The following is a 115,343-nucleotide window of genomic DNA, read 5'->3' on the forward strand; positions in this document are numbered from 1 at the left end:
TATACTTATGGCGGAGGGAATTTAACCAGCCCATTGGTTTTAATCGATCAGATTCCTGCTGCCTCCATACACAATGGCTCACGCTTATTGATCAGCGGAGATAAATTGTTTATCAGTACCGGTGATGCATCCGATACAGCCAATCCTCAAAATATAAATTCATTGGCCGGCAAAATTTTAAGGATCAATTTAGATGGTTCTATTCCTACAGATAATCCTTACCCAAATAATCCTGTTTGGAGTTTGGGACATCGTAATGCGCAGGGATTGGTTCAGGTGGGCAGCAAAATATTTTCTTCTGAACATGGACCGGATTCTGATGATGAAATAAATATTATCGAAAAAGGAAGAAATTACGGATGGCCGAACATCAAGGGGTTTTGCAACGAAAGTGGCGAACAATCGTTCTGTAGTTTGAACAATGTGGCAGAGCCATTAATCAACTGGACACCAACCATTGCACCAAGTGGTTTGACTTATTACAACAATGATTATATTCCGCAGTTTAAAAATTCGTTGTTGTTAGCGGTGTTGAAAGGAACTAAACTGATGCAACTGAAATTAGACGATACGCAGACAAAAATTATAGCGACTAAAGATTTTTATGTGAATACTTATGGTCGAATCAGAGCTGTATGCCAATCGCCTGAAGGGAAAATTTATATCTGTACCAGCAATGGAGGTGATGATAAGATTGTCGAAATAGCGAAATAAGCTTATTTATTTTTATTACCCGGGCACTTTTTACAGCGTTTGCCCTTTTTAAATTTCTCACAACATTTTTTATGCTCAGCCGTGCAGCTTAGGATAAATCCCATACCCTTTTGGAATTCAGGGTCTGTAGGTAATATAAACAGGCTTTCTTCTCTCTCGTAAATCATTGCAATACAAAGGTAGTAGTTATTTAGATTAATTCCAATCAATTTGTATTCCTGATAGATTTAAAAATTTTTAAATGCTGCATTTCTGAAGGCAATTTGTAATTTAGCGAACTAACCAAAATTCATAAAATGATAAATAAAGTGGTATCTGGAGCTGAAGAGGCGATCAAAGATATATCAGATGGTGCAACCCTAATGCTGGGTGGTTTCGGGCTTTGTGGTATTCCGGAGAATTGTATAAATGCTTTGGTGAGCAAACAGGTCAAAAATTTAACCTGCATTTCCAACAATGCTGGTGTTGATGATTTTGGTATCGGTTTAATGCTAAAACAACGTCAGGTTAAAAAAATGATTTCTTCTTACGTAGGTGAAAATGCAGAGTTTGAAAGGCAGTTGTTAAGTGGCGAACTGGAAGTAGACCTTATTCCTCAGGGTACTTTGGCCAGCCGTTGTTTGGCTGCCGGATATGGTATGCCTGCAATTTTTACGCCCGCAGGTGTAGGAACTGAAGTTGCAGAAGGTAAAGAAGTACGTAATTTTGATGGTAAGGATTATTTGATGGAATACGCATTTGATGCCGATTTCGCTATTGTAAAAGCCTGGAAAGGCGATACCGCAGGAAATTTAATCTTTAGATCTACCAGCCGGAATTTTAATCCGGTAATGGCTATGGCAGGTAAAGTTACCATCGCTGAAGTGGAAGAATTGGTAGAAGCAGGTGAATTAGATCCGGATCATATTCATACTCCGGGTATTTATGTTCACCGCATTTTTCAGGGCAAAGACTACGAGAAAAGAATTGAGCAGCGCACGGTGAGGAAGTCTGAAGTATAATAGCAGATTAAAACATCACTCATTCTATCAATCAAAATTCAAACATTTAAAATTTATGTTTTCAAAAGAAGAGATCGCACAGCGTATCGCTAAAGAGATAAAAGATGGATACTATGTTAACCTTGGCATTGGCATACCTACACTGGTGGCCAACTATATTCCAAAGGGAATTAATGTAGTATTACAATCAGAAAATGGTTTGCTGGGCATGGGGCCATTTCCTTTTGAAGGGGAAGAAGATGCTGATTTAATTAACGCAGGAAAACAAACCATTACCACTTTGCCAGGATCATCTATTTTTGATTCGGCGATGAGTTTTGGGATGATCCGTGCTCAAAAAGTGGATTTAACCATTCTGGGAGCCATGGAGGTGTCAGAAACCGGAGATATTGCCAATTGGAAAATTCCGGGTAAAATGGTTAAAGGAATGGGCGGAGCAATGGATTTGGTTGCTTCGGCCAAAAACATCATTGTAGCCATGCAGCATATCAACAAAGCTGGTGAAAGTAAATTGTTACCAAAATGTACCTTGCCGTTAACTGGTGTGAAATGTATTAAAAAAATAGTTACAGAGCTGGCGGTTTTGGATATTTTACCTGAAGGTGGTTTTAAACTTTTGGAGCGTGCGCCCGGCGTGAGTATCGAATTTATACAGCAATCTACGGCAGGTAGATTGGTTGTGGAAGGTGAAATACCTGAAATGAGACTGGATTAATTAGTGGTTTGTGGCGACACAAACCACGGCAATTAGATTTTATAAACGATCTTTATTCTCGCGCAGGCGTGAATCTTTACTAAAAAAGAGAAGTCAAGTTTTTAAAACTTGACTTCTCTAGTGTTTACTGTATGTCAACCAAAATGCTATTCCTCAAATCATTCGAAATATCCTCTGTGATGGCGATAATTTCGTCGGGCTCATTGGTATTATTCATGACTACCTTATTGCATTGTTCGCGGTAGGGTAGCAGATATTCTTTATAAGCGGGTACTACATGGTTGTGCCATTTGTACAATACGTCATCTTCCGGATAACCTCGTTCTAAACCATCACGTTTGATACGGCGATCTAAAGCAACCTGTTCATCCGCATCAACAAAAATTGTATGATTCAGTAAAGCCGCTATTTCTTTAAAATGGAGGATAAAAAGTCCCTCTACAATAATAATAGGTGCTGATTTAATTTCCAGTATTTTAACTACAGCCAAAGGGTTATTAAAGTTGTATTCTTTTTTATAAACCACTTCACCGCTCATTAATTGCTTAATATCTCTCAAAAACTGTTCGCTGTCAATGGTTGAAGGAAGATCGAAGTTGTATAACTTGTTTTCTTCCTGTGTCATGTCACCGGCAGGGATGTAATAATCATCCTGGGATACCAGTGTTACTTCATCCTGTTTAAAATGATGAAGAAAGCAGTTTAAGAAAAATGTTTTGCCCGATCCGCTACCACCGGCAATACCAATTATGAATGGTTTTTTGTTTAAACTCATTGAGCACTATAGGTTAAATTGCAGAAAAAACGTTTGTCTAAAGCGCCCAGTGAATCGGCTACAGCTTTAGTCATTACAATGATAACATCTTTTGTGGATTCGTTCTCTGTAAATTTACCAACAACTTTGGCAAAGGTAGTGCGGTTGGTCATTGGGTTGGTAATTTTAATTACCCTTCCCACAGGTGCTGTACGGTGCAAAACCAACATTTTTGTTCCATCCATATCCTGGTCTTCAATCCAAACTGCAGCTCCTTTTTCTTCGATCTGACTTAAACCATATACGCTCGGATCGCGGCGAAGTTTAGGATCTTTAACCATGGTACTGTCTGGTTCATTTTCCTGTTCTTCTTTTGATAAATCATTTACCGATTTTGGTTGTGGTGGTTTAGGAATGATCAGTTTCTGGCCTACCTTGATGTTGTTATCGTCCAGTTTATTTGCTGTTCTGATCTGATAAGCCGTTAAGTTATATTTTTTAGCTATAGAGAAAATGTTTTCGCCAGTAGCTACCGTATGGATAAAACTTTCTTCTTTCGCTTCTACCGGTAATTCTTTTGTTTTGGTTTCAGCCTGTTTTTCTTTGGGTACCTGAACATCTGCAATGATGCCGCCAGGAACTTTTAAAACCTGCCCGATAGTAATGGCATTATCAGGAAGATTGTTCATTGTTCTGATCTGATAAGCAGTAATTCCATATTGCCTGGCAATGGTGAAAATAGTTTCGTTCCTTAAAACAGTGTGTGTACCTGCCGTATCGTTGGATTTATTTTCTTGTGCAGGCTTCTCTTCTACAGCAGCTGAAACTACTTTAGTTTCGTCGATGTTTTTTGTCGCCGGGATTTTAAGTTTCTGACCAATACGGAGGTTATTGCCCGAAAGATTGTTGGCTTTTTTTACTTCTTCAACCGTAGTGCCATATTTTTCGGCAATTTTTCCTAAAAATTCTTTACGCGCAACAGTATGCTCAATCATAGTTTGATCTGAAGCAGGAGTACTGTTTACAGGTGATTCTGTATTGTTTTTTGCAGGCGGCGTAACCGTCTCAGGTACTGGGTTCTGCACTCCGTTTTTTGCCGGTATTTTTAAAACCTGACCGATGCTTAAATTACTGCCCTTTAAGTTGTTTAAAGCCTTAATTTCATTTATGGTTGTGCCATATTTTTCGGCCAGCATATTTAAATTTTCTTTTGGCTTAATGGTATGCTCAATCACATTGCCAGTTGCAGTAGTTTGAGTCTGCGTATTGTTAGATGGTCCTGTTGCTGTAAAAGGAATATTTGTAGGGACTTTGATGATCACACCAACCTGTAGATATTTGTTTTCGTTAAAAGCCATAATATCTTTTGGCGATACATTGTATCTTCTTCCGATAGAATAGTAAGTGTCTTTTGCTACGGTTTGGTGAACGATAAGTTTTTTGCCTTTATTATTTTCTACACCGATAGAGTCTCTTGCTGTGTTAGCTTTGGCATTTGCAATATTAAGTGCAAATAACACTACAGCAGATAAATATATTTTATGCATTTATTTTTATCTAATTTTCTAAGTCAAAGGGAGCAATTATACGAATAATATTGTTAACCATCTTAAGTCGAGCTGTTGGTTTTTAAGTAAAACTAAGATGATTTTATTTTTTTTGAATTGATATGTAATTCATATACAAATATTTATAATGTCCCTGTTTTGTTTTTGTTAAATATTAAACGATTTAATAAATACCGTATTGTTCAAGAGACAAAATTGAGTAAAACTTTTATAAATTTGGTTTGTTACGTTGACAATAAAAACATTATAAATCATAACAAAATGGACGCTAAAGAAATAAGCTTAAACGAGAAAGAAGTTAAACCAGTTGTAGATCTGTTAAATGATTATTTGGCTAATTACCACATTCATTATCAAAAATTAAGAGGTTGCCATTGGAACATTAAAGGTCAGAATTTTTTTACACTTCATGTTAAGTTTGAAGAGTTATATACCAATGCTCAACTAACTATCGACGAAATTGCTGAGCGTGTATTAACCTTAGGTAAAGCACCGCATAGCCGTTTTGCTGATTATATTAAAGAATCTAAAATCAAAGAGATTGATACCATTGGCATGAAAGACCTTGATATGGTTGATGCCATTTTAGATGATATGGCTGCATTGATCGAATTGGAAAGAGAACTCTTGGAAGCTACTGATACTGCCGGAGACGATGGCTCTAACGATATGGTTAACCGTTTTATGCAGTTTAAAGAGAAAAATACCTGGATGTTACGCTCTTTCGCAGGCAAGAAATAATATCTTATTAGTAGGTTAAGTGGCCCTATGTAAGTAGATTTATTGTAAAATCTGCTTATACAGGGCTTTTTTGTTTCATAGAAAGTCTAATTATTTATCTTTGGACATGGCATACAAAAGTTTAGCAGAATGTGTTTCCGATCTTGAAAAGCACGGTCATTTAATCAGAATAAAAGAAGAAGTAGATCCTTATTTAGAAATGGCAGCCATCCATTTGAGGGTTTACGAAAAGCAAGGACCGGCACTGTTATTCGAAAAAGTTAAAGGAAGTCCTTTTCCTGCGGTTTCTAATCTGTTCGGAACTTTAGAAAGATCAAAATTCATTTTTAGAGATACTTTACCGAAAGTGCAGCAATTGGTTTCTTTGAGGAACGATCCTATAAAGGCGTTGAAAAATCCTTTTAAATATGCAGGTTCTGCAATGTCGGCTTTATCGGCTCTGCCTTTAAAAACACCGTCCGCGAAAAATAAGTTTTTGAAAACAAGCATCAGTCAGTTGCCGCAGATAGTAAACTGGCCTATGGATGGTGGTCCATTTGTTACCATGCCACAGGTTTATACCGAAGATGTAGATAAACCGGGTGTATTAAACGCCAATTTAGGGATGTACCGCATTCAGTTAGGCGGAAACGATTATATCCAGGATAAAGAAATTGGTTTGCACTACCAGATCCATAGGGGGATAGGCGTGCATCAATCGAAAGCGAATGCCCTCGGACAGCCTTTAAAAGTGAGTGTTTTTGTTGGAGGTCCGCCTTCTCATCCTTTGGCCGCAGTAATGCCATTGCCTGAAGGTTTGTCGGAAATGACTTTTGCTGGTGCTCTTGGCGACAGGCGTTTCCGTTATTTTTATGATGATGAAGGTTTCTGTATCTCTGCGGATGCCGATTTTATCATTACCGGCACCGTTTATCCCAACGAAAATAAACCAGAAGGGCCTTTTGGTGATCACCTTGGTTATTACAGTTTAACACATACTTTTCCTTTAATGAAAGTGCATAATGTGTACCATAAAAAAGATGCAATATGGTCGTTTACCGTGGTTGGTCGCCCGCCGCAGGAAGATACCAGTTTTGGCGCTTTGATTCATGAAATTACCGGTTCAGCCATTCCGCAGGAAATACACGGTTTAAAAGAGGTTCATGCGGTTGATGCCGCAGGTGTTCACCCTTTGCTTTTTGCCATTGGTAGCGAACGTTATACGCCATATTTAAAAGAAAGAAGACCACAGGAGATTTTGACTATTGCCAACCACATTCTGGGTAAAAACCAATTGAGTTTAGCCAAATACCTTTTTATATCGGCTAAAGAAGATAATCAGCGACTAAGTACGCATCATATTAAAGATTTCATCAAACATATATTAGAACGAATTGATTTAACAAGAGACATCCATTTTTATACCAACACCACCATTGATACGCTGGATTATAGTGGCGACGGATTAAACAGTGGTTCTAAAGTGGTAATTGCAGCCGCTGGCAATCAAAAAAGAGAATTGTGGAGCCATGTCCCTGAAGAACTCAAACTAAGTGAAGCTTTTTATCAGCCTAAAATTGCTATGCCAGGTGTTTTGGTTTTAGCGGCTAATAAATACCTGAATCCAGAGAAAACAGCTGCAGAAATTGCGGTGCTGAACATGGCCCTGATCGATCAGGATTTATCTGGTCTGCCTTTGATTATATTGGCAGATGATGCTGAGTTTACCGCTGCAACTATTGATAATTTTGTTTGGGTAGCTTTTACAAGGAGTAACCCGGCAGCAGATATTTATGGTATTAACGATTTTACGATCAACAAACATTGGGGCTGTAAGGGTTCGATGATTATTGATGCACGAAAAAAGCCCCACCACGCACCCGAATTGATTAAGGATGGAGTGGTAGAGGCTAAGATTGATGAAATGGGTAAGGAGGGTGGAGCGTTATTTGAGGTTGTATGATTTATTGTAACTGCCAGGACTAAGTTGTAGCTATCACGGTTTAATGTAAATGTTTCTACGAAACATACCATCCTGCCTTTGCCAATCCGTAGGCGATGGTTTTTTATTTTTGTTTCAACTTTCCAATTATTTCTTCAGAAAGTCTCCAAGAGTATTGATTTAAAATTGTTTTGTAAATATCATTCCACTTGCTTGATTTTTTGTCTGTTAAATTTTGTCTTTCCTTTTTTAAGAGTTTTGCTATTTCATATACACTGTTATAAGTTGGGAATACTTTGTTGCATTCTTCTAATTTTTGTATCGCAGCATCTACATTTTGTTCAAAAAGAAAATCAAAAGCTTGTCTTTCCATTTTTTTTGCTTGTTCAGCTTTAGTACTTCCTAGTTGGATTTTTAATTTATTATCATTTATAAGGCTATCTGCTATTGTAATTTGGATATTGTTAATTTTAGTACCTGTTTTTTCAAATTTAAGCTCATTTTTGATTGCCATTACTTGTGGATATAGATCGGTGTCTTTGTCATATACTTTTGATTTTATTGTAGCTAATGCCTGCATTGCATTTTGGATAGTAGTTTGATTTATTTCTGAAGGGAATGGGAGCAATGTAGTAACTTCTTTAGATTTAATGCCTATCACTTCAATAGCTAATCTGCCTGTTACTTTGCCTGCTTTAACGGCTATACCCAATGATAATAAGTCTCCAATATTAATCCCTGCTTCTTTCGTGGTAATTTGTGAACTAAGCCTTAAACCAACTCCAACACGACTAAAGCCTAAAACTTTGACATCATCATAATCATATTTTGCTAGTGTAGCAAATTTCATATAATCCATGACTACTTTATAGGTTGCACCTTTAGCTGAGACAGTGACAGGTAAATAACTGAATCCTCCTTCTATAGATTCCTGACCTATATAAACTAATACTGTTTCGTTGTTTAAAAAACTTAGGGTTTCATCTTTAGTTAGGAGCTTTATGTTTTAAAGCACTATCGACAACAATGTCTACATCCTTTGTGTATTCAGTTGGGTCAATAGGTTCAAAATCTTTAAATTCAACTGAAGATTTTCTTCCTTCAAAAAAGGATTTTTGTGTGCCGCAGCTCATAAAAGCTAAACAAAGAATTAGTAAGTAGAAAATGTTTTTCATGATTATGATTTTAAGAGTTAAAATTTTAGTTGTTGGCTTAAGTAATTAACAATTCCAGATTTGAAGAAGAGAGGTTAATCTTTCTTATCCAAAACTACCTTTAGTAGTATATTCAAATCAAGCGTGAAAACGTTGGAATTTATACGCGTGAAAAGCGCAATACGCTACCGTAAAATCGCGGTATTTTAAAATAAATATGGGGAAGATTAACTAATCGAAAAACTGGATATAAGCTATTTAGTACTTCTTTTTGTGCTTGAAAATGAGTTTGTTGTGAGCTTTTTTAGCAATTGTCGATTTTCTATTTCAAATAAGGTTAGTGTATATTTAGGTATAAGTTATTTTATAAACCTCAAACTAAATTAAAAGCTATGAAACCTTTACCGTGTACTTTTGTAACCAAACAAGAAAGCAATTATCGTGAACAATGGTTTAATTATTATAAGTATCCTATACTTAATACCATTACATCGTTGCAAGAAGGAATGCAAGAAAACAACAGACTGGATTTTGAAAATATTGTAAGTGCTATTGAGTTTTTTAAGCTTCTGAAAGAAAATTTTAAAACCAAAGATGATGGTGTTAGGGTATATTTTGCCTCGCCATCTAGTGATGGAACTGTAACAAGAGGTAAATGTGGTGTACTAACGCTCATTTTCGGAATAACTGAAGGTATTGATAAAGTTGATAATAAAAATTACTTCGCTTATAATGGAAAAACTTTTGATAAAGTTCAAGAAGATCAGGCAAGAATCTGGGTTCATAATTATCAAAATGTAAAACGAGGTATCCTTTTCGAAACGCTATCGGAAAATGACCGGTTAAATGTTTGCCCGGAAACTAAGCATATATGGTTTAGTTTATTGCATATAACCCAAACACTCGAAGAAATGGAAACGCAAGTTGCAAAGCCTGGAAGTAAGGTAACAGGGTTTGGGATCCGTTTTGTATCTTATACCAATCTAGCTTATTCATTTCCAAAACCAGTATCAGATGATGAAGAGAGAAAACAGCGTTTAACTATTGCTTTTACCTTTATGAGTGGAAAAAAGGATATTGGGATAGAAGATATTGATAGCGATGAATTTAACGAAAGACTTGAGATAACTATAAATAAATTTCGTGGAGATACTTTTGATACCGGAGACCCAACGCCACCTCCATCATCCGGTAATAAGGCAGCACTTGATGTTTCAGATCAATAGTAAATGCTTATTTTAGATACATATTTAAATTTTATGTATCTCAAGTATTTGTATCTAGTCTCTTTAGCAATTTCTTCGGTAGCAGGTATCTGCCTGCAATCAAAATTAACAAAGCAACTTAAAGCGGTTGCTTTGTTATGTGTTTATACTTTTCTGCTCGAACTTAGTGTGTTTTTCTTCAAACAAGAATTTGGTTATGAGGGGAATACGCTACCTCAATACAATTTTTTTATTTTGGTGGAATTTATATTTTATGCCTATTTCTTTAAACAGATTGTCAAAAATGTTTACTTACAAAAAGTAATAAAATTATTCTTATTTATGTTCCCGGTTCTTTGGTATACATTTAGTTTTTACAGTTTTAACATATTACAATGGAATAGCTATGCTTTTGTGTTTGGCGGAACATTTATTATCTTTTTTGCACTTATTTATTGCTACGAAAAATTAACTTCTGAAGAAACTACATCACTTTTTAATGAAGGCGAATTCTGGATTGCCATAGGTTTAATTGTTTATTACACCTGCGTTGTACCGTATATGGGGATGTTCCACTATCTGACGGAAAATTACGAGCAACTAGCCGTTAAACTAAAGAAATTAAATTTGATTACTAATATCATTATGTATTGTTTATTTGCCTATGCCTTTTTATGCAGAACGATCAAGACAGAGAAGTCCTCTTTGTAATTATACCCAGTATAATTATTTTTTTTGCACTGAGTAGTGCGATCGTTTTCTTTATGCTCTATTTTCAGAAAAAGAAATTCCAGTATGCAAAAGAAAAAGGAGAAATGGAAAAGCAATATGACGAGCAATTGTTACAATCGAGGCTCGAAATGCAGGAGCAAACATTTGAAATGATAAGTGAGGAAATACATGATAATGTTGGGCAGTTACTAAGTTTGGCTAAACTACAATTGAGCATTCTGGAGCAAAAAGAAACCAGTGATAAATCATTGATCACTGAAATTAAAGGAAATTTGGGCAATGCCCTTACTGATTTACGTGATATTGCAAAAAGCTTGAACACAAGCCGTATCCAGGAATTAAGTTTGTTGCAGGCGGTAGAACAGGAACTACAGCGCATAGGCAGGGCAGGGGTTATTGTTTGCAAGGTTGAGGTAACAGGTAACGAACAGCAGATTGTAGAACAGAAGAAGATTATCATCTTTCGGATTGTGCAGGAAAGTTTACAAAACATATTAAAGCATGCCCAAGCCACCACAATTGATGTTGGATTTGATTTTTCTGAACAGCTAAACATCACCATCGAGGATAATGGTATTGGTTTTAGTGCAGGTGAAAAAGAAAAACTGGAGACCGGCCTGGGGCTTCAGAATATTGTAAAACGCGCTACACTGATTATGGGAGAAGCTACAATCAGCAGCGTGATTAATAATGGAACTAAAATTACCTTAACTATTCCTTATGTCTGACCAGATTAAAAATATAGCCCTAGTTGATGATCATGTTTTGTTTAGAAAAGGGTTGGCCGCTCTAATCAGCTATTTCCCGTCCTACAATATTTTATTTGAGGCTGCTAACGGAAAAGATTTTATCAGGCAGTTAAAAATATACGATGTACCTGATATTGTATTGCTTGATATCAACATGCCCGAAATGGATGGGTATAGCACGGCTTCGTGGCTGCGGACAAATCATCCGGAAGTAAACATACTTGCTTTGAGTACTATGGATGCAGAAACTGCTATTATTAAAATGATTACCAATGGCGCCAAAGGTTATGTGCTAAAAGATGCTGAACCTGAAGAACTTAAACGTGCTTTTGACGAGGTGATTAGTAAAGGGTATTTTTATAATGATCTTGTGACCAGGAAAGTCATGCAGTCGCTCAGTTCGTTAGCTACAAATTCGAAAATATCAGACTTCGTAAAACTTACCGAAAGGGAAATGGAGTTTCTCAAGTATACCTGTACTGAAAAAACGTATAATGAAATTGCAGCTGAAATGTTTGTGAGTCCGCGTACCATTGATGGGTATAGAAATTCTTTATGCGAAAAACTACAATTAAAAAGCCGGACAGGATTGGCTTTGTATGCGGTGAAGCATGGAATCGTTAAAATTTAGAGGTTTTTAAATCATAAATCTTGACAAACTGTTCTGAAAATTATGTCACTAATTGGAGATAATTTGAGATTATAGCTAAAAATTTCGATTTTTAGCTATATCATCCAAATATGCTTTCAAAATTTCAAATTCTCTTTACCTGTATTGTGCTTTTATTAGTAAAGGCAAAAGCGCAGGATGTAAAACTTGATAGTGTGGCGTTAAATATTAATCGCTATGGCTTAAAAACGGCTCAATCTAATCTGTTCGTTCATTTCGATAAAACTATTTATACCAATAACGATCAGGTTTGGTTTAGCGGGTACTTGCTAAAAAACATGACCAACTTAGATCAATACCATACACTTTATTTATCGCTGATCAATAATAGTGATAGTAGCGTCGTAATACAGGATAAATTTCTGATTGAAAAAGGATTTGCATTCGGTGCGCTTACCTTGCCTGATTCGCTGCCGGGAGGTTCCTATCGTTTTGTAGCGAATACCAATATTAAAAAGGATAATCAGCCAGATGGAGAATTTGTGCAGCCCATTATCATTAAATCTACTACTGTAAATCCATTAACGGCCAATGTTTCTATTTTTAAAGCTTATGATGAGCAGAGCAAAAATGGAACAGCATTGTTGAAAATTTTATCCAGTGATAACCGTTTCGTTGAAAATGCAGAAATAAAATATCATATCGGTAAGGATAAACAAACACTGCTCACCGGTACAGCTAAAAGTAGTGTAATTGGTGAACTGATGATTAACTTTCCTGCGGATAAAATTACAGCAAATAATAATCAACTTAATGTCTCCATCAAAAAAGGTAAAGATATTAGATACATCAAGTTTAATCTTCCGGTAAGGAACCGGTCTAATTATCAAGTTCAATTTTACCCCGAAGGAGGTTACCTGGTAGACCGCTTAACTTCGAAGGTAGGTTTTGAAATTAAAGACCTTGAAGGCACTGCAATAACTGCAATAAAAGCAACAGGTTTTCTGTACGAAAATGACAGGGTGATTGATACCCTCCAGAGCAATTCTACAGGTCTTGGTTCATTTTCGATCTGTCCAAAGCCATCAAAAAAATATTACGTTAAACTTTTTGGCAGTGAACAGGAAAGTATCAGTTATCATTTACCTGCGGTATTAAAACACGGAGCTGTTTTAACAGCAGGCACAGCAATAGCCGAAAACGATTTCAGGCTACAGCTGGTGGCCAATAATAATCAAAAAGTTCATGTTCTGGTGCATAATTTCGCTGATGTTTTTTTGCATGCCGATTTGATATTAGCGGCTAACAAAACCCAAAATATAAGGTTTAAATTAGATTCCGTACCAATTGGATTAAATACCGTCACCATTTTAGATAGCAATTATCGCCCAATGGCCGAAAGGATTTTCTTTGCACATTATGATCAGCTTAATCAGATCGAACTTTCCACAGATAAAAATGAGTATAGTACAAGAGATCAGGTGAATTTAAAATTGAATGTAACCGGTAAAAATAAAACTCCACTTACAGCACTGGTTTCTATTGCATGTACCCAAGCCAATAGGATTTCAGTTGTTAATAACCAGAACATTATCGATTATTTTTATTTACAACAACATTTAAAACCACTTCCTAACCGACCGATGGGTTTAAAGTATGTGGATCAGGATTATCTAAATGATGTACTTCTGGTTAAAACCTGGAGCAGGTATAAATGGCCTGAAGAAGAGGTTGCTAATAAAAAGGAAGTGCTCTCGAGCTTTGAATACCATGGTGAAATTACCAGAAGAAAAAAGTTACTGACCAGCCCACTGGGCTTAACAACAATAGCGGGCGAAAACCTTAATTTTCTGGATACAGATAGTTCAGGCAGATTCAGTATTCCATTTGATCATCTCCTAATTAAAGAACAGAAAACACCGGTTTTGCTGGGAATGGTTACCGATAGATATGATTTGTACTCGCTTCACATAAATAACCCGCAGGAAGAACTCACAAAATACATATTACAGCAAAATTTTGAACTTCCAGATACAAGAGCTAAAGTAATAAATAATGATTATCAAAGTATCACTTCGGCTGCTGGTATCAAACTTAAAGAAGTGGTGATTACGAAGAATAATCAAAATACCGATTACGCCAAAAGACCTTATAATAAATGTGGTGATTATGTTTGCAGGTATAATATTCTAAATTGCCCTAATCATATTGTAGATTCTGGCAGTAGTAGTCCTGTAACAGGTAAAACTTATTCTGATGGGAAAGGAGGTAAAATTACTTACCAAGGGTGTTTGGAGGCAGAGCGTAAACCTAATATTACCATCCTCAAGGGAATCAACCTTCCTAAAGATTTTTATGTATCTGATATTACCAATAAAAATGAGCCTATTAATTTTTCGACAGTTTATTGGAACTATCAGATAAAGATAAAAGGTGATACATCCATTAGTTTTAATACCGGCGATTTAACCGGACCATTTAAAATTATTATACAGGGCGTAACAGATAAGGGAGCGGTTTATGGAGAGAAAGAGATTATAGTGAAGAGCAAATAAAAATTTTTAGCATAAACAGGTTATATTTCAACTTCCTGATTAACTACTTTATTGATGCTATTTTGTGTATCTCCAAATCGCCTGGTTTTTAACTAAAGAAATCTGTGCTGAAAATCTGGTTGGTGCGAACAACAATCAGTAGGCAGAAAGCCTAAATATCAATATATTGCTTCAACATCAGTTCAGTTATTCAAATTTTGTTTTATCAGTTAAATAAATCACAGTTTATTAACGTATTTAAGAAGATTGTAACATTTGCGTTAATTTCTGGTTAATACGTGTTAAAATCAGCATTCTATCTGGCTTTTTATAAGCCTAATTTTGGTCATACTACTAACTAAACTGAATACAATGACCAGATTAAAGATTACTTTGTTCATTTTGACTATGCTCTGTTGCGTGCAGATTTATGGTCAAACGTCGCTGATTAGCGGCAAAATTATAGATGTATCGGGGCAACCAATTCCGGGCATATCGGTAAAAGTTAAAGGAACTGCTGTTAGCAGCTCTTCCGATGCAAAAGGGCTATTCTCAATTAAAAGCGAAAACCCGGCTACACTGATTTTTAGTGGCATTGGTTATACCACCAAAGAATTTGCGTATAGTGGGCAAAGCAACATAACCATCACTTTAAGCGAAGACCAGCAAAACCTGAATGAGATTGTAGTGACTGCTCTAGGTGTAAAGCGGGAAAAACGTAACCTTACCTATAGTTCTCAAGAGGTAAAAGGTGAGCAATTGACCCAGACCAAAGAGCCTAATTTGGTAAATGCCCTGGCCGGTAAGGTTTCGGGTGTTCAGATTACAAGTTCTTCGGGTACTCCGGGTAGTTCATCACGGATTGTAATCAGGGGTGCTAATTCTCTTTATGGCAACAACGAAGCTTTGATGGTAATTGATGGTATTCCGGTTAACAATGATGAAACAGGTAACCTCAACTCAGGTCCAGGCACTAACCGTATTGCCGATCTTGATCCTAATATTATTGAAAGCATTAATGTGTTAAAAGGTGGTGCTGCAACAGCGCTATATGGATCTGATGGTGCAAAAGGAGTGATTATTATCACTACAAAAGCAGGCAGCCTGAATAAAAAGCCTTCCTTGAGTTTTTCATCATCATTTTCTATGGAGAAACCACTTTTGCCCGAAATCCAGAATAAATATTCATTAGGATCTAATGGCGTATATTTTGATGGTGTGAACCAGAAAACAAGTACTTCATGGGGAGCAAGGATGGATACCCTGAAAATTAATGGTCAGCCTGCACAGGTATATGATCAGTCTGACCTATTTTTCAAAACCGGAAAAACATATACCAACACGGTAGCCGTAAATGGGGGCGGGGCTTACAACTCTTATTTTATATCGTATACCAATTTTGCACAGGATGGAACGGTACCTACCACTTCTTTCGACCGGAATACCGTTTTTGGGAAATTCACCACGCAAATTATTAAAGATCTGAATGTTACTTTCTCCTTAAATTATGCCAATACGAAAAATCGCCGGCTACCTGAAGGTTATGCTTTGGAAAGTCCGGTATGGACCATTTTTTCTGCTCCGGTTTCTTACAACCTGCAACCTTCGGTAAACCCTGATGGAAGTCAGCGCTTATTCCGTTTCTCGCGCAATAATCCTTATTGGGTATTAGATAATATCAGCAATACATCAGTTGTTAACCGTTTTCTACCAACATTTACAGCCGATTATAAACCCTTAAACTGGTTAACTATCACAGAGCGTTTTGGTGCTGATGTTTATGTTGAACAGGGGAAATATCATGAATCGTTACTTTCGGTTTCAAACCCTAATGGCCGGATCGTAAACAACAACACCAATTTCAGGCAATATAATAATGACCTGATCATCGGTGCCAACAAAAGTTTTGGTGATTTTACCATCGATGCGCTATTGGGCAACAACATATTATCAACCTATACTGAAACTGCCTATGCTAACGGCCTGGGTATAACCGTTCCAGGGTTTGATAACATTGGATCTACATCAAATATAAATTTTAAGGAAACAAGTTATCTGACCAGAAAAGTAGGATTCTATTTACAGTCCAATATTGATTATAAAAAGTTCCTAATCCTCTCCCTTACCGGAAGGTACGACGGCACTTCTGTACTGGCCAAAAACAACAGTTTTTATCCTTATGGTTCTGCTGCTACAAGTTTTATCTTTTCCAATTTCTTTTCGAAAGAACTATCGGATATCATGAGCTTTGGAAAATTAAGATTATCCTACAGTACAGTGGGAAATGCCAGCATTGGGCCATATAACCTGCTTACGCCGTACGAATCACAAGCGGTAAGAAACATTGCCTTTCCGTACCAGCAACAGTCGGGTTTTTTAATCAGTCCAATCCTAGGCAATCCGAACTTAAAAAATGAGCGGATCAACGAATTTGAGATCGGTTTAGAAACAGGTTTCTTTAAAAACCGTTTAAGCCTGGAGGTTACCTATTTCGATAAAAAGACAAACAACGGGATCATTCCCAATGTAGCACTGGCACCGTCAACCGGGTTTAACGCTACGAGTGTAAATACAGCCGTAATGCGTAACAGGGGCATAGAACTGCTTTTAAATGCAAAACCTATAAAAACGGAGGATTTTAGCTGGGATCTGACCCTGAATTATAGCAGGATCAGAAATAAGGTCCTTGCAATCTTTGGTAATCAGGAATACATCGGCAATGGCTTTACCGTTATTTTTCGAAACCAGCCATATGGGGTAATCTATGGTACCCGTTATGCCAGAAACAGTGAAGGGAAACTGTTAATAGGTAATGATGGGCTGCCATTTGCTGCAGATGAACAAGGCATAATCGGTGATATTAATCCAGATTGGATGGGCGGGATTGTTAATAATTTCAAGTATAAGCAGTTTACTTTGAGTTTCTCTTTTGATATGAAAAAGGGAGGCGATATTCAAAATAATGTAGATGGTTATGGCTATTTCTATGGTACGCCTAAAGTTACCGAAGATCGTGGACCACGCATAGTTGATGGCATAAATGCTACAACAGGCTTACCAAATACAGTTTCAGTTACAGGACAAGCCTATTATCAACGGGTTAACAGTATTCTCGAATCGGTAATTCAGGATGGAACCTACGTTAAATTGCGAAATGTAAGTCTTGGTTATAATGTTAAACCGGTTTGGTTACAAAAAACACCTTTCAAAACTATTGGTTTGCAGGTTACGGGTAGAAATTTATGGATATATGCACCACACTTTACAGGTGGCGATCCGGAAGTAAGTTCTTTTGGTTCTTCAAATGGATCTCAGGGGATTTATTCCTTCTCAACCCCAACATCCCGCTCCGTAGATTTCAGTTTAAGATTAACATTATAGGTCCAATACATAAAAAAGAATCAACATGAAAAAGATATATTTCATTTTAAGTTTTGCATTTATGATGGCTTTTGCCGGGTGCAAAAAATACATAGATGTTAACTATGACCCCAACAGACCGATAGATGTTAAAGAATCGCTCATGCTGCCACCAGTACAGATGCTGATCTCCCAGAGCATCAATGCATCCGGTGATGGGAATTTAAGTGTAGTGCTTCAGCAATACCTGCAGGTAATGGCTCTGAACCAGGTAGCACCAAACTTCGGTACTTATCAGATGTACAATATTGACATGGATGGAGACTGGAATAATGTGTATGTAAGAACATTAAACAACCTTAATTTATTAAAGATTAAAGCTGCTGCCAATGGCAATTTTAATTACGGTGCCATTGCTAAAATTCTTACAGCTTATACTTTGGGCTATGCAACAGATGCATGGGGAGATCTTCCTTACACTCAGGCTTTTTTAGGCGTAACACAGCCAACCCCGAAGTATGATAGTCAGCAGCAGATTTATGTTCAGATTCAGGCTTTATTGGATGATGGGATAGCTGATATTGCTAAAAATGCCAACATTAAACCAGGAAGCGACGATTACATTTATGCTGGCGATATGGCAAAGTGGAGAAAATTGGCTTATACTTTAAAAGCACGTTATTACATGCACCTGAGTAAAGCACCAGGAAATACAGCTTCTGCGCAGGCACAGCTGGCTTTGACTGCATTAACTAATGGTATGCAAAGCAACGATGATGATGCTAAAATTGCTTTCGGTGGTGCAGCGGGGGCAGAGAATCCATGGCAGCAGAATTTTTTACCAGGTACTACATTTGTGCTGGCCAACACCTTTGTTGATGCTTTTACTACCAGAAACGATCCAAGATTAAGCAAAATGGTTAAACCCGCCAAACAAACCGGTTTATATACGGGGCGGCAGATTGGTTTAGACGAAATTGGAAGTCTGGAGGCTTACTCAATCCCTGCCGATTTTTACGCAGGTGCCAATGCCAATAATTACCTGGTAAATTACACCGAGGCATTATTCATAAAAGCCGAAGCCACACTGGTAGTATCAGGTTTTGCAGCTGCACAACCTTTTTATCAGGATGGTATTAAACAGCACATGACTAAGGTAGGGGTGAGCGCAACTGATATGGATACCTACATTGCTTCGCGTGGAACACTCAGCAGTACAAATGCACTCCGTTTAATTATGGAAGAAAAGTCGGTTGCTAACTTTCTTAATGCTGAAAATTATACAGATTGGCGCCGTACCGGATTCCCGACTTTAACTAAAGTTAAAAATGCACTCTCTGAAATTCCAAGAAGGGTACTTTATCCAAATAGCGAAATTACAGCAAACCCACAACCGCAACAAAAGGCTAAAATTACCGATAGGTTATGGTGGGATGTTAATTAAATAGACGTTAGTTAGTTAGTTAGTTAGTTAGTTAGTTAATGATGTTGAGGATACCCGATTGGGTATCCTTTTTCGGTTGTAAAAAAAAGCGCCAGTTCCCTTGTCGAAAACTGGCGCTTTTTAATTATTTAAGAAATATTATTATTAAAATCTCACACCGAAAGTTAAGAATACATTGTTCCTTTTACTTTTAACATCTGCAACAGGTTCTGTATAATCGTCTAGCAGATATGGACTCGAACTGAAATTAGTTTTATAGTTCTGATAAGCTACGTCGAAATAATAGTTATCAATACGATATCCAAGCCCTCCAGTATAGTACTGACCCTGGTAAAACTTATTATCTCCACCTTTAACGCCGTTTCCATTTACACCGTAACCTGCACGTAAGCTTAATTCGTTGGTTACTTTTACTTCTGCACCAACTCTATAATTAACAGCTTCTTTATACGACGCTTTGATAAAAGCATTATTGTCGTTTATTGTTGATGGATCCGAGCCATTAGAAGCTGAAAAACGCATTGAAGAATAATCTACATAATCCACATCAGCAGATATTAATGCAGTACCTGCAATTACATAACTGATACCTGCAGAAGCTTTTAACGGTGTACGCAAATTGTAAGTAAATGAATAATATTGAGTTGGATTGTTCGATTGGGTTGGTCCGGTATTAGCATTTCCGGCAGTAGTAGCCTGTAAAGTCTCACTGGTATTGTCTTCAATGTTCATCCAGGTTGGTGTTTGGAAATTCAAACCAATCCTTAACTCACTAACCGGTCTGAAAATAGCACCTAATTTTAAATTGAATCCACCGCCTTTAGTTTCCTGGTTTCTAAAGTGGTTAAGACTGTAATTTTCATTTCCATTGTATGTAGGCACCGCATCACCATCATTATACGAGTTAACCACACCTGATTCTGTGAAAGTAGCATCGCTGGTATATTTCACATTCACAAAACTGGCTGTTGCACCAAGATATACTTTGTTACCAAAATTTAATGCCCCTGCTACGTTAAATTCTGAGGTAGAACCTAAACGTGCTTCATCCCAGTTTTGTTTAAAATTAGCATTGTTATAGGGTTCTGCAGAAAATTTATTTGGAAAAGTAGGCGTGTTTTTATTAATTAAAAAACTGTTGTAAGCATCGCCTGCGATGCTGTTTGTTATGCCAGAATTATTGGCCTGATCTACGTAAGAATCCCTGATCGAGCTGTTTGTATTGGTACCGTTGTAACTGATGTTATTTAAAAAATCGTTATTGCGGGTATAGCTTAACCCAAATACTGTACTCACTAAACCTTTATCTACATCAGATCCTTTCATTTTGGCAGCAGGGCTGTAAAACACTGCACCAATATTGTTCAGATTAATCTGACTTTTATTAGCTTTAGTATTATTCCCTAAATATCCGCTATTATTCGATACTGAATTAAATTCTGGAGTAATGCTAAATTCCGATTTGGTAAATAAACCTAAACCCGCAGGGTTAGCATTAATTGAACCAATATCGCCACCAACACCAATTTGTGCGCCGCCCATTCCTTTAAACCTTGCCGAACTTCCATAATTGGTTTGCGAAAAACGGAACGCATCGGGTGCATAACTTTGGGCATATGTTGTTCCCATAGCAGCTACTGTAGCTACTAGAGAAGCCAGGATGATTTTTTTCATTTGTGTGTTTAGATTTTATAATTAACCTCTTCCAGCTCTTGATGGTCTTGAACCACCACCGCCTCCGCCGCCATTAGAACCGCCGCCGCCGCCATTTGATGGTGGAGGTGAATAACTTGGTCTGCTCTCTGTTCTTGCAGGAGGAGTATAACTCTCGTTTCTTGTAGGTCTGCTGCTTTGTGTACCTTGAGGTGAGTAACCATCATTCCTGGTAGGTCTGCCACTTTGATTTCCCTGGTTTTGAGTATAACCACCCTGGTTTCTTGTTGGTCTGCCTGCATTATTGTTTGGTGCATAAGATACACCGTTTGGATTGCTTACACCAGATCTACTTGGTCTGCCTACGTTTCCCGCATTACCGTTTCCATATCTTGGCACGCCCCTGTCATTACTTCCAGGTCTGGGTCTATAACTTCCTCTGTTGGTATAAATGCCACCACCATAGTAGCCGCCTCCAATACCCCAGCCTCCGCCGTAGTATCCACCGCCACCCCAACCGTAACGGTCGTAGTATGAATTTGGTCCCCATGAGTTCCATCCGTAAGGATTGTTCCACCCGTAACCATAATTGCCATAATAGAACGGGTTATTCCAAATGCTTCCGTATCCATAACCGACACCGAATCCACCGCCCCAGCCACCTAAACCGTAACCGTTGCCCCAGCCCAATCCAATCCCTAAATAATTGGAGGGTCCGTAGCTGCTGCCGTAATAATAATTGTCAAAATATGGGTCATAGTAGCCTTGAAAGCTGTATCCATTATAAAAACGGTTTATCCTCGAAGAATAATCCATGTCGTAATATGGATTACTGGTGCCATAATATTCATCATATTCTTCCTGACCCTGGGCCTGATATTGCTGGCCTTGTCGGTTCTGAGGTTGAGGTGCCATTTCCACCTCCCTGGCTTTCGCCACAGAATTGTAAACATCATCAGCAGGCTTAGTTTGAGCCAACTTTGATGTAGAGCATGAGGCCACCAACCCTGCAGCGGCAATCATGACAATGGGTAAAAATTTAATTGGTTTCATTGTGTTTATATTTAGTTGTGTGTGTTCACGAATTTAATAAACAAGTTCCAAAAGTAGTTAATTCCTAACTATTTACTTATTCTAAAAATGTTAAATCACAATTGATATTAATTGTTGATCGTTTGTAGGCATAAATTTATAAATTTGCCATCGAATTTTACACTTTTTAACTTACAAATTACGTTCCAAATACATAAGATGAGCAAAGAAATTACAAGTAGAGAAGCCGATTATTCCCAGTGGTATAATGATATTGTGTTAAAAGCAGATTTAGCAGAGCACTCTGCTGTGCGTGGTTGCATGGTTATAAAGCCAAATGGCTATGCTATATGGGAAAAAATGCAGGCAATACTGGATAAAATGTTTAAGGATACAGGGCATCAAAATGCCTACTTTCCATTATTCATCCCAAAGTCATTTTTCTCTAAGGAAGCCTCTCATGTTGAGGGGTTTGCGACAGAATGTGCAGTTGTAACACATTACCGGTTAAAAAATGACGGTAATGGAAATATCGTAGTTGATGAAACTGCCAAATTGGAAGAAGAATTAATTGTTCGCCCTACATCTGAAACCATCATTTGGAATACTTATAAAGGCTGGATCCAGTCATACCGTGATTTACCCATACTCATCAATCAATGGGCCAATGTGGTAAGATGGGAAATGCGCACCAGATTGTTTCTGCGTACTGCCGAATTTTTGTGGCAAGAAGGGCATACTGCACATGCTACAGCTGAAGAGGCAATTGAGGAAACAGAACGTATGTTGCATATCTACGCCGATTTTGCCGAAAACTGGTTAGCCGTTCCAGTTATCAGGGGACGTAAATCGCCAAATGAACGCTTTGCAGGAGCTTTAGATACTTATTGTATTGAGGCTTTAATGCAGGATGGTAAAGCTTTACAAGCAGGAACATCTCACTTTTTAGGTCAGAATTTTGCAAAAGCCTTTGATGTTAAATTTACAGGTAAAGATGGAAAATTAGATCATGTTTGGGCTACTTCGTGGGGCGTTTCTACACGTTTAATGGGGGCATTAATTATGGCTCACAGTGATGATTCAGGATTGATTATTCCACCAAAACTGGCACCAATTCAGGTGGTTATTGTTCCGATTTATAAAGGGGATGAAGATTTAGCCAAAATATCAACTTATGTAAATGAATTAACCATGCGTTTAAAAGGATTAGGCGTTTCGGTGAAATATGATGACAGGGATACACAACGCCCGGGATTTAAATTTGCTGACTATGAACTAAAAGGTGTGCCGATCCGTATAGCAATAGGTGGCCGTGATTTGGAGAATAAAACGGTAGAAATTGCCCGCAGGGATACCAAATTAAAGCAGACCATACCTCAGGAAGGATTGGATATTTACATCGTAAAACTGTTGGAAGATATTCAGCAAAGTATGTTCAACAAAGCATTAGCTTATCGTGATGAGCATATTACTGAAGCTAACAGTTACGAAGAGTTTCAGGAATTGTTAGATACAAAAGCTGGTTTTATTTCAGCACATTGGGACGGAACGCCAGAAACGGAACAAAAAATAAAAGAAGAAACGAAAGCAACGATACGTTGTATTCCTTTAGATAATAAACTGGAAGATGGGGTTTGTATTTATTCAGGCAAACCATCGATCCAGAGAGTGTTGTTTGCAAGAGCTTATTAGGTAGGTTTTAGATATGAGATTTGAGAAGAAATATAAATCTCATATCTATTGTCTCAAATCTCATGTCTATTGTCTCAAATCTCAAATTAAAAAAAATGAAATTCGCAACTAAAGCCATCCATGCAGGCCAGGAGCCTGATCCAACAACAGGTGCTGTAATGACACCCATATATCAAACCTCTACCTATTGGCAAAAATCTCCCGGAGATAACAAAGGGTACGAGTATTCGAGAGGGACCAATCCAACGCGTAAAGCTTTGGAAGATTGTTTGGCTGCTTTGGAAAATGCTAAATATGGTTTGGCATTTTCGAGTGGAATGGGTGCTACGGATGCTGTACTAAAATTATTGCAGCCAGGTGATGAAGTAATTACCGGAAATGACCTTTATGGTGGTTCTTACCGTATTTTTACTAAAATATATACCAAATACGGAATTAAATTTCATTTTCTGGATCTTTCTAAACCAGAGAATATGCTGCCGTACATTAACGATAAAACGAAACTGGTATGGATTGAAACGCCAACCAACCCAACCATGCAGATTATCGACATTGAAGGGGTAGCAAAAATCACTAAAGAGAAAAATTTAATCCTAACGGTTGACAATACTTTTGCTTCGCCATATCTGCAAAACCCTATCGATTTAGGTGCTGATATTGTGATGCACTCGGTAACCAAATATATTGGCGGTCACTCTGATGTGGTAATGGGCGCTTTGGTAACCAATGATGAGCAATTGTATAAAGACCTTTGGTTTATTTACAATGCTTGCGGTGCAACGCCAGGTCCGCAAGATGCTTTTTTGGTTTTGAGAGGGATTAAAACACTTCATTTAAGGATGAAAGCACATTGCGAAAACGGCGAACGCATTGCGCACTATTTAAAAACACATCCAAAAGTTGATAAAATCTATTGGCCGGGTTTCGAAGATCATCCTAACCATGATGTAGCTAAAAAACAGATGCGTGGCTTTGGAGGTATGATTTCGATTACCTTGAAAGGCGCTGATCTGGAAGAAACATTTAGGATCTCCTCTAATTTTAAGGTGTTTACCCTTGCCGAATCTTTAGGTGGGGTAGAATCACTGATCAATCACCCGGCTACTATGACACATGGTTCTATTCCGAAAGAGGAAAGAGAAAAAGTTGGTGTTACCGATAACTTACTTCGTTTAAGTGTTGGGGTAGAAGATATCGATGATCTTTTAGAAGACCTGGAAAAGGCATTGGCATAAAATTTCAATCGGGCATTATGATCAGCATTTGCCCGGTTTTTTATTTTTTTGTAAAGCCAGTTCTATTCTATAATTAATATTTGTCCCGGCTTTACACTAAATATTTTTTGTTGAAGCGCCTGCTTCATTAAAATCTGCAAAACAAAAAAGGATACCGTTTCAATCCGGTTTAGGTGGCCAGTGTTGTGCTGCTATTTTTGTTTAAATAATTACTGATATGCAATTTCTGGAGCTGAAGAATTTTCTTGATAGCAAAGTTGAACAATATAACCAGCCTAATTTTATAGCAAACGATCCGGTTTGTATTCCGCATCTTTTTGAGAAAAAGCAGGATATTGAAATTTCGGGTTTTTTTGCTGCGGTTTTGGCCTGGGGGCAACGGAAAACAATTATCAATAAATGCGGGGAGTTGCTTGACAGGATGGATAATGCACCGTACGATTTTGTGCTAAACCATAGTGATGATGATTTAAAGCGTTTGCTGAATTTTAAACACCGCACCTTTAACGATACGGATCTGCTTTATTTTATTTCGTTTTTTAAACAGCATTATGAAAATTTCGAAAGCCTGGAGCAGGCTTTTATTCCCAAACAGGATATTTATAGAGCGGAATACCTGGAGATTTCTTCAACAGAGCGAAGCATAGAGGTTTCTTCTGAAGTTTGTTACACCGCCGATCTTAATTTTTCAATAGAGCAGGCATTGAACCATTTCAGGTCCTATTTCTTCTCCTTGGAAGATTTTCCGCACCGTACCAGGAAACATATCTCTTCGCCGCAACAAAAATCGACCTGCAAACGCTTGAACATGTTTTTAAGGTGGATGGTAAGAACTGATAATAAAGGTGTCGATTTTGGGATCTGGAATACGCTAAACCCTAAAGATCTGATTTGCCCATGTGACGTGCACGTAGACAGGGTTGGGCGCTTGCTCGGTCTCATTAACCGGAAGCAAACGGATTGGTTAACCGCCGTAGAACTAACCACCCATTTAAGAGCGTTTGATCCTTTAGATCCGGTTAAATATGACTTTGCTTTATTTGGTCTTGGTGTTGAAAAGGAGTTTTAAGCTGTTTTTAAATTATTAATAAATAAAACTTCTTTTTTAAAATCAATGTTCTTATTATTACGTAATAATTCTCTTATTTAAAAGCGAGGATCGTCTATCCAAGCAGTAATTTTTATGATCGCAGTTAACTTGTCTGATGAGGAGAGGTGGAAGGAATACAATAATTTTTCACCTTTAATTGATGTTTTTAAAAAGTTTCATCCACTAAATGATGAAATAGAAAGGCGGATTAACCAACATACATTTCCCATTAGTTATAAGAAGAATAAATACCTGCTTTCGCCAGTTGACCGCAATAAATTCTTGTTTTTGATTGTAAAAGGGGTGGTAAGGGGATTTATAAAAGATGGAAGCACGGAAATTACCACCTGGATTTCAAAAGAAAACGAAGTGGTAGGAACGATACGTAATTTATGGGGGGAAGGCGATTCGGAAGAGTATTTGCAGGCATTGGAAGATGTAGATTTAATTGCTATTCCGCATGTTTTATCAGATTACCTGTTTGAAAACTTCACTGAAGCCAACATTGTAGGCAGGAAAATGATGGAGTTATATTACCGCTCGGCAGAGGAGCGTGCTTATCTTTGTAGAATTTCTTCTGCTGAAAAAAGATATAAACGATTCCTGGCTTCTTTCCCTGACCTGATAAACCGCGTTTCTTTAAAACACATTGCATCTTTTCTGGCCATCAGGCTGGAAACACTCAGTCGTATCCGGGCTAAGCTCTAATCATTACCAATAGAATAGGGGGCAACCCATCACCATTCTTTTTTCATCTGAAGTTTGGTGCTTAAAATTATTCTGTGTTGCTGATCATATAGCGTCATCGGGTGTTGCTCAAGTCGATAGTTTGACAATAGTAACAGCTGTGCAATTTGATTAGGCGTTCAAGGTATCATTACTTCTTGAATATTAAAATTGCCACAATATCTTAGCATTGACTACAGGTTTAAGAGCTTTGGTATTAAATTATAGTATTATGACATTTGGTAATACTATTTTGACCGTTAACAGTTGCTGTTATACTTACGATTTCTCAGTTGGCTATTAATAGGTTATAGGTGTGGAATTCATGAGATTTTCTAATCATATTCGTCCATTCAGTCAAACATTATATTGGCAACCCTTATGTTTTATTAACAAAATTACTGAATTGTGTATAATAATATTTACATTTTTTACCGAAAAATTAGCTACAATTGCGTAAAAAAATAACTTTTTACTAACTTGCGCAATATCCTTAATTATAATGAAAACAAAAAATGCCGTAAGTACTTTCACCGTACTCATCGCTGATGATCATGAAATCATCCGGCGTGGATTAAAAGGTTTAATATCAGACTTTTGGCCTGGTGTTGAAATCATTCATGCATCTACTTTAGAGCAGGCGCTTGTAGAAGTAGAAAAATCACCAAGTTTAATCATAATTGATGTAAACTTGCCCGGAGGTAACAACCTTAAGGTAATCGATCAAATTAAGTTGGTTCAGCCCAATGCTAAAATCCTGGTGTTTTCTTCTTTAAATGAAAATATTTATGCTGTTCCTTATTTAAAATCGGGTGCTTCTGGTTACCTGACCAAAAATGCTGAAGAATCGGAGATTGTGACTGCAATTACTACAATTTTAGCTGGTAGCCGCTACTCAAGCCGAAATGTTAAAGAGAATATGTTCAACAGCATATTAGGTAATGATGCCGATAATCCTTTTACTAAACTTTCAGGCAGAGAACTTGAAGTGGCAGAACTTTTAACAAAAGGTATTGGCGTATTGGAAATTTCTAATCAGTTAAAGCTTCAAATGGGTACCGTAAGTACATATAAATTGAGACTTTTTCAAAAGTTGAAAATAAAAAGCATTATAGAACTAGCTGAAAAGATGAGTATTTACGAAAGATAAAAGAGTATTATACTCTTTTATCTTTCTAAGCTTTTTTGCTTTTATCTACAGTACCAGGCCCACTCTCTCCTGATTCATTAGGTGTAGAGCCGGCCTGTCCAAATTTTTCTGAAGAACCCTGTCCGTTTTGATCGAAGGAGGCCTTTTCTTTTGAGCTTCCTTCATTTTTATGATTTTTTTTTTCCGTGTTTTTATTGTCTTTAGTTTCCATAGGATAAATGTTTATTACTAGCTAAACATTTTAAAACAGACAAAAGTTTTTATTAACTCTCTGAGTTGATTGTATTCCCACGTTCCACTGTATTATTTTAGTGCTTCTTATATGTTCGTGAGTCTGGGTACTTATTAACCAACGATCGTGATGGTTTTCTCGCGAATATCAAACATTTTAGTAGTCTTATAACATTTCTAGCTCGCTGTTGTATTAAATAAAAAACTAAAATTGTTAGTATCTTGTTAGGAATTAATATAATTAAAATCTTTATTAAGCTAAAAATATTAGTATTTTTGATTTAAATCATCCCCTTATAATACAAGAATGGATAAAGAAAGGCAGATTATTCATATGGATCAGGATGCATTTTTTGTGTCTGTAGAAATCAGAAAAAATCCCAGGTTGTTGGGTAAACCCGTAATTATCGGTGGCGGCGGCGATAGGGGAGTGGTAGCTTCGTGCAGTTACGAGGCACGTCAGTACGGCATACATTCTGCGATGCCTGGCAGGACGGCAAAATTACTGTGCCCCCAGGCTATATTTTTAAAAGGCGATATGGAGGAATATTCCAAAGCATCGCACGAGATTACTGAGATTATTGCCGATAAAGTTCCTCTTTTCGAAAAAGCCAGTATTGATGAGCATTATATCGATATGACGGGTATGGATCGCTTTTTTGGCTGTATGAAATTCGCATCAGAACTCAGGCAAACCCTTATTAAAGAGATGAAATTGCCCATTTCTTTTGGTTTGTCGATCAATAAAACCGTAGCCAAAATAGCCACCAACGAATCTAAACCCGGTGGCGAACGACAGGTTACTTTTCCTGAATTGCGGCCCTTTCTTGATCCCCTGGCTATTCATAAAATTCCGGGTATTGGCCATGCTACCTATAAAAAATTAAGCGAAATGGGTGTTCGTGAAATCCTTACGCTTACGCAGATTCCACAACAGCTCATGTTTAAAATTTTAGGGCAACATGGTTTAAGTTTGTGGCAAAAAGCAAACGGGATCGATCTTTCGCCGGTGGTGCCTTACCGCGAAAGAAAATCAATCGGTACACAGGCCACGTTCGAAAGTGATACCATGGATATGGCTAAATTGAAGGCTATTATAACCGGAATGGTTAGCGGACTAACCTTTCAACTGCGTAATCAGAAAAAACTAACTGCCTGCATTACGGTAACTGTGCGTTACACCAATTTCGAAACCGTTACCCAGCAGGAGCGAATTCCTTATACTTCGCTTGATTCATTTCTAATCAGCAAAGCACATAACCTGTTCGAAAAGGTATATTCAAAACGGATGCTGTTGCGCTTGGTGGGTGTAAAACTTTCGCACCTGGTGAGTGGTTACGAACAGATTGGTTTATATGATATCGCCGAAGAAGAATATAGTCTTTGCCAGGCCATGGATAAGGTGCGTAACAGTTATGGTGCCGAAGCTGTAGTAAAAGCCTCTATTGTTACCCAACCACCCCGCGATGAAAAAGGAAAAATAATTAAGTACAATCCCCGTAAAAAGAAAATTTTAATCGAAAACCAAACAGAAGAAGAGCCGGAAGTAAGGAAACGTTCGAAAATCAGAAGTTTTATGAGCGAAAAAGGAATAACAGGTACCAAATCTTACGAGTAGTTATGTTTTTGAATGTTCATTCTTCTTACAGCCTGAAATATGGTACGCAGAGCATTGATCAACTGATTGCTACTGCACGGCGTTTAGGGATCCATCAAATGGTTCTTACCGATATTAACAACTCAACCGGTGCAGTAGAGTTTATTCGCGAGTGTTATAAGCAAGGCATTGCCAAAGAAGCCGACGAAATACACAGGGGCAATATTCCTTATCAGATTAAACCTGTTGCCGGAATCGAATTTCGAATCGATAACAAGCTGTTATACGTAGGCATTGCCAAAAACAGAGAAGGCATGCGGGAGCTGAATGAATTTTTAAGTCACCACAACATCTACAACCTTCCATTGCCAGAGGTTCCTCCCCAAATGGAAAATGTATACATTATTTATCCTTTTAATAAAACTTTTAATCAAACGTTAAAAGAAAATGAATATATAGGTGTGCGTGGAAAACAGCTGAATCTTTTATACAAACATCCGCTTTTGGGCCAGAAAGAAAAACTGCTGGTGTGGCATCCTGTTACGGTGGGCGACAAAATTACTTATCGGCTACACGAATATTTAAGGGCTATAGAACTCAATACGCTTTTAAGTAAAGTAGCTGAGGAACAAAAATGCGATCCCGATGAATTTCTGATTCCTGAAGCCGAACTTACACAGCAGTTTGAACAATACCCTTTTATTGTCCAAAATACGCAAAAGCTGATCAATAGCTGCGATTTAAGTGTTTATTTTGAGGATGGCAATGTACCTACCTCCAAAAACAAGTTTTTTTATACAGGAGATTTCGAAGGAGATAAAAAAATGCTTCGGGAGCTGGCCGAAGAAGGACTTAGATATCGTTATGTCGAAAATAATGAAGAAGCCCTTAAGCGTTTGGAAAAAGAACTGCGGATTATCGAACTTAAAAATTTCTGTGCCTATTTTCTCATTACCTATGATATCGTACATTATGCAATGTATGAGCGAGGTTTTTATCACGTAGGCCGTGGCTCGGGCGCCAACAGCATTGTAGCCTATTGTTTGCGCATTACCGATGTAGATCCGATTGATCTCGATCTGTATTTCGAACGGTTTTTACACGAAAAACGAACAAGCCCACCAGATTTTGATATCGATTTTTCATGGGATGAAAGAGAAGTGATACAGCGTTATATTTTTGAACGCTATCCTAAATGGCATGTTGCTTTTTTGGGTACCATGAGCACTTTCAAAGACCGGGCAATCATCAGGGAAATTGGTAAGGTATTGGGTTTACCTAAAGGAGAAATAGACAGCTTTACCGATCCTACTAAAGAGCGGGAAAATTTGCTTAATGCTACTTACCAGAAGCTTTTGGCCGTGCACCGTTACATGAAAAGTATGCCCAATCAACGTTCTATCCATGCAGGAGGAATTTTGATTTCAGAAGAACCGATTACCTATTATACCGCATTGGATATGCCGCCAAAAGGTTTTCCAACAGTGCAATGGGATATGTATGAGGCAGAAGCCATAGGTTACGAAAAATTCGATATTTTAAGTCAGCGGGGCATTGGACACATCCGCGAGGCCGTGCAATTGATCAAAATGAATAAAGGAAGAGCTATTGATATCCATGATTTTCCAGCTTTTAAAAAAGATCAAAAACTAAACGATATCCTTAAAGAAGGGCAACCCATAGGGTGCTTTTACATCGAATCGCCAGCCATGCGGCAATTGCTTAAAAAGCTGAAATGCGATAACTACCTTACCCTGGTGGCCGCCAGTTCGATCATCCGTCCCGGGGTGGCCAGTTCTGGTATGATGAAATCGTATATCGAGCGTTACCATGCGCCCGATAAAGTGGTGTACCTCTGCGAGGTGATGAAAGAGCGGCTTAGCGAAACCTATGGCGTAATGGTGTATCAGGAAGATGTGATCAAAGTTTGCCATTATTTTGCAGGCTTAGATCTGGCCGATGCCGATGTGTTGCGCAAGGCCATGAGTGGTAAATACCGATCTAAATTGGCTTTTGATGAATTGGTGAACAAATTTAAGGTTTCGGCCCGGCGCCAGGGACATTCAGAAGAGTTGGTTAACGAAGTATGGCGACAGATTTCTTCTTTTGCCGGCTACAGTTTTTCAAAAGCGCATTCAGCTTCTTTTGCCGTTGAAAGTTACCAGAGCCTTTACCTTAAAACGTATTATCCTATGGAATTTATGGTTGCCGTGCTCAATAACTATGGTGGTTTTTACAGTCGATGGGTTTACGTGCACGAACTGCAAAAAACTGGCGCCAGGGTGCATTTACCTTGTGTTAACCATAGCGATGAAGTGGTAACCATAACAGGCAAAGATGCCTACCTGGGTTTTATCGGAATTCAGGGATTGGAAGAAAAAAATATCAGGACCATCCCGTTAGAACGTAAAGCAAACGGCCAGTACCTCGATCTTGAAGATTTTGTGAAAAGAACCTGCATTTCACTCGAACAGGCCATTATTTTAATCCGGTTAGGTGCATTACGTTTTACCGGAAAAGACCGGAAAACCCTGCTTTGGGATGTGCATAACTACCTTGGCTTTAAACAGAAGAAAGTGAATCATGCCGAGCTTTTTAAGCTGAGTTACAAAACTTATCAACTCCCGGCATTAGCCGATTCCGAACTCGAAAATGCTTACACAGAACTAGAGTTATTGGGTTATCCGCTCAATTATAAAATGTTCGATTTTCTGAAAACACCTTATCGAGGCGATACCATGGCAGCCGATATGCACAAACATTTGGGTAAAACGGTAAGGATGGTAGGGAACTATGTTTGTGAAAAAACAGTACATACTATTAAAAATACCAAAATGTGGTTCGGCACTTTTTTAGATGCAAACGGCGATTTTTTTGATACTACCCATTTTCCCAATACCACCCCCATGTATCCTTTTAAAGGAAAGGGCTGTTACCTTATTTTAGGTAAAGTGGTAGAAGATTTTGGCTTCCAGAGCATTGAGGTTCTAAAGTTCGCTAAATTGGATATTCAGATGAACCCGATAGCGATTTAAATCGTTTCATCGTCATTTCGAGCGGAACGTAGTGTAGTCGAGAAATCTATCGCGATAGATCTCTTCATTCTGCATTGCTTCATCCGATAGCTATATGTTCCTTAACCCTTATATAATCAAAACAATAAAAGCTCAATTGTTATAAATTTCAAAATGCATTCTTAACATCATGAGCCGATTAATCTTGCTAATCGGCTCATGATTTGGCTTTCTTTGAGCCGAATCATGATTTTATTCTTCTGAAGAATTGTTTTAGATATACTGGTAGTGCAATGGAATTAGGTGCTGAATCACCATTTAGAGCGTAGTCGAATGATAACTTTTTTATTTAAATCTGTCATTCTGAGTACAGCGAAGAATCTTTTCTACATCAATTTTAAAAACTTATTTACCATATAAGAAATAGAAGTTCATTTAAGCTTATATTTTCCTTAAATTCCGCTTGCGCGCGTTTCCAACGCGTGCATGATAATTCTACGATTGTATCGTTAATGGCTTTTCTTTATCATAATTTCTATATTTAAACCATGATCCACTTTAAAGCAGAAATAGAGCGTTTCGAAACCATGGGTGAGAAAACAGGCTGGAGTTATGTGTTTATTCCGGCTGCTTTGGCCAATGAAATTAAACCAGATTGTAAAAAGAGTTTCAGGGTAAAAGGGAAAATAGATCAGTTGGAGATTAATGGTATGGCAGCCATGCCAATGGGAGAGGGTGATTTTATTATTGCCTTAAAGGGCGAAGTCCGTAAAAAATTAAAAAAAGAAGCCGGAGCAAGCGTTGAACTTTATTTGGAAGAAGATAAGGATTTTAAAATCGAAATGCCTGAAGACCTGGAAATCTGCTTGTCAGAAGAAGAACATTTAATCCAAAATTTTTTAAAACAGCCTAAATCGCATCAGAACTATTATATCAACTGGATTAACCAGGCTAAAACTGAACCTACCCGTACTAAAAGAATTGTAATGACCGTTAAAGCCATGGACAAAGGACAGGACTTTGGCGCAATGATCAGGGAATCTCAAGGGAAGTCTTAATTTATTAGTCCTAAGTCTGTAGTCTTTAGCCGGAAGTCAATAGAACTGGGCGATGTGGATTTAAGACTCTGGACTTCGGACTCCTGACTTAGGACTCCCGACTCCTGACTCCCTTTTATAACTTCTAAACCAGCTCCAAACTTTCATCTGGATTACACCTAAAAAAGCTTCTCTGAAAATACGGGTACTCATTTTTGATGTTCCTTCGGTACGGTCGGTGAAGATGATGGGAACTTCCACTACTTTAAAGCCAAATTTAATGGCGGTGAATTTCATTTCGATCTGAAACGCATAACCAACAAACTTAATTTTATTTAATGGAATGGTTTCCAGTACAATTTTACGGTAACATTTAAAACCAGCCGTAGCATCCTGAATGTTGATCCGGGTAATCATACGCACATACATTGAAGCAAAATATGACATTAGAACCCTGCCCATTGGCCAGTTTACTACATTTACACCCTTAACGTACCTGGAACCAATGGCTACATCTGCACCATTTACGCAGGCTTCGCGTAAGCGAGCCAGATCATCCGGGTTGTGAGAGAAATCGGCATCCATTTCAAATATGTAGGCATAATCATGTTGTAATGCCCAGTTAAAGCCATAAATATATGCTGTGCCTAAACCTTGTTTACCCGCACGCTCTTCAATAAATAAATGCCCTTCGTATTCTTTTTGCAGCGATTTTACAATTTCAGCAGTTCCATCAGGAGAACCATCATCAATAATTAAAACATGAAAAGGTTGTGTTAAAGAAAAAACCTTTCTAATGATTTTTTCGATGTTTTCCTTCTCGTTGTAGGTTGGAATGATGACTAAACTATCTGACACGTTTGTTGTGGTTTATTAAATAATATAAGCTTTTGGCCTTTGTATTTGATATTTGTAGTTGGCAATTGCTTTTAAAATGCGAAAGTAAATATTAAATATGAAACCGTTATGAATTTTCATGAATTCCACATGATTTATCCCCCGAGGTCGTCATCCTGAACTTGTTTCAGGATCTATTTAATGCCATTATTCCTCAATATATCTTAGACCATATTGTTTCCCGCTGATTTTTCAGATCTGCGCAGAATTAGATTTTAAGTCACTGAACCGTTGTTCCTAAACCCGACAGCAGCGGTAGCGCCCGATTGAAAAGAGGGACTATAGCAAATGGCGGGACTGAAGATGCCAAGAACTCCAGTCCGTTCCTTTCCAAATCTTATTGAATATGCTTCTTAAAGCATTGTCAGTCTGAGCGTAGTCGAAGACTCTTTTATTTTCACTTTTACGATATAAAAAGATTTGCTCCGCAGAGCCTTCGGGTTCTCCACTACGGTCGAAATGACGACACCTTTTTTTACCTCACCTCCTGCATTAACTTTTTAACCAGCTGCGAAAAAATAATCAATGCCAAACCTGCAATTAAAGAATATAAGGCCAATGCTTTGTAACCTTCAGTATAAGCCATTAATTTAGTTGGTAGTGAAGCATTGTCGATACTCGACATTTCTGCACCCAGTTTTCCGGCAGCCAATTGACCAAAAGCACTTGATAAAAACCAAAGTCCCATCATCATACCGAACATTTTCTTTGGCGAGAGTTTCGTAATAATCGACATCCCAATTGGCCCCAAACAAAGCTCGCCAAGGGTTAACAATAAATAAGCTAGCGTAAATACATTTAACGAGCTAATGCCCTGTACATTGGCGAAGAACCTGGTGGCATAAAAAACATAAAAACTCAAAGCCAGTAAAAGAAAACCGATTCCAAATTTTACCACGGTATTGGGCTCTATTTTACGTTTGTATAAGCCAAGCCATAAAATGCCAACAATCGGACTAAAAACAATAACAAAAAGCGAGTTAACACTATTGTTTACCACATTGGGGTCGATGTTGAAAAAGAGGATTTTATGATCCAGGTTATCTTTTGCAAATAATGAAAGCGAACCGCCACTTTGTTCAGATATGGCCATAAAAATGAAGTAGCAGAAGATAAAGACGAATGCCGCCAATAGTTTATATTGTGCTTTTTTATCTTTTATTTTAAAGGTTTCGTATAGGAAATAAACCAGGGCAACAACGCCTATGGTGTACATGAAATAATCGGTAAAGGCCGTGTTTTTTACCATGATATAAATCAATGGGATGCATAGTATCGAACCCGCATAAACGGTTATTTCCCATAGCTGCTGTTTTGATTTTTTAAGGTGCAGTAATGGTGAACTCCCGATAGGACCTAAGTGTTTTTTAGTAAAAATGAACGTACCTAAGCCAAACATCATTACCAGGGCAGCAGATAAGAAACATAAATGCCAGTTGTAATATTTACCCAGATAAATACACATGGCACCACCCAGTAAGCCACCTACATTAATACCTGCATAAAAAAGTCCGTATCCTGCATCTCTGCGATTATCTTTCTCGTGATATAATTCGCCAACCATTGATGAAACATTGGGCTTAAAAAAACCGGTTCCGATAATAGATAGGGTAATGCCTATATAAAATAAATCGTGTGGAGAGAAAGCCAGGATTAAGTTTCCAATAATCATTAAAGTTCCACCCCAGAAAAGAGATTTTCTGAATCCTAAAATCTTATCGGCAAAAATACCACCTATAAAAGTGAAAGCATAAACAAAGGCTTGTATAGCACCGTACTGCAGGTTCGATTTTTGGTCGCTTAAACCCAGTTGTTCTACCATAAAGAACGCCAATACCCCACGCATTCCATAAAAACAGAAACGCTCCCACATTTCTACCAGCGATAAATGCCAGAGTTGTTTCGGGTATTTTCCTTCAAAATTCTGAATCTCTTCTATTGAAACTGTTTTTTCCATTAAATAGGTTTAAAAATTAAAAGCCCGATGAAAATCGGGCTTTTGGGTAAAAGTTATTTTTTTTATTAGTGAACACCGTGCATCCATTTGCGCAGAATAGGGCTTATGGCAAACATAATTAAACCTGCTACAATTGGTATTATGGTGAATATTAGGAAGAAAGTGGAAATTGAATAAGCGGCGCTTATTTTGTCAATTAATGATCCTGTAGCTCCGGCCAGGTAGTTACCAATGGCAGTACAGGTAAAAAATACACCAAACATTAAACCCACAAGGTTCGAAGGTGCAAGCTTACTTACATACGATAGTCCAACGGGAGAGATACATAACTCGCCAACAGTATGGAAGAAATAGGCAAAAATTAACCAGAATAAACTTACTTGTGCTGAAGTGGCTCCTTGTGGAATAGACGAACCGCCATAAGCTAAGCCTGCGAAACCGATGCCTACAAAAATTAAACCGAAACCAAATTTTACAGGCCCGCTTGGGTTAAATTTGGTTTCCCATATTTTGGAAACGATAGGCGCCAGTGATACGATAAAGAATGAGTTTAATACACTAAACCAGGAAGCCGGAACTTCGGTACTTACCGAGCCCATTTCTCTGCTTACTTTCCAGATGGCCAATACCCAGATAATGGCAAAACTCAATAACGTAAATAAAATAGTTGCCGGATATTTCTTGAAAATTTTGCCCGCTAATGAAAACAGCACAAAAGTTACGGCTACCAATGGAAATATGGTCAGGATGGCATCTACCCATTTAAAGGTTGTAGCTGCTCCTCCTGTTAAGTTTCTTAAGGTATAATCTTTTGCGAAAATCGTCATCGATCCGCCTGCCTGTTCAAATACCATCCAGAAGAAAATGGTAAAAATAGACAAAATGGCGATTACCCATAAACGTTGACTTCTAACTTTTTTAGGAATTTCTTCTATCGTTGGATCTGCTTTTTCTACCGCTTTAGTTTTATCTACTGCCGAACCGATTACCCCAAATATTTTTTGTGCGAAATAAAACTGTAGCATTCCGAAAAGCATAAATACACCGGCTAAGCCGAAACCATAATGCCAGCCTACTTTTTCGCCGATATAACCGCACATCAACATCCCGATAAATGCACCGGAATTAATACCCATGTAAAATATGGCATAAGCACTATCTTTTTTATCGCTAATAGGAGGGTAAAGTTTACCTACAATTGAAGAAATATTTGGTTTAAAAAATCCGTTACCAATAATTAATAAAAGCAAACCAACATAGAAAAAATTGGTGCTAACCCCTTCAAGAGCCATTGCGGCATGACCGAGGGTCATGATAAAAGCACCGATAATCACCGCTTTTCTATAACCTGTAAATCTATCGGCAATTAAACCACCAAGTATTGGTGTAAAATATACCAAACCGGTATAAATAGCATAAAGTTGTAAGGCTTCAGGCCTTGGCCAACCCCAACCGTTTTTGCTCAAATCGCTAATCAGGAACAAAACCAAAATGGCCCGCATTCCGTAATAACTGAATCTCTCCCACATTTCAGTAAAAAAGAGTACAAAAAGGCCAACCGGATGGCTAAATAATTTTTCTGGAGAAACGCCTTGACTGGTTAAGTGGAGGTCTAGTTCCTTATCATGGTCAATACTAATGGTTTCATTAGATGTTTGCATAAAACATTTGTTGGTTTTAGTTTATGAATTCAGAATTTGTGTGTTGTTTAAGCTAGTTAGCAGGGCGCAATATAGTGAGCGATTGCCAAACTCACAAATTTTTAAGTAAGGAGTAAGGTAAATGGTTTGTTAAGAATTAAAACTTTCTGATGGGTTTAACATTTTTCTTTGGGTCTGCATAAAGCTCATCACTCGAATTTGGATCATTGTTAAGCGTAATATCTTCTTGCAATTTCAGCCTTCCGCCGATAATTTTAAAGCCATCAAAAGTGCCGTCTGATCCATAATATTCAAACTTTCCCTTAATTTCAGGATCAAAAGAAGCAAGATGGTCAAATACAATCATGCCTGCTTTCAGATCCGTTTTTAAAGTCATTGCATTTGATTTGGCATACTCAAATATGATCCTGTTTTTTCCTTTTAGTTCTTTGCCATCAAAAACGGGAGCGCCAAAAGTGAGGTTATCCTTATCGAAAGAAAGAATATCGATTACCTTTTTGGTCGTTATTTGGGTATTACCCTTCCAGCCTAAAAGTATATAATAAGGCAATCGGTTTCCACTGGTTACCGGAACAATTTCATAATACCTGGCACCAAACCATTTCTGATTATTGGTAATGACGTTGGGATCGCCAAGATTATCGGTTTGATCGATTAAGGGGTAAAGTTTCAACGCGCCGCTTTTTGTATTCATCTGGACGGCGCCATAATAGCGGTATGTACCGTTTTCGAGCAGTACATACCAACTTAAAATTCTAAAAGCCTGATCTGGTGATTTAATTACAGATACATTTTTAAGCGAATCGAAAGGATAAGAAAAAGAATTGGAGACTTTTAAAGCATCAACCAATGTTTTTACAAAACCACCGTTTATTTCTAATTTTTGAGCATCGTTTTGCGCAGCAACAACTCTTGCCGATATTTTAATCAGTGTATCCTGGAAAACATTTAAAGTGTTTGGTGATTGCTGTGCTTTTAGGTTTAAGCTCAGTGTTCCAATGATTAAAAGGATGTAAAATCTGATAACTTTCATACAATCAAATACGCCATACGCTGCAAAACCAAAGATTATAATTTCTCGATAACGAGGGCACTTGCACCACCACCACCATTACAGATTCCGGCTACGCCGATTTTTCCGTTATTTTGCGCCAACACCGAAAGTAAGGTAACTACAATCCGGGCGCCCGATGCGCCAAGTGGGTGACCTAAGGAAACGGCACCACCGTTAACGTTAACCTGGTTATCGTTTAGTTCTAAAAGTTGGTTATTTGCGATAGAAACCACAGAAAATGCCTCATTGATCTCAAAATAATCTACATCTTTTATGTTGATACCGGCTTTATGTAAAGCTAAGGGAATTGCTTTTGATGGTGCAGTGGTAAACCATTCTGGTGCTTGTTGCGCATCAGCGTAACCCAAAATTTTAGCTAAAGGTGTTAAACCTAGCTCTTTTGCTTTATCTGCACTCATTAAAACCAATGCTGCTGCGCCATCGTTTAAAGTTGAAGCATTTGCTGCAGTTACAGTTCCATCTTTTTTGAAAACCGGTTTTAATGACGGTATTTTATCAAATTTAACAGCTGTGGGCTCATCGTCCGTATCAACTAAAGTAACCTCTCCTTTACGGTCTTTAACCTCAACGGCTATAATTTCACCAGCAAATTTACCTGAAGTTTGTGCGGCTTGTGCTCTTTTGTAAGATTCGATGGCAAAATTATCCTGTTCTTCGCGACTAATCTGGCATTCGGTAGCGCAAAGTTCGGCTGCAGAACCCATGTGGTAATCGTTGTAAACATCCCAAAGGCCATCTTTTACTAAACCGTCTGTAACCTGTCCGTGGCCCAGACGATAACCGTTTCTTGCCTTATCCAGGTAGTAGGGAACATTGCTCATGCTTTCCATACCGCCGGCAACAATAATTTCATTATCGCCATTTGCAATACTTTGTGCGGCAAGCATGATTGCTTTTGTACCCGAAGCACATACTTTATTTATGGTTGTGGCAGGTAAATCTGGCAATCCGGCTAATTTTGCAGCCTGTGTAGCAGGTGCTTGTCCAACGTTAGCCGATAAAACATTGCCCATATATACTTCCTGGATCTGTTCTGGTTTTAGTCCAGCTTTTTCAATGGCTGCTTTAATGGCAAAACCACCGAGTTGAGTAGCGGAAAATTGAGCTAATGAGCCTCCAAAGCTACCTATAGGCGTTCTCACAGCTGATACAATAACAACTTCTTTCATGTAAACTAATTTTTATGAATTTTTGGTTAGGCCGCTAAGTTAGTTAAACCTCGCAGGTTTCCAAAACCTGCGAGGTTTAAAAATAACGTGGAAAAATGATTTTAGCACATTTGAAACAATAAGTTTTATTAGGTTTTTGAAAAGGTACTGTAGTGTTTCTTGGGCTTATTCAGTCCTGCTGTTCGCTGTAGCCCTCATTCTTCGGGGCTGTCGCTGCCATCAGGTTTAAATTACCTTGGCTGGTGCTGTTTGGGTAGAAATAAAAACCTCGCAGGTTTCTAAAACCTGCGAGGTTTAAAAATAACGTGGAAAAATGATTTTAGCACATTTGAAACAATAAGTTTTATTAGGTTTTTGGAAAGGTACTGTAGTGTTTCTTGGGCTTATTCAGTCCTGCTGTTCGCTATAGCCCTCATTCTTCGGGGCTGTCGCTGCCATCAGGTTTAAATTAAATGGGTTTGGTGGTGCTTTGGGCAGAAATAAAAACCTCGCAGGTTTCTAAAACCTGCGAGGTTTAAAAATAACGTGGAAAAATGATTTTAGCACATTTGAAACAATAAGTTTTATTAGGTTTTTGGAAAGGTACTGTAGTGTTTCTTGGGCTTATTCAGTCCTGCTGTTCGCTGTAGCCCTCATTCTTCGGGGCTGTCGCTGCCATCAGGTTTAAATTAATGGGTTTGGTGCTGCTTGGGGCAGAAATTAAAACCTGTGAGGTTTAAAAATAACGTGGAAAAATGATTTTAGCACATTTGAAATAATATGTTTTATAGGTTTTTGGAAAGGTACTGCAGTGTTTCTTTGGGTTTATTCAGTCCTGCTGTTCGCTGTAGCCCTCATACTTCGGGCCTGCCGCTGCCATCAGGTTTAAATTACCTTGGTTGGTGCTGCTTGGGTTTGGTTGCTGGGTGGAGGAAATTTATTAATGTACAAACCTATCAGGTTTCTGAAACCTGATAGGTTTAATTTAAACTGTGGGTTCGCGTTAGGGATTGTAAGGGTTCAGTACCGATCCTTCATCGGTACCGGAGCGAAGCGCAGCCCTGAAAAAGCCCGACCCTTGCGTAGCTTGGGGAACGCCCAAATATTAACAGACTTCCGAAGTTTGCTGATGCCCTGGGCTTGAAAACTTCGGAAGTCTTGCTTTTATTCCTCTTTCGCCTTGCCTTTCTTTCTCGATTTTAATGCCTGCGTGAGTAGAAACTCGATCTGCCCGTTCGTACTTCTAAACTCATCGGCAGCCCAGGTTTCTACTTCTTTTAATAAAGCAGGACTAATTCTTAATACAAAAGCTTTTTTATCTTTCTCCGCCATTCTTATTGTATTGCTTGTATATTATACCTCGTTTTTAAATTAATCAAAAACATCTCCTGATCTTCTATTTTATTAGAACTGAACAACAGTTTTTTGCCGTTTTTAAATTCCAGTTGTAATCCTCTGTTTTTATCGTTTAATAAATAAGCCTTATCTTTAAATTTAAACCAGAGCCGGTTTTTTACTCCATAGCCCCCGTATTCAGAAAATGCATCGTACTTTTTGATGTACGCTTTTTCAATACGCTCCCAACGGAAATGACTTAATGTTAAGTGAAAAGGGGAATACCGGAAAGAAACCTCTTCAGCTGTTATCTTTAGGGTGAGCTTGTGCTGTTGCACTAAAAAAATGATTAAAAACGGAGATAGGAGCGCTAAAACCGGGGCGAAGCACATCTCTTTAAGTTCAGCGATACTTAAGCCATTATTATGGAAAATAAGTAGGGCCGCTGTTGGAAATATAGTGGCTGCCGTAACCAGATAAAGCCACCAGATCTTCAATCCATGTTTTTCTTCAAATTCCATTAGCTTAATTATACAAGGTTCCGGTGTTTACTACAGGTTGTACATGGCGATCTCCGCATAAAACCACCAATAAATTGCTTACCATAGCTGCTTTACGCTCTTCATCCAGATCAACAATCCCTTTTTGTGATAATTTCTCTAATGCCATTTCTACCATACCTACGGCGCCTTCTACAATTAATTTACGGGCTGCAATTACTGCTGTGGCCTGTTGGCGCTGTAACATGGCGCTGGCAATTTCCGGCGCATAAGCCAAATGCGAAATCCTGGCCTCTAAAACTTCGATGCCTGCGCGCGATAAACGTTCGTTCAGTTCGTTTTCTAAAAGTTCACTTACTTTTTCAGCGCCATCTTTTAAGGTAATACTGGTTTCTTCCCCTTCAGCATGGTCGTATGGGAAGATATTGGCTAAATGCCTTACAGCAGCTTCACTCTGGATGTTTACATATTGCATGTAGTTTTCTACAGAGAAAACGGCTTTGGCAGTTTCGTTTACTTTCCAAACCACCACAGCGGCAATTTCGATCGGGTTGCCAAGTTTATCATTAACCTTTAACTGCTGCCCGTTTAAATTGTTGGCTTTTAACGATAAGCGTCTTTTTGTGGTTAGTGGATTTACCCAGAAAAAACCATCGGCTTTTACCGTACCGATATATTTTCCGAACAGGGTAAGTACCATCGATTGGTTGGGGTTAATGATTAAAAAGCCCGGAAATAGTAAAAATATATCTATGGCTAATAAAATCCCTCCCCAGAAAAAAAATTCTGAAACAAAACAGAAAATGGAAGCAGCCAGCAATAATATGCTTATTGCGAATGTTAAATAGCCAGATGGCGGATTGATAATTTTTTCTTGATACATAATTGATATTAATTTGATATCATAAAGTAAAATATAAAATCTGGTAATTGCAAACAAAACCGGTAAAATGTATATTAGATAAAAATGCTATTTTTGACAGTACAATAATTACATCGTTTTGGCTAAAATCAAGAGAAATTCACACAAGATCCTTTACCGGAAATATTCATCAAACCTGAAATATGTGATGATGATATTTACCGTTTTCATTATTACGCTATTCCTGCCCAAACAACCCCGGTTTAGATATGAGTTCGAAAAAAATGCGGTATGGAAAAACAAGGATCTGATTTCGCCTTTCAGTTTTGCTATTTTAAAAACCAACCCGCAGGTTAGTGCAGATAAAAAAAATGCCTTAAAAGATATTTTGCCCGTTTACCAATTGGATAGGGGCATTACTGCAAATGCATTGGAAGAGTTTGCCAATGAATTTGATGTGAAATGGAAATCAAAACAGCTTAATGAAAAGGACAGGGATGTATATAAAAGTGCTGCCTATAAATTGTTGCAGCGTATTTACCAGAGAGGAATTATTGGTTTAAATGTGAAACACCAGGCTGGTGGTAAAAACTACGACTTTTCTTTGCTTGAAAATAATGTGGCACAGGAGAAAAATACACAGGATGTTTTTACCGCAGAATCGGCCCTGATGTTTTTTAAAGATAATTTTAAGGCTCCTAACCAGGTAATGGGTGATCTGGTGGCAAACCTCGCAATTGATCATATTACTCCAAATATTGTATTTGATGAGCGGTTAACGCAAACCATACAAGACAATACAGTTAACAATATCTCTACTACGAAAGGGATGGTGCAAAAAGGAGAACTAATTGTGGCCAAGAATGATGTGATTGACGAAGAAATTTATCAGAAACTGGAATCTTACAAAGCTACTTACGATGCACAAACCAAAACTATCGGCAGCAGGGCATTGGTTTACCTGGGGCAGGTGATATTGGTTGCTTTTATATTGGCTATTTTAATGTCGTTCCTTTTTCTTTTCCGGAAGGATATTTTTGCCGATAACCGTCAGCTCTCCCTAATCCTCATTGTAACCACGGGGATGCTACTTGCTTTAACCTGGGCCATTAAGATGGAAATCCCAAGTTTATACTACATTCCGTTCTGTGTGGTACCTATTATCATCAGGATCCTGTTTGATACGCGTTTGGCACTTTACCTCCATATGCTGGTGATTTTAATTGCCGGTTTCTTTGTGGCCAATAGTTTCGAATTTGTATTTTATCAGGTTACTGCGGGTATGGTTGCCATATTCAGTATAAAAAACTTCGTCAAACGCGAAAGATTCCTGGTTTCCGCCTTATTTATTCTACTGGCTTATTTTGTTTCTTTTGTAGGCATTGCCTTACTGCGCGAAGGATCTTTCCGCGAAATAGAATGGTTGAACTTTATTCCTTTTGTTTTTAGCGTACTTTTATCGCTTTTGGCTTATCCGTTAATTTACCTGTTCGAACGTATTTTTGGTATTACTTCGGATGTGGCCTTAATTGAGTTGACCAATACCAATAATAAACTGTTAAGAGAGCTTGCTTTTAAAGCGCCTGGAACCTTTCAGCACTCTTTACAGGTAGCCAACCTTGCTGAGGCTGCGATATTTAAAATTGGTGGTAATTCTGTGCTGGTAAGGGCAGGGGCTTTATACCACGATATTGGTAAAGTAGACAATCCACAGTATTTTATTGAAAACCAAAATACGGCTGTGAGTCCGCATGATAAATTACCTTATGAGCAAAGTGCGCAGATCATTATTCAGCATGTGCACAAAGGAATTGAAATTTTAAGAAAAAATCAGATTCCTGAAGCGATTATTGATTTTATCAGAACGCACCATGGAAATACCCGGGTTGATTATTTTTATCAATCGTTTTTGAAAAATACACCTGAAAAATTTGTCGACGAAAACATTTTTCGCTACCCCGGACCAATACCTTTTAGCAAAGAAACGGGTGTGTTAATGTTAGCCGATTCGGTCGAAGCTGCCTCAAGAAGTCTGAAAAATCCCGATGCGCAGAACATAAATGATATCGTTGAACGTATAATTAACTACAAATTGGAGCAAAATCAGTTAGATGACTGCGATTTGACGCTAAAAGATATTGAGACTATCAAATTGATATTCAAGACGATGCTGATGAGTATCTATCATGTGCGTATAGATTATCAACAAATTTTATAATTTTTTTTTGTTGGATAACTTGTTTTACTATATTTGCAGACCTCAAAACAACGCCGGTAGGGCAGAAAAGAGAGGTTTGAAGGAGAGGTGCCTGAGTGGCCGAAAGGAACAGTTTGCTAAACTGTCGTACTGGTAACGGTACCGCGGGTTCGAATCCCGCCCTCTCCGCAAAGAATAAAAATTTGCAAATAAAAATGGAATTGTCAATTTAAATTCGTTACTTTGCAATCCCTTCGAAAAAGGGAAATAAAAAAAGAAGATACCAAGTTCGGGATGTAGCGTAGCCCGGTATCGCGCCTGCTTTGGGAGCAGGAGGTCGTAGGTTCGAATCCTGCCATCCCGACAAAAAGTTGATCCACTTTTAAAACAGGATTAAAAGATCGATACCAAGTTCGGGATGTAGCGTAGCCCGGTATCGCGCCTGCTTTGGGAGCAGGAGGTCGTAGGTTCGAATCCTGCCATCCCGACACAAAATGTTAAAAACTGAAAAAAGAGGCTTTTGCCTCTTTTTTCGTTTATACAGCATCAATGCCTTATTGCGGATCAAGCAAAAAAGGGATCAAGCGTAAAAGTTGGGGAGTTGAGAAGTTTATTTAATTTTGTACAACATTATTATTTTGGACAGCTCAATACTATCATTAATACTACCAGAAGGGTTAACTGAATACTTTGAACTTGATAAGTTCGAACTTTCTGAAGGTTCTTATCATATGTTGCATGAGTGATTTTAGTGTTTAAGTCTCTTATACGCATTGATTTATTTTATTGATTATCAATTATTTATATCATTTAATGCCTTTTGGCTAAATTTGTTTACCCTTTTCCCTGAGCGTTTTTAACCAGATGTATCAATAATATCGTGTGACATTAAAATTGATTGATATGCGAGGCAGCAACACGTTTGGTATCCAATTCGTAGTTAGGATACCTAAATAACAAAAGAACGATCAGGCCACCGTTTTTGCCCGTATTTCAGTAAACGGCAGATGTTGTGAAATCTCCTTGAAAAAGAAAGTGAACCCTGAACAATGGACGATGTTAAAGGCAAAGCCCGTGACACAAAAGAAGAAACCCGTAAACTCATGACCACATAGAAAGGATACGAACATTGATTGTGGACGGTTACCACAATTTGGTACAGCAAAAGAAAACCGTTACCGTAGATGCTGTTAAAGCTTTATTCCTAGGTACCGATCAAAGCGAATATACATTAATTAAACTAGGTGAATACCATAACCGGGAATTGCTGGATAAGCTCGCTAAAGGTGCCATGAAAATATTATACTAAGCATAACTATATCCAAAAGTTCCTAAAGGAGAAGTGCCACCGTGCCGAGATTAGCCTTAGTGAGCTGAATGATAAATTTATCCTTGACTTTGAAAGCTATCTAAGCCGCCATCATCCTAAAGACCACCAAAAACCGTTGACCTATAACGGTATCATGAAACACATGGAACGGCTTTGCAAAATGGTGACCATGGCTGTCACCATGGACTGGATAGAAAAAGATCCTTTTGCCAAATACAAATTACACTTCGATAAAGTGGAACGGTTCTATCTGACCAAAGAAGAACTGGTGGTTATGGAGAAAAAGAAATTCCGTATCGAGCGTTTACAGATCGTTAAAGACCTTTCTATTTTTAGTTTTTACACGGGCTTGACGTATATCGATACAATGAATATAACAAGCGATATATCGTTAAAGTCATAATGACGAGGACAGGCTGTTCGCCAGCGAGTAGAAAACAGATATCGATGTCAGGATGACCTTATTGCCGCAAGCAGAGGCATTGATCAAAAAATATAAAGATCATCCCAAAGCTGTAAACTATGGTACCTTGTTCCCGGTGATCTCCAATCAGAAAATGAATGCCTACCTGAAAGAGATCGCTGACGTGTGTAACATCAAATAAAGATATTATTTTTCATATTGCCCGGCATACATTTGCCACTACGGTGACCTTAAGCAATGGGGTTCCGATTGAAAGTATATCCAAGATGCTGGGTCATACGACCATCCGTACAACACAGACCTATGCCAAAGTGGTTGAACGGAAATTAAGCGAAGACATGGCTAATTTTAAAAAAAAAGGTTGCGGGCTTAGAATATTTACCATAGCGTTGATGCAGAAACACTATGGTAAATATTGTTAAAAGCAAGTACCCAATAAACCTTGAACACAATGCGTAATAGTTCAACTTATAATTGCTGTTAATGCAGATATTTTTTAGAAGTTACCAGCGTCTACGGCTCTCGTGCTTTCATATCGTATAGCCAATCGTAATACCTATCCGCTGATTTCTCAAACTATCTCCCTATTGATACCATTAAGGCAGGGCATCAAATTAGCTATACTGGCTCTTCCATTAAGCTGTAAGGTGAAATACTCCAGGAACTCCTATCCCAGTGTTACATTAAATCTCTAATTTACCTGCTTTCTGTAGATATATTCTTAATCATTACAAACTGGGCCGTCGTTTCTAAAGGCTACGCTACATTCATCCTTGGATCTGATATCTCCCAATAATATCACGATCCGAGTTCCAGTCCCCCCGATTCCATAGGCGCGGTACGGTCCTGCACTCAACAGTAATTGCTTCACCCAGAGCTTAGGCCTATAAAGCAAATTGACCTGTAATTATATGTATAGTTAGCCTTGACCTTAAAATTATTTGCTGCACCGTAAAAACCGCCACTTTCCTGTTTGAATCCTTTGAGCGTATAAAAAATCCGGGCTGGATTTAAAACTCACCAAACTAAAGGGAAATCCAATATAAGCCCAATGTGTAAACAAAGAATGTTAAAATATTTTATTTAATTTTTGGATCTATCAGTACAAATCTGCCCCTATCAATAATACATGGGAAGATTGTAACATTGATAGTTTTTAAAAATTTAAGGACATGGTGCTTAAAAAGATTCGCCTCCTCTTTGACATCCAATTGACTTGATATGCTAGACATCCCTTCACTGAAATTTAAATTAACTTCTGTAAGATTATGTACGTTGAATAATGCTGCTTTGACTTTAAGATAACTTAGAATCATTTCTTTAAGGTCCTCTTCAAAAAAAACAGGTACAAAGATAACTTCTATGTCGTAATATTTACCACTATATAAGTTAAAATACTCCAACGCTTCATTATAACATGGATGACAAGCTACATCATAAAAGATTAAAACGTAATTGTTGATAGAGCAATTCTCGATGAGCATTGAATTAATTTTCAAAATCGAGCTTAAGAAGTTATCTAATTCATCATTCGGAATATCCAACATGTTTCGGTTCATAATGTCAATATCTCTTTTTATTCTTTTTTTATTAAGGTACTCTCCAATTAAGTATCCACAAATTAAAAAACAAACACTGAGCAATACTGATAACGTAAATCCAACGAATATTAAATTCCAAATTGATGCCTTTTGGGTTAAATTCTTAATAAAAACATGATTAGAAATTATATTAATAAAGTAAAAGCTATAGAAAATCTGTAAAGAAAGGCACTTTAAGCAAACGTTTTTCCGTAAAAATAGGTTATAGAAAAACAAAACTATATTAAAGGACAATCCAAAATAAACGATTAAATTAAAAATGGTTTTCAGCCCAAGGTTATTACATATATTAAGCTGATATAAAAATATATTTATAAAAGTCAAAAAGAAAAGACCTGTTGTAGCAAGATTAAAGTGGCTTGACAAGCTTGTGATTTTAGATATATTACAATCTAATCCAGGGCCAGAGCATACACTTCCTTCATTAGGAGTAAATATATAATCGAATTTATATTGAGCTAATTTAAAATAGAGAAATACCGATAACGTAAAATTTATTGAGTAGAAGAAAACACCAAAATATTGAACTAACGTTTGTATAAGTATAAATAATACTAAATTAGTTTGATAATAGTTCAAGCTGATAACCCTGCGAGGGAGAGCATAACTATTATCAAGCAAAAGTATTACTATCCCCTCCATTTCAGACATAAATTTATCTCTGGAATACGGAATATAAAAATTAGTAGTAGACAAATAAATATAAACTTTATCTCTACTCAGCTCTTTAACTATAATAAGACTCTTTTTTTTAAAATCATAAAAGAGAAACGAAAAATTTATAACCTGATCTTGCAAATTATTTAAATCAGAAAATGTGCATAGAATATTTTCTGATAAACAAAAATCAGTTAAAGAATCTATGTCAAGGGAATTGACAGAACCGAAATTATCTGGAATTTCAATTTTGAAATATTTTTTAAAAAAAAAGGAAAATATATTTTTCAAATCGAAGAAATCGAATCAGCTAGTCATTCCATTTGGCAGTATAGGGATCATAACTGCATTTAGCAGGCTTAGCAAAAATATCCGAAACAAAGGCTCGGCAATCAGTGCAAATGTGCCTATGCTCACAATCTTGGCAAATGCTTATTTGATCCTTTTTAATTTGAGAATAGCTTAGGAATTCATCATTATTTAAAACTTCTATCAATGGTGTCTCACCAGCTTTCCCATAGCTAGCTTGCAACGTGGGACAATTTTTAATATTTCCCAGAACATCTAAACTAATCTTTTTATTTAGACACGAATTAAATAATAATGATTCTGAGTAAGTTTCGATCCCAATAGAAAAATATGATTTTAAAATCATTCCACAGTGCTGCTCAGATTCTATATTTTCGGATGTATACATGAAATTCCCCTGATTACTTGTGTAAAAGTTATTTTTATTTATGTGCACAACTTTATTGGAAGGAGACGAGTGAACTAGTAGTAATTTGATCTTGGGCCATCTATTAATCAATTTTGTTAGATCCTTAGTCTTTTCAGAGTTATATTTTAGGTAAACCTCAACTGATTTCATTTCAGTAAGATGTATATGTTTTAGAATGTCTTCCAATTCTTCAATATCTATAATAGAATAAAATCGCAATTGTAGATCTTGACAGCTAAGAGCATCTAATTCTGTTATTACATTAAATAAATTATAATTTGAAAACTGATTACGATCTAAAATCGCATTAGTAATGTATGTTGTAGGTTCATAAGATAATTCTAAATCTGGAAATAATTCAGGATGCTCTGTAAAGAACCCCAGATCATTAGAAATAATAAAATCTTTATATTCTAATATAATAGCTTTCTCATCTTTACTAAAATCCATTAAAACTTCATCGTAACATTTAGTTTTAAAAACTGTTATAAGTTCACCGAAACCATTTGGAATATAGTGAAATTCCTGTTTTTCTAAATCATAAATTGCGCTTCTCAAAAATCCTTTAACAACAGTACAGGTTGAATATAGAATCAAATATTTACCATCCATTATAGCAGAGATTCAAAGTTGAAAATTTTTGAAATAGGTTTGTGATGTCCATTACAAACTCTAACAGTCGTATTATATAATTTACTTTCGTAAAAAAAATGCCTTGCCGACTTACTCCGATCGTATTCTAAGATAATGGTTTTAAGTACAGGTAAAGGTAAATTGATTTTGTCTACAAAATCTAACTTCTTCGTTTCTACATTCATAATTTTTCAGCTATTATTTTTTCTATGTGATAATTACATGGCATCGACACCATGCCGAACTGACCAACAGGATTGATTTCTAAAAAATATAATTGATAATCTCTATCTAATAAGACATCAATGGAACAAAAATTAAGGCCAATATGCTCACATAACAGCTTAAGCTTATTTTCAAATGAAGCTGGAAGTTTAAATGGAGTATTTCGATTAGGTTCTACAGAATCATAATTCCTAAAATCGGTACTTGTTCTATGATTGTTTTGAGAAAAAATAGCCATAGAGAAACATTTCCCATGCAAGTATACAACTCTAATGTCAGCCAGTTTTATGATCTCTTTTTGGATACCTGACGGAAAGAATCTATCATCTACCATATCAGTATCAGCTTCATCGATTTTACTAGTGTAAGATATCAATCTTAAATAGTCCTTTGCAAACATTATCATTTCTGAAATGCCTTTTGTAATGTTGTTTCTGGACTTACTTAAGGCATATTTTAATTCACTTTTTCGTGAAACAATATAAAAATTAGGAATTTTTAGTCCATATAGTTTCGCTAACGTTAGATATTGTGGCTTATTGGAGGCTGATAAAAATGGGGTTCCCAAATTTTTGACTCTACAATTTTTAAAAAGATAAAAATATATGTATCTGACTATTTCGTTATATTCAGTATCAAGATATTCCTGTGACTTCTTTATAAAAAATTTCAATTTAAGTACCGAAAAATCAATAAAAAAGCTGTTGTAGCTTGGCATTCCACCTCTTCTATACCAAACGCTATTTATTGTTTTTAAATCAATTTTTACTCCACTGGTTAAGGTGAACGTTAGCGCGCGAATATAATTATCAATTTGATAAGGTTGATCAACGTTATCCATGCCTAATTCACAGTCATCCGACAACTCTAAAAAAACGGATTCAACGTAGTCTGTGTTATAGTTTATCCTTATAAAGGGTTTCTTAAAATGAACCAACCAATCGATTACTTTATCCGTGGAGGGGTCGAAATTTTGACTAAAAATAAGAATCATTGCTAAAATGGATTAGTGATGCTTTTAATTATACTATAATAAATGCTTCTTTTTTCTTTAAATATTAAATATGCTTTTAAGTTTCCAACTCCATCTAATAATAGATTTTCATTATCGTTCAAACGTATGTAGTAGGTTCGCTGATTAGCAATCTGTTTTATTTGACTATTTGTTGTAATTTGAAACGAGCTTTCAATCTCTCCATTCGTCACTACATATTTAAACTCCATAGGTTGTATATGATCAGTGATTTCGGCAATATCTTTTAAACAAGTAAAGTACAAAATATTTCTATTATTTATTGATGAATTACGATGTTGTTTGATTGATATGATTTTTATTTCATAGGTTTTGCTAATCATTATTTTCATAGAAAACAAATATGAAATTAGGCTAACTACAATAATTATGTAAATACAAATCGTGTTTAAATACAATTTTCTCATTCCTTAGCTAAGTCTAACTGATTTTTAACCAAATTATAATACATACCTTTTTGAGCTACTAAAGAGGTATGATTACCTCTTTCTACAATTTCACCATTATCCATAACTAAAATTTCATCCGCTCTTATAACTGTGCTTAAACGATGTGCAATTATTAGCATGGTTTTGTCACCTAATGAATTATAGATATTGTCCATAATATTTCTCTCATTCAGGGAGTCTAATGATGAGGTGGCCTCGTCGAAGAAAAAGAATGGAGAGTCTTTATAAATCGCTCTTGCAATAAGTATCCTCTGTTTTTGACCTTGACTTAAACCGTGTCCATTACCGCCAATAAAGGTTTCAAATTTCCCTGGCAGCGAATTAACGAAATCAAATATCTCAGCCACTCTAGCAGCTTTGGTAACTTTGTCAATATGAGGATTAGCGTCGCCCAACGCAATATTATTAGCGATTGTGTCAGAAAATATATATCCATCTTGCAATACTGGGCTACATAAACTTCTCCATTGATCAACAGGAATATTATAAAAAAGATCGTTATTTAAGAATATATTTCCATCATCAATTGGGTAGAATCTTAAAATTACCTTAAGAAGGGTTGTTTTACCACTACCACTTGAACCTACTATAGCAGTTTTTTTTCCACTCGTTAAACTGAAGTTTATATTTTTCAGTTTAAACAAGTTATCATCATTTGCATAAGATTTTTGGTAAGTAAAGGATGCATTTTTCACATCTAAATTGTAATCTATGATTTCTTTCTCAGGAACATATTTTGTTTTTATATCATTAGATATTTGTTCGGATTGCTGATTTACAGAGTCATTAAACAGAATTGAAGTTTGCAAATCGGCTGATTTAGGTGCTTGATAGTTTTTTATATTGACAATATCAGTTAATGATAATTCATGTTGTTCATCTGGAAATTCATATATATCAACAATACGCTCATAAGCCGCTCGGGACTCTACGAAGTCATTCATAAAAATGATAAATTCATATAGAGGTACGCTTAGAAGACCTACGATGTATTGCACTGACAACATCATACCCAACGTTAAATCGCCTCGGATAACCAATAAACTGCAATAAAATAAAATTCCGAAATTCTTTATTTCACTTAAAAACAAACTGCCCACTTCTTGGAAATTGAGAAGTTTTGATGATTGAATATTTATCTTAAATATATCAGCTTGAACGTTTTTCCATTTCAGTAATTTCTGATGTTCGGCTTGATAAATCTTAATTTCATTAATTCCAAAAATCATTTGAAAAATTGAATCACTAGATTCGGAAAACTTTTGAAATCTTTTGTAGTCCAAGATCTTTCGATATTTACTAAAACAAATATTATATAGGAAATAGATTATGCTAAACACTAAGAAGAAAACGAAAATCACTTTGTTATAAGTCAACAATATAAAACCATATAATATAAAAGTGAAAGCAGAAAAAGCCGCATTCAAAGAAGAAGAATTAATCAAACGATCAATTCTTTTATGATCCTCTATTCTTTGCAATAAATCCCCATGTGATTTAAATTCGAAATAAGCCAGAGGCAACTTAATCAATTTTAATAAAAATGTATAGATAAGTGAGATATTAAAAAGAGTAGCCATGTGCACCAAAATCCATCTTCTAATAAGATCAATTATAGCCTTGGATATTATCAATACAAATTGTCCTAAACAGATAAGCACTATGAGGTTAACATTTTTATAATTGATACCCTCATCTACAATTAGCTGTGTTGAAAATGGCAGTAATAATTGTATCAAACTACCTAAAAGTAAGCCTAAAAATATTAATGCAAATGCTCCTTTGTTGCCGGATACATATTTTTCAACTTCGCGATAAAATTTTTTATTTTTCGTTTTTTCGAAGTTTGTAGAGGTGAAAGGTTTTGTAGGATGTAAAAGCAATGCGATACCCTCACCGGATTCGGACTCCCAAATAGTTTTAAATTCAGCTATAGTGTATCTTAATCTCCCAATTGCTGGATCAGAAATTAATACATGATGTGCGTTTATTTCATAGAGAACTGCAAAATGCTTTTGTTGAATCATTACTATAGCAGGTAAAATTGCATCCGCAGACAATTTATCCCATGTTACACTTATTGAAATGGTATTAAAATCGAAGTCTTTCGCAATTGACTCAATTCGGTATAGACTTGTGCCTTTCCAGTCAAGTTTACTCCTATTTCTTATATCGTCAAATGGAACTTTATAATTATAATATTCAAAAATAATCTTTAAGCAAGCTGGCCCACAGTCGTTAGATTCTAATTGACTAAAATGGGGGAATTTATAAAACAAGTCATATATATATTCCTTTATTGATTTCATTATTTTCTATCATCTTTAACACGTGAATCACTATCATAATCGTAAGTTTCAGTTTTTGTAGCCTTTACATTACCTATGCGAAATGAGCAACTCAGGTAAAGCATACGCATCTCATTTTTAATTATACTGGTATACTTTACTCCACTAACCGATTGAAAATCATAGTTCTTAAGCCAATTAAATGGTTCTGAATAATCCAATGATATATTCAATCTATCTTTGACGAAACTCTTGTTTATATTATATGACATAGCCCCCATACCCCTAGTGTATCCAAAAGGTGAATATTGCTTAGTACCGTAGCTAAAAGCAATGGCATTATTGAAGTTTTTAAACAATGTAAAGTTTATATTGGAATTAATTGAAAAATAATTACTACCAGCTAATCCAACATCAACAGATTGGTTCATATAGGTAATAGTACTATTATTTAAGTATCTTCTTGAAAACTTTGGAATGAACGTTAAGCTCAATGATTTCCATCTCTTGCTTAAAATAAACTGGAAAGTATATATTTGAGCTTGAGCGACATTTATGGGGGCGTTGACTATACTTGAGTTTATTAAAAATGGCAGTGTAAGGATTGGCGAATTAATTAGTGATCTGGAAAAATTAGAAATAAAAGAAAAGTTATTTTTAAAATTCTTTTGAAGCTTAATACCTACTGCATTTGTGCGACTAGGGTTTAATGAATTACTACCTACATTATAAGAAATACTTCCTGCATTTAGACTTTCTGGAAACGGGATATACTGATTATAGTTAGGCCTATCGATGTGACTCGTGTAGTAAAGACTTAAATTTAAACCGCTCTTACTCTTAAAAAAGAGCCCTAAACTCGGAAACAAGTTTATATAGCTTTTTTTATATTCGTAAGGCATATCACCAATGCTTTTTAAATTTGCACTTGTATTTTCTATTCGCAAGCCACCTTGGATTCCTAAATATTTAGACATAGAATAAGTTGATTCAAAAAAGCCGGCCAAAATGTTTTCGCTATAATCAGTCAGTCCTTTAGTTGACGGATTTTCAGACGTGGCGAATGTATTGGATAAATTATTGTTCGAGTATTTGATACCAATATTCGATTTCCATTTATCAATAAAGTTCCATCCTTGGTTGATGTTAACAAAAAAAACATTGGTTTTGGAAGCATTTATATTATCAGCAACTTTGAGGGTATTAGAGCTGTCTGGAATAATAAGATTGTTAGTAGTAATATTATTATCTTTTAAGTAAGTATTTGAAAAATCAATTTTAAAAACTCCTTTCTTCATGTCGACCTGAAAATAACCATTTTGAATATAGCGGTTTGATCGCATGAACTTATTTGATAAAATATTATTGCTTCCTATACTCTTTTCGAGCTGGTAGTTATATGGATAATTTCCATGCACCATTGAATTAGATGTATAAACACCCACCTGAATATTTTTTCGCAAACGAAAATCAATACCTGAACTAAGAGATAAGCTATTTTGTGGAGTTTCTGGATAATTTACTGTTTGTGATGAATTTAGAGATGGTTCATCTTTTGAATTAATTTCAAAATAGTCATTCTCAGAAAAATTGCTATGATTATAGAGCAAATTAACCGAAAGTTTTAAATTACTTTTGGTAAAAAGGATTGAATTATTTAAATAAGCCTTATCATGAGTAGTTAATCCAACAGCAACAACGTCCTGAATGCCAAAAGTACCAAATTTTTTGGTGTGCAAATTGATTAATGCTGATCCTGATGCATCGAAACTCGCGCCAGGCTCCGTAAGTATATCAACAGATGACAAATCACCAACTGCCATTTGCTGTAGATAAGAAATTAATTCCGCTCCTGATAAAGATATTAGTTGACCGTTTACATACAATTTTAAACTTTGGCCTGAAAACGAAATGTTACCTTGAGATGAAATTGTCACACCCGGAACATATTTTAAATAGTTTAAGACGAAACTTGATGGACTAATTGTTTTTAAATCAGGTTCGATTGACAATCCGCCCGCAATCAATTTAAATTGATTTTTTAAGTTTGAGATGATTTTTACCTCGCCAAGTTGATTAGAATTCTTCAAGATAACCAGTGATAAAGTAGTATCGCTCATGGCAATAAAATTCAGGTTACATGATTTATATCCTGAAACAGCAGTTTTTATTGATAAATGACAAAATTTATCAACTTCAAAATTAAAACGACCTTCATTATTAGACTTTAAAATTATTCTAACCGAATCTTTTACACTTTCAGATCTGCTTATAGTCACAGAAATTATGCCTGAAGGTATTTTTGTAGAGTTTAATGAATCGATAAGTGAACCACTGACAATAAGTTTATTTTGAGCAACACATGAAAATAGAAAAATAAAATATAGAATAGTAAGTAGCAGGACGCCTTTCATAAATATTATTAGATGGATAAGATTAACAAAAGGATCAATGATTAGCTTTTGTTATTAAAAGACTTAAGACCGTTTACTCTTACATCAGAGTAACGGTCTTTACTTAAAATCATTAAATTAAAATAAACTTCTAATGATCAATTAATTATGGGGGAGGCATGCAACTTTTATCTGCAAGATGTTCAACAGTTCCTGATTTTGAATCCTCATCGAATGCACTCTCTGTGGTTTTGCAGAGAGTTGTACTACTCCCGCCTCTCAAATTTGTTGAAGCTAAAGTTTGAATTTTGTGATTTTCAAAAGCTCCAAATAATTCTTTATTTGACAGAGCCTCAAGGCTTATTTTTTTTTTCATATGTATTGGTTTTGTTTTGATTTGTGCATCATAAATATTAAAATAAAAACGCAATTTGAATCAAATTAAAAGCTGTTATTTTAAGGTGGCGGCATACAACGTTTATCGTTAGGGTTTTCCTGCCCCGCTTGAGAATCTAAATCACCTAATTGATTTTCATCAGTCTTACAAAGAGTTGTACTGGTTCCACCTTTTAAGTTGGTTGAAGCTAATAATTTCAACCGGCTTTCTTCGAAACTTCCAAATAAATCTTTATTTGAAAGTTTCTCTAGGTTAAATTTTTTCATAATTTCGTCAATTTTTTTACTTAGATACTAATGTATGGTTATTTTATTTTGAAACAAAACTTAATTAATAAATAATGGAAAGATCCATGATAACTGGTTTTCAGCCCTTTGTGTTAATTCAAAACTTAGCATTTTGACCCTTTATAACTTAGTTGCTTTCTTTATCATTTCACGACCATAGTTGGCTGCTTTACATTGCTTAGCACTATTTTGCATAAAAGATATATCCCTATTTTCGTTAAGCTTTGTAACTTTGTATATATCATGGTAGCATAGGTCGTTGCTATTACGGTGTGTTTGGAGATTTCGAAGCCATTGACACATCATTCCTGAATGTAAGGCGGACCATTCCAGAATACTTTGACCATGTTAAATATTTGATTATGAAGTCTAATTTATTTAAATTGCCTACATAAATTAGTGTATAGGCCGCACAGAACATTTGGTTAATGGATTTGGAATATCCACTCAAGCCAGGAAAAGTTTTTTTTAATTTTAGGGTATTTAAAGCTATGTTCTTCCACCACTTTCAAACTTCAGCCATATCTATGACGTGCTAAAGGTTCCATCATTAATAAAAAGGAGGGTAATTTCCTAAACACCGTAATTGCTGCTGATATGCTTCAGAATTGTTTTAGTAAAATCAATTTACTTATTTTTATTTAAGATAGTTGCTTTTTTTGTGCGGTTGCAGTATCCTTTTGTGGGGCAGTACGTTTGCTTTTGCTATTTGAATTACAGTATGCTTTTGCTTCAAAGGCATTGTAGCCATATTTTGAACATGCAATTGTAATGACAAGTTTTTTAGTGTTTTTCCGGGTTTCTGCAGCCAGTTTCAGATACATGTAATATTGATCCATAATAGTGACTTACTTTGAGGATACCATATTTTCCTATATGAAAGGCTTATTTTGCATGTCAATTGGATTTTTACTGTTGAAGTTTTCTGCCAGCCGGGAAGCCTCTTTGGTGATTTCTTCCGGATAACCGGACATTGTATAAGCAATTTAAGAACTATTTTTGAAACTGCAAAATTCTGCTTCCTTACGCACGGAAATTGCTTTTAAAACATTTGCAAAAATTTAATTAGCCACGGAAGTACAGAAATCACGGAGGAGATTAAAGTTTTTCCGTGTTTTTCGTGCTTCCGTGGCAAACTTATGCTTAGGCATGCGCAGAAAGAGGAAGAATTATCAGAAAAAGTTAAAAGCGATTTCCCTGTTCCTTACATATTTTGTTACAGTTTTTACCGCAATTGGCATCTACGATGTTGAAATAATCTCATCACGACATTATACCATTTATTGAGAAATTGTCCGTATAATAGATCTGCCGAAAAATAACCGATCTATTCATCAATTACACTCAGATGCCGCCTAAGAACTTTGTAATTACCGAACTTTGCATTTTGCCGAAATGTGCGGGTATTTACTTGATTAAATTGGATGATGCAATTTACATCGCAAAGTGCAATTGATAAAACATAAGCCCAAGTGTTGGTTAACTTTAAAATACGAATAAATGACGAAAAAATGGAGTGCTAAGTTTATGGTTATGATGATTGTTGCATCAATGCTTTTTACGGGCTTTAAAATTTATGACAAAAGTATTGTTGCCAGTGATCCGTTACCATTACAAAGGGGTAAACCGGTAGACCTTGCCCAAATTAACTTTCAGCAAGTCAATCTCGATAAACTTTTCGGCAGCCTGGCCTATGTAAAACATTATCTCCTGGGTGATGAGAATAAAAAATATCTGAAAGATAAACCCCTTGTAATCGATCCGTATGTACTGTTTAATATTACCGAACAACGAATAGTTGATAGGTATGCAAAGCGGGAAAGCTATATTATCCGTAAAGGCGAAATGTATGCAGATACGGTTGCTGTAGATCGTAGCGTGCCACTTATAGGGATGAAAGATCCCGACCTGCGGGTATTAGGGTATTGGGGAGATAAGGAAATTTTGTTTAATAGGATCTATACCAGCTCTACCAAAAAAAATAAATTGATAAGGTTGCGGTTAGAAAGTAATAAAATTCCGGGTGTTAATGAGAACACCTATCAAAAACTGATCTCTTTACTTAAAGCCAGATACAAAGGAAGCCAGGTAAAAGTTGATCCACAGGACAATAGGCCCAGTTCATACCAATTTCGTATAAGCGACCGGGTTATACAACTGAGCTTTATTAAGGACGAAGGTAATTCTTATATCACCGTAATTATTAGTTTTTTAAATCCTGATACCAGGGGGCTGCTTCTGCAATTTGGGCATTAGTAATTGATGCCAGCAAGTCGCCTATCGGTAAGTAATATTTTACCGGCGTTTCCTATATAAAACAGTAAACTGGATCAGTTATGTTTAAATTAATATTCCTTGTCAAATGAAAAGCTGGTATAAAACCTGATTGTGGCCTTGCTGCGAATTTGGGATAGATGGTTGTAAGTTAATTTCATTTTGCTGATTGAAAACAGAACGGGCCGTATGCTAACCCAGCGGTAATTGTGAATGATATTTCCTTAATAAACTTCAAACCAAAGTCTGGCAGGGATGTTGATCGTTAAACATTATACAACTTTTTATGAAGAAACTTATTTTATGCCTGCTGATGCCATTGCAAATAACCGCTGCATTAGCACAAGATTCGAAAATTATCCAAAAAGATTTTCAAACCATTATTGGTTACACACGTAAAATGGAAATTGATAAGGTATTGGACATGACATACCCGCCCTTATTTAAGATAATGCCAAAGGCGCAAATGAGCGCAATGGCCAAAGGGGCCTTAAGCGGCATGGGTATAAAAACCATTTTCGAAGAAGTGCCCATCGGGCTTACGCTTAGCCCGGTTACCAGGTTAGGTGCGGCAACAATTTGCCTTGGGAAGTATAACCAAAGCATGATACTGGAATCGTCGCAAACTGCCTTGCTCGACATGCTGGCCAAGGCCAAAATGAGAGACAATGAGGTAAAAAAGGTTAGCCCCGGCAAACTACGAATAAAGGGAAAAAACTATTTGCTGGCTATAAAAGATACCTATACAGGAAGTACCTGGAAATACCTGAGATATGATAATGAAGATGCCGAGACGAATGCCAAAGTATTGTCTAAAGAAATATCTGCCGCCGCGGCCAAGCTTAAGCTTGCACTTAAATAATTAAAATCAACCCAACGAATGCCCCGGTAAAATTACAGGGGCATTTTTTTTAACGGAGAAAGCTTACGAAGCATCATTTGATCAACTTTATTGGTTTATTACAGATTTCGTATCACTTATAAACGCCTCTAAAATCGCCCGAATCCGGGCAGTACGTAAATACAGGAACCGGCGTACTGGTATGGCTTTGGAGCTAAAATCGCCCAAAAATAACTTTCTTTATATCTCTTCTAACAAGGTAAGGCGGCCGGTTTCGTGATCGAAAGGTCTAAACCTGTGGGATTATCAATTTTGCAATCATTAAGATATTTATTTATGTCCGTTTCTGAAAGTCCTTCCCTGATATTACCGAGTGCACGGCATATCGCTTCGAGAACATGAGACAGAATTTTACTAAAAGTTTTTCCCATCAATTATTTATATTTTGATTCATTTTTATACTATTCCAGTTTATGGGGATACTAACACTTACAAAAATTTCCTCATTAATCATTTACAAAATCGTCATAATCCTTGAATACAGATCTTAGTTTTCAAACGACTGCAAACTTGAAGAGTGTATATGAGTTTCATCCTTTGGGTTTACGAGTTCATTTTAACCTGCTTTTCTACCTGAAAAGCAAAAGAACTATGCAAGTGGAAATTAGGGATCAAAAACAATTTATATAGGTTAAACGTTTTTTCGGCGAAGAGCAACTAAAGCCTGAATAAAATGAAATACAGATTTTTAATAATTGCAACTTTAATTTCTTTTGCTGCTTATGCACAAAAGAAACCTGTAAGGAAAAATATTCCGCCACCACCGGTTGTAATGCCATTATATGATAAGGATCCCGTTACAGATATTAAAAATCCTTTTCCAGAAAATATCACTTTTAAATGGAAAATCCAGCCAGGCACATTAACAACTTTAACGCCAACTGATGTTTTCGAAAAAAGCTACACTTTTAATGGCCGAGGTAGAAATGTGAGGATAAGTACGGTTTATCCGAAGAATAGTTTTGAATATAAAAAGCCAAACGCAGGCGAAATTGAAATGGCTCAAAACTTAATTATACGATACAAAGATTATAAAAATGTAACCATTGCAGGTAATACGATTAAGATTGTAAGTGATGATGGCAAAGAGGAGATAAAACTACAGCTCAGCAAAAAAGGCAGTCAATTAACACATATAAAAGAGTTGAGTACAAACAAAGTATTCTTGATCACTGATGGCTACGCTGGCGAACCTACCATAGGATTATAACTTATGAAAAATCCACATTTTATCTTAATCAAGACCGCTAAATTTTTAGGCATAAGTATTTTGCTTTTTTCTTGTTCCGGTGCAAGTAAACCCCATAAGGTAGAGAAAATAAAATCTATTTCAATTTCAACTTTTGGCGGTGAACGTGGATATTTCCAATTGCTTGTTATTACTCCCGATACACTATATTATGAGCTGGGTTCAAGTGTAGATACTGCTAACAATAAAAGCATTAAAAAAATTAACAGCCAATACAAATTTGAAGATATCATTTCTGAAAATCAGATCACTAGTTTTTCTACGATAAAGAGCGGTAAAAGCCTACTACCAGTAGATGGGACTGACACTGAAATAACAGTTAAAACCGACAGTTCTGATTTTAAAGTAAGAAATGCAGGACACAGTAGGAAATGGCTGACTGTTCAAGCCAAAATGAACACAATCCTTGGGAAAGAATTTAAGTAAATACTGGCCGATGAATCACTATTTTTCCAGCGATCGTTGTTAATGAGGTTAACTACACCTTTCCTAAAAACTCCTTTATTAATTCAAAGGCCATACTTAATGGAATCGAAATGAAATTTATGGCGCTAAAATTTGGTAAGCCAATAAACAACTTTTACCAAAGAGTGAAATCAAAATATCTGTACATATAGATCAGTATGTGGATTTTGATGAAGAAAAAAAGATTGCTAAGTAATTTTGATTAAATTGACAGGGATATTTTATGAATTGCTTCTAAAAAGGATAAATGTGGGATAAAGTAAACTATACGTAATGCAAATTAAAACCATAGGTTTAAAAACATGTTTTCTATTGTTAATTGGGCTAGGTATAGCGCTTTATATCGGTTTAACATTTAGTCGCATTCTAGTTCCATTGCTTCCAATTATTATCGTTATTTTGGTATGGTACATAACCAAGGCCCAGCGCAAATTAATTAAAACAGCAACAACACCCATTTATCAAATTAGCGAGGGATGGATTAAAATACAGGGGAAAGTAAGTGCACCAAAAACTTTTGAAACCCCCTATTTTAAGCAAGAATGTATTGCTTATACTTATAGAGAAGCAAATATTAGCTACGATAGTGAAGACAATACCGAACGTGAGAACAGCGCAACTATAAAAGAAGAATTTCAGGATTTTTATTTAACCAATACCACAGGAAAAATAAAAGTAATTCTAAATAAACTTAATTTTGCCTTTTTGCCATCCAAAACAGATACCAAACACAGCATTAAATATGCTGTAGATGATATACGTTATACGGAGAGAACGCTGAAAAATGGAGATTTGATAAGTGTTTTTGGGTATGCCATTAAAAATAGCAATTATGAGTTTGAGTTAAGCGAACAAAACAATCAGCCGTTGGTTATTGCTACGCCCGAGTTTGAAGATAAAACCAAAAAATCATTCAAGGTTTTTAAATACCTGATACCATATTTTATTTTAATGTACCTCGCAGTTAACTACTTTTTATTTTTTGCGCCGGTAAAACAGCATATTGAAAAAAGTACGGCATTCGTTCTATTTACCTTTTTCGGCATGCCAATTTTAGGTGTTGTTTTCGCAATAATTGGAGCTAAAAGCAATGGTTTCGTTAAAAATTTCTTCTCTGGTATTGGCGGAATTTGTTTATTTACTTCCTTGTTAAGTTTTCCATTGCTTTGTCTTTTGTTTATGACAGATACCAACTTTTATACTATTGAATGTGTGTGGGAGAGTGTACTACTCTGCATAACATTGGCATTTATAATAAACTACCGAAAAATAGAAAGGGCTTTTGATAACGAATAGGGAAATGCATCATAATGAAGCCAATCATGAACAAGGACTATAATTTTACCTGCGTAGAACAGGAAAAGCAATTTACTGACTTCGTAGAAAGTATTGGTGTATTTTTCAACTCATCTAAAGAGCCATTATAGGCCAGCAAGTGGCCATATTACCTCCTGCAAAAAGGCTTTATGAAACAACAACGGAATGGGAACCACTAGCCAAAAAAACACCCATATACGAGCTATCATTTTGTTCTGTAAAAAACGACTGCCACTAAAAGCCAATCTTTTTTCTAACAACACCATTAATCCCTGAATGAAAAAATACAACAAAGGCAAGCCAAACCCTTTATTAACTGGCACACTCAAAGCCAACTCATGCAATAAACCTGAAAACAGGAAGGCGATCAGGAGTGCTGCCGCATTGCCTAATCTATGGCGCAACGGCCTTAACAAGGTAATAGTCGTCATTTCAATAAAAGCTACATTCCAGCGCTTTCCCCAAAATTCGGTTAGGCTAACAGATGTAGCCGGACGGTTAAATAAGTAGTAGGCATGGACTCCTGAGAGCCTCCAGATACCCGCGCTAATACTTAACAATCCAAAATGCAAGACTAAACTAAATGATACCAACAGCAAGGCACTTACAGTTATATATACGATGGTTGGATTGAAAGATCCCCTGACTATCGCGTGTGCCAGTCCAATAAGCATAGCTCCGGCGAGTAGCCTGCTTATACCAAACTTAATCATATCCCATGCACCAGGAACGGCAGCACTACCAAAGGATTCAAAAGGTTGAGCTCGCATTCCAGCCCAGCCCACAACGAATACCAGCCACTGCCTAAAAGTGACCATAGTAGACTTACCCTTATAACTTTCAGTTGTAGCTATTACTTTCATGCTGATAAAGGCGGTTGTGATAATGGTTAACATTTTTACAACAGGATGCATACCCCCTGATATAAACCATATTGTAGCCACACTGATCAGCAGCAGCAGCCAGGCAAAAATGGAATGCGCTTTCTTTATCATAAAGTACCCGAAAATGATAATTGCTGTATTAAGCACAACAAAACAAAGTAAGGGTAATGCGGGAAATAACATTATAAATTTTGAAGATTGTTATAAAAGGCCAGCCCGTATACAATACATAAGAATAAGAAAAGAGACACCAGTACAGTTTCACCAAAGACCAGCCACTTTCCTTTAGGAAAGTTTTTACGTTCAAATCCAAAAAACTGGGTACAGATCCTGGATACCCAGTATACACCTATAAAGCCTGTAGTCAGCACAGCTAATTTTGAACCGTTGGTTAAATCATTTGGGCAAAGCGCAGACACAAAACCAAAGCAGAAATTGATGACCAAAATGTAACATGCATACATCCAAAAAATATGGCGAATGAGTGGGTTTACTTTAGCTAATTCAATTTTCCAATTCAGGATGCCTGGAATAGCGGTACTGCCTGCAGCCAGGCAAATTTGTCCGATACCTGCAAGGCGAACCAGCAGTTCTATATGGTCAAAAAGAATTTTCATTGTTGAGTCGTGATTGATACAGAGTTAACATAAAAGAAACAAAAATGTTTTTTAGACAATTAGGCGCCAGGCATCCAACCTGCTAATACATTACAAGTTAACTTTAACATTGGCTATACTGATATGGAGCAGACAATGGTTGAAAAACTCTTCATTGATTATGCCGGAGACCGCTTATTGCTCACTGATCAGGAAACAGGCTAGACATGAGCTGCAGAGCTGAAATATACAGCTATATTGCCGATCAAATTTTTGGCGGTAGTTCTTTACCATTTATAGTTTGCCTGTCAGCTTTATTGGCGCCGGATTAAGAATTACCCACTTTACTGCAAGTTCGCAAAGAAAATTTAGTTCATCGGTTTCTGCATCACCACTTTTTCTAATTTCCTGTACAAGTAAAGTTGCTTTTTCAATTTCATCATTTGATAAAGTGTTTTCTGATTTGAGGTAAATTAAATAGCTGTCCAACATTTTTTTAAAATAAGTATTCCAGTTCCCGCCACCATTCCTGTATATTTCGTCACGTATCTTTCCCGCAATTCGAACAACTTCTCCCTGCACTGTCTCTGCACTCCCACTTGATGGTATTAGCAATTCCCATAATAATTCAAATTGCTTCTGCCAGGTTGTTCCACTCACGATTATTGGCGACATGCCATCATGCATGATCCGTTTTTTTACAGGCGGAACGTCATATATTTCATAGAGATTGTTTAACGCGTCGTCAGTTTCTTGCAAGTAGTCTTTATTGAAGTTTTTACGGTGAAATTCAAAATTCTCTCCAATTCGGATAATTTGATTTTTCATTTTTTCCGTTATTATGGTATCTTTTTGTAGCAGTATTTTTGATATTTCAGCTAAACATTTAATGTCACTATTGTTTGCACTTCCTAAAGCCTTTTCAAGAGGAGTTTGTTTATTCCCGTTTAAAAAATTGAGGTCTGCACCATATTCTAGAAGTTTCTTTACTGATGAAATATTAAAACTACTTCCAGCAGCAAAATGCAAAGGTGTGTCGCCATATTTGTCTATTGAATTTACATTTGCGCCAAGTTCTAAGAAAACATCTATTTTGCCACTTCGGGCCATAGCATGTCTATGAAGAGCAGTACGTTCGTACATGTCTACGTCTTCTATGTTTGCTCCGTTTTTCACCAACCAGCGAATAAGTTCGTCCGGAACATTAAAAAAGCTTAATGCTGTTGCTTTGCCATAGCCACCCCTTGCATCCAGTTCACAAGTGTCGAATACTTTTTTGAGTTTTTCAATATTATTTTCAGTGATCAACTCGTCGAAATTTTTTGGTAATGTTTTTTTCTTTTTTGCCATTGTTTCTTATTCCAGGGTTCAATTAAAATTACCGCCAACTTGTGCTAACATCGATAAAAATTATCAGATACAAGTTTAAGTAGTTGCATTAGAGATTTAAACAAATGAAAAACAGAATCTTAATTTCGGTAATTGACATCTCAAATATACCTATTTCCATAGATGAGGTTTACCTGATCAAGTATTTATGTAAGTTCAAGATCTGTTTTATCCAAATGGAATAAAGAATGTAAACTCTAACGCTAGTTCTTCAATATCCTTCTCATTTTTAAATACCAAAGTACATTGAAACTCCTCTTGACAACTACCTAACTTAAATATTAAAAAAGAATATGCAAATACAACTGGCCTTTATTAATAATAAGTGACCGATGAAATTAGTTAGATTAAAAATAAATAGTGAATTCAGAGGAATTAGAAAGGGTTTTGAGATTTCTTTTTTGATCTTAAATCAAGGAAGGATCCCTTTGAGTTTAATCCTTATTGTTTCGTTGGTCGAAATAGGAGTGGTAAATCAAATCTTTTAGAAGCTTTAGCAAATATTTTCTATCACATTGGGTGCATTTACTTAAATTATAAACCAAGAGGTTTTTTCATACTAGATTTTATAAGTATTTTTGTTTATAGCGATTGCAAAAAAAAATACAGAGAAAAAGTGAGCGATTCGGTGAGTCGCTTTTCAAAAAACTTCCAGATAGCTTTTAAACGCTGAAAATCGAACAAAGTTCACATCTCAGCGGGTCACAGAAATCCTCCAACACTCATTGGAGGATTTTTATTTAAAAAGGTTTCATTATGCTAAAGCCCCGAATAGCCGTTTATTGCCCCTTTGTGCGGGATGCTCCGACACAGCTTTACACCAACAATACCTTAGGCTAACTTTCTCCTTACCTTTTATTGAGCTATAGTTAACCCGCCAATCAAAAGCGAGGCAAATCTTTGACCTATTGAATCTACACCAGGACTACAACTCAACTGAAGCAAGTGTAAAGTTGAGTGCAAGCAGGTACGAAGCAGACCTGGCTGGAAGGCGGCCTGAACGTGGGGTAAATGTGGCGTGAAGGTGGAATTGGAATATTCTTTTTGGAGTTTTTTAATCAGATGGATCGATTTAGGTGATCATCCCTTGTTGATTATCCTAAGATACTAAAATTTTGGTTTTTCAGGGTTGTCATGATCAAAATTAAAGGGCAAACGGGATCTTGTTTCTGCTTACCTCGTCATGAAATCCTATCGGGGAACTAACACCTTCAATTAGTCCTTCGTTTCTCCTCATCGTTTCCAAACTCCCTTTGTTTTACCTTGATATCTTTATTGCCAAAGCTATAGGCGAACGACAGCCTGAAATAGCGGCTGCTATTGTTCTCATTGTATACCTGCCTGGTACCGTTGACCACAGAACCATAGTCCCTGAGGTAGGCCCGGTTGAACACGTCGTTGGCCAACAGCGACACCGAAACCTTTTCCTTCCACAGGCTCTGTCTGAGCCCAAGGTTCAGACTGAAAAGATTGCCAAAACTATAAAGCCCCCTGGTATAGGCAGTGTGGTAGCGGTAGTCCACCTGTACCTTGGTACTCTTGCCAATGGAAAGGGTATTGTTGCTCGACAGATAGAGCTGTGCCTGATCAGAAGGATTGGCATTGATGCCATTGATGAACCTCGTCCTGGAACCCAGCAGGTAAACCAGGTTCTGGCTCTGCCACCAGGGCGTGATGTCGTTGGTCAGGGTCACACCGAGTCCATAGTCAAGGCCCTTATAGTAGTTCTCCCGGGTGATGACCAGTGTGTTGCCGTCAGAGTTGGATGTAAAAACAGGACCAAACCCATTGGCGGTCCTATTGATAAAGAGCTCCGTCCTGATCAGCCCCTTATAGCTGTGAGTCAGGTCGAAATTATCACTGAATGAGGGCTGCAGGAAAGGGTTTCCCTCCGAATAGCTGTTGCTGTTGATATAGGAACGGAACGGATTGAGAAGGGCAAAGCCCGGGCGGGTGATCCGTCTGCCGTAGTTGATGCTGAAGTTATGGCTGCTACTGGCCTTAAAGGTGATGTCCAGGGTGGGGAAGAGCTTGAGGTAACTGGTCTTTGTCGACCGGGCCAAATCGGCGGAACGTCCGGTGGTCTGGGTATTCTCGAGCCTCAGTCCCAGGTTCAGGCCAAACTTTGGCCCGATGTTTCCCGCACCGCTGAGATAAACGGCCTGGTTGTTCTCCCGGTAGGAAAAGGAATTGGACCTGGAAGGATCAGGAACCGGTGAGCCGCTGATGGTATTGAAATACCTGACATCGGCACTGCTGGCGATGCTGCTGATTTTTGCGCCATAAGCCAGGTTCAAGCCCTTTACCGGATGTTCCATGTCTACCTTTGCACTGTAGTTATCAATATGCTGTGCAGAGCTGTTATTAGCGCTCTGGTCATTGCGGACAAAGTCCATTTGAGGAGTAAAGACTGTTGCTCTGAAATCGTTATCAAAGCCTGAACGGAAGCTAAAATAGTCCAGATCAAAGGAAAGTATTCTTTTCATCGTATCCAGCGTAGAGACCAGGTGCGCATTGTAGGTATGGCTGGTCGAGCCCAGCATCCTGGCGCCCTGGTTAACCAGCACCGAATCCAGCCCGCCAGAAGCATTGTGAATCAGGATATCGGTGTGGTCGCTGGTGCCAGGGGTCTGGCGGCTGCCAAAATACTGCAGACCTACCGATGTATTTTTACTAAGGTCATAATCCAGTGCCAAACGGCCCGAGCGCTTATTTTCGTCCTGCTTTCCCGTATAGTCCAGGTTCCACAAACCGGAAGGATAATAGGTATCCAGGCGCTGGGAAACTCTGGAATGGCCCAACTGGCCGTTGCCACTAAGGGACAGCCTGAACCTTTCCCTATTGTACAACAATACATTGCTAAGCGAAAGAACGTCATAGCTGTTCCGGTCATAGGTTGCCGTGGTTGAGTTTTTCCAGGAATTCCCGCTTCCCTTTTTTAGGTTGATATTGATGAGGCCCCCGTTTCCGGCAGATTGATATTTGGCCGGGGGATTGCCGATAACCTCAATGTTCCTGATGTCGGATGAAGGGATCGATTTCAGGAAGCCCATCAGTTCGGCTCCCGACAGCTCGACCATGCGCCCGTCTACCATGACCCTTGAAGCCCCCTTGCCCAGCATGCTGACCGTATTGTTCTCCACGATTACCCCTGGCGCGGAACTGAGGGCATTGACTGCATTGCCACCACTGGCCGCAACACTGTTCTGCACATCGAACACCAGTCCTCCCGGCGTGAACTGCACCAGTTTCCTGCGCCCGATAATGGAAACCTCCGACAGGCTTTTGGTATCCGCCTTAAGGGAGATGTTGCCCAGACTGGTATCGCCCCGCAATAGCAGCGCGTTTCGAAAATCGGTATAGCCGACCGCAGAGATCCTGAGGGTAAAACTGCCCGTTCTGTACTGCAGCTCGAAAGAGCCGTCCTCTTTGCTCGTCGTTCCACTGGCGATCTTGCCGGCACTGTCTAACAGCATCACATTGGCCCATCCAAGGACGGCCTGTTTTTCATCGGTCACCCTGCCGCTCAGTTTGGCCTGTGGTTTGGCCAGAATCGGCAAAAGTAGCAATATCACGACCAGGTTCTTAAGCATTGTATTTTTCATGTCTCATTTTTTTGAATGGGACAAAGGTGTGGCCAGCGCAGGCCAAAAACGTCCGAATGCGGAAAGTCGAACCAATTTAGTGGTATTACTTTTAGCTAATCCACTGCTGGAGCGCTGTTCCGGTACTGTCTGGGGGTAAGGTTGGTCAGCTTTTTGAAAGCGGTGTTAAAGGAGGACTTGGAATTGAAGCCTACCTCATAGAAGATCTCCTGCACGGTCCGTTCCCGTTGCAGATCATCCCGGAGGAGTTCCATGGCCTTGCGTATACGGTAGCCGTTGACAAAATCAAAAAAATGCTGTCCCAGGTGCAGGTTGATCAGAACGGACAGTTCCTTCATCGGCATCTTTAGCTGCCTGGCCAGTTGCTGGATGGTGAGCGAGGGATCAAGAAAAGGCTCCCGCTCGAGCATATATGTCTTCAATAGATCGATCTTTTGCCGGGTTTGTTCATCAATGGCCGTTACGACCTGCCGCCTCAGCGGTTCCAGACGGAAACTGACCCCCCGGAACAGGTCCGGATTGTAAAGTGCCTTGAATACGAACCAGCACAGGATGAACACCGCATTGATCCCCACCAGCAGCTGCAGGCTGTCCGACCAGCTGCCCCAGTTGCCTAGTTTCAACAGGTCCTTGGCCAGCACGATGCTATGGGCAACGGTATCTACCAGTACCAGCTGGAACAACCAGCGGTAAGTGATGATCGCCGGATCGGCATAGTTTTCCTGGTAAAGCTTCCTGTACTTTTTCAGTACCAGGAATATCGCGGTGATATAATAGACGAACTGCAAGTTCCCGATAACGATCAACCATCCAAGTTCGGGTATGCTGGCGTAGCTTTCGAGCATACCGAGCTTTTCGCCGTGCCCCGCCAGATAGAACCTCGGAATCAGCTCAACGTTGATCAGGATAAAAGGAACGACATGCCACAAATGCACAAGCCGGAGCCTAAAGTCCGAATCGCAGGCCGATCTTGCATACAGGTAAAAAACAGGGTTGTTCAACAGGGAGACGGTGATCAGCAGCACCAGCGCACCAGGGTATTGCTGAAGCCAATGGCCCAGAAACAGCATGCTCAGGTCCAGGCCGTTGATCAGGATAAATGCCGCCAACAGCACATTGCTAAGCTTGTGGCGTGTGCTGACCGTGAACAGGAAAACGCCCAGGATCAGCGAAACCGCCACGGCGACAACCGCCAGCACACGTATGAGATCCAGACCGTTCATTCAGTTTAAAACATTTCCGCTAAGGTAGGTAATATTTTTGCCCGGGCCATCAGCCTCATCGACCAAATGTAGAAAACAAAAAGCCGGGTACAGGAATTTATTCGGAAATTTATTCAGCATAAAACAGTGAATGCATGGATCAGGAGCGTGAGATATACAAGGGAAGAAAGAAGGAAATATTTATTACTGTAGCCGGTGCTGACAATTATGAGGTGGCATGGTGTATAAAAAATAATAAGGTTTTTACGATGACTGTGATTCAAATCATACCTTAGCTAATAATAAGAAACATGATGATAGATAGTAAGTGGTTTATCGCATCTCTGGCTTTGTTGATAACAACCGGGAATATCAATGCGCAGTCAGCTCTTAAGCCTAAGCAAACAGATCAAAAAAGATTTGAAGGACTATGGACAAATAAAAAAACAAGCAGGTGTCTTGAAATATATTTTGAGTATGGTTATGCCACCATTATGGATTGGACTCCAAAATTTCAGAAACGTGAAAGTGCTGATGTTTACAAGGCACTGCCGAAAAATGGAAAACTCGTTATGCCCGAAGAAACTGAGCACCATGCGCCATACAGTGAGATCATAATAGCGCATAACAGGTTGATTTACTTAACCAAACAGATGGGAACAGGCAAAAAGCCAGGCTTTGACAAAATAGTTTTTACCCGACCTATAAGTAAGTAGTAATATGATCATATTAGCGATATTGCTTTTTATATTGATCGCCGGTGTGACGATATTGATTTTCAGAAAGTTTAAGAAGATTATTCGTCCTGCGGGCCTGGGCTTGATGATTGCTTATGTATTTTCGATATGCGCATTTTGCATTGGGCTAATGACGCACCAGGCAGATTATTTCACTGCAATTGATCCTGTAGATGGTATGTGTTACATCCCGTTTGGGGAAAAACATATTTTGAGTCTCGCATGCTATTGTTTTGCTTTTCATGGCGCGCTAATTTTGATTTGGCTTAAAGGCACCCGTTTGCCACCCCTGGCCACTGTGCTTGCACTTAGCTTTATCATTACAGGTATTGTAATTAATGTGCTGATTTTAATGCAAATCTCGGAGCACAACACAAAAAGTATTGATTGGTATGACCGGTCAGATCATATTTTGCTGTTTCTGTTTACACCTATACTAGGTATTGTAATAGCTGGGTTAACGATTTTACATGTGCTTAGAAAAGATGCTGTGGCAGCCCGTGAAAGGGTGTACGCTAATGCGTTTTTAAACAGGGTGAATCTTTATCTGGCCCGAAAAAGTAATCTTCCGCTGTGGGGACTGATCCTGCTCATTCCGGTGATGTTGGTTACGACAGTTTTACTATTGATATTGGGACAGGATGCAGACAGTATGGTTAAAGTCTTTACGGATACGACGACCTGGAGGTTTTCGAGGCAAATGCACCCACCTGTTCTGGATCACAAAGGACATTATTTGTGCACTGTTGCAGTGTCTGGGAGTCCAAAGCTTGTAAAACCTCTTCGGCTGGGTGTTAGGGGTGGAAGGACGATTGTTGTGAACCGCCAATTGCTGATTGCCAATGCATTTGAAGAAATGATCCAGGACTTTTCGCCTCGTATGCATAGAGTCATCAGACGTAATTACGACAGGTATGGATATAATTTATCAAAAAAAATCAATAATGAAGGCTTATCAAACCTAACCTACGTGCTAATGAAACCTTTGGAGTGGATTTTTCTGATCTGCTTGTATCTTTTCACAGAGAAGCCTGAGCTTCGGATCAGCAGACAGTATTCAATGCAAAAAGGCCAGGCAACTACATAGGCCGTCTTTTATTTCTATTGACTATAAACAAAATAACAACGAGAATTACTCCTGCCAATACCACCCATACTATCGCCTGACCGACAATATATCCTAATCCAAATGCTACATTTCCAATTTCGGAAGCACCTTGTTGTCGGCTCGCCTTATTTACGGTAATCTTTAAGGAATTGAAAAATCGCTCCCGGGCGGGTTTAGACCTTTCGTCTTTATCTTTATCCGTCCAGAAATCAATATAAAGCATTTTGTTGTTCAGGAACAGCATCCTTTTAAACCGCAAATTTGATAAATTAGGGTTGTTGGTGATATACTTAATTTCATATCCTCGCAATCCATCGATATGGTAAGGCTTTTTACTTACAAGTTTGCCCTTTGATGTGTTTAATGTTCCTCCAATAAATCCGGAATAAATGCTGTCAAGTTCGTTTTGACTGAAACCTGCACCGCTTTTAGTAGTAAGATCAGCAAAACCGGCAAGATAAAATCCTGATGAGTCGCTATAATGATGTAAATGCTGGCCTAAGGTATCAGTGATTTGAGGTTTGTCCGGAAAGTCAATTGCGGCTATATCGCCCAGTGTTTGATGGAAAAAGCCTTTCCTAAACGAGCATAAAGCGATAAATAACACCAAAATTGCAAATGTTTTTTTAGTCATAAAGGCTTTTCTGGTCATTGCATAAATGGATTGAACGATGAGGAATACGAATACAAGGTAATCATTGCAGCCAAAATGCACGAAGAATTGCGCATCTATATTTTAGGATTTGATATCAAATATGCCAAAGCGTTAGCAGAAGGGAAGGCAACTACTCCATGACCCTATACAACCCGAAATCGGGGGAATAAAGGTATTTTATGTGATGCAACGTAATCACTTGTGGCAGAATCAAGTTCTCCCCCTTAAACTTAAGGTCGCCTAACTTATAATAATACATGTACACCGGAGAGGGGAGCGTGCCTTGTTGCCATCGAATTAGCACATCGTCATCAAATTTCTTCACATCTTTTGCAGTTCTTGAAAATTCACTGTTAAAAAGAAAGTCATTGCGTACAAATAGTGTTTCATCTTTTATTTCAAAAATATTACAACGTTCCTGATGCACAGTTACATATTCACAAGGTTTGTAACCGTATTTTTTTAAAAGTGTTGTTTCATATTTATGAAGTGCCAAAAGCTTTAAACTGTCATTTTCAATGTTAAGCTCTTCCGACTTTACATTCAGGCTGTCTGCAAAAACTACATTTTTGAAGTCCTGGGATTTGCGATAGTCCGGATAGAAGTATTTCTTGCGATTAAAATAAAGATTACCTTTTTTATCTATGAAAAAAGGCAGATCCCAATCATAAGTGTTTTCAAAAATGATCCGTTTGTTTACGTCCATTATTTTAAATGGAGCGTCACTTCTGTCTGGTTTCAAAAAAATTCTGTCATCTTCTAAAAAGATGATTTCACTTAAATTTTGCATGTCTGTAACCAGCTTAAACTTACGCTGATCCTTAAGTAATTCGGAAATTAAAGGCACTTCCGGATGACTATCTTTTTTTGGAAATGGATTACATGCCGAAGCAAACATCATAATAATCAAACCGGCAAATTTACTTCTCATGGTGCGTTTTTTTAGATTTGGAATTATAACAAAAACTGAACCATAAGCATCATTGCCGGTTTGCTAAGCATCCGGTATGTTTGGCTCTACAAGTTTAATGAGTTTTTCAAGAGATTCCTGCCAACCAAGATAACACATCTCCACAGGTATCATCGCAGGTATGTTTTCCTGCAATATTTTTAAGTCCGTACCAACCGATGTTTTAGTGAACCAGATGGTGTTTACAATGGTGCCAGTCAGATTTGAATCTTCAAACTTATCTGTGTATTTTAACAATTCATTCGGAACGACCTCTAAGTATTCTCCACCAAACGCGTTAGTACTTCCTGTAGTGAAATTCTGGAAAGACATTTTAAATGTGCCGCCCGGCTTTACATCCATGCCATGAATGATACCGAGAAATCCATAAGGCGGCATCCACGATGCAAGTGCTGTAGGCTCGGTAAAAGCACGGTAAACCTTCTCCGGTGATGCTTTAATCACTCTGTGTAATGAAACGCTGTTGTCTGACATACAATTATTTTTATTTTAGAATTAGCGCCTGTTTAAAATTAAGTAAAATTTATTTCGTATGTCAGTCTGAGCGTAGTCGAAGACAATTTTTTATAGTTAAGAGAAGCATTCGACTTCGCTCTTGTGACAAACTAGGAGAAGTAATGTAATTGAATAAAATTTAAACAGGTGCTAAATATGTTTAACAAATATGATGTTATTACCGGATAATTTGCAGGGTGATATACGACAATTTACAGGGGGGATGGGACAATATCTTTCTTTGACAACATGGTGCAGGCCAGCTTTCGGCGTAGCGACTACATATACCGAACCTGGGTTTTCAATGTTATGTAATTGAGTTATGGTGGATGAATTTTACCCGAACCGGGGTAGGCTAGGTATCACAACTTACATCGTCCCAATCTTGTTCTCCATACCTGATTAGCCAATTTAGGGCGTAGTGCCTTTCATATACCACGCCAGAAATAGCTTCTTCAAGTTGGACGTTTGCCAATCTTGCATCTACACAAGCCCAGTCGATTCTGTAGTAAAGGTCATTTGCATCCAGAATTTCAGCTGCAGATCTTGTTTCAGATATGGAATTTATAAAAGTATTGGGGTCTTTTCCCGCACCAACAGGATAATCTTGTTCAGGGATGTCATTTAAATCGCAAAGTTGGTCAGGGAAATTAAGTTCATCAATCTTACCTAAGGCCCACATCAGCGTGTAAATACATTCGCTTTTCCAACTTTCCGTATTTTTCCGCTCTTCGGTAGGATGACCAAGTAATTCTTTTTCTGCAGGTGTGGTTTGTGCCCATAAATCGTATTGCTGCAAATAGGCAATTGCAATATCCGCCGGTATTACATTATTTGCCACAAAATTAGTAACGGCCAGAATGCATAACCTGGTCGCAATTTCTTTTGGTGTCCTTATTAAAGTTTCACTTTCAGCATTGATGCAGGGTAAACTTGAATTAACTTTGATGCCTCTTACTTTCAGTATTGCTTCACTTCTTTCTTTTCTTCTGATTTGATCGTCAGACAATTGAGATTGTTCCTTGTCAAAATATTTCGACTCAATATTAACACTAAGTTTTTCAATTTCTGAATTTCCTGAGGTATCCAGGATTAGATCTAAATTGTGATCCAAAAAGTGTTGTCCGCCAGACTTGCTGATTAAAGTGCCTGGCTGTGTGAATATAATCGCATCAAACTCAGTTGCGAGTTTTTGAAGCAGTGGTATGATGTCTTTGGTCTCCTGCGGTTCCTGTTCTACAGAAAACTCGCTATTTATAGTAGCGACTTTAGCCAACAGCAAATGTTTTAACTGTTCATTTGTTGCCGGTAATGCTGTAATATATCCGTAAAGGCCTTTTAAGTTTGCCGTTAGCGGACTGTCGTCAATTTCCGGAAGCTGGTAGGAGGGGAACGCCCTTTCGCGATAGCTTACTTTAATCGTAACAGATGGACTAAATAACCCGCCTTTTATAACCAGTTGTGCTATTTTATCTTCACCTGGATCACTTATGGATAATATCCCTTTAGGAAATTCTTTCTGAAGCAGGTATGTGATTTTTTCAAACCCAATGTAGTGAGAATAATACGTACAAATCATATGTTTTACTTTGAACCGGTGATGAATCATCGCAACAAAAACTGAACCATACATGGCATGAATTTCGCTATTCCTGTAGCTTATTACTAAAAACGCCATGAAATTACTAAATTACGCCGCAGCCTGCTTTTTCTGTTGTTATCTTTTTTCCTGTTCAGGACAGGTGGAAACCAAATCTAAATCCAATGACTCTTTAGCTAGTGAAATGGTTAATGCATTCAAAGGAAAGAGTCTGGAAGAAATTAATGAGTTATTAAAAAGTAATTCCGAACAAATTGAAGGGCTTTTTAAATTAATGGATACACGGCTGGAGATAACTCCTGCAAAAAGTAGTAATCCATCTTCTAATGAAGGAGTTATATCCGGACCTTCATTTACAATTATCCCGGAGAAAATCATAGGACCTGCGCTTAATGAAATGGCTAAGAATTATGAGTTTTCACAAAAAATCTTCCCTGAAGGTTCGGTTATCACAACATCTCTTAAATCAAGCTATAAACCTGCCGTTTTCCAGGATCCTGCTGGAAAAGATGGATCTAATATTTTACGAAGTGAATTTATAGTGCATGGCTTATATTTTCATGACCATTCCAGTTTAAAGGACAACATTGGATCGTCAGACAATCATGAAAATATTATGATTAAGGAGAGAAAGCCAATAGACAGTCTTAAAGCAACTGTAAAATATACCTATATCACTAAAATGGAAAAAGTTATATTGGATGAAAATGAGACGGAGAAGAAAATTGGTGAAGGTACTATAAAACTTAAACAGCTGGGAAACGGTTCGGCAACATTTACTTATAATGGTCCTGATGGACATCTGCTATCGATAGCAGGAATGGATACGCAAGGCAGATTGATTGATCATAATAGCTCCTCTACAAACTCAATTCCTTCGGCTGCTAAACGTAAATTTCTGGAGGAACTTAATGAAGTTCTAAAAGCTACAACGAAGAAGATTGACGCAGGAAAATATAAAAATGCGGATGAATTAATTACAGATCTAAAAGCTACATTACCTTCATCAATCACTGAAAAAGATGCTGCTGAAACTAATTCCCAGTTGTCAAATTATCACTTTTATCAGGATATTTCTAAGATTGTGGTTTATTATGCAGCGGCTGTTAAAACGGTTGAGCATCAGGTGACACTGAAAAGTGAGGACATTATAGCCAGTGGTCTTTCTATAGGAATTGGCGAAAAACAAAGCGGTTATGGAGTTGTACAGGCAGACGGCAGTTGGTTAATAAAACCTTCATTCAAAATCCTTTATGCTATAAATCCATTTTATTACAGCACTTGTGAGGAGTATTCTGCTGATGAAAAATGCGACTACTTTAGATTGGATGCGGAGAATAAAAAAATGATTCCATTTGAGCAAAGCAAGCTAAAAGGTTATGTATTGAAGCGTGCTTTAAATTCAAATCTGGTTCTTTTTCAACAGAGAAATACTGACCCCGCAAAAGTCTATGACAATGGAGTGATGGATAAAAATGGGAACATTATCATGAAACCGGTTTACTATGACGTATGGATTGCGGGAAATTATCTGATTACCGCAGGAGAGAATGCGAAAACCAGTGAAGGAGAATTTGGTTTATACACACAAACCGGTAAGCCAATTATTCAGGGAAGTGCCCAGCCAATCGGTCGTAAAGGTAATTTCATCTTTATTGAACAGGCGGGTAATCCGAATGATGGGAATAAAAAATATAAGTTACTGGATAACCGTTCAGGAAAAAGTTTTTTGCCTGAAGGGATCTTTGCACTAGAGACGGACTATGTTGGCGATGCCCTTCCGGTGAGCAACGGCAAGAGCAAATATTTGATTGACAGAAAAAAGAACAAAAAGGCTGATCTATCTGAGTATGCGGTAATCAAGCAATTTGTAGGCAATTACGCACTTGTAAAGTCGAAAGCAGGCTATTGGGGAGTGATTAATAGCGCCGGAGAACTGGAGGTAGCCTGCGTAAATACAAGTTTATCCCCTGTATACAATGATCTTACGCTAATTACCGATGCACAGGGGCCTGAAGGTAAACAGCGAAACGGATTGTTAAATATTGTAACCGGCAGAATGATTGTACCATTAATGTACAGAGAAGACGATAACGTAGCCTCTGTACATGGGGAAGCTTCAACAACCACATATTATATAGCTGGCAAAAAATTTGATGCTTTTGGCAAGGAAATGGAAAACTAGGGTATTTGAATGAAAAAAATACCCAACATAGGGTAAGCACTGGTTTTTGGACGTTGTTCATTGCAGCAGGATCACACCAAAAACTATCAAAAGTATAAAGAGGCTGTATCAAAAATATTCATGCTAGCCCACTAAGCAAATTATATTTTGAGACTTCGTCATTCCCAATTTAATTGGGAATCATAATGCTATTGCAGCGCTTTAAGATTCCCGCCAGCGCCTATCGTGTGGACAAAATAATTATCACATTCTTCTATCGCTCTATGCCGCGGGGCATGGTACTTTGGAGCGCCAAAGTACCCAAAGCGCTTTGTCAATCCAGCAATGAGCCTTTCACACAATCTCATGCACATCAAAAAAACAGCGACACTTCGTTTTGTGTTCAATATTTTTTTAAAATTAAATTATCGGTTATGAACACAAAACCACTGCGTTTCAGGTTTGTTAGTGCCATTTTTTACTATTGTGCAACTGTTTTTTTGATTTCCCCGGCTCTTGGGATTGACAGCGTCCTTGGTTAAAATCCGTGCTTTATTAAAGTTAGTTAGCAAAACGCCTAAAAAATTAAACTCAAAAAGATGTGTCCATAGGATAGGCCTGTGCGGGAATGACGGGAAACGAAATAAAATTCTGGCCTTAACTGCCAGATTTTACTTTTGAGACAATCTCTTTAAGCTATTACGGGTTATGCCAAAATATGCGCCAAATCGCGGACCAAGCAAAAAAGTTGAGAGCAAGTATAATATGCTTTTTAACAAGAACCAATCAAACCAATATTAACAATCAATATTTCCGTTCTCCAGGTGGGCGATACGGAATATTTCCTTTGTAATGATTGCTATATTTTCTTTTAACTCATCCAAAGAACAGTTTATGGTGCCGATAGGAATAGGCAGTTCCATAAGTTCTTCCAGAAATTCTATTTTTAAAGAACAGCCTGGAACATCTTCTGCGCTACCTTTTAGTAGTGAGAAAATTTCGCTGGCTTCTTTTTTGTCTTTGCCGAGAGAAAATTTGCCATACGTGATTTTCCCACCTGGTCCCTGAAGGCTGATGTTGATGGTGAAACGGGTTTCCATAGCTAAATGTTGTATTTTCTTTAACAGATTTGGGTACATTATCAATAAAAAGTGCCGCATTTAGCGGCACTTGGGAAATTATTGTATTTCGATCTGTCTGGCGATCGCTTTAGCCTCTTCCTTTTTAGGAATGTTGAGTTTGAGTACGCCATCCGTATAAGCAGCCTGAATTTGCTCAACATTAGCACTTTCCGGAAGGGTAAACGATCTGGTAAATGCCGAGTAGCTGTATTCCCTTCTGTTGTAGATTTTACCTTCAGTATTGTTTTCTGTACGCTGTTCAGTAGAAATGGTCAGCATATCACGCTCTACAGCTACCTTGAAATCTTCTTTTTTTAATCCGGGTGCCGCAAGTTCAATATGGTACGCTTCATTCGACTCGGAAATGTTAACCGCAGGCACGCTGCTTAAACGACGGTCGTTAAAAAAGGTATCGCCTAATACTGATTCAAAGATGTCATTAAAGCCTGGCAATAATGAACTGTTCTTTTTTTCTGGATTGAATTTAACCAATGTCATAGTTTTTTCTCCTTTTAATGTTTTAATAATAAATGGACTATAAATCAATTAATTTAACGCTTTAACCTTTTTCAAAAAGGTTACATCTCTGGTTAATCAAGTGCTGTGCCAAGGCGTTCATGAAGGGGCAGCGAATAGTTTTCTCTGAAAAATTTTCATTTTTTATGAAAATTTTTCAGTGCATTGCTGAAATTTTTTCAGTTTTACCCTTCTATTCCTGGCGGCTTTTAAATTAGCGAGATGAAATAATTGTCGTGTTAATGGCTCAAATGCAATCCATAGATTTTTGTCTAAATCCCCGTTTTTTCTTGTTCTTAAAGCATTTTAGCAGTCAGCATAGGATAATCAACCAAAAAGCAGATATATTAAGAGGATAACATCTTTTTCGAACCCTTGCCTGGCTTATCAATTAGACAATGCACCATAAATTAACATTAGGGCGTACGTTCAAAGTAGATGATATGATTATCGAAGTTACCCTGATAAGGATTCCCTCTTGCCCGGAAACCATTGGCTACAAGAAATCGCTGACTGCTGGGGGTTGCTGTAGTAGAAAATATAATACCAGGGTGATCACTGATTTTTTTGAGTAACATCCTTTTTAATGTGCTGCTGATTCCCTTTTTACGAACTGATTCACGAGTGAATGAATAACCGATTTCTAAAAACGGTTTGTCTATGTTCGTGATAATACCAGCTTTTTTATACACTTCTTGCAGGTAAGATGGATCTGGCCTTTTAATAGCCGAAATGCCGACCAGCTTTTTGCCATTGTAGCAGAATGCAAGGAACGCTGCATTTAAAATCTTTAAGGGCAGATCAACAGGCGAAACTTTATTTCCCTTTCTCAATAATAAATAGAAGTGATGGAGCTGGATCATTGAACAATCGCAGGGTCTTTTGATTTCAATATAGCAATTGAGGAGAAAAGTCGGTTGCTCATGATAGTCCTGATCAAATACCAGGTTGGTAGATATATTGTGGTTCATCAGAATAAATTTAGGTGAGGGTAGGAATAGCCGTTTTTGTGGCAGCTTATTTGTTTTTGATACTTAATGATGTACGTAAAGGGCCTGATAAGGCAAACATTTCGCATACTTTATCATTCCAGTCTATCAATGCATCTTCAGGTGAGGTTCCAAGGCCTGAAACATCGTGTTCCTCTTCAAAAGATAATACCGCATAAAAGCAATCACCATCCTGATATACGGAGGGTTTAAACTGCATCACAAAAGTGGGTAACCTGTATCGGTTATAATCAAAATCTACCAGTTTTCCTGGTATCGTTCTGGCTCGCTGTTTCATCGCTTAATGTTTTATAGAAACATTGTTGTTTACCTGTTTTTTACTTATGGTAAGCAAACGTAATTGTAAAGTAGCCAACCAATGTTTCCTTAAGGTTAGCCGATTATTGTTTGTTTGTTAAGTGTTTGGTAGAGATGAGTTCTGGAGGAAAAAGCCCTGATTATATTTTTTCAGAAGGGTAGGGTAAGGCAATGTCGTATTATCATTTGCAAAAAAAGAAAACATCTTTTTTAAATGGGTTGCGGAGCTTTCCTGTTAACATGCTGGCAGTAAATGAAGATAATCAATCTTTAATAAAGATGTGATGAGCGTGACGACCAATAAAGATAAATTTCTGCCGTATTAATCCTTTTGATATAGATGCAGTCGAATGCAATTAATACGGCACTAATAATGAAGCTTGGAAAGAAAAAATCAGACACATCAGATGAAACCGGCAACGAGGAGGATAAAGGCATCTTTCCCAAAAAGATGATATTTTTTATCCTTGTGCTCAGCGCGCTACTGATGATCCTGATCTTGTTTAAAGCTTAATTTAGATCAGTTCATAGTGACTCAAGGCATGGCTGGCTGATCTTGAAGATAAAAGATCAACTCTCCGCCCTGAAGCAGCGATTGGTGTGTAATTTGATTTTTGTTAAGAGATTTTCCATTTAAAGTGATTTTTGAACTGTAAATAGATCTTTTACTCTTTTTAATGGCTGTTATGGTTAATTTTTTGCCATTGTTAAAGGTTATTACAGTTTGTGTAAATAAAGGACTGGTTAATTGGTAGTTTCCTGAAACAGGATCTACCGGATAAAAACCCATCGCCGCAAATACATACCATGCCGACATTTGCCCGGCATCGTCATTACCACTTAATCCGCCAGCTCCTTCATCATACTCTTCGGCTAAAATGCGCGATACCTGCAGCTGGGTCTTCCAGGGAGAAGCGGTATAATTATACAAAAAGGGAATCTGATGACCAGGTTCGTTGCCATGCCAATATTCCTTTTTGTCGAAAAGGGAATCCAGTTCATTTTCGAGGTTTTTACTTCCGCCCATTGATTTAATCAATCCAGGCATGTCATGTGGTACGTAAAAGGTGTATTGCCTTGGCGTTCCTTCCGTAATATAGGGTTCACGGTGATCAGGATAAAAAGGTTTGTACCAACTGCCATTGGCAAAGCGGCCCCTGGCCATTCCCACCTGTTGATCGAATACATTTTTATAATTAGCAGCCCTTTTCATTAATTGTTTATAATCTGCTGTTTTACCCAGATCTTTCGCTACAGTGGCCAAAGCATAATCATCGTAAGCATACTCCAGCGTTCTGCTCACCTGTTCCCGTTTGTGAAAAGCATCTGGAATGCTGTCTTCCATAGGGATATAACCATATTTAAGGTAACTGTTAATCCCACGGCGGCCTTTGCCATTGAGGTAATCGGCCGAATCGGGCATTTGAAAGGCATTTTGGCGCATCAGGCGATAGGCTTCCTTTACGTCATAACCGCGAATCCCCTTATTGTAGGCCGAAGCCAGAAAAGCAGTAGCGTGGTCGCCAATCATAGCTGCAGTATAATTATTCCAACAGGGGAAAATGGGCAGCCAACCACCTTGTTGCCCTTTTAGCACCAACGAATTTGCAAAATCGTTGGTCAGATCGGGTTTTAAAAGTTCTGTAAGCGGTAATTGGGCACGGTAGATATCCCACATCGAAAAGTCATCGTAATAATTGCCTTTTGTCAGTGTTTTTTTTGCGTAATTGCCCGCAAATTGAGGGTACCCGCCGTCTACATCATTAAATAATCGGGGGTGCTGCTGTGCATGGTAAAGTGCCGTGTAGAATATCCGCTTATTTTTTTCATCAGGGTCGTTAACCTTAACCTGGCCAAGTGACTGCTCCCAAACGCGACTTGTTTTAGCCACAACGGTTTCGAAACTGGCCGTATTGATCTCGGCTTCGAGGTTAAGTTTTGCTGCGGCTATACTGGTAAAAGAAGTACCAGCGTAAATACTAATGCTTTCTCCTTTTTGTAGTTTAAAGCCCAGATAGGCACCTAAATCTATCTGGTTTTCGATGGATTGATGTGCTGAAACATTGCCCCCGCTAAATACACCACTTTTTGTAAAAGCTTTTTTAATGCGGATGAAAAAATAGCCGCTAAAGCCTGCTGCTTTTCCCCAGCCCTGGTAAATGCGGTGAACAGGATTATACCCCGAAATTTCACCTCTTTGGCGGTCAATTTTAATATATCCTTTACCCTGATCACTATTTGGTGTAATTAACAGATAAACACTATCTGCCTTTAATGCTGTGATTTTAATCAGGCCACAACGCAAGGTGGCGGTGGCTTCCGTAAGTAGGTTATAGCGAGGTAAATTTGCTTTGTAATAAGCAGGTGTAGCTACTTCACCCTGATGTGTATAATCAACAGCATAATCTGTTGGGCTGGTTTTCAGTTTGCCCGAAATGGGCATAATGGTAAAGCTGCCATAATCTTGTGTACAGGAGCCGCTGATCCAGTGACTGGCCCTGATGCCATAAAATTTTTTATTGTTGTAATAATAGGGGGCAAGGCATTTTTTTTCCGAAAGCTGAGTTTGTGGCGTCCACTGGGTCATGCTAAAGGGTGGCGCAACAGCTGGTATGGTATTGGCCAGCCGTTCTGTTTTGTCTTCTATATGCTGGCTGGCGAGTGTGGTACTTGCGGATGTACCCGAAAATGGCTGCACATATTTGATTACAGATTGCTGCGCGAAGGCCTTGCTGCCAACAAGCATAAAAAGCAATGATATACTGGTATAAAATGTTAATCGGGTGGCCCGGTTTTTACTTCGTTTTGTAAACGGTTTAATCATTTTTATATCGGAAAAGATAATCATGGCAGCTTTTTTATTGCCTCTTTCTGGTCAATTGGTAGTTTAATGTTTTTAAAGGATACCCGATCTGTTTTTTTCAAAACGATGATGTTAGCGTGCACTGCTTGTTCAATTTCAAGTCCTTCTAAATTTATCATATGCACATCATCAAAAATAACGGCAGGCCTAAAATCAGGATCCTTATAGCTTAATTTAATATTTTTAAATGATATGCCTTTCGCATGACGGACATAAAGTCCCCACGCCGGCAACTCGCCAAACATACTAAATTCTGGATAGCCCGATTCATTTTCAGTTACTGTATCCAACGCATCAACCGCAATGTGGGCAATTGCTTTGGATGCGCCGCCTCCATAAGTAATTTCTATATTTTCGAGCATCACATTTTCGATATCGTGTCCGGGGATGCCTGCAATGGCTGCTGGCAATAAATTATGCGGAGCTGATTTGGGTAACGGCCCTTCAATGGGGTAACCGGCATCGGGTTTGGCATTTGGGATATCGGCTTTTAGATTCGCAATGCGGATGTTCTTTACCGAGCTATATTGTGTACCTTTATTCCGGTGACCCAGGCGGATAAAAATGGCGTTGCCTGTGTACTTTGCCGTAACACCATCAATATCTACGCCATCAATAAAGCCACCATCTACAGCTTCGAGTGCTATCGCAGAACGATAGGTATTGTAAACGGTAATATTTCGCACTTTAATGTTGCGGAAGCCACCATAAGAGCCTGTCCCGATTTTAAAACCACTGGCGCTTGATCGGATGGTACAATTGGCTATATAAATATTCTCGCAGGTTCCGGGGCGCCCTTCCGATTTCAGACAAATGCCGTCATCAGCTGCATCGATATTACAATTGCTAATGTTTACATTTTTGCTATTTACAATATCAATTCCGTCGTTGTTCCAGTATTCGGTGCTTTCTACTGTTACACTATCAATGGTTACTTTATTGCATCCGGCAAAGTCTTGCACCCAGCCTGCGCTGTTTTTAATTTTAACATTTTTTACCTTAATCTCTTCGCAATTGTTAAAGGCAATTAAACGGGGTCTGTTATATTCGGAAGGACGCTTAGCCACCCAGGTTTCATCTTGCAAAGTACCATTATGCAACAATTGCAATAAACTTTTAACCACTTCGCTACCCCTTCCGTTAATAGTACCTTTGCCGTTTATGGTAACATGGTGTTGACCATTGGCCGAAATAAGTGCATAGGCCGCCGCCGGACCGTAATCCATCCGGTTGGTACTGCCTAACAGTTCGGCACCTGCTTCAAGGTAAAGCTCAACCCCCGATTTTAGTTCAATTGGGCCGGTAACAAATTGCCCTGGTGGAACAACTATCCGTCCGCCCGATTTACCGGCGACATTAATAGCATTTTGGATCGCTTTGGTATTGAGCGCTTCCAATCCGGGTTTTGCTCCAAAATTAACAATGTTGAATGCTTTAGGTTGTGCATTAACCACCAGATTATGAAATAAACAAACGAAGGATAAGATCAGGAATCTCATGGAATTTGAATTATGTTTACTGGTGCATTATCCCCATGGTTTTGCGGTATTTCTGATACATTTCCATGGCAACATTTACCGGGTTTCCAACAGTTTTGGTTGGGTAGTCTTTTCGCTGATTAACCCATTTCCATTCCCAGTTACTTACTTCTTCATTAAATTGGCTGGTATTAAAATCGCTTTGCTGTTTTAATGCTTGTTCGGCACGGGTAAGGAAAAGCTGCCACCTTGGTTTATAAAAATCAGTTAACAAGCCGCTCCACTGCCTGCAGGCATACTCATTCAAGGGGCTTTTCGCATCTCCCCATAGGGTAATCAGGTCTTTGGCATTCATTTCGTAAAGTGCTTTTTCAGCCGGGGTTTCTCCCCATTTCCTTGCATCACTTACCCATGGGCCCAGCATAAAATCTTTTCTGGTGGCCAATAGCCTGTCCATATCGTCAATCAGCTGTATAAATTTGCTGCTTTCTTTTTTAAAGGTAAGCAGGTCTTTTTTGCGGTAGGCCGTCATCATATTTCTTTGTACAGGCAAGGCATAATTGGCCATTACCTGTCGGGTGATATCAACCAGATCGTATTGAAAGCCATCACTGGTTTTGCAAAGTGGTGCGGCTTTTACAAATTCATCCCAGGCCGGAAGCAAATCTTTTTCCTTGTAATTTAAGGTGGTTTTTGCCCAACGGGTTAACGAATCGAAAGTAGGGCGTGCCTGAATAATAGATTCTGCACCATCTCTGATATATTTATCAGCCGGAACGTTGTAAACGGTTTTACGCAATATTTCCCAGCCTTTTAATGCATTTACATTACTTTTTCCGTAGCGGTTGCGCACAAATTTGGGTAACCAGGTTTTCAAATCTATAGGTTTAGACTGCCAGGCATTATCCATCATTAACTCATAAAGTACCGGATTTTGTTCTATGCCTTCCATACTCAATCCAATACCTTTCATTTTACCACTTTGTGGATTATTGAGCGCCTGGGCCGGCGCAGTTGCCACTACATCCATACGCCCAAAAAGGTTGGTATTGCCACCAAAATTGTGCAACATATTCCAGATCCATGGTTTACCATAAAAGCCTTGTGTCCTTTTCCAAACCGGTTCTATTTCTGTAGCCAGATCAAGTAAAATCATCTTATCGTTTGGTACAGCCTTTAATAAGGCCTCTGTTTGCGGCTCTTTCCAGAATTTTCGATCACTATAGAATAACCAGCCTTGCATTACCCAAATGGCTTTCGGATCTGCTTGTGCCATACCGTCGTAAATCCTTGAGCTCAGTTTACCTAAAAAACCGGGATCGGCAGAAGGTGGCTCATTCTCGTTAAAAGTATCGGCAGAGTAAAGGTGATCAGTACCTAATAATTCGGTTTGTTTCTGCAGGAATTTCTTCCCGATCTGCGCAAACATCGGATCTTCAGAATCAAGGATATAAGTATCGGCAAAGCCATTGGTCCAGTTGGTGGCTTTTAACTTTGCTTTTGGGAATTTGTTTTTAAATGCTGCCGGCACATGTCCGGTAAAGGCAGGCAGTACCGGTTTCATCCCCAGCGATCTTTGCCGTGCTAAAATTTTCTTTTGCAGTTCAAAGTGACTTTTCATCCAGCTTACCGGAAGCGGACCAGCCCAGCCATCAATATTCCCCATCCAAAACCACGAGAAATAAGCAGGACCGGTAAAAAAACCTTTAAGTTCTTCGTCCGAAAAACCCATTTCTTTGTATAAAAGGTACCAGGTATATTCTTCGCCGGTAATGGCAAGAGGCATGTTGATCCCATGGAGGGCCATCCAGTCTATCTCTTTTTCCCAACGCGACCAATCCCACCAGCTCATACTGTAATTAAAAGTACAATAGTTTAAATAGTAACGATAATCGTAGGGTGTTTCTTTTCTTAATTTCGTTTTTACTGCAGGCAGGGTAGCAGGCAAATTTAAATTGGTGCCATTCCAGGTAATCTGACAATGCGCATATTCAGTCAAATAATAATAAAAAGCCGAAGCCAGGGCAACACCGCTGCTGCCACTAAGTACGATCTTATTGTTTCTGCTCTCAATTTCAAAAACATCCTTACCGTTTGCTGCAGCAATACTTTTGGTAACGAATGCCTGGTGTTGTTTCGGTAAAATCCGCGCAATAAGTTGATTAGATGAGACCAGGTATTCCTGAGACCACAGGTTAGTAAACGATAGTACGAACAGCACTATGAATAGCATTTTTATTTTCATATCAAATTTTTAGAAACCACTTTTTATCGAAGAGGAACTTTAAGCCAAATAATTGTATTAGGAGTACACCGGTCCATACGCCAGCCTGTTGCCACGTGGCAGGGATGGTATTGATAATTCCGCCGAAGAGGAAGTTAGAAGTAGATTCGAAGTTAAACAGACCGTGTGCAAAAATATAAATTAATATAGAATTGGTACCCATCCATACCATGGGCATACACCATTTTTGATAACTGCACACATCGATAAAATAATAGAAAAGTGCAAAAAATATGATGCTCCAGCCGCCTGCAAAGAGTACAAAGGTGCTCGTCCACATGGTTTTGTTGATCGGGAAAAGGAAGCTGCCAGCGAGTGCAATTAAGAGTAGTGCAATGCCCGAAATGATTAAATACAATACTTTTTTATTTGGATTTGGGCTTACTGTTTTATTCTTGATAAATGTGCCGGTAAATATACCCAGCATGGCCGAGCAAATGGCCGGTATAGTGCTCAGTAAACCTTCAGGATCGTAAACTACCCGGTGAAGCTTACCTGGAAGCAACAAACGATCTATATACGCAGAAAGATTGCCCTCTGGTGTAAAGATGCCACTGCCAAAGCCTGGAACAGGTACAAAGCGCATGATGAGGTAATAGCCAGCCAGGATAGATACAAACCAAATGACCTGTTTTTTAAGTGAGGTATTCAGGTAAATTAAAGCAGCAAAGAAAGTGGCCAGGCCGATACGGCCCAGTACACTGGCAAAACGGATCTGCTCATAACCTTTCCATTGCAGCATGCCATTAACTACTGCACCCAGTAAAATTAAAATCAGGGTTCTTTTAATCAGGGCATAATAAATTTTACCTTTTGATGCCTGCCCGGTCTCTTTTTCCGTGAAATACTTCTGATAAGAAAAAGGCATAGATACCCCCGAAATAAAGATAAAAAGTGGAAAAATAAGGTCGTAAAAGGTAAAACCATTCCAAGGCGAATGGAGTAGCTGGTTACTAATACCTACTAAAACCTTTTCGAACAGGGAAAGGTTTGGGGTGGTCTCAATGGTCCAGTTGTACGGATTCCGTATTAGTACATGGTCTTCTTTAATGCCATTAGCCAATCCATGAAAAATACCTTCGCCGCTCACAATCCAAAACATATCAAAGCCACGTAAGGCATCTAGCGATAGCAGCCGCTTGGGTTTATTTGCCGGGTGTGCTGTTGAGGATATGGTACTGTTTGGTTGATCCATGATTCAGATTATTTTTTAATCAATGTATTATAAATAATCTCACCCTGATCGTTAATGGCTTGTACGCGTAATTGGTTGTTATTAACAGAGAATAACATGAAGCCATATTCAGATGCTACCATTTCAGCATCGGCAATGAGTTTTACAGGTGTTTTTTCAGAAGCTGAACCAGAAATGAAATAATGTGTTTTTCCGGCAGGTTTAATATACTGCATACTGTGTTCGTGACCGGTAAGATACACATCTACACCATATTTTTCAAAAGTTGATTTTAACGAATTACGCACAGCTTTGGTATCATATGCATCGGTGCGGCTGCCGCCAGTATAAATAGGGTGGTGGCCTACAACAATTTTCCATTTAATTGCAGGATCGCTATCCGCCAGTGTTTTAGCGATCCACCGTTTCTGCGCTGTAGTATCTTGTCCTTTAACATTTGGGATATATTCAACATTGCTGTAAAATTCAGGTATAAGTGGGTTAGTATCAATAAAAGCAATGAGTACCTGGTTATTGATGTCGCCATTGATTGGGAATTTCTTAGCGTAATATCGGGCCGGCATTTTCCACCTGCGGCTGATTTTGGAATAATCTACCTGTGCATCAGGGTTTGATTTATAATCGTGGTTTCCCAATACTGGGTACCAGTCCCATTGTAGTGAAAAGTCGGTATATATATCTTCGAAAGAATATTTAAAAGAAGGATCTTGAGCACTGATTACGCCACTGGGATAAAAATTATCGCCGGTAGAAATGATAAATTTAGCCTTTACTTCTGAAGCAGTAATACCCATTTGTTTGGCTACCTGTTTTTGATGATCGGCACCGTTCCGTCCCCAATCGCCCATGGCGATAAAGTTTAAAGCTGTTGGATCTTTGGTAAGCACCTTTGTTGCCGTAATATTTTGTGAGGGGCTTTTGGTTATAATTTGAGCATATAATGAACCCGAAAATACAAGGGTGAAAATCAGTAGTAATTTTTTAATCATTAAGGCAGATTTGTGCTATTGCAAGTTTAGGATAAAAAATAAGAAGAGGCTATTTCACAAATCAATTTATCTTTGGATTTTGTCCGGTTGAGCTTGTCGAAATGCCCTAAGGCAGTTGTACAAGTCTTTCGACAAGCTCAGGATGACATTATGTATTTATGAGACAACCTCTTCTAAAAGTTGCAGGATATTCTAATTGTATCCAGGATTCTGTTTCAACTTCGGATTTAAAATCAACGCTGATGCCGGAATCGGCATGATGCGATGGAAAGTTTGTGCATCGGTTTTAAAACCCCAGCTCCCTTCATATTTTCCAAAGCGAATCATATCATTACGGTGCCAACATTCCCATGAAAACTCTCTGCAGCGTTCTTTATAAAGATCTTCAAGCGTTACTGCTGTCCAGGCTGGTGATGTCGTACGAACTGCTCTTAGCTGATTAACTAAAGACAAAGCAGTTTGACCTTGTGTAGGCGTTGCGCCTCTAAGAATGGCTTCCGCTTTCATGAGTAAAATATCTGAATACCTGAAAACTGGTACATCATTATTCTGGTTTCTGCTCGATGATGTGCTGTCACAGTAAAATTTATTGTTTCTATATCCCATATTCCAGGCTATTTCATCGTTTCCGGCATCAAAAGGTCTTGACGCATCTCTTAAGGTTACGGTAGGCGTAATATCCACCTGATAGGTAAGTGGCGCAGAACCATCTGAACCTGTATAAAACTGATCATAGCCCTTTTTGGTTGTCGCAACTGTTACCGGGCGTCCGTTGTTTAAAAACTGTAAACCTTTAATCCACTGTGCATTTCTTTTATCATTAGGATCGTTAAAGTTTGCATAGTACTCAGGCAAGGTACTCATTGGCGCACTTGGTGTAAATTTCAAGCTAAACTTTTCCTGCAACGAACGTGGCAAAGAATAACGTGAATAAATCATGGTACCATTACTAAAACCCGGATCGAAAGGAATTGCGAATATAAATTCTTTGATTTGCGGCCCGTTATCAATGAAGAACATCTTTTTAAAATCGCTTTCTAAACTATAAGGTGTTGATGGTGCTCCAATAATCGCATCGCACATGGCTACCGCTTCATTGTATTTCGATGTACCCGTATAAACTTCTGCATTCAAATACATTTTAGCTAGGATAGCGTATGCAGTGTAACGGTTTGGTCTGCCATAAGTAGCAGCACCGGTTGCTGTGCTCAGGTTTGGGATTACTTCTTTTAGTTCAGCTTCAATAAAGTTAAATACTTCAGTCCTTGATTTTGTTTCGGGTGGGGTCGTCTCACCAAAAGTGGTTACAACCGGAATATTTCCCCACAAATCCATCATCATAAAGAAAGCTAAAGCCCTGGTTGCCCTAACTTCAGCCAGGGCCGAAGTTTTTGCCGGTGATTCTGGCGCATTTTTTAACAAGAATAAGCTTTGGTTGGCTTTACTAATCACTCCGGAAAGCCATCCCCAACCGCTACCTACGTGCCCATTATCTTTATTCCAGGTGTGTTTATGGTGCGCCTCGGAGACACCACCATCATACCAGTTACCCCCTCTTGCGGGCATAATTGCCTCATCGGTACTTAAGCTTTGCATAAAGAAGTAATCGGTACTCCAATTCTGGCGAAGCTGTACATAAACCTGACCGGTTAACTGTACAAAATGTTGTGGCGTTTGAGGAAATGTTTCAGGAGTTAATTGCGTTTCCACCTTTAAATCCAGTTTGTGGCAGGAACTTAACACACCTAGTGTTAAAGCTGCGCCTGCAATATATTTAGTAAGATTTTTCATCTCTAATTGATTAATTAAATGATACGTTTAAACCGAACAGGAAGGTCCTGGTTTTTGGATAAAAGTTGTTGGTATCAACACCTGGGGCAGTACCGCCTTGATTAATTTCCGGGTCAATACCTTTGTAACCTGTAATTAAAAATAAATTGTTTGCCGTTGTGTACAGACGTAGAGATCGAACGCCTGGTATAATTCCTTTCTTAAAGGTATAACCTAAAGTCGCATTATCCAACCTTAAATAACTTCCGTTTTCGAGGAAACGACTTGAGTATTTATACGAATTGAAATCAGCTGCAGATTCGTTTTCTACTTCAACCGGAATATTGGTAAACTGTGCGGTACTCGGACGGAATAAATCAGCACGGGTTACATTCATAATCTTATTCCCCAATACAGCCCTTATGAAAATGCTTAGATCGAAATTTTTATACCTGATGTTATTTGACCATCCAATCAATGCTTTTGGCTGTGCATTACCCAATATGTAATAATCAGTTTTATCCAGTAAATTCTGAGTTTTAACATTTCCGGCAGCATCATAAAATTGTGAAACGCCATTGGCATCTTTACCTGCATATTTATAAGTGAAAAATGTTCCGATAGGCTGGCCCGGTGACAAAATTTGTATTGATGCACCACTCTGCCCTCCACCACCAGGTGTAACGGTCAATCGGTCTTCAATGTTAAACCTGCTATCATCCGATAGTGTAACAATTTTATTTTTATTGTGCGCTAAGTTAAATCCGGTAGTCCAGCTAAAGTTATCTGTAATCACTGGCGTACCATTTAAAACCAACTCGACACCCTTATTACTTAACTCACCAACATTAGCGGTGTAGAGACTTGTTGGAAATAAGTTATTATCAACCCCAAAAGACAATATTAAATCAGTTGTTTTTTTATCATATAAATCCACAGATCCTGTTAATCTGCCCTTAAACAATCCGAAATCCAAACCAATATTGGTTGTGGCCGTTTTCTCCCATCTTAAATCAGGGTTTTCATTTTGAATGGCACCGTAAGCACCTTCTCTTGGTGAACCGTTATAATAGAACTGGCCAACCTGACCGTAAATTAACTTCGTGGTTAATGGCGCGAAACCCGCTGAGTTCCCGGCAATACCATAACTTCCACGTAGTTTTAATGTTCCAATCAGATTTTGATTTTTAAAGAAATTTTCCTGGTCAATGTTCCAGGCCGCACCCACAGATGGGTAATATCCCCATGTTTCATTTATTCCGAATACATTCGATCCATCTCTTCTAATTGATCCCTGAATAAGGTATTTATTTTTGTAATTATAATTAACCCTGGCAAAATCAGAAATCAGTAAAATCTCCTGGTAAGTAACATCTGGATTAAAATTAACCCTAAAATCCGGAATTGCATAAGGATTACCTAAACTTAAATTATTATAACCAACATCATTAACAGGAAAATTAGTTGAGGTGGCCTGAAAACCGTCGTTATTTAATGATTGTTGGTATGAGTAACCTACAACGGCATTGATATCGTGGTCACCGAACTTTTTATTCCAGGTAAGGTAAGTTTCTAAAATTTTATTGGTATTTTGATATGTATTTCTTTGCGCTACGCCATTTTGGCCAACCAATGATATAAAAGCTAGGGGAGCTGGTGGCTCTGGTGTGTTTCTTACGTTGTTGTAACGCGAGGTGTAAATGCTGTTGTAAAATGCACCAAAAATATTTTCTGTGTTCTGGTAAGATACATTTATGTCATAGGTGAAGCCAAATGGTAGTTTTAAGTTTGCACTCACACTTCCTAAAATGTTTTTCGTTTTTACGTTTTCCTTGCCATTTTCCAGCATGGAAACCGGGTTGTAATAATTGCTTTGAATCAGGTTGTCAAAATAACTTCCATCGGGATTTCTAACCGGTGCAGTTGGTAAATACGTTAGCATTTGTGATAGAACCGTATTTCTATACGGAACTAAATCTGCATTACTTACGGAGTTGCTTAAGTTAAACGAAAGCTTTAATTTATCGTTGAAAGCTTTTTGTTCCAAACCCACGCGACCTATAAACCTATCTAAACCACTGGCTTTGATGATACCTTTCTGGTTAAAATAATTAATGCTTGCGTTATAAGTCGTTTGCTCTGTTCCGCCACTTAATGAAACATTGTGATTATAAGACAGGGCATTGCTTCTTTGTACTTCATTCTGCCAATTGGTGTTGGCACCTTTATCATTCGCAGGCGTTAATGCAGTATTGGTTTTTGCTAAAAAGGCGCGTAATTGATCTGAATCCATCATATCATAACGATTAGAAACGTTTTCTACACCAAAATAGCCGTTATAAGAGATTTGGGTTTGTCCGGCAACGCCTTTTTTCGTGGTTACCATAATTACACCATTTGCAGCACGGTTACCATAAATCGCAGAAGCGGCAGCATCTTTCAATACGTCGATTGTAGCAATATCATCAGGTGCCAGAATGGAAATATCCGCGCCAACTACTCCATCGATTACGAATAATGGCGATTGAGCGCCATCGCGAAGGGTTGATGCACCACGCATAATGATTGCTGCAGTTTTGGTAGGATCTCCATTTTTGGTAATGTTTAAACCTGGAACTTTACCTTGTAACATCTGTCCAATATCACTGATAGCCCCCCTATTCAAATCATCTCCTTTAACTGAAGATATGGAACTGGTTAAAGCCTTTCTTGAACTTTTACCATAACCCACCACAACCACATCATTAAGAGCGGCCGTAGATTCTAAAATAGTAACTTTATAAGTAGACGCTGTACCTACGGTGAGTTCCTTAGTTTGATAACCCAGGAAACTGAAAAGAATTTTGTCACCGGTTTTTGCTGAAATGCTGAATGATCCATCTGTACCTGTAGAAGTTACTTTCGAAGTACCTTTTACTGAAACAGACGCACCGATTACGGGCTGGTTTGTGTTATCTAATAAATTTCCAGTAATTTTTCGTTCAGTTTGCGCGTAGGTAACATTAAATACCTGGCTGATGAGTAAAAGCAGCATAAATATGCCACTATACTTTAAGCGTGTACATTTAAATCTCATGATTTTTGTAAAATTAGATTCATAAATTGTTTATTTAGTTATTAATGTTTGGAGATAGAATTTAAAATTTAATGGTAGCCGGTAAATATTTAGCCACCAATGCTTTGTAGTAAGATTCCAGTTCTTCCCAGCTTTTCTGATTGGGATTTTTAGAATATAAATCGTAAGGGTTAAAAAGGTTAACCCATTTAAACATTTCATGGTCCTTTTCATTCATCAGGTGATCGTATGCATTTTCCCTGTGCTGTGAATAAAAAGAATGGTAACGGAGCATATATAAACCCGGTTCTGGTAAGTAGGGCTTCATCATGTGGTATACATATTCATCGTGCCCCCAAGACATATCTACATTATCCAGCCCACAATTTTGAGTATAAACACCCAGTTTGGTTTGATAAATTTCATTGTTGTAATCGGGATTCTGACTGAAAAATTCAGGATAAACAATTTTATCTGAATAAGCACAACCTACCGGGAAAGTATCGCCAACTACAGCCCATTGTGGCTCTCCGAATAAACAAAGCACTTTACCCATATCGTGGATTAAGCCTACCAATACCATCCAATCGGGGTGGCCGTCGTTTCTGATCGCCTCAGATGTTTGCAACAAATGCTGCATCTGGTCTAAATCGGTATCAGGATCAGAATCGTCTACTAACTTATTCAAAAAATCAAACGCACTCCAGATAGGCATCTCTTGTTTGTCGAACTTTAAGTAATCTGCTTTTTTCTGCTTTACGAAATCGTATGTTTGATAGGTATGGTTAAGTCTGTAAAATTCTTTTACACTATCCTTTTCTGTTTCTTCGTAATTTCTGAACTGCTCTTCTTTTTTGTCAGCATTGATGTTTTTAGGATCCGGATAGCGGGTTAATATATCATCTTCCCATTGATCAAGATTTTGCAACGGATTTTGGTTATCCTCTGACGATGCACTTTGGTTTCTCATAAGGCTAGAAATTGATTTGAATAAAATTTTGTTGGTTGTTGGGTTAAAGTTGAGTTTTTGAAAGCTTAAAATTTTATGTTTGACCAACTTTATTTACTTAAACGATTACGTAAAATCTTATTTCGTACTGCGGAATACGAATTAAAATTTTAATTTGAGTGGTTGCAATTTGTTGCCGGCTTAGCAGATGCTGTCCGGCCTGGGTTTATGTTAGCGAAACATACAAAAGAAAAAAATTGACGATGATGTTGCGATTATTTTATATTTGCGTGTGCGGCCAGCTATTTATTCATAATTGAAAAGATATTGGGCTGCTGAACCAGCTAACTTATTTTTAACTTCAACTTCCTCTGTTTATATCCGTATAGCCAGGAAGCTACTGTTTTTGATGAAAGTGCTGATGAAGAAAAGAGCGGGTTTGGCCTATCGTAATTCTCGCGGTAAGGCCGGGTAAACCTCAAAAAACTAACAAACAAAATTAAATACATGGCGGAAACAGTTAATATTAAGCGGTTAGCTCAGGAATTGAACATTTCTATCGCAACCGTTTCTAAGGCCCTCAACGACAGTCATGAAATCAGTTTAAAAACCAAAAACAGGGTGTGGACTTTGGCTAAAGAACTGAATTATACACCAAATCCGGCAGCGAGTAACCTTCGGAGCAATAAAACAAAAACTGTTGCAGTAGTTATCCCCTGCGTAGCCAATAATTTTTTCTCCTTATCCATCATGGGGATTGAAGAAATAGCCCGGCAGTATGGTTACCATGTGCTCATTTATCAAACCCACGAAAACATAGAGGCAGAAAAAGCTTTTACCAACAGTTTGTTAAACGGGAGGGTAGATGGTATTCTTACTTCGGTATCAAGCAGTGAATACAATAGTGAATATTATGCCAATCTGGTTAAGAAAATCCCGCTGGTATTTTTCGATCGGGTGTATGAAAACCTGGATGCGGTTAAAGTAACTACTGATGATTATGAAATTGCTTTTCAGGCCACTGAACATTTAATTGAGTGTGGCTGTACCAAAATTGCCTATTTATTTGGTCTCGAAAATCTTCCGGCAGGTAAAGCAAGGTTTGCGGGTTATCTGGACGCACTGAAATCACATGGGCTGGCGCCTTCGGATGAACTCGTGATTAAATATCATGATGATGAAGAATTTAACCTGCAACAGATCAAGGAATTGCTTGGGAAGTATAAACCCGATGCACTGTTTTCTTCTATTGAAGAATTCATCATTCCTGCTTATTGTGCCTGTAGAGAATTGGGTTTACAGATTCCGGATGATGTTAAAGTACTCAGCTTTTCTAACCTGAGTACGGCAAAACTCTTAAGTCCTTCGCTTACAACAATTTCGCAGCCTGCCTTTGAAATTGGACGTGAAGCAGCAAAATGTCTTTTCAAAATCCTTCACAATAAACAACTGGATGATGAGCAGAATATCATATTAAAATCTGTATTAACCAAACGCGAATCTACAGGTTGTTAACAGTATAAATTTAGGTTATTGCCGGCTGATAGGCGAAAACGTTTACGTAATTAAATAATTGAATTAAACCTTCAACATTGGGATTTTTTCTGACTTTTAAAAAAAACCAAATGTAAAAAATCTTTATGAATCACTTGTCTGTATTCGATTATGTTGTTTTTTTAATGTATTTTATCATTGTTTCGGCATACGGCTATTGGGTTTATCGAAGCAAGAAACAAAAACGTACTGATACGAAGGATTATTTTTTAGCAGAAGGCTCACTCACCTGGTGGGCAATTGGTGCATCTATCATTGCTTCTAATATCTCTGCCGAACATTTTATTGGTATGTCGGGTTCGGGTTTTGCAATGGGGCTTGCCATTGCCAGTTACGAATGGATGGCTGCCGCTACATTAATTATTGTAGCCATATTCTTTCTGCCCATTTACATTAAGAACAAAATTTACACCATGCCACAGTTTCTGTCTAACCGTTATAATAATACGGTAAGTACATTAATGGCTGTTTTTTGGTTGCTTGTTTATGTATTTGTAAACTTAACTTCTATTTTTTTTCTTGGTGCCATTGCTATTGAAACCATTACGGGTATTCCTTTTAATATCTGTATCATTTTTCTGGCCATTTTTTCAGCCATTATCACCCTTGGCGGCATGAAAGTAATTGGTTATACCGATGTAATACAGGTTTTTGTTTTGGTAGCAGGTGGATTGATTACCTGTTATATGGCACTTAAACTGGTAGCTGAAAAACTGGATGCACCCAGCGTTTTGGCCTCGCTTCCTTTGTTACGCAGCGAAGCATCTGATCATTTTCATATGATATTTTCTAAGGGAGATAAATTTTACAATGAATTGCCTGGTATTGCGGTACTGGTAGGTGGTTTATGGATCAATAATTTAAATTATTGGGGTTGTAACCAGTATATTGTTCAGCGGGCATTAGGAGCCGATTTAAAGACTGGGCGTAACGGATTAATATTTGCCGCGTTTTTGAAATTACTCATTCCGGTAATTGTTGTTATTCCAGGTATTGCAGCCTACGTGCTTTATCAACGTGGTTATTTCCATTCCGAAATGCTCGATGCAGCCGGAACAGTTAAGCCCGATCATGCTTACCCGGTCCTGATGAATTTATTACCCGCAGGAATAAAAGGACTGGCTTTTGCTGCGCTTACTGCTGCTATCGTAGCCTCACTTGCCGGAAAATGTAATAGCATTGCCACTATTTTTACACTTGATATTTATAAGAAGTTTATTAAACCCGAAGCTTCAGAAAACCGATTGGTTTCGGTTGGTCGCTGGTCTGTGGTTGTCGCATCTTTAATCGCTATCGTTATCGCTCCGGCATTGCGCAGTTTCGATCAGGTTTATCAGTTTATTCAGGAATATGTAGGTTTTATTTCGCCGGGTGTTTTTGCAATCTTTTTACTGGGCTTTTTCTGGAAGAAAACCACTTCACGTGCAGCGCTTACCGCTTCTTTATTAACCATCCCTTTATCTACTTTTTTTAAATTCCTGCCTACTCTAACCAGCGGCGCTATTGCACCGATGCCTTTCTTGAACAGGATGTCGTGGGTATTTGTGATTATTATGGGTTTAATGGTTCTGGTAACCTTAACCGATCCTAAAAGTGAAAATAACCCGCAGGGATTGAAAATTGACAGCAGTATGTTTAAGGTTACTCCGGCGTTTACCATTGCCTCGGTTATTATCTGTGGTATTCTTGCAGCGCTTTATACCGTCTTTTGGTAAGCAAGTCATGGCTTAAAATAACCCATTGTATATTTATAACGAATTGAAATGAAGATTAGAATTTTACTTTTTTTTGCACTGCTGATTTCTTTCAGTGGGATGGCCCAAAACAAATTATATAATATTAAAAAATACGGTGCAGTTGGCGATGGCAAAACGAACGATGCAGCTGCCATTCAGAAAGCTATCAATGCCTGTTCTGCAGCAGGGGGTGGACAGGTAATTGTACCCGCCGGGAATGTATTTTTAGCCGGTCCTTTTAACTTAAAATCGTTTGTTGATTTAAGGGTAGAAGGTGGTGCTAAACTCCTGGCCAGTCCTGATGAAAAACTGTATACGCAAAGTGCTTTTAGAGGCAATAAAGGTGAAGGTACCATCTGGATAGGCGGAGAAAAACTAGAACAGGTGAGCATTAGCGGAACAGGGGTGATTGATGGGAATGGAATTTCGTTTATGGGGGAGGAGCTTAGCGACTCGTATGTTTTAAAACCTTTTAATGTTGTAGATCCGCGACCGCATTTGCTTACGCTAACCGGCTGTAATAAACTGAATATAGATGGGGTAACTTTTCAAAATTCTGCCTACTGGACCGTTCATTTAATCGGTTGTAATGATGTTTCGATATCCAATATAACATTACTCAACAGCATTAAAATCCGTAATAGTGATGGAATTGATCTTGATCACAGTAAAAATGTGCGGATTACCAATTGTTTTATTGAATCGGGTGATGACTGTATCTGCTTAAAAAACAGACGTGAATTTGAAGAATATGGCGCCTGTGAAAACATTGTAGTTAGTAACTGTACCATGACCTCCAGCTCATGTGCCATTAAAATAGGTTCAGAAAATATGGACCGGATTAGCAATGTACTGATCAATAACTGCAATATCAGAAAGAGCAACCGCGGTATTGGTATTCAAAACCGTGATGAGGGTACCGTAAATAATGTGATTTTTTCTAACCTGTTTATCGAATCGAAACTTTTTTCGGATGTATGGTGGGGCAAGGCGGAGCCGATTTATATTACCGCTTATCCAAGAGCAACCAGCAACAATAAAGATGCTGGCTGGCGTTTACCGAAGGGCCAAACCAAGGGCAAGGTTGGAGCAGTTAAAAATATTTATTTCAGTAATATCAGATGTACAGGAGAAAGTGGTGTATACATCAGTGGTGAAAGTCCTGATAAAATTTCTGAGATCTATTTTGACCAGGTTAGTGTTTACCTTGATAAAACAACAAAAGAAGCAGGAGGAGTATATGACCGCAGGCCAAGCAATGTTGAAGGGCTCGTTAAAAGTGCGATTGCGGGGTTTTATTTTGAAAATACCGGATACATCAGCCTACTTAACAGCAATGTAGTATGGGGTACAAATAAGCCAGACTATGCAGGAAAAGCTTTGGAGGAAAAGAATGTGAGTAAACTTAAAACAGTTAACTTTAGCGAAACTACAGTAGAGAAGTAAAGAAATTTAAATACCTGGGCTACGTTCGTGAGCCAGCCCTGTTGCAATTTATATATTAGTTTATCTGTTGCTTTCCGGTGTTATTGGTGTCAATTTCAGCTAATGCAGCTGTAATTTCATTAATGGTTTTGATACTGAAAATATGTCTGCCAGTTAACCACCTTTTGATTTCATCAGGATTAATATCCAATATAAACGCCAGGTCGTTTTCAGTTGAACCTTTTACGGCAAGTAATGCTGTCGTTTTAAGGGCAACTTCCAGGTTTAGCTGTTCTAGTTTCTCAATTGCAGGATTTCCGGTTTCTTCCAGCCAGATAGAAACAAAATCGTTTTCTTCCATTTTATAATTTTACTTTTAGTACAACGGTTTGCCTGAACAAACAACCCGCTTTTAGGGCGGCAAATTTAGTGATTAAGCGTATTATTGCAAACCAGAATCAAAAGAAAGATTTTAATCAAATTAAAGTTTAAATTAAATCAATTTACAAATGGCATCAGATCAGAAATTCGTGGACTTTGTTATCGATCAGATTGGTTATTCCGGACAGGTTACCTGTAAGAAAATGTTTGGTGAATACGGTTTGTATTTTGACTATAAGTTATTTGCGCTCGTATGCGATAATAAATTGTTTGTTAAGCCTACTTTATCGGGAAGAGCATATATAATTGACGTTGTGGAAGCACCACCTTATCCGGGCGCAAAAAATCAATTTCTAATAGAAGAGCAGTTGGAAAATAGCGATTGGCTAAAAAAACTGGTAAGCATCACCGTAGCTGAACTGCCCGAGCCCAAACCCAGGAAAAAGAAATAAAGGCAGGATTTAACTTTAGTACTGATGTATAAATTACTAAAAAACTTATTGGCTGTTGTAACCTTGTTTAAATTTCGTAACAAGCTTGTTTTATTGCCCTGAATTAAGGGTTTTAGTACTGACGCAGATTGTTGTAGTAGATATTTTAGCTATATTGGAAGTATGAAAAATTTAGTCCTGTTTCTATTATTATCACTTTTTCTTCGTCCTTTATTTGCACAGCAAACGCAAAAGCCGATGCTGTACGGTAACAGCTGGATGGCCATCACGGGAAAGCCGATGGCAGCAACAGCAGGGTCAATGATCTTTCAGCAAGGAGGAAATGCTGTTGATGCGGCGTGTGCCATGTTAGCTGCTACTTGCACCATGTGGGATACCTTGAGCTGGGGAGGAGAAACACAGGCGCTGATTTACAATCCGAATACCAAAAAGGTAATCGCCATAAACGCAATGGGTGTTGCCCCAACCGGAGCAACCGTAGCCTTTTTTAAAGCTAAAGGTTATAGTTTTCCGCCAGAATACGGTCCTTTGGCCGCCACCACCCCGGGTACACCCGGCGGCCTGATCTACATGCTGAGTAAATACGGTAGCATGAGTTTGGGTCAGGTTTTAGCACCTGCCATGCACATGGCCGCAGGTTACACGATAGAAGCACAGGCTGCAAATAGTATGGAGCGGGATAAACAATTAATTAAAACCTGGCCTTACAGTAAAAAGGTATTGTTGCCACATTTGGGTGAGAAACGGGAGGCGCCAGAAGCAGGGGAAGTTTTTGTTCAAAAAGATCTGTTGGCCACCCTAACCAAAATGGTTGAAGCAGAACAAGCAGCGTTAAAGAAAGGAAGCAACCGACAAGAGGCATTAATGGCCGCTTATGATCGTTTTTATAAAGGAGACATCGCGAAAGAATTTGTTCGCGGAAGCAAAGAACAAGGTGGTTTAATTACCATGGATGATCTTGCGAAATGGAAACCGGTTGAAGAAGAAGCGCTAAGCATCGATTATAAAGGAATTAAAGTGTACAAGTTAAAACAGTGGACACAGGGTCCGGTTTTACTCCAGGCATTGAATATATTAGAGAATTTTGATCTAAAAGCAATGGGCTACAATAGCTCGAAATATATCCATACTGTTTATCAGGCTATGAATCTGTCATTCGCCGACCGTGATTTTTACTATGGAGATCCTAATCAAAATCCAGTTGAGCCAATTAAAGGCCTTTTAAGTAAAGATTATGCAAAACAACGGGCCTCACTTATTCAGGCAGATAAAAATGATGCAAACATAGGTCCTGGTGATCCTTATCCATATGAGGGAAAGAAAAACCCATATTTAAATCTGTTAAAGAGCAGGGGTTTTAACCTTGATACAGCCAAACGTAATTTTGCACCAAAACACGACCTGGGTAACAATACGCCAAAAGAAATTTATGAAGACCGTTTATGGCGGGGAACAACGTCGATAGAAGCTGCAGACAAAGCAGGCTGGGTGGTATCAGTTACCCCAAGCGGAGGCTGGCTTCCGGCTTGTATTGCCGGTAATACTGGTATTGGAATGAGTCAGCGCATGCAAAGTTTTGTGCTCGATTCTGCTTTAAACCCCTTCAATGTTGTTGCACCTGGCAAACGACCAAGAGTGACCTTATCGCCCTCACTATTTCTCAAAGATGGTAAACCTTTTATAGCTGCCGCAGTTCAGGGTGGTGATACCCAAGACCAGAACTTGCTGCAGTTCTTTTTAAATATGGCTGAATTTGATATGAATGTGCAAAGGGCAACCGAAGCCGCTAATTTTAATACCAATCAACTTTGGCTTTCGCTAGGTGGTACTAAAACGAGCGACAGAGCACCAAAGCCTGGTCAGATCTTATTAAATGCCAACACCAAAGAGGAGGTGCGTACTGAACTAAAAAAAATGGGATATACGCTCAGTTTTTCAGAACGTACCAGCGGCCCGATCAATGCTATTTATTTTGATTGGAAACACAATAGCTTGCAAGGTGGCTCAAGTAACCATGGCGAAGATTATGGCATTGCATGGTAGTACATTTGTTTGATTAATCTGCACTGTATTTTTTCCATTGCTACCTAAAAATAACACTTTGGTCTTCGGCTCTTTTTGGTTTCGATATAATAGCCAACTGAGATTTCGTGCGAGCCATAATCATAATTGCTCAGTTTATTGAGGCTGTAATCATAACCATAACCAATACGCAGGTTAGATCTGATAAATAATTCGCTGATGAAACCAATAGCAGATCTACTGGTTAATCCAGGTTGGAGGTTCTCTTTAGGGTAAATTTTCACTGAAGTGCGATAAACTGCGCCAAGCCAGAAACGCTCTTTTACCAGTAAAAAGGCATTTAAATCTAATGAAGTTGGCCCATGTAAATCATCTTTAATTAAAAAGGTTGGTTTAAAAACAAAATCGTTATTCAGAGGTAATGCAACTCCTGCACTCAGGTAAAAATGAGGCTGAATTTTAACGTTTAGCGAATGGTAATCGTCAAATACGGATAAGGCTTTTGACAAGAGATTATTTGCCGAAAAACCGATAAAAAACTTCTCATTTGAATAATGAATACCAGCGCGTATATCGGGCATGGTCTGACTTGTTGACCCTGTCGGGATACGATTGTCGCCCATTTCAATAGGGTCTAGTAAATTGCCGTTTAAGGCTGTCTGTATTACACCTACACCTAAACCGAATGCGAGGATATTGGTTTCCGTACGATCGAGTTTTATCCTGTAAGCGAAGTTTGCCGATGCATTTAACGTATTTTGTGCACCTATTTTATCCTTGCTTACAATTAGCCCCATTCCCAAACTTTCATCATTTATTGCCTCATCTGCTGATATAGAGAGGGTTTGTGGTGCTCCCCTGATGCCGGTCCATTGTGCTCTGAGAAAAGCCTGGAGGTAAAGCTCTTCCTTATAACCCGCATATGCGGGATTGATATACATACCATTAAAAACATATTGCCCAAACTGGGCGTCTTGCTGCGCAAAACCCTTAACGGATGATATCGTAATGATCAAAAAAAGAAGTATCCTTTTCAAAATGTTCATGTCTGTATTTTGCTTTATTTACCTGATTACTGTGATATAACCTTTGTAATCTTGCCAGGTTGTTGTTCCATTTCTAACTTTAACTATGTAGAAGTAGGTTCCATCTGCTAATCCTGGTGCAGTCCAGTCGTTTTGATAGTGACTGGATTGATAAACTGTACTTCCCCAACGGTTAATGATCGTTACCTCTTTCGATTCAAAAGATTCCAGGTGTTCAATATAAAAAGTGTCGTTCTTGCCATCCCCATTAGGCGTAAAAACATTTGGAATTCTTAAGCCTGAAATCTCTTTTTTATCGGTTGATGTATTATTGGCCAGGTTAGGGTCAAATTCTATTGCAGTTACAGTAGCTGTATTAGTCACCATGCCCAATTGCTTAGACCTTACCTTAATTACCAGTTCTGCAAACTTGCCATTGGCCAGTAAGGGAATATTCCAGTTAATGGTTCTGTTGATCTGGTCGTAGGTCGCCATTCCATCGGTTGGTTGGTCCAGGTTTTCTAAAGAAATATTATCTGGAAGAGCATCCCTGATCATTAGTTGGGTGGCATCATCAGTACCATTATTTCTAACATTTAAGTAGTACTCAAAAACCTGATCGCCCACTACGAGCTTTGCTTCTGAGCGTTTTGTGACGGCTACATCTGCAATAGCTTGTGGCAATACCAAAACTTCTATTTCATCTGAAATATCGGATGTACAGCCAAATTGATTTGAGGCAACTACTTTATAAATACCAGCTGTTGCCGTAATCAGCGTTGGGTTATTTTGTCCTTGCACCAACACATTATCCTTATACCATATAAATGATGCTGTCTCAGCCGAGTTTGCACGCAAAACCACCGACGATCCTGGTCTGATCGAAATGGTTTGCCGCCCGTTGGGTGCAATTTGGCCCTTTGCTGTTTGAATAAAAAACAACAATATAGCCAAAGGCAGAAAGGAATATATCCTTAGCTTCATCTATACATCAATATGCTGAAAACCGAGACTTTACTTAGAAAGTAACTGCTGGTGCCGTGCCATTAATGATTCCTGGCGTAATGGTTGGTTTTACAGGTTTAGGCGTAACGGTAATCGTCTCAGTTGCATCTTGTGGGCAATATTTATTGCCATTAATTACATAACCTGCTTTTAACCTGTATTTTTTCGGTCCCGCTGTTATTGGTAATGCAGGAGTATAACTTATCTGGTTTTCTCCTGATATTGCAGTTTCTACAGTGCCATCAACTGTGTACCACTGATAGGCAAAGGCCTGAGTATTAACATCAATACTTGATACGTTCCCTATTTGAGCGAGCGGACTTTCAAGACAGAAATTAGCAGGAGTAAAAGTAACAACCAAAGGTTTAAGCACATATACCGGAATTTCCTGTAATTCCGATTCGCAGGAGCCTTGTGCGGCCGATTTAGAACTTAAATAATAATACCCGGTTTTTAAATCTGCAGCTGGAATTTTTCCTGAAACCAAGGTGACACCTATACTTGGTGGAGTTGTTGAAGTTGTTGAAGTTTCACTGTATTTAACAATCCAGTTTGCACCATCTGGGGGGGGAGGCAATGTAAGGTCTGAGCCTTCGCAGAATAAATTAACTCCGCTTGTGGTTGGTAATACTACCTGAGCAGATACGCTTGAAAATGTACAGATTAAGAAAAAGATAGCTGCTAAAATTGTTTTTGTAATTGAATTGTTCATGGGGACGATTTGTTTGTTTGTTTAATATTGTGAATTAGTTTGCACCGACACATGTGGTGCTGATGGTTTTGGATTTATTTTAATGTTGAAATTAATTTGAGTGCTGCAACCCGCTGCATTTTCAATGGTTAACACACCAGAATGGGTATCCAATGCAGCATTGACGGGAATGTTAAGCGGAATATTTCCTGCTGGCAAAGGTTGATTACTAACAGCATTAAAACCTGGTGTATTCCAGGTTATCCTATAGGTTGTTGGATTGTTTAATGGGTTGGTATAAGGGAGAGATGTAGTGGTAAAACCCTGGCAAATTTCGGGTTCGGTACCCAATGTTAAATTTGGAAGCCCGTTTACGATTACAATAAAATTGGTCGTTTTCTCTGTACAGCCTTTTGCTGTGGCTGTTATGGTGGCTGTTCCCGTAAATGTATTATCCCAGGTTACCTTACCATTGTTTGCATCAATAATACCTGCCGCTAAGGGTAAAATGGAGTAGACTATGCTTGTTGCATTTGTTGCCGTTGCAACATAGGTATCGGTTCCGGTACCCATACAGTGTTTATTGGTTAATCCGGTATTAAAAACAGGAGTACTTACATTTCCATTTACCGTTATTGAACCTGTTGTAGTGAATGGCGTTCCTGTAGTATTAGAAACGGTATAAGTCATGGGTGGGCCTGCAGTAGTTGGCGTACCGCTAATTGTTAATTTCTTTGTTCTATTATCATATCTGCCATCTATCCCGGCTGGTAATCCCGTAACCTGGACACCGTTTGTACCTGGTGGAATATCAAAAATAATGTTGTTCATGGCTGTGCCTACACACACTTCTCTATCGCCAGAGCCGGTAGTGGTTGTAGCCGAACTCTGATCGTTATTGCTTACCTGATCGGGTTGCGAACCAGTAATGGTAGCGGTGTTTATATTTACGCCTGTTTTTATCACTTTTGCGGTAATTTTTAAGCTAATACTGGCATTACTGGCCAAATCGCCAATAGTCCATATACCGGAAATAGGATCGTAACTTGTACCTGATGGCGCTACACTCGACACATAAGAAAAACCATCGGGAAGCAGATCTGTAACCGATACCCCAACCGCATTTCCATTACCTAAATTTTCGGCCTTAAGGGTAAATACCACATTGCTGTTTAATTCAGGGTAAGGCACATCAATCGTTTTAGTAATGGAGCGGTCGATATTACAAAGTGAAATATTTAAAGGGAGCGAAGGGGCGCTAATGCCACAATCTAAACTATAACTTACTGAATAATTGCCGGAAACACCAGCCACATAAGTATTGGTGTTTGCACCACTTATCGGATTTCCGTTAAGATACCACTGATATGAAGAAGCATTCGGATTTGCGGTAAGCGTTGCAGATGCACAGTTGCTTTGCGATACGAGAGGTTGATCGGCCTTTTCAGGGAAACGGGAAATAAAGTTAGACATGGAGAAACCACCACCTTGTTGCACCATCGTTACTGTAAGTCGTTCTGAGCTGTTAATGATGATTGTTTTTGGTGAGCCAATATTTGCCTTTGTGAAACGGATTAAATATAAACCGGAAGTTCCTAAAGCTTTACGTGTACCAATGCCTGGTATGGTTTCAATATCGGTGCCATTATAATTGGTTGTACCAAATTGCGTTTTTAGAGAGATTTTAGCTGTACTTTTTGTAATGATGTAACCAAAATAAGATAAATCACTGTTGCTATAAGCAGTAAAATTGGTGGTTTCTACTTTTCTGGACCCCGAACAAGTGGATATTGGCACTAAAGTCGCAACATCAACCTCGCAACCACCACCGTCAGAAATACCAGCCGTACCTGAAAATACTTCTACATTTTTATTGGCTTGAATTCTTGATGATGAATACCGGCCTGTATTTATACCTGGTGGATTATTGTAGCTATAAGTTCCATTAACGTAACCATGAGCAAAAGTTTTAAAATCGCCGGCTTGTGCCAGTGTATAGTTAGTTACTCTTTTCTGAACACCGTTCAGGTCAAAGTCGGTAACGGTAACTACGGTGTTAGCCTCGGTTGCAATTACTGTAGTCTGCTCGGCGGTTGAATTACCCTCTCCTCTAACTACTACATACTCTTGCCCCAGCGAGGCTATTGGTGGAATTGGATTGTAGGCGCCATCCCCACAGCCTCCGGGTGCATCCAGATCTGCAGCAGTATTCATTACCGCCGATCCAGACGATTCTACCAACGTTCCCATCGGTGCATTGAACAGATAACTTTGTCCGGCGTTTAATGTAGCTGTAGCCACGCCTCCAATTTTAACAATGGTGTTGTTTTCGGTAGCCATAATGCTATATATTGGAGGGTGGGGCTTATCTAGAGGGTTGGTACTCACCACAAGATTACCATCCCGATAGTAACCTACACGAAAAGACGTTCCAATTGCCGCATCACCGAAACTAAAAAGAGAGGCGTTGCCTTTAATATCCGCATCAGAACCGTCATTTCTTTTTAACTCATCAGGATCATTAATTATTAAATCATCAGAAGCAACGTTTCTTAAATTAACAGAAATGGATCCTGTTGCTTCTATAATTAATCCGGCTCCCGTTAATACCGTATTTAGGGGATGCGCAGGCACGTCCTTAGGCAATCCAGTGAAGCGTTGTACATAAGGTGTACCTTGCAAACAGGTAAAATTAAATAATAGTGTACCATCACTTTTATATATTGTTCCGGTAACGGTTCCAATATCTGATGTAATAACAATTTCATTGGCTTTACTCCAATATTGCCATGGGGCAGGCGCAATGTAATGTTTTGAATAGCTGCTTGCCGATAAACGTTTTATAGTGTTTGTGCTGGTTTTTGAAGAAAAAGGAAAGGATAAATTATTAGCGCCAGCGTTTGTTATGGTTTTAATTTCATGGCGTGCAAATGCAATATTTGCTGAGCAGAGCAATATTAATCCCAGTAACCCGCTAAATAAAAACACCAGAAAAGCCCTGATCATAAATAAACTGTTGGAACCCATATGTGACTAAAACATGGATCTAATAATTCATTAAAGGCTGAGGCCGTTTTAATAAATTTTGGCATAATAAATCAATTGCCTATATAGATTAGGTTTGATTTATTGTGTAGTTCGAATGTGTCAGTTATTTGGGTTATACGGTCGAAAGTAATTAAAAAAAAATATTAAAAAACACCCTTAATATTAATTTTTAATACACTTTAAAGCTGTTTAAAGGCGTTTTTTGCATAAATTTAATCACCTGTATTTCTACTGATACGCCTTTAGTCAAAAGCCGATTATCTTCTTTTAATTTTGTTAATTAACAACTAATTTGTAGTCAATTAATTGTGGTGTTTTTACAAGTCTGAAACTACGATGAAGCATTTGGGATTAGAAAAAATGTTTTTTTTGTAAAAATATTGTGATTTACATAGGGATTTAATTTTATCGGTGACTGAAAACCAATCTAACCAGGATTTTGTTTAAAAAACCGCTAATAATTAAGGATGTAAATTTATTATCCAGCATGGTTTTAATGCTTTTATAGAGGAGTTTTAGATGATGAATATGCAAATGGACCAAGCTGAATATTATATGGCTCAATGTTATATTCAGCATTAATTGGCATTTCGAATAAACTAAATGCATTATGAATGTTAATGTGCCGGAAGCTGATCAGTATTAGCCGCAAAAAATCAAATCCAAATTTCTGGTAATGGCAAATCAATCCTGCGTTTTCCCGAGGTTATCTATCTGGCAGAAATAATGTAACCTGATATTGGCCTGCTCTGAAGTTAAGGTCAATTATAGGTTATACTGATACTTCTATGCCCGTTTAAGAATTTGTATTTTCTGGTTCCGGATTGCCTGTCGCTTCACCTAATGGCGCTATGCCACAAGCTGCCCATATAAATTTAAAAATATTCAGGAATTCGCATTGGATATCCCTTTCAGATTGTATTTCGTTTTCCATGTTGTGCCGCTTTAATCTGCTTATAAACAAAGAAAGGCTGGTTTGTGTTTGCAAAAATAATGCTCTAATGTAAGTATTATGTTTCGTAAATGTTAAGGATTGACTTACTTTATTCCGGAAAACCTGCTTGAACCATTGCTGATAATATGCAATTGCAATTGTTTCCAAATGTACTTATATATTGGAAACTACCAGGTGATCCATTATATTTACTTATTCGATAAATGACTGCTGTAGGTTAAAGCGAACTGTTATCTTCGGTAGAGCATTGTATTTTTCAATTGATTTAATACGCAGTATATCCCAGGTTGATTTTGTGTGTGCCTTAGGGGCGATATCATCTAAAATCTTTCAACTCATGAATATTGCTGTTGCAGATTTACGCGGCAAGCTGCTCTCAGGAGAAGAAATTGTAGAGAAGTTTATGAGCAGGAACATGCTCAGCTTTATGGAAATAAATTTTAGGTAATTTATATTACAAAATAAACCAAAGAAATGCTATGACCAACGATCATGAACCCATGGATCCGGATAAAAAGGATTGTCTGATCCAAAAACTGCTCAATAACCAAATCACGGTGAGCGAACTTGTTGCGCTGCGGCCTGAGATTAATGAGTTTGATCTCTCTGGGATTATTCAGCACATCTACGATCTTAATCTGGAGCAAGTACGGAAGATAGCAGCATTAGCGCCAGTTATGGCCAAAGTAGATGCATTAAAAAACAGCCAGCGTAATACCCGCTTTATAAAAAAAGTGAAAAATAATTTCCGTAAACATACGGCTAAGCACAATGGTCTTAAAAATAGGGTAGTGGTGGTAGAGGGCGATTCCTGGTTCAATTATCCTGTTCTTTTAAGTGATGTAATCGATTGGGTTGCTATGGAAGAAAATATCGCTGTTTATAGCCTCGCCTCAGGAGGCGATTGGCTGATGAATATGCTTAGTGCCAAAAAATATGTGGAACAGCTTTCTACACTCCAACCCGATGTATTTATCATTAGCGGGGGAGGTAACGATCTGGTTGGAAACAGGAGAATAGCAGCGATGGTTACACATAAAGCAGATTCTAACGAATTTGAACATAGTGCCTTTGCGAAATACCTCTGTCAAAACGCAGCTAATCCGCCCGACAAACCGGAAGATTTTAAGCGGGGTATTCAGTTCATATCAAAAGATTTTTATGCTTTGCTGGCATTTTTTCAACTCCAATATTACTTTATTATCAATGGGATTCTTACGGGGGGTAAAGGCAAGGCTGAAAATGGTAAATTTCCGGGCATACAGATTATTACGCAAGGTTACGATTACGCCATTCCAAGTGATAAAAAGATAACAGGATATAATCCGCTCAAATGGTATCGGTTGTTTGCACGGACCTTTCTCGGACATGGCGGATGGCTAAAAACGCCCTTGCAGCTCAGAGGTATTTACGATCCCGAAGATCAGCGCAAAATTGTTTATGCCATGATTTACCTCTTTAATGAAATGATGATTGATATTGGTCGCATTTTTACCGACATGTTGGGTGAGAACCGGGTGTTCCATATCGATTCGAGAGGATCAGTTGGTAAAAATGGCTGGACAGATGAATTGCATCCCTTACCCCAGCATTTCAAAAAAACAGCGGCAGCCTTTATTCATTGCATTAATAACCCAAATAAAAATGGGACTGCAGTTGTAAAAGTTTTAAAACAACAGGAAGGAGGCCAGCAATGAAAAAGATATTAATTTTAGCATTTGTTATCGTTTGTGGTGTAATGTCTTTTCAGGGAAATATCCTCCAGAAATTCAGTGGTAAAGGAATCATTAATCTCGAACTAGCCAATAAAGATACAGGAACGGAGATCATTTCTCTTTGGAGCGACACGCTGTATGGCGACCAAACACTTTTAAACCTCGCACAAAAGAATACACACCTCGATTTTCTGTTTATTTTGGTCTATGTATTGCTCATCATGACCCTGTCCAATGCCCAAATGCAAAGAGAAAAAACGAATTGTCTAAATGAATTGTTACGGTTTAATTTATTTCTGGCCTTCTTAATTGGCTCATTGGATGTTATTGAGAATGTCAGACTGCTACATAGTTTCCACCACCCTGGAAATCTGGCTGAATTTTGGCGAACAGATTTTATTGCCTGGCCAAAATTTCTGATCGTGGGTTGGATAATTCTGGTCTACCTTTTCTCGGTAATTAAAGGCTGTTTTAATAAGTGATTTGGTATCAATAGGCGTCATCTCCGGAGCAACGCGGAGTAGAGAGAATCTTTGGACTATGTTTATGTCTCTATAGAAAACCAGTCCGTGAGAAACTTCTTCACTTTTACTTCTTGTTATAGGGAATTGAGTGCTTATCTAAATTATCATTTGTTTACATAAGGTATCATATTTTAGCAGGTATTTGCGCATTTCACCTTTTTGTAAAAGGTGAAAATACGGCCTTTATCCATTACTTCTTTCTATTTCTTTTGTTGATATTTGATACAACCAGAAGTTGTGATTATGAAAGTGTGCTGGTTTCATAATCAACCAAACAATAACATGTTAAAAGAGAAAGAAATAGTTGTAGGATGTGGCGATACAGCCAGTTTTTTAATTTTGCTGGATAAATTAAAAAAATCCATAACTTTTACTTATCATATTGTTTCAGCAACTATGGCCACGGGTTTAGCAGGTATACTTGGTTCATGATTTCGAGGGTTAATTCCATTTTGTTGATGAAACAAGAGCAGCCAGCGCCGCCAAGAGTGATGGGCTTTGCGGATACGGCCATTGCTACTGCCGATCATAACCGTAACTTAAGCCGTTATGTATACAAATTCGGCCTGATCAACCATCCGGCATCAATCCATAATAAGCCTGTGCAGCCACAATAATTATTAAGGGCCTGCCAACACCCATACCCGAGTGGACAATAAGGTAACGGATAATGCGGCCGAACAGCTATCTTCACCCATGTATGTTTATTTAAAAACCAATAACCGCTAAAAATAAGTTATGATTGCATCAAACATTAAGTCTCCTGGTGTTTACATCAATGAGCAAAATGCCTTTCCCAATAGCGTAGTCGCGGTGGCTACTGCAGTTCCGGCATTTATAGGCTATACGCCCCAGGCAGAATACAATGGTAAATCCTATACCAACGTGCCGTATAAAATTACATCATTTGCCGAGTTTCAGTCAATTTATTGTTATCCTAACCCGGCACCACCAGCAAGTCCGGCGGTACAGTATAGTCCCGAATATTATTTGGTACAGCAAAAAAGCGAACCCACTGATCGTGATTATATGATCATCAATGGTGCATACTACTCCATTTTACCCGATCCCAATACCATTTATTACATGTACAACAGTATTGAACTGTTTTATCAAAATGGAGGGGGAGAAGCCTATATCGTATCTGTAGGTACTTATGGCCCTGCATCTGCACAGCCAATGGGTGTAGGACAGCAGATTATTAATCCAAATGTTTCCTTATCACAGCTTCAAAGTGGCCTTAAACTTTTACTTAACGAGCAGGAACCTACCATGTACATCTGTCCGGAAGCCACTTTGTTATCGGTAGATGATAATGGTACCCTGATGGAAAGTATGTTGGCGCAAAGCCAGAACATGCAAACTGCGGTATCAGTTTTCGACATTATTGGCGGCCGAAACCCGGATCCTCTAACCTATTCTACCGATATTAATACTTTCAGGGAGCATACAGGTGAGCAGGGTTTGAGTTATGGCGTTGCATATTATCCTTTTATTGGTACCACTATTATGGAAAGCACTGACATTAATTACACCAATCTTTTTGGCGGCGATGTTAAGCAGCTGGAACCACTGTTAAATCCGCCATCAAACCCCAATCCAACGGCTGCAGCCATTCTTCATGATATTGAAAATCCTCCGGGAGCACCATTAACGGTAACACAATACAATAATGCATTAATCAACGCGAGTAAGGTATATGCCACCATTATTAAAAATGTACTGGGACTTGCCAATATTCTTCCGGCAAGTGCAGGTATGGCAGGTGTAATGACCACTATTGATAACCAGGAAGGTGTATGGCAGGCTCCGGCCAATACTCCTATTACTACCGCGGTATCCTTACCCATCAATTTATCAGAAAGCCAGCAGGGTAGCCTTAACATCGATCCGGTTTCAGGTAAATCCATCAATGCCATACGCTTTTTTAACGGCATTGGTATTTT

The 115,343-nt window shown here is 38.2% G+C and carries 95 protein-coding genes and 3 tRNA genes (2 of these 98 running past the window's edge); 47 read left to right on the forward strand and 51 right to left on the reverse strand.

The features are described 5' to 3' along the window. From KYH19_RS05930 to KYH19_RS05940, 3 genes are all read left to right on the forward strand, one after another. Window positions 1–714, forward strand: the 3' portion of a protein-coding gene (locus tag KYH19_RS05930) for a sorbosone dehydrogenase family protein (RefSeq protein ID WP_219077953.1). The gene continues 378 nt to the left of window position 1, outside the view; the window shows 714 of its 1,092 coding nt (coding positions 379–1,092); its start codon lies off the left edge, out of view; its stop codon occupies window positions 712–714. A gap of 296 nt (window positions 715–1,010) precedes the next feature. After that, on the forward strand, window positions 1,011–1,715 hold the full coding sequence (locus KYH19_RS05935; RefSeq protein WP_219077954.1) for a CoA transferase subunit A: 705 nt from the start codon (window positions 1,011–1,013) through the stop codon (window positions 1,713–1,715). 55 nt (window positions 1,716–1,770) lie between these two features. Then, entirely contained in the window at window positions 1,771–2,430 is a 660-nt protein-coding gene (locus KYH19_RS05940; protein WP_121283165.1) for a CoA transferase subunit B, read from the forward strand. 124 nt (window positions 2,431–2,554) lie between these two features. Here KYH19_RS05940 and KYH19_RS05945 read toward each other — a convergent pair whose 3' ends face one another. Further along, window positions 2,555–3,205 carry a uridine kinase gene (locus tag KYH19_RS05945; RefSeq protein ID WP_219077955.1) on the reverse strand — a complete coding sequence of 217 codons (651 nt, stop codon included), beginning with the start codon at window positions 3,203–3,205 and terminating at the stop codon, window positions 2,555–2,557. Further along, complete coding sequence (locus KYH19_RS05950) at window positions 3,202–4,731, reverse strand: LysM peptidoglycan-binding domain-containing protein (RefSeq protein ID WP_219077956.1); 1,530 nt, start codon at window positions 4,729–4,731, stop codon at window positions 3,202–3,204. The genes KYH19_RS05945 and KYH19_RS05950 overlap by 4 nt, the downstream gene beginning before the upstream one ends. Window positions 4,732–5,013: 282 nt before the next feature. Here KYH19_RS05950 and KYH19_RS05955 point away from each other — a divergent pair, with 282 nt between their 5' ends. Then, window positions 5,014–5,493 carry a Dps family protein gene (locus KYH19_RS05955; protein ID WP_121283466.1) on the forward strand — a complete coding sequence of 160 codons (480 nt, stop codon included), beginning with the start codon at window positions 5,014–5,016 and terminating at the stop codon, window positions 5,491–5,493. 106 nt (window positions 5,494–5,599) lie between these two features. Then, window positions 5,600–7,435, forward strand: a complete 1,836-nt coding sequence (locus KYH19_RS05960) for a UbiD family decarboxylase (RefSeq protein ID WP_219077957.1) — start codon at window positions 5,600–5,602, stop codon at window positions 7,433–7,435. Window positions 7,436–7,538: 103 nt separating this feature from the next. Here KYH19_RS05960 and KYH19_RS05965 read toward each other — a convergent pair whose 3' ends face one another. Both KYH19_RS05965 and KYH19_RS05970 read right to left on the reverse strand, forming a co-directional pair. Beyond that, window positions 7,539–8,264, reverse strand: coding sequence for a hypothetical protein (locus tag KYH19_RS05965; protein ID WP_219077958.1), 726 nt, complete (start codon window positions 8,262–8,264; stop codon window positions 7,539–7,541). 136 nt (window positions 8,265–8,400) lie between these two features. Next, window positions 8,401–8,589 (reverse strand): hypothetical protein, encoded by a 189-nt coding sequence (locus KYH19_RS05970; RefSeq protein WP_219077959.1) that lies wholly within the window; start codon window positions 8,587–8,589, stop codon window positions 8,401–8,403. 371 nt (window positions 8,590–8,960) lie between these two features. Here KYH19_RS05970 and KYH19_RS05975 point away from each other — a divergent pair, with 371 nt between their 5' ends. From KYH19_RS05975 to KYH19_RS06005, 7 genes are all read left to right on the forward strand, one after another. Continuing rightward, the gene (locus tag KYH19_RS05975) at window positions 8,961–9,794 is read left to right on the forward strand and encodes a hypothetical protein (protein ID WP_219077960.1); all 834 of its coding nucleotides are present in this window, start codon (window positions 8,961–8,963) and stop codon (window positions 9,792–9,794) included. Window positions 9,795–9,827: 33 nt separating this feature from the next. Then, complete coding sequence (locus tag KYH19_RS05980; RefSeq protein ID WP_219077961.1) at window positions 9,828–10,484, forward strand: hypothetical protein; 657 nt, start codon at window positions 9,828–9,830, stop codon at window positions 10,482–10,484. After that, the gene (locus tag KYH19_RS05985; RefSeq protein ID WP_219077962.1) at window positions 10,448–11,233 is read left to right on the forward strand and encodes a sensor histidine kinase; all 786 of its coding nucleotides are present in this window, start codon (window positions 10,448–10,450) and stop codon (window positions 11,231–11,233) included. The genes KYH19_RS05980 and KYH19_RS05985 overlap by 37 nt, the downstream gene beginning before the upstream one ends. Next, the gene (locus KYH19_RS05990) at window positions 11,226–11,885 is read left to right on the forward strand and encodes a response regulator transcription factor (RefSeq protein ID WP_121283175.1); all 660 of its coding nucleotides are present in this window, start codon (window positions 11,226–11,228) and stop codon (window positions 11,883–11,885) included. Before KYH19_RS05985 ends, KYH19_RS05990 begins: the two co-directional genes overlap by 8 nt. 110 nt (window positions 11,886–11,995) lie before the next feature. Beyond that, a complete protein-coding gene (locus KYH19_RS05995; RefSeq protein ID WP_219077963.1) occupies window positions 11,996–14,419 on the forward strand; it encodes a hypothetical protein in 2,424 nt (807 codons plus the stop codon). Between the two features lie 351 nt (window positions 14,420–14,770). Further along, window positions 14,771–17,779, forward strand: a complete 3,009-nt coding sequence (locus tag KYH19_RS06000) for a SusC/RagA family TonB-linked outer membrane protein (protein WP_219077964.1) — start codon at window positions 14,771–14,773, stop codon at window positions 17,777–17,779. Window positions 17,780–17,804: 25 nt separating this feature from the next. Then, window positions 17,805–19,202 (forward strand): SusD/RagB family nutrient-binding outer membrane lipoprotein, encoded by a 1,398-nt coding sequence (locus tag KYH19_RS06005; protein ID WP_219077965.1) that lies wholly within the window; start codon window positions 17,805–17,807, stop codon window positions 19,200–19,202. A 144-nt stretch (window positions 19,203–19,346) separates the two neighbouring features. Here the strand turns inward: KYH19_RS06005 and KYH19_RS06010 are convergent, their stop codons facing one another. Both KYH19_RS06010 and KYH19_RS06015 read right to left on the reverse strand, forming a co-directional pair. Beyond that, a complete protein-coding gene (locus KYH19_RS06010; RefSeq protein WP_219077966.1) occupies window positions 19,347–20,876 on the reverse strand; it encodes an OmpP1/FadL family transporter in 1,530 nt (509 codons plus the stop codon). Between the two features lie 21 nt (window positions 20,877–20,897). After that, window positions 20,898–21,908 carry a hypothetical protein gene (locus KYH19_RS06015; RefSeq protein ID WP_219077967.1) on the reverse strand — a complete coding sequence of 337 codons (1,011 nt, stop codon included), beginning with the start codon at window positions 21,906–21,908 and terminating at the stop codon, window positions 20,898–20,900. 198 nt (window positions 21,909–22,106) lie between these two features. Here KYH19_RS06015 and proS point away from each other — a divergent pair, with 198 nt between their 5' ends. From proS to KYH19_RS06040, 5 genes are all read left to right on the forward strand, one after another. Next, entirely contained in the window at window positions 22,107–23,579 is a 1,473-nt protein-coding gene (gene proS, locus KYH19_RS06020) for a proline--tRNA ligase (RefSeq protein ID WP_219077968.1), read from the forward strand. A gap of 95 nt (window positions 23,580–23,674) precedes the next feature. Further along, window positions 23,675–24,814, forward strand: a complete 1,140-nt coding sequence (locus KYH19_RS06025) for a cystathionine gamma-synthase (RefSeq protein WP_219077969.1) — start codon at window positions 23,675–23,677, stop codon at window positions 24,812–24,814. Between the two features lie 217 nt (window positions 24,815–25,031). After that, window positions 25,032–25,883, forward strand: coding sequence for a TIGR02757 family protein (locus KYH19_RS06030; RefSeq protein ID WP_219077970.1), 852 nt, complete (start codon window positions 25,032–25,034; stop codon window positions 25,881–25,883). Between the two features lie 114 nt (window positions 25,884–25,997). After that, window positions 25,998–26,612, forward strand: coding sequence for a Crp/Fnr family transcriptional regulator (locus KYH19_RS06035; protein ID WP_219077971.1), 615 nt, complete (start codon window positions 25,998–26,000; stop codon window positions 26,610–26,612). 520 nt (window positions 26,613–27,132) lie between these two features. Beyond that, a complete protein-coding gene (locus tag KYH19_RS06040) occupies window positions 27,133–27,780 on the forward strand; it encodes a response regulator transcription factor (RefSeq protein ID WP_132396194.1) in 648 nt (215 codons plus the stop codon). Window positions 27,781–27,805: 25 nt separating this feature from the next. Here the strand turns inward: KYH19_RS06040 and KYH19_RS06045 are convergent, their stop codons facing one another. Further along, window positions 27,806–27,991, reverse strand: coding sequence for a hypothetical protein (locus KYH19_RS06045; RefSeq protein WP_219077972.1), 186 nt, complete (start codon window positions 27,989–27,991; stop codon window positions 27,806–27,808). Between the two features lie 327 nt (window positions 27,992–28,318). Between KYH19_RS06045 and dinB the strand changes: the two genes are divergently transcribed. The 3 genes from dinB to KYH19_RS06060 all read left to right on the forward strand — a co-directional run bounded on the left by dinB (window position 28,319) and on the right by KYH19_RS06060 (window position 33,680). Next, the gene (dinB, locus tag KYH19_RS06050; RefSeq protein WP_132396190.1) at window positions 28,319–29,629 is read left to right on the forward strand and encodes a DNA polymerase IV; all 1,311 of its coding nucleotides are present in this window, start codon (window positions 28,319–28,321) and stop codon (window positions 29,627–29,629) included. A gap of 2 nt (window positions 29,630–29,631) precedes the next feature. Further along, window positions 29,632–32,643: a DNA polymerase III subunit alpha gene (locus tag KYH19_RS06055; protein ID WP_219077973.1), complete on the forward strand. Its 3,012-nt coding sequence runs from the start codon at window positions 29,632–29,634 to the stop codon at window positions 32,641–32,643. Window positions 32,644–33,170: 527 nt separating this feature from the next. Further along, the gene (locus tag KYH19_RS06060) at window positions 33,171–33,680 is read left to right on the forward strand and encodes a YdeI/OmpD-associated family protein (RefSeq protein ID WP_132396186.1); all 510 of its coding nucleotides are present in this window, start codon (window positions 33,171–33,173) and stop codon (window positions 33,678–33,680) included. Window positions 33,681–33,740: 60 nt separating this feature from the next. Here the strand turns inward: KYH19_RS06060 and KYH19_RS06065 are convergent, their stop codons facing one another. The 8 genes from KYH19_RS06065 to KYH19_RS06100 form a co-directional block, all read right to left on the reverse strand. Then, complete coding sequence (locus tag KYH19_RS06065; RefSeq protein ID WP_193423814.1) at window positions 33,741–34,517, reverse strand: polyprenol monophosphomannose synthase; 777 nt, start codon at window positions 34,515–34,517, stop codon at window positions 33,741–33,743. 514 nt (window positions 34,518–35,031) lie between these two features. Further along, entirely contained in the window at window positions 35,032–36,513 is a 1,482-nt protein-coding gene (locus tag KYH19_RS06070) for a peptide MFS transporter (protein WP_219077974.1), read from the reverse strand. Window positions 36,514–36,578: 65 nt separating this feature from the next. After that, the gene (locus KYH19_RS06075) at window positions 36,579–38,174 is read right to left on the reverse strand and encodes a peptide MFS transporter (protein ID WP_219077975.1); all 1,596 of its coding nucleotides are present in this window, start codon (window positions 38,172–38,174) and stop codon (window positions 36,579–36,581) included. 136 nt (window positions 38,175–38,310) lie between these two features. Further along, complete coding sequence (locus KYH19_RS06080; RefSeq protein ID WP_219077976.1) at window positions 38,311–39,207, reverse strand: hypothetical protein; 897 nt, start codon at window positions 39,205–39,207, stop codon at window positions 38,311–38,313. A 35-nt stretch (window positions 39,208–39,242) separates the two neighbouring features. Then, the gene (locus KYH19_RS06085) at window positions 39,243–40,418 is read right to left on the reverse strand and encodes an acetyl-CoA C-acyltransferase (protein ID WP_219077977.1); all 1,176 of its coding nucleotides are present in this window, start codon (window positions 40,416–40,418) and stop codon (window positions 39,243–39,245) included. A 1,143-nt stretch (window positions 40,419–41,561) separates the two neighbouring features. Then, the gene (locus KYH19_RS06090) at window positions 41,562–41,729 is read right to left on the reverse strand and encodes an Arc family DNA binding domain-containing protein (RefSeq protein WP_083488688.1); all 168 of its coding nucleotides are present in this window, start codon (window positions 41,727–41,729) and stop codon (window positions 41,562–41,564) included. Between the two features lie 2 nt (window positions 41,730–41,731). Further along, the gene (locus KYH19_RS06095) at window positions 41,732–42,253 is read right to left on the reverse strand and encodes a hypothetical protein (RefSeq protein ID WP_219077978.1); all 522 of its coding nucleotides are present in this window, start codon (window positions 42,251–42,253) and stop codon (window positions 41,732–41,734) included. Between the two features lie 4 nt (window positions 42,254–42,257). Beyond that, window positions 42,258–43,115, reverse strand: coding sequence for an SPFH domain-containing protein (locus KYH19_RS06100; RefSeq protein WP_219077979.1), 858 nt, complete (start codon window positions 43,113–43,115; stop codon window positions 42,258–42,260). Between the two features lie 118 nt (window positions 43,116–43,233). Here KYH19_RS06100 and KYH19_RS06105 point away from each other — a divergent pair, with 118 nt between their 5' ends. The 8 genes from KYH19_RS06105 (at window position 43,234) to KYH19_RS24180 (ending at window position 47,467) form a co-directional block, all read left to right on the forward strand. Next, the gene (locus tag KYH19_RS06105) at window positions 43,234–45,312 is read left to right on the forward strand and encodes an HD family phosphohydrolase (RefSeq protein ID WP_370630290.1); all 2,079 of its coding nucleotides are present in this window, start codon (window positions 43,234–43,236) and stop codon (window positions 45,310–45,312) included. 81 nt (window positions 45,313–45,393) lie between these two features. Further along, a tRNA-Ser gene (locus KYH19_RS06110) sits at window positions 45,394–45,480 on the forward strand. A 101-nt stretch (window positions 45,481–45,581) separates the two neighbouring features. Beyond that, window positions 45,582–45,655, forward strand: a tRNA-Pro gene (locus tag KYH19_RS06115). Between the two features lie 50 nt (window positions 45,656–45,705). Then, window positions 45,706–45,779: transfer RNA gene (locus KYH19_RS06120), tRNA-Pro, on the forward strand. A 529-nt stretch (window positions 45,780–46,308) separates the two neighbouring features. After that, window positions 46,309–46,398 carry a hypothetical protein gene (locus KYH19_RS24165; protein WP_255562632.1) on the forward strand — a complete coding sequence of 30 codons (90 nt, stop codon included), beginning with the start codon at window positions 46,309–46,311 and terminating at the stop codon, window positions 46,396–46,398. Window positions 46,399–46,649: 251 nt separating this feature from the next. Continuing rightward, window positions 46,650–47,024: a phage integrase SAM-like domain-containing protein gene (locus tag KYH19_RS24170; RefSeq protein ID WP_255562633.1), complete on the forward strand. Its 375-nt coding sequence runs from the start codon at window positions 46,650–46,652 to the stop codon at window positions 47,022–47,024. Between the two features lie 52 nt (window positions 47,025–47,076). Then, entirely contained in the window at window positions 47,077–47,226 is a 150-nt protein-coding gene (locus tag KYH19_RS24175) for a hypothetical protein (protein WP_255562570.1), read from the forward strand. Window positions 47,227–47,269: 43 nt separating this feature from the next. Continuing rightward, window positions 47,270–47,467, forward strand: coding sequence for a hypothetical protein (locus KYH19_RS24180; protein WP_255562571.1), 198 nt, complete (start codon window positions 47,270–47,272; stop codon window positions 47,465–47,467). Between the two features lie 657 nt (window positions 47,468–48,124). Here the strand turns inward: KYH19_RS24180 and KYH19_RS06130 are convergent. From KYH19_RS06130 to KYH19_RS06170, 9 genes are all read right to left on the reverse strand, one after another. Continuing rightward, window positions 48,125–49,594, reverse strand: coding sequence for a hypothetical protein (locus KYH19_RS06130; RefSeq protein ID WP_219077980.1), 1,470 nt, complete (start codon window positions 49,592–49,594; stop codon window positions 48,125–48,127). 19 nt (window positions 49,595–49,613) lie between these two features. Then, the gene (gene gwsS, locus KYH19_RS06135; RefSeq protein ID WP_219077981.1) at window positions 49,614–50,633 is read right to left on the reverse strand and encodes a grasp-with-spasm system SPASM domain peptide maturase; all 1,020 of its coding nucleotides are present in this window, start codon (window positions 50,631–50,633) and stop codon (window positions 49,614–49,616) included. 202 nt (window positions 50,634–50,835) lie between these two features. Further along, complete coding sequence (gwsG, locus tag KYH19_RS06140) at window positions 50,836–51,873, reverse strand: grasp-with-spasm system ATP-grasp peptide maturase (RefSeq protein ID WP_219077982.1); 1,038 nt, start codon at window positions 51,871–51,873, stop codon at window positions 50,836–50,838. Window positions 51,874–51,875: 2 nt separating this feature from the next. After that, window positions 51,876–52,244, reverse strand: coding sequence for a hypothetical protein (locus tag KYH19_RS06145; RefSeq protein ID WP_219077983.1), 369 nt, complete (start codon window positions 52,242–52,244; stop codon window positions 51,876–51,878). Between the two features lie 71 nt (window positions 52,245–52,315). Then, window positions 52,316–54,670 (reverse strand): peptidase domain-containing ABC transporter, encoded by a 2,355-nt coding sequence (locus tag KYH19_RS06150; RefSeq protein ID WP_219077984.1) that lies wholly within the window; start codon window positions 54,668–54,670, stop codon window positions 52,316–52,318. Then, window positions 54,670–57,063 (reverse strand): outer membrane beta-barrel family protein, encoded by a 2,394-nt coding sequence (locus tag KYH19_RS06155; RefSeq protein ID WP_219077985.1) that lies wholly within the window; start codon window positions 57,061–57,063, stop codon window positions 54,670–54,672. The genes KYH19_RS06150 and KYH19_RS06155 overlap by 1 nt, the downstream gene beginning before the upstream one ends. 145 nt (window positions 57,064–57,208) lie before the next feature. Continuing rightward, window positions 57,209–57,418, reverse strand: a complete 210-nt coding sequence (locus KYH19_RS06160; RefSeq protein ID WP_219077986.1) for a hypothetical protein — start codon at window positions 57,416–57,418, stop codon at window positions 57,209–57,211. 80 nt (window positions 57,419–57,498) lie between these two features. After that, on the reverse strand, window positions 57,499–57,705 hold the full coding sequence (locus tag KYH19_RS06165) for a hypothetical protein (RefSeq protein WP_219077987.1): 207 nt from the start codon (window positions 57,703–57,705) through the stop codon (window positions 57,499–57,501). A 662-nt stretch (window positions 57,706–58,367) separates the two neighbouring features. Further along, the gene (locus KYH19_RS06170) at window positions 58,368–58,565 is read right to left on the reverse strand and encodes a hypothetical protein (RefSeq protein WP_219077988.1); all 198 of its coding nucleotides are present in this window, start codon (window positions 58,563–58,565) and stop codon (window positions 58,368–58,370) included. 661 nt (window positions 58,566–59,226) lie between these two features. Between KYH19_RS06170 and KYH19_RS06175 the strand changes: the two genes are divergently transcribed. The 5 genes from KYH19_RS06175 to KYH19_RS06195 all read left to right on the forward strand — a co-directional run bounded on the left by KYH19_RS06175 (window position 59,227) and on the right by KYH19_RS06195 (window position 63,911). Then, complete coding sequence (locus tag KYH19_RS06175) at window positions 59,227–59,982, forward strand: hypothetical protein (RefSeq protein WP_219077989.1); 756 nt, start codon at window positions 59,227–59,229, stop codon at window positions 59,980–59,982. A gap of 304 nt (window positions 59,983–60,286) precedes the next feature. Next, window positions 60,287–60,862, forward strand: a complete 576-nt coding sequence (locus KYH19_RS06180; protein WP_219077990.1) for a hypothetical protein — start codon at window positions 60,287–60,289, stop codon at window positions 60,860–60,862. 712 nt (window positions 60,863–61,574) lie between these two features. Further along, window positions 61,575–62,111, forward strand: coding sequence for a hypothetical protein (locus tag KYH19_RS06185; protein ID WP_219077991.1), 537 nt, complete (start codon window positions 61,575–61,577; stop codon window positions 62,109–62,111). 3 nt (window positions 62,112–62,114) lie between these two features. Next, window positions 62,115–62,576, forward strand: a complete 462-nt coding sequence (locus KYH19_RS06190; protein WP_219077992.1) for a hypothetical protein — start codon at window positions 62,115–62,117, stop codon at window positions 62,574–62,576. A 312-nt stretch (window positions 62,577–62,888) separates the two neighbouring features. Beyond that, on the forward strand, window positions 62,889–63,911 hold the full coding sequence (locus KYH19_RS06195; RefSeq protein WP_132396160.1) for a hypothetical protein: 1,023 nt from the start codon (window positions 62,889–62,891) through the stop codon (window positions 63,909–63,911). A 125-nt stretch (window positions 63,912–64,036) separates the two neighbouring features. Here the strand turns inward: KYH19_RS06195 and KYH19_RS06200 are convergent, their stop codons facing one another. From KYH19_RS06200 to KYH19_RS06220, 5 genes are all read right to left on the reverse strand, one after another. Then, window positions 64,037–64,999, reverse strand: coding sequence for an MBOAT family protein (locus tag KYH19_RS06200; RefSeq protein WP_132396158.1), 963 nt, complete (start codon window positions 64,997–64,999; stop codon window positions 64,037–64,039). Beyond that, window positions 64,999–65,433, reverse strand: coding sequence for a hypothetical protein (locus KYH19_RS06205; RefSeq protein ID WP_132396156.1), 435 nt, complete (start codon window positions 65,431–65,433; stop codon window positions 64,999–65,001). Before KYH19_RS06205 ends, KYH19_RS06200 begins: the two co-directional genes overlap by 1 nt. Window positions 65,434–65,706: 273 nt before the next feature. Then, window positions 65,707–66,762 carry an ankyrin repeat domain-containing protein gene (locus KYH19_RS06210; RefSeq protein ID WP_219077993.1) on the reverse strand — a complete coding sequence of 352 codons (1,056 nt, stop codon included), beginning with the start codon at window positions 66,760–66,762 and terminating at the stop codon, window positions 65,707–65,709. Window positions 66,763–68,012: 1,250 nt separating this feature from the next. After that, the gene (locus KYH19_RS06215; protein WP_219077994.1) at window positions 68,013–70,406 is read right to left on the reverse strand and encodes an outer membrane beta-barrel family protein; all 2,394 of its coding nucleotides are present in this window, start codon (window positions 70,404–70,406) and stop codon (window positions 68,013–68,015) included. Window positions 70,407–70,501: 95 nt separating this feature from the next. Next, window positions 70,502–71,629: an AraC family transcriptional regulator gene (locus KYH19_RS06220; RefSeq protein WP_219077995.1), complete on the reverse strand. Its 1,128-nt coding sequence runs from the start codon at window positions 71,627–71,629 to the stop codon at window positions 70,502–70,504. A 290-nt stretch (window positions 71,630–71,919) separates the two neighbouring features. Between KYH19_RS06220 and KYH19_RS06225 the strand changes: the two genes are divergently transcribed. Next, a complete protein-coding gene (locus KYH19_RS06225) occupies window positions 71,920–72,324 on the forward strand; it encodes a hypothetical protein (RefSeq protein WP_132396150.1) in 405 nt (134 codons plus the stop codon). Window positions 72,325–72,328: 4 nt separating this feature from the next. Next, on the forward strand, window positions 72,329–73,432 hold the full coding sequence (locus tag KYH19_RS06230) for a DUF6688 family protein (protein WP_255562572.1): 1,104 nt from the start codon (window positions 72,329–72,331) through the stop codon (window positions 73,430–73,432). Here the strand turns inward: KYH19_RS06230 and KYH19_RS06235 are convergent. After that, window positions 73,425–74,105, reverse strand: a complete 681-nt coding sequence (locus KYH19_RS06235; protein WP_219077996.1) for a hypothetical protein — start codon at window positions 74,103–74,105, stop codon at window positions 73,425–73,427. The genes KYH19_RS06230 and KYH19_RS06235 overlap by 8 nt on opposite strands. Before the next feature lie 12 nt (window positions 74,106–74,117). Between KYH19_RS06235 and KYH19_RS24185 the strand changes: the two genes are divergently transcribed. Continuing rightward, entirely contained in the window at window positions 74,118–74,249 is a 132-nt protein-coding gene (locus KYH19_RS24185; protein WP_255562573.1) for a hypothetical protein, read from the forward strand. On the opposite strand, the gene KYH19_RS06240 is transcribed toward KYH19_RS24185, so the two are convergent. From KYH19_RS06240 to KYH19_RS06250, 3 genes are all read right to left on the reverse strand, one after another. Continuing rightward, window positions 74,239–75,039 carry a hypothetical protein gene (locus KYH19_RS06240; RefSeq protein ID WP_219077997.1) on the reverse strand — a complete coding sequence of 267 codons (801 nt, stop codon included), beginning with the start codon at window positions 75,037–75,039 and terminating at the stop codon, window positions 74,239–74,241. The two genes, KYH19_RS24185 and KYH19_RS06240, sit on opposite strands and share 11 nt — an antisense overlap. Before the next feature lie 63 nt (window positions 75,040–75,102). Continuing rightward, entirely contained in the window at window positions 75,103–75,552 is a 450-nt protein-coding gene (locus KYH19_RS06245) for an SRPBCC family protein (protein ID WP_132396144.1), read from the reverse strand. A gap of 376 nt (window positions 75,553–75,928) precedes the next feature. Further along, on the reverse strand, window positions 75,929–77,251 hold the full coding sequence (locus KYH19_RS06250) for a DUF4272 domain-containing protein (protein ID WP_219077998.1): 1,323 nt from the start codon (window positions 77,249–77,251) through the stop codon (window positions 75,929–75,931). Between KYH19_RS06250 and KYH19_RS06255 the strand changes: the two genes are divergently transcribed. Next, window positions 77,250–79,358: a hypothetical protein gene (locus KYH19_RS06255; RefSeq protein WP_219077999.1), complete on the forward strand. Its 2,109-nt coding sequence runs from the start codon at window positions 77,250–77,252 to the stop codon at window positions 79,356–79,358. The genes KYH19_RS06250 and KYH19_RS06255 overlap by 2 nt on opposite strands. 776 nt (window positions 79,359–80,134) lie before the next feature. Here KYH19_RS06255 and KYH19_RS06260 read toward each other — a convergent pair. The 12 genes from KYH19_RS06260 to KYH19_RS06315 all read right to left on the reverse strand — a co-directional run bounded on the left by KYH19_RS06260 (window position 80,135) and on the right by KYH19_RS06315 (window position 96,885). Further along, window positions 80,135–80,437, reverse strand: a complete 303-nt coding sequence (locus KYH19_RS06260; RefSeq protein ID WP_219078000.1) for a hypothetical protein — start codon at window positions 80,435–80,437, stop codon at window positions 80,135–80,137. 78 nt (window positions 80,438–80,515) lie between these two features. Next, entirely contained in the window at window positions 80,516–80,956 is a 441-nt protein-coding gene (locus KYH19_RS06265) for an Hsp20/alpha crystallin family protein (protein ID WP_132396138.1), read from the reverse strand. Window positions 80,957–81,390: 434 nt separating this feature from the next. Further along, window positions 81,391–81,945 (reverse strand): hypothetical protein, encoded by a 555-nt coding sequence (locus tag KYH19_RS06270; RefSeq protein ID WP_219078001.1) that lies wholly within the window; start codon window positions 81,943–81,945, stop codon window positions 81,391–81,393. Between the two features lie 46 nt (window positions 81,946–81,991). Beyond that, the gene (locus KYH19_RS06275; protein ID WP_219078002.1) at window positions 81,992–82,261 is read right to left on the reverse strand and encodes a hypothetical protein; all 270 of its coding nucleotides are present in this window, start codon (window positions 82,259–82,261) and stop codon (window positions 81,992–81,994) included. Window positions 82,262–82,816: 555 nt separating this feature from the next. Then, on the reverse strand, window positions 82,817–85,105 hold the full coding sequence (locus KYH19_RS06280; protein ID WP_219078003.1) for a GH92 family glycosyl hydrolase: 2,289 nt from the start codon (window positions 85,103–85,105) through the stop codon (window positions 82,817–82,819). A 20-nt stretch (window positions 85,106–85,125) separates the two neighbouring features. Next, window positions 85,126–86,643: a glycoside hydrolase family 28 protein gene (locus KYH19_RS06285; protein ID WP_219078004.1), complete on the reverse strand. Its 1,518-nt coding sequence runs from the start codon at window positions 86,641–86,643 to the stop codon at window positions 85,126–85,128. A gap of 16 nt (window positions 86,644–86,659) precedes the next feature. Then, the gene (locus KYH19_RS06290) at window positions 86,660–88,867 is read right to left on the reverse strand and encodes an alpha-N-acetylglucosaminidase (protein WP_219078005.1); all 2,208 of its coding nucleotides are present in this window, start codon (window positions 88,865–88,867) and stop codon (window positions 86,660–86,662) included. Between the two features lies 1 nt (window position 88,868). After that, window positions 88,869–90,101 (reverse strand): acyltransferase family protein, encoded by a 1,233-nt coding sequence (locus KYH19_RS06295; RefSeq protein WP_219078006.1) that lies wholly within the window; start codon window positions 90,099–90,101, stop codon window positions 88,869–88,871. 8 nt (window positions 90,102–90,109) lie between these two features. Then, window positions 90,110–91,090, reverse strand: coding sequence for a metallophosphoesterase (locus KYH19_RS06300; protein ID WP_219078007.1), 981 nt, complete (start codon window positions 91,088–91,090; stop codon window positions 90,110–90,112). Window positions 91,091–91,282: 192 nt separating this feature from the next. Continuing rightward, window positions 91,283–92,881 (reverse strand): RagB/SusD family nutrient uptake outer membrane protein, encoded by a 1,599-nt coding sequence (locus KYH19_RS06305; protein WP_219078008.1) that lies wholly within the window; start codon window positions 92,879–92,881, stop codon window positions 91,283–91,285. 10 nt (window positions 92,882–92,891) lie between these two features. Continuing rightward, complete coding sequence (locus KYH19_RS06310) at window positions 92,892–95,936, reverse strand: TonB-dependent receptor (protein ID WP_219078009.1); 3,045 nt, start codon at window positions 95,934–95,936, stop codon at window positions 92,892–92,894. A 61-nt stretch (window positions 95,937–95,997) separates the two neighbouring features. Then, window positions 95,998–96,885, reverse strand: coding sequence for an inositol oxygenase (locus tag KYH19_RS06315; protein WP_219078010.1), 888 nt, complete (start codon window positions 96,883–96,885; stop codon window positions 95,998–96,000). Window positions 96,886–97,371: 486 nt separating this feature from the next. Between KYH19_RS06315 and KYH19_RS06320 the strand changes: the two genes are divergently transcribed. The 3 genes from KYH19_RS06320 to KYH19_RS06330 all read left to right on the forward strand — a co-directional run bounded on the left by KYH19_RS06320 (window position 97,372) and on the right by KYH19_RS06330 (window position 101,600). Continuing rightward, window positions 97,372–98,379 carry a LacI family DNA-binding transcriptional regulator gene (locus KYH19_RS06320; protein ID WP_193423874.1) on the forward strand — a complete coding sequence of 336 codons (1,008 nt, stop codon included), beginning with the start codon at window positions 97,372–97,374 and terminating at the stop codon, window positions 98,377–98,379. 125 nt (window positions 98,380–98,504) lie between these two features. Continuing rightward, window positions 98,505–100,133, forward strand: a complete 1,629-nt coding sequence (locus tag KYH19_RS06325) for a sodium/sugar symporter (protein ID WP_219078011.1) — start codon at window positions 98,505–98,507, stop codon at window positions 100,131–100,133. Window positions 100,134–100,181: 48 nt separating this feature from the next. After that, complete coding sequence (locus KYH19_RS06330; RefSeq protein WP_255562574.1) at window positions 100,182–101,600, forward strand: glycoside hydrolase family 28 protein; 1,419 nt, start codon at window positions 100,182–100,184, stop codon at window positions 101,598–101,600. A 55-nt stretch (window positions 101,601–101,655) separates the two neighbouring features. Here the strand turns inward: KYH19_RS06330 and KYH19_RS06335 are convergent, their stop codons facing one another. After that, window positions 101,656–101,940 carry a hypothetical protein gene (locus KYH19_RS06335; protein ID WP_132396113.1) on the reverse strand — a complete coding sequence of 95 codons (285 nt, stop codon included), beginning with the start codon at window positions 101,938–101,940 and terminating at the stop codon, window positions 101,656–101,658. 148 nt (window positions 101,941–102,088) lie between these two features. Here KYH19_RS06335 and KYH19_RS06340 point away from each other — a divergent pair, with 148 nt between their 5' ends. Together KYH19_RS06340 and KYH19_RS06345 are read left to right on the forward strand one after the other, a co-directional pair. After that, window positions 102,089–102,412 (forward strand): TfoX/Sxy family protein, encoded by a 324-nt coding sequence (locus tag KYH19_RS06340; protein WP_132396111.1) that lies wholly within the window; start codon window positions 102,089–102,091, stop codon window positions 102,410–102,412. A gap of 162 nt (window positions 102,413–102,574) precedes the next feature. Beyond that, complete coding sequence (locus KYH19_RS06345) at window positions 102,575–104,455, forward strand: gamma-glutamyltransferase family protein (RefSeq protein WP_219078012.1); 1,881 nt, start codon at window positions 102,575–102,577, stop codon at window positions 104,453–104,455. A gap of 44 nt (window positions 104,456–104,499) precedes the next feature. On the opposite strand, the gene KYH19_RS06350 is transcribed toward KYH19_RS06345, so the two are convergent. The 5 genes from KYH19_RS06350 to KYH19_RS06370 all read right to left on the reverse strand — a co-directional run bounded on the left by KYH19_RS06350 (window position 104,500) and on the right by KYH19_RS06370 (window position 111,137). Beyond that, window positions 104,500–105,480, reverse strand: a complete 981-nt coding sequence (locus KYH19_RS06350) for a type IX secretion system membrane protein PorP/SprF (RefSeq protein ID WP_219078013.1) — start codon at window positions 105,478–105,480, stop codon at window positions 104,500–104,502. An 18-nt stretch (window positions 105,481–105,498) separates the two neighbouring features. Then, a complete protein-coding gene (locus tag KYH19_RS06355; RefSeq protein WP_132396105.1) occupies window positions 105,499–106,443 on the reverse strand; it encodes a gliding motility-associated C-terminal domain-containing protein in 945 nt (314 codons plus the stop codon). Window positions 106,444–106,477: 34 nt separating this feature from the next. Next, a complete protein-coding gene (locus KYH19_RS06360; protein ID WP_219078014.1) occupies window positions 106,478–107,176 on the reverse strand; it encodes a hypothetical protein in 699 nt (232 codons plus the stop codon). Window positions 107,177–107,197: 21 nt separating this feature from the next. Next, complete coding sequence (locus KYH19_RS06365) at window positions 107,198–110,161, reverse strand: DUF11 domain-containing protein (protein WP_219078015.1); 2,964 nt, start codon at window positions 110,159–110,161, stop codon at window positions 107,198–107,200. Window positions 110,162–110,999: 838 nt separating this feature from the next. Continuing rightward, window positions 111,000–111,137 (reverse strand): hypothetical protein, encoded by a 138-nt coding sequence (locus tag KYH19_RS06370; protein ID WP_165902572.1) that lies wholly within the window; start codon window positions 111,135–111,137, stop codon window positions 111,000–111,002. Between the two features lie 500 nt (window positions 111,138–111,637). On the opposite strand from KYH19_RS06370, the gene KYH19_RS06375 reads away from it, so the two are divergent. From KYH19_RS06375 to KYH19_RS06395, 5 genes are all read left to right on the forward strand, one after another. Further along, window positions 111,638–112,855 carry a hypothetical protein gene (locus KYH19_RS06375; RefSeq protein ID WP_219078016.1) on the forward strand — a complete coding sequence of 406 codons (1,218 nt, stop codon included), beginning with the start codon at window positions 111,638–111,640 and terminating at the stop codon, window positions 112,853–112,855. Continuing rightward, window positions 112,852–113,355, forward strand: coding sequence for a hypothetical protein (locus KYH19_RS06380; RefSeq protein ID WP_219078017.1), 504 nt, complete (start codon window positions 112,852–112,854; stop codon window positions 113,353–113,355). Before KYH19_RS06375 ends, KYH19_RS06380 begins: the two co-directional genes overlap by 4 nt. A gap of 324 nt (window positions 113,356–113,679) precedes the next feature. Next, window positions 113,680–113,829, forward strand: a complete 150-nt coding sequence (locus KYH19_RS06385; RefSeq protein WP_219078018.1) for a hypothetical protein — start codon at window positions 113,680–113,682, stop codon at window positions 113,827–113,829. 26 nt (window positions 113,830–113,855) lie between these two features. Continuing rightward, entirely contained in the window at window positions 113,856–114,014 is a 159-nt protein-coding gene (locus KYH19_RS06390) for a hypothetical protein (protein WP_219078019.1), read from the forward strand. Window positions 114,015–114,135: 121 nt separating this feature from the next. Further along, window positions 114,136–115,343: the 5' portion of a phage tail sheath C-terminal domain-containing protein gene (locus KYH19_RS06395; RefSeq protein ID WP_219078020.1), read on the forward strand. Its footprint extends 373 nt past the window's final position; 1,208 of the gene's 1,581 nt are visible here — the first part of the coding sequence; it begins with the start codon at window positions 114,136–114,138; its stop codon lies off the right edge, out of view.

It is taken from the genome of Pedobacter sp. D749 (genome assembly GCF_019317285.1).
Lineage (GTDB): Bacteria > Bacteroidota > Bacteroidia > Sphingobacteriales > Sphingobacteriaceae > Pedobacter.

What these genes read in the sequence shown, in the direction of transcription:
- KYH19_RS05935 (WP_219077954.1), top strand. Translation starts at nt 1,011, where the DNA reads ATGATAAATAAAGTGGTATCTGGAGCTGAAGAGGCGATCAAAGATATA.
- KYH19_RS05940 (WP_121283165.1), top strand. Translation starts at nt 1,771, where the DNA reads ATGTTTTCAAAAGAAGAGATCGCACAGCGTATCGCTAAAGAGATAAAA.
- KYH19_RS05945 (WP_219077955.1), bottom strand. Translation starts at nt 3,205, where the DNA reads ATGAGTTTAAACAAAAAACCATTCATAATTGGTATTGCCGGTGGTAGC.
- KYH19_RS05950 (WP_219077956.1), bottom strand. Translation starts at nt 4,731, where the DNA reads ATGCATAAAATATATTTATCTGCTGTAGTGTTATTTGCACTTAATATT.
- KYH19_RS05955 (WP_121283466.1), top strand. Translation starts at nt 5,014, where the DNA reads ATGGACGCTAAAGAAATAAGCTTAAACGAGAAAGAAGTTAAACCAGTT.
- KYH19_RS05960 (WP_219077957.1), top strand. Translation starts at nt 5,600, where the DNA reads ATGGCATACAAAAGTTTAGCAGAATGTGTTTCCGATCTTGAAAAGCAC.
- KYH19_RS05965 (WP_219077958.1), bottom strand. Translation starts at nt 8,264, where the DNA reads ATGAAATTTGCTACACTAGCAAAATATGATTATGATGATGTCAAAGTT.
- KYH19_RS05970 (WP_219077959.1), bottom strand. Translation starts at nt 8,589, where the DNA reads ATGAAAAACATTTTCTACTTACTAATTCTTTGTTTAGCTTTTATGAGC.
- KYH19_RS05975 (WP_219077960.1), top strand. Translation starts at nt 8,961, where the DNA reads ATGAAACCTTTACCGTGTACTTTTGTAACCAAACAAGAAAGCAATTAT.
- KYH19_RS05980 (WP_219077961.1), top strand. Translation starts at nt 9,828, where the DNA reads ATGTATCTCAAGTATTTGTATCTAGTCTCTTTAGCAATTTCTTCGGTA.
- KYH19_RS05985 (WP_219077962.1), top strand. Translation starts at nt 10,448, where the DNA reads ATGCAGAACGATCAAGACAGAGAAGTCCTCTTTGTAATTATACCCAGT.
- KYH19_RS05990 (WP_121283175.1), top strand. Translation starts at nt 11,226, where the DNA reads ATGTCTGACCAGATTAAAAATATAGCCCTAGTTGATGATCATGTTTTG.
- KYH19_RS05995 (WP_219077963.1), top strand. Translation starts at nt 11,996, where the DNA reads ATGCTTTCAAAATTTCAAATTCTCTTTACCTGTATTGTGCTTTTATTA.
- KYH19_RS06000 (WP_219077964.1), top strand. Translation starts at nt 14,771, where the DNA reads ATGACCAGATTAAAGATTACTTTGTTCATTTTGACTATGCTCTGTTGC.
- KYH19_RS06005 (WP_219077965.1), top strand. Translation starts at nt 17,805, where the DNA reads ATGAAAAAGATATATTTCATTTTAAGTTTTGCATTTATGATGGCTTTT.
- KYH19_RS06010 (WP_219077966.1), bottom strand. Translation starts at nt 20,876, where the DNA reads ATGAAAAAAATCATCCTGGCTTCTCTAGTAGCTACAGTAGCTGCTATG.
- KYH19_RS06015 (WP_219077967.1), bottom strand. Translation starts at nt 21,908, where the DNA reads ATGAAACCAATTAAATTTTTACCCATTGTCATGATTGCCGCTGCAGGG.
- proS (WP_219077968.1), top strand. Translation starts at nt 22,107, where the DNA reads ATGAGCAAAGAAATTACAAGTAGAGAAGCCGATTATTCCCAGTGGTAT.
- KYH19_RS06025 (WP_219077969.1), top strand. Translation starts at nt 23,675, where the DNA reads ATGAAATTCGCAACTAAAGCCATCCATGCAGGCCAGGAGCCTGATCCA.
- KYH19_RS06030 (WP_219077970.1), top strand. Translation starts at nt 25,032, where the DNA reads ATGCAATTTCTGGAGCTGAAGAATTTTCTTGATAGCAAAGTTGAACAA.
- KYH19_RS06035 (WP_219077971.1), top strand. Translation starts at nt 25,998, where the DNA reads ATGATCGCAGTTAACTTGTCTGATGAGGAGAGGTGGAAGGAATACAAT.
- KYH19_RS06040 (WP_132396194.1), top strand. Translation starts at nt 27,133, where the DNA reads ATGAAAACAAAAAATGCCGTAAGTACTTTCACCGTACTCATCGCTGAT.
- KYH19_RS06045 (WP_219077972.1), bottom strand. Translation starts at nt 27,991, where the DNA reads ATGGAAACTAAAGACAATAAAAACACGGAAAAAAAAAATCATAAAAAT.
- dinB (WP_132396190.1), top strand. Translation starts at nt 28,319, where the DNA reads ATGGATAAAGAAAGGCAGATTATTCATATGGATCAGGATGCATTTTTT.
- KYH19_RS06055 (WP_219077973.1), top strand. Translation starts at nt 29,632, where the DNA reads ATGTTTTTGAATGTTCATTCTTCTTACAGCCTGAAATATGGTACGCAG.
- KYH19_RS06060 (WP_132396186.1), top strand. Translation starts at nt 33,171, where the DNA reads ATGATCCACTTTAAAGCAGAAATAGAGCGTTTCGAAACCATGGGTGAG.
- KYH19_RS06070 (WP_219077974.1), bottom strand. Translation starts at nt 36,513, where the DNA reads ATGGAAAAAACAGTTTCAATAGAAGAGATTCAGAATTTTGAAGGAAAA.
- KYH19_RS06075 (WP_219077975.1), bottom strand. Translation starts at nt 38,174, where the DNA reads ATGCAAACATCTAATGAAACCATTAGTATTGACCATGATAAGGAACTA.
- KYH19_RS06080 (WP_219077976.1), bottom strand. Translation starts at nt 39,207, where the DNA reads ATGAAAGTTATCAGATTTTACATCCTTTTAATCATTGGAACACTGAGC.
- KYH19_RS06085 (WP_219077977.1), bottom strand. Translation starts at nt 40,418, where the DNA reads ATGAAAGAAGTTGTTATTGTATCAGCTGTGAGAACGCCTATAGGTAGC.
- KYH19_RS06090 (WP_083488688.1), bottom strand. Translation starts at nt 41,729, where the DNA reads ATGGCGGAGAAAGATAAAAAAGCTTTTGTATTAAGAATTAGTCCTGCT.
- KYH19_RS06095 (WP_219077978.1), bottom strand. Translation starts at nt 42,253, where the DNA reads ATGGAATTTGAAGAAAAACATGGATTGAAGATCTGGTGGCTTTATCTG.
- KYH19_RS06100 (WP_219077979.1), bottom strand. Translation starts at nt 43,115, where the DNA reads ATGTATCAAGAAAAAATTATCAATCCGCCATCTGGCTATTTAACATTC.
- KYH19_RS24175 (WP_255562570.1), top strand. Translation starts at nt 47,077, where the DNA reads ATGACCTTATTGCCGCAAGCAGAGGCATTGATCAAAAAATATAAAGAT.
- gwsS (WP_219077981.1), bottom strand. Translation starts at nt 50,633, where the DNA reads ATGGATGGTAAATATTTGATTCTATATTCAACCTGTACTGTTGTTAAA.
- gwsG (WP_219077982.1), bottom strand. Translation starts at nt 51,873, where the DNA reads ATGATTCTTATTTTTAGTCAAAATTTCGACCCCTCCACGGATAAAGTA.
- KYH19_RS06145 (WP_219077983.1), bottom strand. Translation starts at nt 52,244, where the DNA reads ATGAAAATAATGATTAGCAAAACCTATGAAATAAAAATCATATCAATC.
- KYH19_RS06150 (WP_219077984.1), bottom strand. Translation starts at nt 54,670, where the DNA reads ATGAAATCAATAAAGGAATATATATATGACTTGTTTTATAAATTCCCC.
- KYH19_RS06155 (WP_219077985.1), bottom strand. Translation starts at nt 57,063, where the DNA reads ATGAAAGGCGTCCTGCTACTTACTATTCTATATTTTATTTTTCTATTT.
- KYH19_RS06160 (WP_219077986.1), bottom strand. Translation starts at nt 57,418, where the DNA reads ATGAAAAAAAAAATAAGCCTTGAGGCTCTGTCAAATAAAGAATTATTT.
- KYH19_RS06165 (WP_219077987.1), bottom strand. Translation starts at nt 57,705, where the DNA reads ATGAAAAAATTTAACCTAGAGAAACTTTCAAATAAAGATTTATTTGGA.
- KYH19_RS06170 (WP_219077988.1), bottom strand. Translation starts at nt 58,565, where the DNA reads ATGGATCAATATTACATGTATCTGAAACTGGCTGCAGAAACCCGGAAA.
- KYH19_RS06175 (WP_219077989.1), top strand. Translation starts at nt 59,227, where the DNA reads ATGACGAAAAAATGGAGTGCTAAGTTTATGGTTATGATGATTGTTGCA.
- KYH19_RS06180 (WP_219077990.1), top strand. Translation starts at nt 60,287, where the DNA reads ATGAAGAAACTTATTTTATGCCTGCTGATGCCATTGCAAATAACCGCT.
- KYH19_RS06185 (WP_219077991.1), top strand. Translation starts at nt 61,575, where the DNA reads ATGAAATACAGATTTTTAATAATTGCAACTTTAATTTCTTTTGCTGCT.
- KYH19_RS06190 (WP_219077992.1), top strand. Translation starts at nt 62,115, where the DNA reads ATGAAAAATCCACATTTTATCTTAATCAAGACCGCTAAATTTTTAGGC.
- KYH19_RS06195 (WP_132396160.1), top strand. Translation starts at nt 62,889, where the DNA reads ATGCAAATTAAAACCATAGGTTTAAAAACATGTTTTCTATTGTTAATT.
- KYH19_RS06200 (WP_132396158.1), bottom strand. Translation starts at nt 64,999, where the DNA reads ATGTTATTTCCCGCATTACCCTTACTTTGTTTTGTTGTGCTTAATACA.
- KYH19_RS06205 (WP_132396156.1), bottom strand. Translation starts at nt 65,433, where the DNA reads ATGAAAATTCTTTTTGACCATATAGAACTGCTGGTTCGCCTTGCAGGT.
- KYH19_RS06210 (WP_219077993.1), bottom strand. Translation starts at nt 66,762, where the DNA reads ATGGCAAAAAAGAAAAAAACATTACCAAAAAATTTCGACGAGTTGATC.
- KYH19_RS06215 (WP_219077994.1), bottom strand. Translation starts at nt 70,406, where the DNA reads ATGAAAAATACAATGCTTAAGAACCTGGTCGTGATATTGCTACTTTTG.
- KYH19_RS06220 (WP_219077995.1), bottom strand. Translation starts at nt 71,629, where the DNA reads ATGAACGGTCTGGATCTCATACGTGTGCTGGCGGTTGTCGCCGTGGCG.
- KYH19_RS06225 (WP_132396150.1), top strand. Translation starts at nt 71,920, where the DNA reads ATGATGATAGATAGTAAGTGGTTTATCGCATCTCTGGCTTTGTTGATA.
- KYH19_RS06230 (WP_255562572.1), top strand. Translation starts at nt 72,329, where the DNA reads ATGATCATATTAGCGATATTGCTTTTTATATTGATCGCCGGTGTGACG.
- KYH19_RS06235 (WP_219077996.1), bottom strand. Translation starts at nt 74,105, where the DNA reads ATGACCAGAAAAGCCTTTATGACTAAAAAAACATTTGCAATTTTGGTG.
- KYH19_RS06240 (WP_219077997.1), bottom strand. Translation starts at nt 75,039, where the DNA reads ATGAGAAGTAAATTTGCCGGTTTGATTATTATGATGTTTGCTTCGGCA.
- KYH19_RS06245 (WP_132396144.1), bottom strand. Translation starts at nt 75,552, where the DNA reads ATGTCAGACAACAGCGTTTCATTACACAGAGTGATTAAAGCATCACCG.
- KYH19_RS06255 (WP_219077999.1), top strand. Translation starts at nt 77,250, where the DNA reads ATGAAATTACTAAATTACGCCGCAGCCTGCTTTTTCTGTTGTTATCTT.
- KYH19_RS06250 (WP_219077998.1), bottom strand. Translation starts at nt 77,251, where the DNA reads ATGGCGTTTTTAGTAATAAGCTACAGGAATAGCGAAATTCATGCCATG.
- KYH19_RS06260 (WP_219078000.1), bottom strand. Translation starts at nt 80,437, where the DNA reads ATGGAAACCCGTTTCACCATCAACATCAGCCTTCAGGGACCAGGTGGG.
- KYH19_RS06265 (WP_132396138.1), bottom strand. Translation starts at nt 80,956, where the DNA reads ATGACATTGGTTAAATTCAATCCAGAAAAAAAGAACAGTTCATTATTG.
- KYH19_RS06270 (WP_219078001.1), bottom strand. Translation starts at nt 81,945, where the DNA reads ATGAACCACAATATATCTACCAACCTGGTATTTGATCAGGACTATCAT.
- KYH19_RS06275 (WP_219078002.1), bottom strand. Translation starts at nt 82,261, where the DNA reads ATGAAACAGCGAGCCAGAACGATACCAGGAAAACTGGTAGATTTTGAT.
- KYH19_RS06280 (WP_219078003.1), bottom strand. Translation starts at nt 85,105, where the DNA reads ATGATTAAACCGTTTACAAAACGAAGTAAAAACCGGGCCACCCGATTA.
- KYH19_RS06285 (WP_219078004.1), bottom strand. Translation starts at nt 86,643, where the DNA reads ATGAGATTCCTGATCTTATCCTTCGTTTGTTTATTTCATAATCTGGTG.
- KYH19_RS06290 (WP_219078005.1), bottom strand. Translation starts at nt 88,867, where the DNA reads ATGAAAATAAAAATGCTATTCATAGTGCTGTTCGTACTATCGTTTACT.
- KYH19_RS06295 (WP_219078006.1), bottom strand. Translation starts at nt 90,101, where the DNA reads ATGGATCAACCAAACAGTACCATATCCTCAACAGCACACCCGGCAAAT.
- KYH19_RS06300 (WP_219078007.1), bottom strand. Translation starts at nt 91,090, where the DNA reads ATGATTAAAAAATTACTACTGATTTTCACCCTTGTATTTTCGGGTTCA.
- KYH19_RS06305 (WP_219078008.1), bottom strand. Translation starts at nt 92,881, where the DNA reads ATGAAAAATCTTACTAAATATATTGCAGGCGCAGCTTTAACACTAGGT.
- KYH19_RS06310 (WP_219078009.1), bottom strand. Translation starts at nt 95,936, where the DNA reads ATGAGATTTAAATGTACACGCTTAAAGTATAGTGGCATATTTATGCTG.
- KYH19_RS06315 (WP_219078010.1), bottom strand. Translation starts at nt 96,885, where the DNA reads ATGAGAAACCAAAGTGCATCGTCAGAGGATAACCAAAATCCGTTGCAA.
- KYH19_RS06320 (WP_193423874.1), top strand. Translation starts at nt 97,372, where the DNA reads ATGGCGGAAACAGTTAATATTAAGCGGTTAGCTCAGGAATTGAACATT.
- KYH19_RS06325 (WP_219078011.1), top strand. Translation starts at nt 98,505, where the DNA reads ATGAATCACTTGTCTGTATTCGATTATGTTGTTTTTTTAATGTATTTT.
- KYH19_RS06330 (WP_255562574.1), top strand. Translation starts at nt 100,182, where the DNA reads ATGAAGATTAGAATTTTACTTTTTTTTGCACTGCTGATTTCTTTCAGT.
- KYH19_RS06335 (WP_132396113.1), bottom strand. Translation starts at nt 101,940, where the DNA reads ATGGAAGAAAACGATTTTGTTTCTATCTGGCTGGAAGAAACCGGAAAT.
- KYH19_RS06340 (WP_132396111.1), top strand. Translation starts at nt 102,089, where the DNA reads ATGGCATCAGATCAGAAATTCGTGGACTTTGTTATCGATCAGATTGGT.
- KYH19_RS06345 (WP_219078012.1), top strand. Translation starts at nt 102,575, where the DNA reads ATGAAAAATTTAGTCCTGTTTCTATTATTATCACTTTTTCTTCGTCCT.
- KYH19_RS06350 (WP_219078013.1), bottom strand. Translation starts at nt 105,480, where the DNA reads ATGAACATTTTGAAAAGGATACTTCTTTTTTTGATCATTACGATATCA.
- KYH19_RS06355 (WP_132396105.1), bottom strand. Translation starts at nt 106,443, where the DNA reads ATGAAGCTAAGGATATATTCCTTTCTGCCTTTGGCTATATTGTTGTTT.
- KYH19_RS06360 (WP_219078014.1), bottom strand. Translation starts at nt 107,176, where the DNA reads ATGAACAATTCAATTACAAAAACAATTTTAGCAGCTATCTTTTTCTTA.
- KYH19_RS06365 (WP_219078015.1), bottom strand. Translation starts at nt 110,161, where the DNA reads ATGATCAGGGCTTTTCTGGTGTTTTTATTTAGCGGGTTACTGGGATTA.
- KYH19_RS06370 (WP_165902572.1), bottom strand. Translation starts at nt 111,137, where the DNA reads ATGGAAAACGAAATACAATCTGAAAGGGATATCCAATGCGAATTCCTG.
- KYH19_RS06375 (WP_219078016.1), top strand. Translation starts at nt 111,638, where the DNA reads ATGACCAACGATCATGAACCCATGGATCCGGATAAAAAGGATTGTCTG.
- KYH19_RS06380 (WP_219078017.1), top strand. Translation starts at nt 112,852, where the DNA reads ATGAAAAAGATATTAATTTTAGCATTTGTTATCGTTTGTGGTGTAATG.
- KYH19_RS06385 (WP_219078018.1), top strand. Translation starts at nt 113,680, where the DNA reads ATGTTAAAAGAGAAAGAAATAGTTGTAGGATGTGGCGATACAGCCAGT.
- KYH19_RS06390 (WP_219078019.1), top strand. Translation starts at nt 113,856, where the DNA reads ATGAAACAAGAGCAGCCAGCGCCGCCAAGAGTGATGGGCTTTGCGGAT.